This window comes from Micromonospora sp. NPDC049529 (assembly GCF_055586685.1).
The window spans coordinates 1-115343 of the sequence record NZ_JBVJHT010000018.1 but is presented as its reverse complement, the minus strand read 5'-3'; the positions used below and the strand labels follow the sequence as shown (position 1 = coordinate 115343).

Below are 115343 nucleotides of genomic sequence, written 5' to 3'. Positions count from 1 at the left end.
CGTCGGTGGCCAAGTGCTTGCATTCAGTAAATTCACTTGGCGCGAGTTCACCGAAGGTATCAAGCGCGGCGAGTTCCGCTGATTCTGAATCTTGATCTACGTCCTGGGCGGCCCGGTCCCTATCAGCGGTCCGCCGACGTCACCCGACCCGGCGACAACACCCCCGGATCATGCGTACGACAGGGGCAGTAAATCATGCCGGGCCGGGCGACCGAGTAGTTTCCGGCTGGGGACGTTCAAAAGGTAACGGGCAGCGGCGGACCGTCTCGGACCGGGCGCTTATCGCCAACGCACCGAGGATGCCGCGTCGTCCATCGGTCCCATCGTTGCCTGGATGGTGTGGTATCCGGTGGACGACCCGGCGAATTCCGGATGCTCGTAGAAGTTCCCCTCGCAGTTGGAGAAGCCCGAGTGAGAGGAGATCGTGTCGTTCAACCCCCAGTTCCCCAGGTTCGGCTGCTGCACGTCCACGTCCGGGAGGTCCCCACTCCGGCGACGGGTGAGCCGTCCGGCTTCACCATGGAATTCAGTTCTTGGGCCAATTCCTGGCTGGCCAGGGCTGCCCTGGCATCGGCCGGGGCGTTCGTGACGTGTCCGTCGGTGGCATCCAGAACTGCCTGGGTGAAGGTGTCGTGGCAGCTCACGACACCGCTGGTGAGGTCTCCGACGCAGTGTCGGCCACCGGGGGTTCCATTGGCGTGGGCGGGTACGGCGACCATGGCGAGAGCCAGGGCGGTCGTCGCCGCGACGGTGAGAAGCGTGGTTATCTTGCGCACCGAGCTTTTCCTGTCCGATTTTGCGGAGCCACCAAGGATCGTGGCAACGATTGGTTTCTCCTCGGCTTCGAGTCGTCCTGCTCTTGTCCTCCCTCCTCTGGCATCACCACCGTCAATCGTCTTGTGCGCCATCCGTTTCCAGGGTGCCCGGCTGCCGTCCGGATGTCGTTGACACCCGTCGACAGCTACTTGACGAAACGGAAACCTGATCCACAAGATATCGTTTAGCCCGCGCGACGGCCAACCTACGGCCGAGGGTGCGAGCGCGGCGGCAGGAGCGAGATGTGGTGGTCGTTGAGGGTCGGGCGCGTCTCGGAAACGTGATGGTCGGCGAGGGCCGGGCGCGTCTCGGAAACGTGGTTGTCGGCGACGACGGGGGCAGCGATTCCGGATAGAAGTGCTGCGGCGATGGCGCCGATTGTGACGATGCGTCGCGTGTGCATGTTCGTCCTCCTGGTAGACGTCGTGGTGACTGAGTTTCACTTTGTCATGCGTAGGATTCGGTGTCGTTGGCGAGGACTGCACAGTCTCTTGACAATCCGTCTACTCGTCGGGCGCCGGGAGTCAACGGCAGTCTTCCGGGCGGGTTGCTCGCTGCCTTCCCTGGGCCCTGCGGTGTCGGGGCAACTATGTGCAGGCTCAGGCGTGTCGAGGGCTGCCGTTGGCCACCACGACGGCTGCCTGATCTAGCCACGGCCAACGTTGTGTTCACGGCACTCGCCCGAGCATGACCCGGGAGAGCATCCGGTCGCCGTTCCGTGCAGGCAGTCCGTCGATCTATTCGAGGAGGTGGCGAAGACATGGACATGACCGCGCCAAGTGGCGGAAACTGATCCACTCGTCGTCTAGTGGCGGGTCATCGTCATCGTGTTCAAGACCCCGCCCAACGGGCAGCTCACCGATTTCCAACAGCAGTTCAACCACGCCCACAACCGGCTACGCGCGATCGGTGAACGCGGGAAAAGCCTGCTCAAGATGACCTTCAAAGCACTCCGCAACGTCAGCCTGTGTCCCTGGAAGATCGGAGACATCGTCGCCGCTGTCCTGGTCATCCTTCACAACGAGCATGGGCGAACCACCTGAAGGGGCTACTACACAAAGTTGCAGACCGTTACTCGGGAACCTTCAGTGCATTTGATCTTCACGCCGAGATCGAGTTCGCCGACCTGCTCGGCGGCCGTCGCGGCAAGGACCTCGACGCCTGGATGAGCGCCGTCGATGCTTCTACTCCAAGCCTTACAAGTCAGACACCATCACGACGTTGCCGGGGCCCTGTTGGCCACCCGGGGCGAGTCGGCAATGCGTCCAACGGTCAAATTTTGCGGGGACAGTCGTCAATGTTGTGATAGGCATGGAACAGTACAAGGATCGGCGACGGGGGCTGATGGTGGTCGATACAACCGTGTTCCGGACCGAAGATGTTCCCAGGGTCGACCGGTTCGGGCTCTGGTGTGAACGAATGAGTCACTTGATGGCCCCGATGAAGATGACCAGCGACCACGCGGCCGACTTCCGTGCGCAGGCGCGCATCCTGCCACTCGGCGCCACTCAGGTGTGGCCCACGACGGTTCAGCCGATGCAGTTCCGGCGCACCCCGAGACTGGTCCGGCAGTCTGCCCCCGAGCTGTACCACCTCTCGCTCGTCCTCGACGGGGCGATCGACGTCACCCAGGCCGGCGAGCATGCCCTACACCGCCGACACGACCTGTACGTCGTCGACATGTCCCGGGCCCTCGACTGTCACCTGGTCGGCGACCGACCCGTCAACGCGATCGGGATCGAGATCCCCAAGTCCCTGTTACCGCTGCCCGAGCGTGAGGTGGAAAAGCTCCTGGCCCGGCGGTTGCCGGGCGAGCGCGGGCTCGGGGCGCTGGTGCTGGGACTCGCCACCCGACTGAGCCAGGAGGCCGACACCTACCGCCCCGCCGACGGACCTCGCCTGGGTGCGGTCCTGGTCGACCTGGTGTCGGCGCTGCTCGCCCACACGCTCGACGCCGAACGGGCACTTCCCCCGGACACACACCGCCGAGCCCTGATCCTGCGGATTCGGGCGTTCATCCAGCAACACCTCCAAGACCCGGACCTGACCCCTGGCGGCATCGCGGCCGCGCACCACGTCTCCGTCAGCTACCTGCACCGGCTGTTCGAGACGGAGGAGGTCACTGTCGCCGCGTGGATTCGCCAGCAGCGCCTGGAGCGGACCCGCCGCGACCTCACCGACCCCGCTCTGCTGGGCACTCCGATCCACGAGATCGCCGGTCGGTGGGGCTTCACCGATGCCGCAGTTTTCAGTCGCATCTTCCGTTCCGCGTACGGCATCCCGCCGCGAGACTTCCGTAGCCGGCACGCACAACCAAGGATTCAGCAGTGAGCCGAGCCCCTGCTGGGTTCTTCGGCAGGCCTCGGTGCAAGTAGAGCGTGATCTTGCGGTGATGAGTCGCAAACTAGAAAGCCAAAGTCCGCGTCCGGCCATCGTTGAGACTCTTGGGGCGTCGGTGCGCGACTTTCTGGCCAAGGCTGCCGGTGCTGCTGCCGCTGCCGGTCTCCTGGAGATTCCTTGGCCGTAGTTGGTCTCGCGTCTCGAACTGCTGGATCCATCGGCGAACGGCTGAGGGCTCCTGCCGGCTCCCGGTACGGGAGTCGGCAGGAGCCCTGTGTGCGTACTGCTGGTGGTGCTGGGGTGGTTAGCCGAAGGCGCGGGCCTGCCAGCCGACCACCTGGTCAGCGGGGAGTGCCGTCGGGAAGATGGCTACCCGGTCGAGTTCACCGGTCAGTCGCTGGCCGCCGTCCTGGTCTGCGGCGAATCGCAGCTCACGGGTGGCGCAGCCGATGATGCCGCCGTCCGGGACCTTCGCCGTGCCGGCCACCTGGCCGTCGACGTAGACCGTGATCGCACCGTCGTCGGCCATAGTGATGACCAGGTCGAGGAACCGGCCGGTGGGCAGCGTCGCCGTGGTGGTCACGCCGTTGCCGGCGCCGATGAAGCGGACCTGGTTGCTCGGCGTCAGGTCGATCAGCACCCCGTCGGTGCCGGGGTTGCCGCCCGGCTGGAAGTCGAACAGTCGGCGGTAGCTGCCGGTCGTCGTCACCTTCACCTCGGCCGCGAACGTGGCCGTGTTCAGGTATCCCAGGGTGGTCGGGGTCGTACGCAGGTAACGGGTGCCGTTGAGCGCCAGCGCGCTGCCGGTGGGGCCGGCGGCGACGTACCCGGCTCCGGTCTGGACCGTCGCGGTACGCCCGTTGGGGGAGCGGTCCGCGATGGTGTCACCCGAGGTCGGGTCCCAGGCGACGAGCGGGCGGGTCTGGTTCGGCACGTCGCACGGCGGCGGAACCGGCAGGGCGATCGTGGTGCTGGCGGTGGCCCGCCAGTCATCGTTGATCAGTCGTGCTTCGATCCGGTTCGGGCCCGCCTCGGCCTCCCGAGTCGGGGCGACCGTGAAGGCGTAGGCCTGCTGGTCACCGGGGCGGAGCTTCGGCGTGGCGATCTGGCCGGGGCGTACGGTCCAGCCCTCCGGCACGGCGAGCTTGACCGTCGAGGCTGGCACGGTGGCCGTACCCGAAGCCTTGACCGCGACCGTGACCTGCGCGGTCTGGCCGACCTCCAGGGTTTCCGGGGCGGTGATCGCCAGGTCGACCTGGGCGGTCGCGATGTAGGTGTGACCCTTGACGGCGTCGAACGTGATCTTCTCGCCGCCACCGGTGGTGGTGATCTTCCGTCCGCTGGCCGCGTCCACCAGGGTGTACGGGCCGGTGAACATCGAGTTGCGCAGGCTGACCTTGCCGGCGCGGCCGGTGGTCACCTTGATCTCGTCGGCGGCACCGCCGGACCAGCGTACGTCCACGGTGTTGTCGCCCTGGGCCCGCAGGCCGGTGACGGAGCCGTTGGCCCACTTGCTCGGCAGCGCCGGCAGGACCTGGATCTCACCGGTTTGGCTCTGCAACAGCATCTCGGCCATGCCGGAGGTGGCACCGAAGTTGCCGTCGATCTGGAACGGCGGGTGGGTGTCCCACAGGTTGGCGAGGGTGCTGCCCTTGAGCTGCTCGCTCAGCATCTTGTGCGAGTGGTCGCCGTCGAGCAGCCGGGCCCAGAAGTTGATTTTCCAGGCCTTGCTCCAGCCGGTGCCACCGTCGCCACGGGCGGTCAGCGAGACCTTGGCGGCCTCGGCGATCTCCGGGTTCTTGGTCGGCGAGATCTGCGAGCCCGGGTGCAGGGCGAACAGGTGCGACACGTGCCGGTGGGTGTCGGTCGGGCTGTCCAGGTCGAGCTTCCACTCCTGGAGCTGACCCCACGAGCCGACCCGGATGCCCGGGTCGAGGTTCGCCAGGGTGGCCTTGACCTCGTTGCGGAAGGTGCCGTCGCCGCCGACGATGCCGGCCGCCTCGATCGTGTTGGTGAACAGGTCCCAGACGATCTGCTGCGACATCGACGCACCGGCGGTGAAGTCACCGTTCTCCGGCGAGTAGCTGGGGGAGACGACCAGCTTGCCGTCGCGCGGGTCGACGATCAGCTCGTCCATCCAGAACTGGGCCAGCTCCTTCATCATCGGGTACGCCCGCTCACGCAGGAATTTTTCGTCCTTGGTGAACTCGTAGTGATCCCAGTACGACTGCGCCAGCCAGGCGCCCGCCTCCGGGAACCAGAACGACTGCGGGTAGTTGTGCAGGCCGGTGAAGCCCCACGGGTTGGTCTCGTTGTTGACCACCCAGCCCCGGTTGCCGTAGATCTGCTGGGCGGTGACCTTGCCCGGTGCCACCATCGAGTCGACGTAGTCGAACAGCGGGGCGGTGGTCTCGGAGAGGTTGGTGACCTCCGCCGGCCAGTAGTTCATCTGGAGGTTGATGTTGACGTGGTAGTCGGCGTCCCACGGCGGGTTGGTGGAGTTGTTCCACACGCCCTGGAGGTTCGCCGGCAGCGAGCCGCCGCGCGACGAGGCGACGAGCAGGTAGCGGCCGTACTGGAAGAAGAGGCTCTCCAACGCCCGGTCCGCCGCCGCGTTGCCCTTGTCGTAGTTGCGCAGCAGGTCGTCGGTCGGGATGTTCGGCATCACCTGGCCGAGGTCGAGGTTGACCCGGTCGAAGAGGGCCTTGTAGTCGGCCTGGTGGGCGGCGAGCAGATCCGCGTACGACTTCGCCGACGCGGTGTCGACCCGGCCGGTGACCGCCGCGTGCGGGTCGGTGCCCCGGTAGGTCGGGTAGACCCCGGCGTAGTCGGTGCCGGCGGCGAGAACCAGGGTGGCCGAGTTGGCGCCGGCCACGGTGACCGTGCCGTCGGTGCCGTCGGTACGCGTGCCGCCGTCGTTGTTGACCTGGATCTGCGACTCGTACTTGAGCTTGTTGTCGTTCAGGGTGCCCGAGAAGGTGATCCGGCCGCCGGCGGCGGTGGTCGTCTTCGAGCGGTTGTTCGCCGCGGTCACGCCGGCGGTGAAGCCGACCTTGCCGGGCTGGTCGGCGCTGAGCTTGACCACCAGCACGTTGTCCGGGTTGCTGGCGAAATACTCGCGGGTGTAGCGGACACCCTCGTCGACGTAGGAGACCTTGGCGACGGCGGTGCCGATGTTCAGCTCGCGACGATATTCCTGGACCGTGCCCGGGTCCTCGGTCAGCCGCAGCGACAGGTCACCGAAGCTCTGGTAGGAGCCGAAGCTGCTCTTCGGCTGGCCGAGCTTGTTCGCCACCTCCTGCGGGGAGATGCGCCCGTTCTGGTTGATCAGGGCCTGGATGTCGGCGATCGCGTTCGGCCGGGGCGAGGTCCAGTTGCCGAAGTTGTAACCGGGCGCGCCCGGTCCGCCGGTCCACAGGGTCTTCTCGTTGAACTGCACGGTCTCGTTCGCGACCCGGCCGAAGACCATGCCGCCGAGCGCGCCGTTACCGATCGGCAGCGCCTGGGTTTCCCAGTCGGCGGCGGGTTCGTCGTACCAGAGGGTCAGCGGGTCGGCGCCGGCCGCGAGCGGCGCGGTGTCGGGGGCCGCGAGCGGCGTCGGCCCGGCAAAGGCGGGCACGGGTACGGCAACCGCCGCGGCAAGCACGCCAGCGAGCATCGTACGGGGGAGAAGTCTTCTTCTTCGGGGGTGGAGTGTCAACGGGGTCTCCGGAATCATCCGAGGTACATGGTGGTGGTGCGCATGTCTTGGTGGATAAAAGCGGACTAATGACAGTAAGGTGCCCGACAGGCATCGGATGTTTAATCGGCAGGTTACGGATTGAACATCGAGGAAACAAGACCCACCCCGACCCGATCGGTAAGGTCCACACTCGACGTCACTCCGGACACCCGCAACCGGTGGCAGGATTCGCGGCATGTTCCGCGAAATGACCATCCCGTCCGTCTTCCGGCGCAACGTCACCGAAGTGTGGGGTGACGACGGGCAGCGCTGGCTCGGCGAGCTGCCGTCACTGGTCACGGCCGTCGCCCACGACTGGGACCTCGACGTCGGCGACCCGTACACCCTGAGTTTCAACTGGGTCGCCCCGGTCCGGCGCGGTGACGGGTCGGCTGCCGTACTGAAACTCGGGGTGCCCGGATCCGACCACCTCTTCGACGAGGCGGCGGCGCTGACCTGCTTCGCCGGCCGGGGTGCCGTACGCCTGCTCGACCGCGACCCGGAACGGGGAGCGCTGCTGCTGGAACAGGCCACACCGGGGGAGCCGGCCCGGGTGTTCGTACCCGATCGGGACGAGGAGGCGACGGCCGTCTTCGTCGCGCTGACCCGGCGACTGCACCAACCCGCGCCGGCCGACTGCGCGCTGCCCGAACTGGTCAGTCGGGGTGAGGCGTTCGCCGCCCACCTGCGGCGGTATCCGGACGACCGGGTGCTGCCCCGGAGCCTGGTCGAGCGGGCCGGGCGGCTCTTCGACGAGCTGTGCGCCAGCGCCACCGAAAGGGTCGTACTCCACGGCGACCTGCACCACGACAACATCCTGCGGGCCGACCGGGAACCGTGGCTCGCCATCGACCCGCACGGCGTCGTCGGCGACCCCGGCTCCGAGATCGGCGCGTGGCTCTACAACCCGGACCCGGACCGCCGCGACGACAACCTGCTCAGGCTCGTCCCGGCCCGGATCGAACAGCTCGCCGACGGCCTGGCGATGCCGGTGGAACGGGTCGTGGCCTGGGGATTCGCGCTCTGCATGCTCTCCGAGGTGTGGGACGCCGAGGGCGGCACCGCAGGCGGCGGGCGGGCCCTCGACGTCGCCCGGCAACTCCTGCCCCGACTCTAGGAACGGGGCGATGCGCTTGTTCCGGGCGCCGTCGAGCGTCAGCCGAGGCCGCGTTTGCGGGGCGTCCAGAACGGTTTGACGACCACCGCCGTACGGGGCCAGCCGCGTTCGGCGACGAGGTGACGGCGTACCGCCTGGCAGGCGCGGGCCGCACCCGCGAGGTAGGCCGTACCGGGCTCGGCGGGAAGGTCGAGCGCGCGCACGGCGGCGACGAGCCCGTCCGCCCCACCCCCCCCGGACCCCCCGGAACTCCTCGGCACGGGGCAGCGTCAGCCACCCCGTTGATCTAGGGCAAATACGTGTGATTGGAGATTCACTAACACGTATTTGCCCTAGATCGCGAGCAGGTCTGGGCGTGCTGGAGGGGGCCGGGTGGGGCGGTTGCGGAGCAGGTCGTGGAGCACGCGATGTCCTGCTCGTTGCCGTTCGAGGAGTGCCCGCACGTGTGGGAGGGATCGCTGCCCTCATGCCGCCGCCGCCCTGATTCGGTCCGGCAATTTTTCGCCGCCTCCAGCAGCCGCTACCCACGAGCCGCTCACCTGCGATTCGGCAGTGGCTCAGGGCAATGAATCACCCCGGTCCGGCTCCGTTGCCGGAAACAGTTTCCGCAGGTCAGAGCGAACATGAACACGTTGTTCGCGTTTGTCGGGGCACCGGTTCGCGGGTGAGGATGGGGCACCTTCGAGGCAGAGGAGGAATCCGTGACGATCCTGGTGACCGGTGCCACCGGAAACGTGGGCCGCCTGGTGGTCGCGCGACTGGTCGAGGAGGGCGAGCGGGTACGCGTACTGACCCGAACCCCTCAGGCGGCCCACTTTCCCGACGGTGTCGAGGTGGTTCGCGGCGACCTCGACGAGCCACAGACGTTGACGACCGCCCTGGAGCACGTCGACCGCATGTACCTCTTTCCGGTCGCCAAGACCGCACGGGAGGTGGTCGGACTGGCGAAGCGGGCCGGCGTACGGCGGATCGTGGTCCTCTCCTCCGGTGCGGTCACCGGCGGCTACGACACCGACTTCCACCTCCCCGTGGAGCAGGCGGTGGAGGAATCCGGTCTGGAGTGGACCCACGTACGGCCGGGTGAGTTCATGCTCAACAAGCTCTGGCTGTGGGGACCGTCGATCCGGACCGAGAGCATCGTCCGCGAACCCTTCCCCGACGTGGCGTGGTGTCCGGTGCACGAGTGCGACATCGCCGACGTCGCCGCCGCCGCGCTCCTGGAGGACCGGCACCACGGCAGGGCGTACGACCTGAACGGGCCGGAACTGATCAACCGGCGCGACCAGGCGGGTGCCATCGCGGCGGCGCTCGGTCGTGACATCCGGCTGGAGGTGGTGACCCCCGAGCAGGCGCGGGAGATCTACCGGCGGCAGGGCGGCTTCGCCGCGGACAACGCCGACTTCCTGCTCGGCTTCGAGACCTACTCCGGCGACGAGTCCGACCCGGCATCGATCAACGATCTGGACCTCGGTCCCCTCGAATCACTACCCACGGCGGAGCAGGTGACCGGGCGCCCAGCGCGGACGTTCGCGCAGTGGGCGCACGACCACGCCGCGGACTTCCGGTGAGCGCGTCCGATCAACCCCGGCCCCGCAGCTCGTCAGCGCCGACGCGTCGGCGGCCTGACCCGTACCCGCTCCTGCTCGGGCCGGCTCTCGATGTCGCCGAGCTGCTCGTGGATGGTCTGCCGCAGGTCGTCGTAGTTGTCGAACCGGTGGTCCTGGAAGAGTGTGTAGCCGGTCCACATCAGGTTGGCGCAGACCCGGGGCGGCACCTCGCCGGTCGCCGCACCCATCCCGACCAGCGCCACCGAGGAGATGCTGCCCGGCGTCCGTTGGTTCTGGAGGTGGATGGCCTGGAACGCGGCGGCGCAGGCCAGCGCGACGTTCAGCGTCTCACTGACGTTCTCCGCCGACTGCACCATGGTCGGCGTCGAGATCAGGAACGTCGGGTTCTCCGCCCCGGACGGTACGCAGACGGCACTGCCGACCGGCAGCACACCGCCGAACTGGTCCCGGATCGCCCGCTGCACCCGGAGCTGGATGCCGGCGCCAAGGTGCCGGCGGATCGCCGCGTCGACCCCGCCGTCCATCCGCCCCAGCGAGTTGGTCGGGCTGACCCAGGCGTCGACCTGCTGGTTCAGGATCGATCCCCGGCTGATCCGTACCTCGGGGGTGTCGGCGAACGCGGCCCGCCACGCCTGCACCACCCTCGTGTTGACGTCCGTCAGCACCACGTTGAGCAGCGGCTTCGCCTGTTCGGCAGTCATGGCTTCACTCCTGTTGCGGCAAGGGAACTTCCAGCGGCCACGGAAGCTACCAAGCCACTGCGACAGTCCCGTTTGGTCGGTGGTGTGCTCTACCTTCTCGGTGTCCGTCGGACATCCCCTCGACCGCCGCCCGTGCCACAGCCGGCACGGCCCGCCGATCCCGGAGCACACCATGAGCGACCCGACCGCCCCCACCACGCCGGGCCCGGACGACCCGCTGGCGCTCGCCGAACTCTTCACCAACGGCGGCGAGCCCTGGTTGCCGCTGTTGAAGCCGGTCATCGAGGCGCAGCCGGCCGCGGCGACGTTCATCGGTCCGGGGCGCGGCCCGAGCGTCGTACCGGTCCGGGAGCTGACCTTCCAGGCACTCAAGCCACACCCGCCGGAGAAATGGAAGGTCGTCGTCTTCGGTCAGAACCCGTACCCGAGACCGGAGAGCGCCACCGGCATCGCGATGTTCGACAACACCTTCCACAACTGGTCGGACAGCCAGTTCGGCCGGGTGGTCAGCATCCGCTGCATCATCAAGGCGGCGGCGATGTGGAAGTACGACATCCCGAAGAAGACCCCGATCGCCGACATCCGCGCGCTGTTGAAGCAGCACGACACCGTGCAGCCGCCGGAGTGGTTCCAGGCGATGCTCACCCAGGGCGTACTGCTGCTCAACGCGGCACTGACCGCGAGCAGCGACGGTGCGATGGCCACCGACCAGCACACCGCGTTCTGGCGGCCGGTCGTCGAACGGCTCGTCGAGGAGATCCTCAAGGCCAAGCAGAACGCCGACGAAGCCGACCGGGGCGTGGTCTTCGCCTGGTGGGGCGCGCACGCCCGCACCCTGAAAAGCCTCGTGCTCCGGCTGGAGAAGAAGTACCCGGACGTGCGGGTCCGGCACATCGACCACCCCAACCCGGCGGCACAGGGCGACATCTTCTGCGACAACGACCACTTCGCCATGGTGAACGCGGCGCTCGCCGGGCTCGGCGCCGACGAGATCGACTGGCTGCCGAGCAAGGGATGGAGCACGAACACCGCCCGGACCGGCGGGGTGCCGGCGGACACGGCCGACCGGATGGGCGCGTTCATCACCTCGACGATGGAGCTGCACCAGCTCTACCTCGAACGACTCGCCAGCGTCAAGGACGAGGGCCTGGTCCTGCCGGCGATCACCGGCGTGTTCGACACGCCGCTGATGGACTTCCGCGAGGCGGTCGCCCCGGTGGCCAAGCTGCTCTCCGGGCTCGACTGGCACGTGGAGCAGTCACACCGGTTCGGCACCACGCAGACCGAGTCCGGCGACGCGGGCCTCTCCGCCGACGAGGCCGCCGCCGTGTACCTCTACACCTGCGAGTCGGCCTTCTACCGGCAGATCAACGCCACCCTGCGTCACCCCGACCGGAGTCAGGTGGTGCCGTACCTGCCGTACCTGCGGCTGCTCTTCTCCGCCCTGGACCGGCTGCCGGCCCGGATCGAGCCACTGTGGCGCGGGGTGTCACTGGACCTGCGGTCGCAGTATCCGGTCGGCCGGACCGTGACCTGGTGGGGCGTCTCCTCCTGTACGTCGAAGCTCAGCGTCGCCCAGGCGTTCCTCGGCTACCGGGGCCGGCGAACCCTCTTCGAGGTGCAGCCCGACCGGGCAGTCGGCATCCGCCGCTACTCCGCGTTCACCGGTGAGGAGGAGTTCCTGCTCGTCCCCGGCACGCAGCTCAAGGTGACCGAGGTGATCTCGGAGCGCGGGGGGCTGTGCACCGTGCGGCTGACCGAGTTGGCCAACGAGCGCCTGGTGGCCTGACCGGTCGCCGCCGGGAGGTGTCGGAGCGTGGGAGACTGTCCGGGCCACCGCCAGGCGACGCGGCGAGGAGACATTGCCGGTGCTGCTGGACAACCTGCTCACGGAAACATCCGACGACTCCGACGCGCTGGTCGTCGCCGGGCGCACGCTGGCCCGGCACGACCTGGTCGGCTGGGCCACCGCCGTCGCCGACGACCTCCACGGCGCGGGAGCGGTCGCGGTGCACGCCACCCCGACCGTCGAAACCGTCGTCGGCGTCCTCGCCGGGCTGATCGCCGGGGTGCCGGTGGTGCCGCTGCCGCCGGACTCCGGCCCCGACGAACTCGTCCACCTGCTCCGCGACTCGCGCGCCGACCTGGTCCTCGCCGAACAACCCGACCTGCTCGACAGCCTGACCACCGGCGGGCGGGGTGCCCTGCCCGCCGGGGCACCCCGTCCGGCGGTGCTGCCGATCGGACGGATCACCCGGTCGCACACCCGCCACCCGGAGCCGCCGCCGGAGTCGACCGCGCTGGTGCTCTACACCAGCGGCACCACCGGCCCGCCGAAGGGCGCCCTGATCAGCCGGGCCGCGATCGCCGCCGACCTTGACGCGCTCGCCGACGCCTGGCAGTGGACCCCGGACGACACGCTGGTGCACGGGCTGCCGCTGTTCCACGTACACGGGCTGGTGCTCGGGGTGCTCGGGCCGCTGCGGCTCGGCTCCCGGCTGGTCCACACCGGTCGACCCACCCCACAGGCGTACGCGGCAGCCGGGGGCAGCCTCTACTTCGGCGTACCGACGGTCTGGTCCCGGGTCAGCGCCGACGAGACCGCCGCTAAGGCCCTGCGCCGGGCCCGACTCCTGGTCTCCGGCAGTGCCGCCCTGCCGGTGCCGGTCTTCCACCGGCTCGCCGCCCTCGCCGGGCAACCGCCGCTGGAGCGGTACGGGATGACCGAAACCCTGATCACCGTCAGTGGTCGGGCGGCCGGTGAACGGCGACCCGGTCAGGTCGGCCTGCCGGTCACCGGCGTACGGACCCGGCTCGTCGACGACAACGGCACGATCCTGCCGCCCGACGGCGAGTCCATCGGCGAGCTCCAGGTCAGCGGGGCGACCCTGTTCGACGGCTACCTGCGCGACGGGAAACCGGAACCGCAGGTCACCGCAGACGGCTGGTTCGCCACCGGGGACGTGGCGGTGATCGGGCCGGACGGGTGGCACCGGATCGTCGGCCGGGCCTCCACTGACCTGATCAAGAGCGGCGGTTACCGGATCGGTGCCGGCGAGGTGGAGGATGCCCTGCTGGCGCACCCGGCGGTCGCCGAGGCGGCGGTGGTCGGCACCCCGCACGCCGACCTCGGCGAGCAGGTCACCGCGTACGTGGTCGCGGACGGGGTGAACGGGCAGCAGCTCATCGACTTCGTGGCCGGGCGGTTGTCCGTGCACAAGCGTCCGCGTCAGGTGCACCTGGTGGACCGGTTGCCCCGCAACGCCATGGGCAAGGTCGCCAAGAAGCTGCTCGGCACGAGCTGACCGGGATCGCGCGGACGGTGGCGAACCTGCCGCCGGTCGTACGGGAAAGCGTTTCTAGCATGGTTACCGGCTGTCCACCCGATCCGTGGTGGACGGCGTCCGGGCCGCGACTCTTGGGATCGACATTCATGGTAGACACCGGCATCGACGACGATCTGTGGCTGCGACCGATCTTCCCGCCGACCGAGTACGCGGCCCGGGTCGCGCGCGGGGAAGCGTTCGAGCGGGGCGACTGCGTGGTGCAGCCGGACTGGAAGCTCAGCCAGATCACCCGCCGTCGTCCGTCGGGCATCACCGCCCACCAGTGGAGTTCCGCGATCCGTACCCAGTTCGCGTTCGTGGTCGGTGACCAGCGCAGCGTCGCGCCCACCGTCGCCGTCGACCTGGGCGCGACCGTCGGCCGTGGTCCGGACGCCGGCCGGGAGGACAGGATGACCAACGCCGTCTGCGCGGCCGTCGGCCTGCCGCTGCTGCGGATCGAGTCGCCGACGCTGCGCGGGGCCGGCACCGGGCGCCGGATCCTCGACTACGTGCTCGACGCCCGCGCGTTCCGGGACGCCGGTGGCCCGGACGAGGCCGAGCCGGCGGGGGACGGGCCGCAGACCTACCGGGACATCATCGGCCGCCTCCCCGACGGTCGCAGCGGGTACGTCAACGACCTCGGTGCCGTCGCCCGCTCGGCGGCCGTCGACGCGTACGCGAGCCGGCAGGTGTTCGACCCGATCATCCGCAGCCTGCACGTGACCTGGGCGGACGGTCCGGCCGAGGGCTGGGCCTGGCTGGAGGTGCGCGCCGACGAGTTCTTCTTCGAACGGGTCCGGGTCTGGCAGCACGGCTTCTCCTGCGGTGTGGACCCGGGCAGGTTCGCCGAGGACCTGGCCGCGGCGGCGATCGGCGAGCAGCTCAAGCGGCTCGGCGGCGACGATCCCGTGCTGTACGCCCGCGACGGGCTCGGCCGGGAGCTGACCGAGCTGCGGTTGCGCCAGGACGAGATGGTGGGAGACTTCGCCTTCGCGCACATCTCGTTCGACCAGCCGGTCGACGTCCAGCGGTAGCGGCGGTGTCACCCGTCGTCGCCGTCGCGCCCCGACACCGTGCGGGCCGCCTGGAGCAGGGCGGTGAGGGCGGGGTGGTCACGCCGGTCGGGGAGCCAGACCAGGGCGGCGGTGGACATCGGCAGGTCGGTGACGTCGACGTAGGCGATACCGGGACGCGGGTAGAGATGGCGGGCCGCGGCGGGGAGGAACGTGATGCCCCGGCCCCGGGCGACGGCCAGCAGCATCGCCTCGATGTCGCCGACCGGCGGACCGAAACGCACCGGGCTGCCGTCCGGACGGGGGTTGACGACCCAGTGGTCCCACCACGAGCGGGGCACCCCGGGCGGGACGTCGACGACCAGGTGCTCGGCCAGTTGGGCCAGGGTGAGCGGTGCCCGGTCCACCAGCGGGTCGTCGGCGCTCAGGCAGGCGACCCTGGGCTCGGTGGCAAGGTGCAGGCTCCGGAAACCGGGTGGCAGCGGGGGCCGCAGGAACGCGGCGTCGATCTCCCCGTGGGTGAGGGCGTCGACCTGTTCGACAAAGTCGACGGCCTGTAGTTCGACGGTGATCGCCGGATGTCGGGCGGACAGTTCGGCGAGAATGGCGGTCGTGTACGGCATGGACGCCTCACCACCGATCGCTCCGATCTTCAGATGACCCCGGGCCTCCCGCGCGTAGGACGCGGCGAGGCGTTGCAGACGGGTCATCGACGCCACCAGGTCGCGTGCCTCCGGCACCAGGGCGTGACCGGCCGCCGTCAGGTCCACCCGGCGGGAGGACCGCCGCAACAGGTCGACTCCGAGCCGGTGCTCCAGCGCCCGGATCTGCTGGCTGAGCGCGGGCTGGGTCAGGAACAGGCGCCGGGCGGCGCGGCCGAAATGCAGCTCCTCGGCCAGCACCAGGAACAGTCGCAGTTGGTGGCCGCTGGGTTCGCGGGAGCCGGGCCGGATCCGAGCGGGCTCCCGTCCACCATTGTCGACGCCGGCGCGATTCATAGCGATTAATCTATCAATTAGCTCCCAAAGCCATTCGTCGATCATGGACTGGTGGGCGGATATCGAGGCATCATTCAAGGCGCCAGGTATTCCAGGCACGTCAACGGGGGCTACACGGACGACGGGGTACCCGTGCAGGGCGTGCAGCCGGACGGGGGGCGATCAACGCTGTTTCCGGCAATCGCCACGCGCCGGCCGATCCACCCGACGAAGGTCAGGGGATCGGCCGGCGTCGGACCTGCCGGGAACACCGACGGCGCGGCCCGATCGGAGCGCCGGTCAGCCGGGTGCGGGCAGGAATCCGGTACGGACGAAGAAGTCGACATACCGCCCGAGCAGTACGCCGTCGGCGGCCGGACAGTGGATCCCGGCCGACGCCACCGCCCGTTCGGTGCCGGTACAGTCGAACGTCGGATGGTCACGGGGACCCATCGTCGGCGGCAGTCCCGCCACGAACGGCCCGAGCGCGATCCCGGCTGACCGCTGGGTCGCCTCGACCACCTCGGTGTACCAGCGCTCGTACGGCACCGACCGGACCGGGTAACCCCGCCCGCGCAGGACCTCGACGATCGTGTCGTACCCGATGGTCCTCGGGTTGTGGAAGTGGAAGTCGCGGCCGGCGGTGTCACCGCTGCGGGACAGGTGCCCGATCGCCGAGGCGACGTAGTCGACCGGCGCCAGATCCTCCGCGAAGTCGAGCGCAGGCACGGCCCCCACCTGCACGAACGTCTTCAACAACCGGCTGAAGTAGTCGTCGCTGTTGCCGGCACCGGTGCCGCCGTGACCGGTGACCCGCGCCGGCCGGTGGATCGACACCGGCAGGCCCCGCTCCCGCGCGGCCCGGACCAACCGGTCCGCCACCCACTTGCTCTCGTTGTAACCGCCCCAGAGCCCGTCCGGCCGCTGCGGCGGATCCGCCTCGGTGACCGTCCGAGCCGCGTCGACCGGTCCCAGGTAGACCCCGAGCGTCGACACGTGCTGTACGGCACTCACCCGGCCCGACCCGGCCAACCGCAGCACCTCGATCGTGCCGTCCACGTTCGCCGGCTTCAACCACCGGTACGGCTGCACGAAATGCACCGCCCCGCCGTTGTGGTAGATCACGTCGAGCCGTTCGCCGAGCGCGCCGAAGTCCCGCTCCGACAGTCCCAGTCGCGGCGACGCCAGATCCCCGAGTACGGGCACGATCCGGGCCGCGTACTCCGGTTGCCACAGCCCGTACCGGCGCAGGTTGTGCTCCACCCGGACCACCGCCGCGCGCACCGAGCCGGCCCGGACCAGGCAGTCCACCTCGGCGCTGGTGTGCCGGAGCAGGTCGTCCAGGAGGAACGCGCCGAGGAAGCCGGTCGCCCCGGTGAGCAGCACCCGCTCCGGTCGGGCCGGATCCCGCCCGGCCGCCGCGAGCGACCCGAGGTCGGCGCAGACGTCGTCCGGCAGCACCGCCTCGGCCCACAGGTCGACCCGCTCGGCTAGCCCGCCGGTGGTGGCCGCGCCGGTAGCGGGCCCGCCGGTGGTGATGCCGTCGGGTCGGGTGGGGTCGGGGCGGGCGGCGTCGAGGACGGCGGCGAAGGTGTCCAGACGCGGGGCGTCGAAGATCGTCCGCAGCGGTAACCGCACGTCGAACTCCCGGTTGATCCGGGCCAGCAGTGGGGCGGCGAGCAGTGAATGCCCGCCCAGGTCGAAGAAGCCGTCGTGGGCGCCGACCCGGTCCCGGCCCAGTGCCTGCGCCCAGATCGGGGCCAACCGAGCCTGGGTTGGCGTAGCCGCCGGCACGAACGAGCGCCGCTCCCGGGCGTCCTCCGCCGGCAGCCGACGGTGGTCGACCTTGCCGTGCGCGGTCAGCGGCAACCGGTCCAGTGGCACGAACCCCGCCGGCACCAGGTAGTCCGGCAACCGGCCCCGCAGGAAGGCCCGCAACTCGTCCGGGTCCGGCACCGCCGCACCCGGGCACGGCACCAGGTACGCGACCAGCCGCTGGCCACGGGCCACCACCACAGCCTCACCGACCAGCGGATGCCGGCCGAGCACCGTCTCGATCTCGGCCGGCTCGATCCGGTAGCCCCGGATCTTCAGCTGCCGGTCGACCCGGCCGAGGAACTCCAGCTCGCCGTCGGGACGTACCTTCGCGAGGTCGCCGGTGCGGTAGAGCCGGGCCCCCGGTGCGGTCGAGAACGGGTCCGGGACGAACGCCCGCGCGGTCAGCTCCGGCCGGTTGAGGTAACCACGGGCCAGGCAGTCACCGCCGAGGTACAGCTCACCGGGGCTGCCGACCGGACGCGGCCGACCGGCCGGGTCCAGCACGTACGCCCGCACGTGCGGCAGCGGTCCGCCGATCGGCAGCGAACCGTGTTCGTCGACCGGCAGCGAACCGTGTTCGTCGACCGGTCCGGCGGCGACCCGCAGCCGATCCCGACCACGGGTGGGAACGGGATCGGCCCGGTGGACGGTCGCGCAGACGGTGGCCTCGGTCGGGCCGTAGTGGTTGTAGAACGCGATCCGGCCGCCGGTGCGGCGGTTCCACTCGGCGAGTTTGCCGGTCGGCACCCGCTCCCCGCCGACCATCATCACGGTCAGCGGCAGGTCGGCCGGCACCTCGTGACCGGCGAGGTCGTCGACCCAGCGCTGCCACAGCGCGGACGGCGCGTCGACCGCCGTGATCCGCTGCTCGACGCAGAGATCCAACAGGGCCGGCCCGGTCAGCGCTGCCGGCTCCGGGTGCACGACCAGGGCCGCGCCGCTGATCAGCGCCGGGAACACGTCACCGACCGAGGCGTCGAAGGTCAGCGGCGGGATCATCAGGATCCGCTGCCCGGGACCGAAGTCGTGGGTGTCCCGGAACGCCACCGCCAGCCGGGTGACGGTCTCGTGCGCGACCATCACCCCCTTCGGCCGCCCGGTCGAACCCGAGGTGTAGATGACGTACGCGAGCTGCTCCGGGTGCCTGCGCGGCGGGGCCGGCTCGTCGTCCGGAGCGGTGACCGGATCGTCGGCCCGGAGGTCGTCGACCCGGATCAGGGTGCCGGTGAAGGTGGCGAAGCCGCTCGCGTGCGCCCCGGTGGTGAGCAGGACGGTGGTGCCGGAGTCGGCGAGCAGGTCGGCCAGCCGCTCCGGTGGGTGGGTCGGATCCAGCGGCAGGTAGGCGCCACCGGCCCGGAGGATGCCGAGCAGCCCGGCGATTCCGGCCGGACCGGCCCGTACCGCCAGAGCGACCGGCACGTCCGGCCCGACCCCGGCCGCCCGCAGCCGCCGGGCCAGCCGGTCGGCCCACCGGTCCAAGTCGGCGTAGCCGACCATCCCGCCGTCGCCGTACACGGCCGGGGCGTCCGGCGTACGGGCCGCCTGCGCCGCCACCAGCTCGTCGACGAATCCCGGCTCGGCCGGCGGTGGCGGCGACGGGTGCAGGCCGCCGAGGAGCAGTCCCCGCTCGGCGTCGGTGAACAGGTCCACCTCGGACAGTCGCCGCTCCGGTGCCGAGGTCAGCGCCAGCAGGGCCCGCTCGACGCGGCCGGCCAGGCGTTCGACCGTGCCCCGGTCGAACAGCCCGGTGTGGTAGTCGAGCTGGCCGGTCAGCCGGTCCCCGCCCGCGTCCAGTACCAGGGTGAGATCGAACCGGGCGGTCGCGTTGCCGAAGCCGGCCGGCCGCACCTCCAGCCCGGACAGCACGGGACCGGCCGCGTCACCGCCGCTGCCGGCGTTGAGCACGAACATCACCTGGAACAGCGGATGGTGGCCGGCGCTGCGGTCCGGCGCCACGATCTCGGTGACCCGTTCCAGCGGCACCTCGTGGTGCCCCAGACCGCCGACACACGTACGCCGGACCCGGTCCAGCGCCTCGGCCAGGGTCGGATCGCCGGACAGGTCGGTCCGCAACGCCAGGGTGTTCACGAACATCCCGACCATCGTCTCCAGCTCCGGCAGCGACCGGTTCGCCGCCGGCACACCGACCACCACGTCGGACTGGCCGCTCTGCCGGGCCAACGCGATCGTGAACGCCGCCAGCAGCACCGTGAACAGGGTGCAGTCGGTCGCCCGGCGCAGCCGTTCGACCGCCCCGGTCAGCTCCGTCGACAGGGCGAACCGGTGACTGCCGGCGGACGCGTCGACCGGCGCCGGACGAGGCCGGTCGGTCGGCAGCTCCAGCAGCGCCGGAGCGCCGGACAGGTGGTCGCGCCAGTATTCCTCCTGCTCCCGCAGGACCGCCGGGTCCCGGTCGGCCAGCCAGCGTACGTAGTCGGCGAACTGGACCGGCAGCGGTGCCGGCGCCGGTTCGCCACCGGTGACCAGGGTGTTGTAGCCGGCGGCCAGCTCGTTCGTGAGCAGCCCGAGGGAGACGTCGTCGCAGACGATGTGGTGCAGGACCAGCAGCAGTACGTGGTCGTCCGGTGCCAGCCGGACCAGTGTGCCCCGGACCAGTGGCGGCCGACCGAGGTCGAACGGTCGGCCCAGTTCGTGCCGGGCCAACCGGCGCAGGCCCCGCTCCCGCGACCCGGCCGGCAGCCCGGCGAGGTCGACCACCGGCAGCGTCACCGCCAGGTCCGGATCGTCGGCCGGTCGGACCACCTGCACCCCGTGCCCGTCGCGGTCCACGAACGCGGTACGCAGCGGCTCGTGCCGCCCGACCAGCAGGCGCAACGACTCCGCCAGCGCCGCCACGTCCGGCACCCCGCGCAGCCGGTACCCGGCCGACATCAGGTACGCCGAGTCGCCGACCGCCAACCTGTCGAGGAACCAGATCCGTTGCTGTGCGGGGGAGAGCGGCAACTCCGCTCCCCTCGGGCCGGGGCGGATCGTCTGGCTGGCGGTGAGCGTGATGCCCCGCCGCGCCAGCAGGACCGCCAGCAGTTCGTCGGTCCGCCCGGTCACCCGGAGACACCCTCGTCGAGCAGCGACGCCACCGCCTCCGGCGACATCGCCTCGATCTCGGCCCGTACCTCGGCGATGGCGGTCAGCGCTCCGGGCACCGGTTCCAGCTCGATCAGTGCGGCGGCCAGCCCGGCGACGGTCGGCGCGTCGAACAGCACCCGCGTCGGCGCCGCCAACTGGAAGTACGCGCGCAGCCGGGAGAGCACCCGTTCGGCCAGCAGCGAGTGCCCGCCGAGGGCGAAGAAGTCGGTGTCCACCCCGACCGGTCGCACGTCGAGGACCTCCTCCCAGATCCGGACGATCGCCGCCTCGACCGGCCCACGGGCGGGCAGGTACGGGGTGGAGTCGGTCGCGCCCCAGGTCGGCGCCGGCAGGGCGGCCCGGTCCAGTTTGCCGTTCGGGGTCAGCGGCAGGGCGTCCAGCGGCACCAGGGTCGCCGGGATCAGGTACCCCGGCAGCCGCAGCGCCAGCCGGGGTGCGAGCCCCGCCCAGAGTTTCGCCGCGTCGGTGGCCCGCTCCGGCACCACGTACGCGACCAGCCGGGCGTCACCGTCGGCGCCCTGAGACCAGGCGGCGACCGCCGCGTCGCGTACCTCGTCCTGCTCGCGCAGCACCGACTCGATCTCGCCCAGCTCGACCCGGAAGCCCCGGATCTTCACCTGCTGGTCGCCGCGCCCGAGGAACTCGATCCGGCCGTCCGGCAGGTGCCGGGCCAGGTCACCGGTGGCGTAGAGCCGGCAGCCCGGCTCGGCACCGAACGGGTCCGGGACGAACCGTGACGCGGTCAGTGCCGGCCGACCCCGGTAGCCACGGGCCACGCCCGCCCCGCCGATGTGCACCTCGCCGGTCACCCCGACCGGCACCGGCTGTCCCCGCCCGTCGAGCAGGTAGATCCGGGTGTTCCCGATCGGCGGCCCGATCGTCACCGCCGCCCCGCCCGGACTGGACGACGGCGGCGGATCGACCACTCCGGCCGCAGACCAGACAGTGGTCTCGGTCGGGCCGTACACGTTCCAGAGGGTTCCGCCGGCCAGCCGGTCGGCCAGGTCGCGGGAGAACGCCTCGCCGCCGCAGAGGCGGTGCCGTACGGTCGCCGGCAGCTCACCGGCGGCCAGCAGCATCCGCCAGGTCGCCGGGGTGCCCTGGAGCACGGTCGCCCCGCTGGAACGCGCGCGGGCCAGCAGCGCGGCGCCGTCGACCACCTCCGCGTTCGTGGCGATCACCACCCGTGCCCCGCTGACCAGCGGCAGCAGGAGTTCCAGCACCGAGATGTCGAACGAGAGGGTGGTGACCGCGAGCAGCCGGTCGGCCGGGGTGAGCGCCAGCGACTCGCCGAACGCCACCAGCAGGTTGCCGACCGCGCCGTGGCTGACCTCGACCCCCTTCGGTCGGCCGGTCGAACCCGACGTGAAGATCACGTACGCGAGCCGGTCGGGGTGCGGGTCGCCGGTCGGCGGGTCGGTCGGCAGTTCGGCCAACCCGTCCCGATCCCGGTCCAGGCAGACCACCGCGGGAACGGCGTCGCACAGCTCGCCCAGCCGGTCGCGTACCCGCCCGTCGGTCACCAGGACGCGGACGGCCGCGTCGTCGACCGCCATCCGCAGCCGGGAGACGGGGAAGGCCGGGTCGAGCGGCACGTACGCGCCGCCGGCCCGCCAGACCCCGAGGACCGCGACCAGCAGGTCGGACGTACGGTCCAGGCAGATGCCGACCGGCGTCTCCGGCCCGACCCCGCCGGCCCGCAACCGGTGTGCGAGCTGGTTCGCCCGGCGGTCGAGTTCCCGGTACGACAGCGTCCCGTCGTCCCCCGCCACCGCGACCGCCTCCGGATCACGGGCACACGACCGGGCCCAGAGCGCCGGGAAGGTCTGCGCCCCGACCGGCAGCTCCCGTCGCGGCCCCTGCCAGTCGACCAGTGCCCGCTGCCGGTCGGCCGGGGCGAGCAGCGGCAGATCGCCGAGCCGCCGCTGCGGATCGGCCGCGATCCCGGTCAGCAGCTGGTGGAAGCCGGCGGCGAGCCGTTCCACGTCGGCGGCGTCGAAGACCTCGGTACGGTACGAGAACGTCGCCTCCAGCCCACCGTCCGGCTGCGGCACCGCGACCAGGGTCAGGTCGAACAGCATGTCGTCGAGTTCGCTGTCCCACCAGCGCACGTCCAGACCCGGCCAGTCCGGCCGGTCCCCGGCGGAGAAGTTGTGCAGGATCAGCGCGGCCTGGAAGAACGGGTGCCGTTGCGCGTCCCGGCGCGGCGCCAGCTCCTGCACCACCAGGTCGAACGGCACACTCTGGTACGCGAACCCGTCGATCACCGTACGACGTACCCGCGCCACCGCCTCGGCGAAGGTCAACTCCGGATCGAGCCGGGTACGCAACGCGAGCGGATTGGCGAAGTAGCCGACCAACGGCTCCAACTCGACGTGCGTACGGGCGGCGACGAGCGTACCGACGGTGACGTCGGGTTGACCGAGGTAGCGGGACAGCAGCGCCTTGAGCCCGGTCAACAGGGTGACGAACGGGGTGGTGCCACGGGTCGCGCCGGCCGCCGCCCGCAGCCCGTCGAGCAGGTCCGGACCGATCGGCAGGCTCACCTTGCCGCCGGCCCCGTCACCGGGCGAGTCGCGGCGACGGGCGATCGGCAACTCGGGGTCGGTCCGGGGCGCGGCGAGCTGCCGACGCCAGAACTCCAGCCCGTCGGCGAGTTCGCCGTCGGTGAGCGAATCGTGCTGCCAGTGCGCGTAGTCGGCGTACTGGATCGGCAGCGCGGGCAGCGGCGGCCCGGCGGCGTCCGGTCCGGTCCCCGGCGCGGACGTTCGCCAGGTGTAGAGGGCGGCCAGTTCGCGCAGCGCGTTGCCGATGGACCAGCCGTCGATGGCGATGTGGTGGGCGGTCATCATCAGCACGTGGTCGTCGTCGGCCAGCCGGTACAGGGTGGCCCGCAGCACCGGCCCGGTGGCCAGGTCGAACGGCTCGGCGAAGGCCCGCCGGGCCAGCGACCGGGCCTGCGGTTCCCGGTCGGCGACCGGCAGGTCGCGCAGGTCCACCTCGGGCAACGGCACCGGTTGCGGCGGCCGGACCAGTTGGCGCGCCGCACCGTCGGACCCGAGGTAGACCGTGCGCAGGACCTCGTGCCGGGCGACCAGGTCGGTGAGGGCCAGGCACAGGGCGGCGACGTCGAGCCGACCACCGAACCGCTGGGACATCGACACGTGGAAGGACGGATCCGACGGGTCGAACTGGCTGGCCAACCACATCCGCTGCTGCCCCGACGAGCAGGCGAACAGCTGCTCCGGCCCGGTTCGCGGCACCCGGCCGATGACGGGTTCGGTCACCGCCGCCAACCCGCGCTGGGCCAACCGGCGGGCCAGCAGCGCCTGCCGTTGCGGCGACAGCGCGCCCACACTCTCCAGGTTCGTACGCGACGCTGGGGCCGTCGGTGTGCCGGCGTCAGGGTCGGCGGTGGATGGCACGAGGCTGCCTCCTCAGTGGACAGTGGGGATCCATCATGGTTGATCACTGGTGGCGGCGACCAGCCCGGCGATGGTCGGCGTGTCGAAGAAGACGTGCAGGGGCAGGTCGATGCCGAGTTGCCGGCGCATCCGGGCGGCGATCTGGGTGACGGTCAGCGAGTGACCGCCGAGGTCGAACAGGTCGTCGTCCGGGCCGATGTCGTCGATCCGCAGCACCTGCCGCCAGATCTCGTAGATCTCCCGCGCCACCCCGCTGTACCCCGCCGGTTCGCCCGAGCCGCCGCCTTCGCCTTCACCGGCACCTGCGCCGGTGCCGGTCCCGGCCTCGACCTCTGCATCGGTCGGGGGATCGGGCAGCGCCCGGCGGTCGAGCTTGCCGTTGCCGGTCGTCGGCAGCCGGGGCAGCTCGACGAAGAAGTTCGGCAGCAGGTACGCCGGCAGCGTCCCGGACAGATGCCGGCGCAGCAGCGCGGGCGTGGGCTCGGCGCGCCCGTCCCGCCGGACCAGGTACGCGACCAGCACCGGCCCGGTGCCCTCCCGGTCCCGCAGCACCACCGCGCAGTCGAGCACGTCCGGGTGCTCGCCCAGGCGCGTCTCGATCTCGCCCAGCTCGACCCGGTACCCCCGGACCTTGACCTGGTTGTCGACCCGGCCAAGGAACTCGACCTCGCCGTCGTGCCGGTAACGGGCCAGGTCGCCGGTGCGGTAGAGCCGCGACCCGGCCGGCCCGTACGGGTCGGGCACGAAGTGTCCGGCGGTCAGCGCGGGACGGTTCAGGTAGCCCCGCGCGAGTCCCGCCCCGCCGAGGTGGATCTCACCGGCGATGCCGATCGGGACCGGGTTCAGCCGGCCGTCGAGCAGGTACCGCCGGGTGTTGGCGATCGGCTCGCCGATGCCGACCGTCTCCACCGGGGCGGGCAGCTCACGGACGGTCGACCAGACGGTCGCCTCGGTCGGACCGTACAGGTTCCACAGCCGGGCGACCCGGCCGCGCAGCTCCCGCGCCAGGGCCAGCGGCAGCGGCTCGGCACCGCTGAGCCCGACCACGTCCGAGCCGTCGAATCCGGCGTCCAGCAGCAGCCGCCAGGTCGACGGCGTCGCGTGCACGTGGGTCACCCGGTGCTGCCGTACGAGCTGGCACAGGGCCGCCCCGTCCCTGGTCTGCGGCTCGGTGGCGAGCACCATCCGACCGCCGGTGACCAGCGGTAGGAAGAGTTCCGGCTTGGACATGTCGAACGCGGCCGAGGCGAGCGCCAACCACCCGTGACCGGACCCGGAACCGAGCAGGTCCCGCATCCCGAGCAGCAGGTTCGCCAGCGCCCGATGCTCGATCTGCACCCCCTTCGGCCGCCCGGTCGAACCCGAGGTGTAGATCAGGTACGCCAGGTCGTCCGGGTGCGGCGCCGGAAACGCGACGCCGTCCGGGGCGGTGGTCGCGGCAGTGGTCGGATCCTCGTCGGTCAGCGGCGGCAGGATCGGGCCGGCGTGGGACAGACCGGCGGTCGGCTGGTCGGTGACCAGCACCCTCGGTGCCGCGTCGGCCAGGATCGTGTCCAGCCGGGCGGTCGGGTGGTCCGGGTCCAGCGGCACGTAGGCGGCACCGGCCCGGAGCACGCCGAGCAGGGCCACGGGCAACGCGGGGGAGCGCCGGACCAGCACCGCGACCCGGTCGCCGGGACCGACGCCGTAACCGCGCAGGTGTCCGGCGAGCCGGTCGACGGCCGCACCCAGCTGCCCGTACGTCCAGGTCCGGTCGCCGCAGAGGACCGCCGGGTCGGCCGGAGCGGCGGCCACCCGGGCGGCGAACAGCTCGGGCACGGTCAGCGGCGGCGCATCGGGTGTAGCCGGTTCGGCCCGTCCCGCCCGGTCGGTCGGCTCGGCCCGGTTGGTCGGCTCGGTTTGGCTCGTCGGCTCGGATTGCCTCGTCGGCTCGGTTTGGCTCGTCGGTTCGGCCCGGTTGGTCGGGTCCGGGGTCGCGGGGTGGGCCCAGGTGGTCAGCAGGAGGTCGCGTTCCCGGTCGTCGAGCAGGTCGAGGTCGGCCAGCGGGCGGTCCGGAGTCGCCGTCGCGGCGTCGAGCAGGGTGGTGAAGTGCCCGGCGATCCGTACCGCGTCGGACCGGTCCAGGGTGTCCCGGCCGTACTGGAGGCGCAGTGCGAGCTGCTCCGGGCTGTCCAGCAGTTGCAGGTGCAGGGCGTTGCGGGCGGTGTGGTTGAACGCCAACCACTCGACGTCGGCGGCGAGCCCGGCGAACGGCGGCTCACTCGCCCGGCGCCGGTAGCTGATCGACACCGGTGCCAGGGCGATCCGGGGCCTGACCCCGGTGGCGGCGCGGGCCAACGGCACCGCCCGGATCGGGTACCGGTCCCGCAGCGCCGTCCGGGTGGCGGCGACCAGTTCGCGGAACGTCGTGTCCGGCCGGGGCGCCGCGTCGACCGGCAACTCGTTGACGAACAGGCCGACACAGTCGCGGGTCGGCGGAGTCCGGGTGCCGAGGTCCACCGCGACCGTCGGTTCGGTGTTGCCGTACCGGTGCAGCAGCGCCTGGAGGGCGGCGAGCAGCACCTCGAACCGGGTGGCGCCGAGCAGGTCGGCGGTGTCGGCTACCGCCGTCCGGAGCCGCTGGTCGAAGAGGTGGTCCACGGTCGCGCCGGCCGCCGCCGTCGGCTGTTGGCGTCGCAGGCCGGGCAGCACCAGCGGCGTCGGCTCGCGCCAGCGCCGGCCCCAGAACTCGACGGCCGGGGCCAGTTCGGCGGTGAGCCGCGCCGATTCGGCGTCGGCATGGTCGGCGTACGTGACGGGCAGCGACGGCAGGTCCGGAACCCGTCCGTCGGCAAGGCACCGGTACAGCTCACCCAGGTCACGGACGAGGATGTCCTTGGACTCGCCGTCGAAGACCAGATGGTGGGCGACGACCAGCAGCAGGTGCCGGGTCGGGGCGACGGTGAACAGGGTGAACCGGGTCAACGGCCCGTGCCGCAGGTCGAACGGCCGCAGCGTCTCCGCCCGGACCAGCCCCGCGAGAATGTCCTCCACCGTCGCCGCCCCGGACTCCGCGCTCGCCCCCGGTTCGGTCTCCGGTTCCGGCGGGGTGACGGTGGTCAGGGTGACCCGTGGACTGATCAGCGCCGGTACGGCGAACAGTTCGCCGTCGTGCTCCTCGAACGCGCTGCCCAGCACCGGGTGCCGGGCCACCAGCGCCGCGCAGGCGTCGACCAGGGCCAGCGGGTCGAGTACGCCGTCGAGCCGGATCGGCACCGGCATGTGGTACGCCGAACCGGCGCCGCCCAGCCGCTCGGTGAACCACATTCCGTGCTGGGCGGTGGTGGCCGGGCGCCGGTCGCGCCGGGGGATCCGCACAGTGGTCACAACGCCTCGGTCAACCGTGGTCACATTGCCTCCGTCAGTTGGGACAGCCGTCGACCGGCCCGGTCCGGTGCGTACGCGCCCAGCCGGACCAGCATCGCGGCCAAACGCTCCATTGTGGACCGGTCGAAGGCGTAGGAGTTCCAGAGCAGCCAGCCGGAGATCGACCCGTCCGGCTGTTCGAGCATCGCCAGCTCCGGTACGCCGAGGTCCGGCTCCCCGTTCGGGGTCGGCCAGTCGGCGTCCAACGCGCGCGGCAGCTCGAACGGCTCGGAGTCCAGCCCCGGAAAGTGGGTCACCCCGCCCCAGCTCTCGAACCGCAACCAGGCGGAGTTCGGGAAGCGCGGGTAGAACTCGGCGTACGGGTAGTACTGCTGGTCGATCGCGGCCAGCGCGGTGGCGCGTACCCGGTCGAGCAGTTCGTCGAAGCTCGGGTCGGCGCTGGCGTCGATCCGCAGCAGCAGCGACTGCACCAGGCAGCCGAGCAGCGGCTCGAACTCCGGCCGGGTCCGGCCCGGCACCGGGGACATGATCACGATCTCCGGGGCGCCGGTGAACCGGGACAGCACCGCCACCCAGGCCGCCGCGACCACCATGAACGTGCTCACCCCCCGCTCGCGGGCGAACCCGCGCAGCCGGTCGGCGGCCTCCCGGTCGAGCCCGAACTCCAGCGAGTCGCTGCGCAGCCGGACCGCCCGCCGCCGGCCGGGGAACGGGTCGATGCCGGTCGGGGCGCCGTCGAGCTGGCGGGACCAGTATTCGCGGGTCCGGGGCCACTGCTCACGGGTCCACCGCACCGCCTCCGGGTAGGCCACCGGCAGCGGCGGCAGCACCACCGGGCGACCGGCGCGCAGCGCCGAGTAGGCCAGCCCGAGTTCGCGCAGCAGCACCCCCATCGACCAGCCGTCGAAGACCAGGTGGTGCACGGCCAGGCCGAGCACGTGGTCGTCGGCATCGAGGCGGACCAGCACCGCCCGGACCAGCGGACCGGTGGTGAGGTCGAAGCCGTGCTCCCGGTCGGTCCGGACGACCGTCGCGGCGTGCGCCCGCCGGGTCTCGGCGTCCGCGCCGACTGCCGCGACGACGGTCACCCTCGGCGGGCAGTCCGGCCGGACGTACGCCCGGTGCCCGTCCGCCCCGCTGGCGAAGACCGTACGCAGCGACTCGTGCCGACCGACGAGCAGGTGCAGGCTGCGGGTGAGCAGGTCCGGGTCGAACTCGTCCCGGATCCGGATCGCCACACTGATCGGGCCGACGTCACGGGGTTCCTCGGTGGCGTACATCCAGGTGAAGAAGTTCTCCTGCTGCGCGCTCAACGGCACCTCGTCGTACGCCAGCGTCCGCTGGTCGGTCGGCTCGGGTGTCGCGGGTGCGGCCGGGGCGGCGTCGGCCAGCCATCGGGCCTGGTCGCTCAGGACCGGCTGGTCGAAGGCGAGGGACGCCGGTACGGCGACCCCGAAGCTCTCGCCGGCCAGGTTCGCGAGCTGGGTGGCCCGCAGCGAGTCGCCGCCGAGGGCGAAGAAGTCGTCGTCGCGGCCGACCCCGGCCGTCGACAGCACCCGCGCCCAGAGCGCCCCGAGGGCGACCTCGGCCGGGGTGACCGGCGGCGGGCGGTGCTCCGGATCGGCGCGGGCGGTGAACAGCTCCCGCAGTTCGGCCTTGCGGAGCTTGCCGCCGTCGTTGCGGGGCAGCGCGTCGACCAGCAGCAGCCGGGTGGGGCGTTCGTGCGGGGCGAGCCGTTCGGCGAGGAAGGCACGCAGTTCGGCCGGTTCCACCGGGGTCCGGGCGACCACCGCCGCGGCGAGCATCGTCCCCATCGTCTCGTGCGGTACGCCGACCACGGCCGCGTCGGCGACCGCCGGGTGCTCGTGCAGGGTCGCCTCGACGTGCGGTGTGGAGACCTTGAACGCGCCGGACTTGACCACGTCGGCATCCCGGTCGACGAGGTGCAGGTAGCCGTCGGTGTCCAGGTAGCCGAGGTCGCCCATCCGGACCCAGCCGTCCCGGAACACCGCCGCGCTGGCGTCCGGATCCCGGTAGTAGCTGCGGGGCAGGGTGTCCGCGCGCAGGTGCACCTCGCCGATCGTGCCGGGCGGCAGCCGTACGCCGTCCGGGTCGCCGATCATGAGTTCGGCCCCGGCGGCCGGTCGACCGAGCGCCGCCGGACGGTCCGGGTCGAAGACCACGGTGGTGTGCGCCGGGGCGGCCTCGGTCGAGGTGTAGTTGTTGACGATCGTGGCGTCCGGCAGCGCGGCGCAGAGCGCGCGGGCGACCGCTGCGGGCAGCGGTGCGGCGGTCGAGGCGAGCAGCAGCACACTGGACAGGTCGTGGCGGTCGGTGGCCCCGCTGTTGAGCAGTTCGATCGCCATCGCCGGTACGACGAACAGCGTGCCGACCCGGTACGCGGCGACCAGCGCGGCGAACCGGTCCGGGTCGAATCCCGGCAGCACCAGTGCCGCCGGTTGCGCCGCCAGGGTGTGCATCAGCATGGTCTGGGCGGCGTTGGTGCCGAGCGGGAAGGCGTGCAGGAAGTGTCGTGAGTGGGCCAGTGGTCGGCGCCGGGGTCGGGGGAGCAGGCCGAAGGTCAGGTTGGCGTGGCTGGCCGCGACGCCCTTCGGCCGCCCGGTGGTGCCGGAGGTGAAGATGATCTGGGCGAGGTCGCTCGGCTCGACCGGCACACCGACCGGCCCGGCCGGACCGAGGTCGAGTTCGTCGACGGTGGCCGTCCAACCGTGCCGCCCGGCGATGGCGCCGCCACCGTGGATCGAGCCGCTGGCGTCGCACCATTGGAGCAGGTCGCGCAGCTGCGCCGGGGTGCCCCGTTCCGGCAGCGGTACGGCGACCGCGCCGACCGAGGTGACCGCCGCGTACGCGACCGCGAAGCCCACCCAGTCGGACCCGTCGAAGTGCAGCCCGATCCGGTCACCGGGTCGGACGTCCCGGGCGAGCAGCCCGTGCCCGACCGCGTCGGCGCGGGTACGCCACTGCCCGAAGCTCAGCCGATCCGGCCCGTCGCTCGGCTCTGCGTCGCTGCGCCGGTCGTCACGCGGCCGGTCGTCGGTTGGTGCGTCGGCGGTCGGTCGACCCGGTTCGCCGGTGGGTTCGACGGTCCGGGCGACGATCAGGGCGGTCCGGTCGGGTTCCGTCTCCGCTCGGGCATCGAGCAGCGCCGGCACGGTCGATGCGGTACGCACCGGTTGGGTCAGCATGGCGGCCTTTCGTCTGCATACCGTGGCGCCGGTCGTCTGCCGCCCCCGCGTGGCACCCACCGTAACGAGCACCTTGTCGATATGTAATTAGTCCTAACAGTAAAGATGGCTGTCCTAACAGTTGGGGTCGCGCTCGGGCGTTTTTCCGACCCGCCGACAGACACTTGACAGGTTCCGGGCAGCAATGAAAACGTGCACAGCCACAGCGACCCGTACCGATGGTCATGCCCCGTTCACCCCCGGAATCCGAGGCGGAGCAAGCTATGTACGACGAAGACGAAGACACCACCACCTACATCGTCGTGATCAACGACGAGGAGCAGTACTCCATCTGGCGCGACGGCACCCCGCCGCCGGCCGGCTGGCGCCAGGTCGGATCGGCCGGCAGCAAGCGCGAATGCCTCGAATACGTCGACCAGGTGTGGACGGACATGCGCCCGGCGTCGCTGCGCGCCCGGATCGCCGCCACCTCTGGATGAACCGCGCGTGCTGACGGTACGCGTCGTCGCCTCGTTCACCGCCGAACCGCTGGCCGAGGTGCTCCGGTTCTGGGCCGGGGAACTGGCGCTGCCGATGGCGGTCGACTTCGCCCCGTACGGTCAGGTGTTCCAACAACTGCTCGATCCGGACGGGGCACTGCGGACCAACCGCGACGGCGTCAACGTCGTCGCGGTCCGGCTCAGCGACCTCGCCGACCCGGACGGGCTCGTCACCGCGCTGCGGGCCGTCGACCGGGAGACGACCGTCCCGCTGCTGCTCGCCATCTGCCCGGACCCGCCCGGCGCCGACCCGCAGCACGGTGCGGCGGCCGAGCGGACCGTACGCGACGGCGTCGCCGGCAGCACGCACCTGCGCCTGCTCGGGTCGGTCGAACTGACCGACACCTACCCGGTGACCGACCCGCACGACGACTACGCCGACCGGCTCGGGCGGGTGCCGTACACACCGGAGTTCTTCGCCGCGCTGGGCACCGCGCTGGTCCGTACGATCCACGCCGTCGTCAGCCCGCGACCGAAGGTGGTCGTGGTGGACGCCGACAACACCCTGTGGACCGGAATCGTCGGTGAGGACGGGGTCGGCGGCATCGTCGTCGACGACGACCGGCGGGCGCTCCAGGCACGGCTGATCGCCCAGCGGGACGCCGGCCGGCTGCTCTGCCTGTGCAGCCGCAACAATGCCGCCGACGTCGACGCGGTCTTCGCCGACCACCCGGACCTGCTGCTGCGGCCCGAGCACTTCAGCGCCGCCCGGGTCAACTGGCGGCCCAAGTCGGAGAACCTGCGCTCGCTCGCCGAGGAGCTGAACCTCGGGCTGGACAGCTTCGTCTTCCTCGACGACAGCCCGATCGAGGTCGCCGAGGTCCGCGCCGCCTGCCCGGAGGTGCTCGCGCTGACGGTGCCGGCGGACGCTCACCGGGCGGCGGCGTTCCTGCGGCACTGCTGGCCGCTGGACGTCGACCGGGCGCTGACCGACGAGGACCGACAGCGGGTCGCCCGTTACGAGCAGGAGAGCCGGCGGCGGGCGGAGCGCGAGCGCGCCATGTCGCTGGCCGACTTCCACGCCGGGCTCCACCTGCGGGTCGACGTCACCCCGGCCGCACCCGACCAGCACGAGCGGGTCGCCCAGCTCACCGCGCGGACCAACCAGTTCAACCTCGCCCCGGTACGCCGCGACGCCCGCGACCTGCGCGACCTCGACCTCGACTGCCTGGTGGTGACCGTCGCCGACCGGTTCGGCGAGTACGGGCTGGTCGGCGCGATGCTGTACACACTCGACGGCGACCGGCTGCGGGTCGACACGTTCCTGCTCAGCTGCCGCGCGCTCGGCCGGGGAGTGGAGCACCGGATGCTCGCCCACCTCGGCGAGCTGGCGCTGGCCCGGGGCGCCGGCACGGTCGAGCTGCCGTTCGTCGCCACCGGCAGGAACGGACCCGCCCGCGCCTTCCTCGCCGAAGTGACCGCCGAGCCGCTCGGTGCCGGTGCGGCTCGGCCCGACAACCCCGACGCCCCGCCCCCGACCGGGTACGTGCTGCCGGCGATCACCGCTGCCGCCGTACGCCATCAGCCCGGCGGAGGCGACCAGCCGGCAACCGCCGCAGACCGGCCGGACCGGGCGCGGCCCGCGCGGGCCGCCGACCGGCCGGCTCCCGCCCCACCCGCCGACGCCTGGCGGGTGGTGGAGCGGGTCGCGACCGCGCTCGCCGACCCGGCCGCCGTCCGGGCGGCGGTCCTCGCCGGCCACCTACCGACCCCGACCGGTGTCGCGGGTGGACCGTCGATGGTCTCGTCGTGCGGCGCCGACCCGGTCGAGGCCACGGTGATGCGGATCTGGGCGGAACTGCTGGCGGTGCGGCCCGGCACACCCGAGGACAACTTCTTCGCCCTCGGCGGGCAGTCGCTGCAACTGGTCCAGTTCATGGCCCGGGTGCGCGAGGTGTTCGCGGTCGAACTCCCGGTCGAGCTGCTGTTCACCCCGGCGTTCACGGTCGCCGAGGTGTCCCGGGAGATCCGGCGACGCCAGCTGGCCGGCGCCGACGAGGCGGAGCTGACCGATCTGCTGGTCGAGTTGGAGCGGCTCTCCGACGACGAGATCGAACTCCTGCTCGCCGAGGAAGACGCCTGACCCGATCGACGCCGGGTGGGTCCGCCCCGCCCGGGGAGGAGACCGCACGGTGGCAACCGTTCTGCTGGTCAGCCACGGCACCCACGGCGACGTGTGGCCGATGATCCATCTCGGCGCCGGGCTGCGCCGCCGGGGTCACGACGTCACCCTGCTCACCCACGCCCCCTACGCCGAGCCGGTACGCCGGTCCGGCCTCGGATTCGTGCCGATCGACACCCCCGACGAGTACGCCGCCTACCTCGCCGACGCCCGCACGATCCTGCTCGACCGGGTCGGCTCGCCGAGCCCGCCGGACCTGCTCGCGCACTACCGGCGGACGAACCTGTTCGGCCAGCTCCGGCTGGAGGTCGAGACCCTGCGTGAGCTGGCCGTACCGGGGCGGACGGTGCTGGTCGGCCGGCACACCTCGGGGCTGTCGACGCTGATCGCGGCGGAACTCGACAACCTGCCGGTGGCCTGGGCGGCGATGACCCCGGCGCAGCACCTGCTGCTGCCGGTCACCGAGCACCTGCACCGGACCGCCCTGGCCGCCCCGATCAACCAGCTCCGGGCCGGGCTCGGGCTGGCACCGGTCGACGACTGGGCCGCCTGGCTCGACTCGGCCGACCTGCAACTCGGGCTCTGGCCGCGCTGGTTCGACGCCGCCGGGCAGGCCACCCCCGACCGGGTGGCAAAGGTCGGCTTCCTGCTCGACACCGGTGCGGCCGGCGATGCCGACGCCGGCTCCGATGGTGGTGTTGGCTTCGCCGGGCCCGGTGATGCCGGACCGGTGCCGCCGGAGGTGGCCGAGGTGCTGGCCGGTGAACCGCCACCGGTGCTGGTCGCCGGCAGCAGCGGGCAGATGCTGCTGCACGACTTCTACTCCGCCGCGGTGCCCGCCGCCCTCGACGCCGGCCGTACGGTGCTGCTGGTGACGCCGTACCGGGAACTGCTGCCGGCGACGTTGCCGACCGGCGTGCACTGGTTCCGCTGGTTGCCGTACCGGGCGGTGATGCCGAGGGTGGCGGCGGTCGTCCACCACGGCGGCACCGGCACGATCGCCCAGTGCCTCGCCGCCGGGGTGCCGCAACTGGTGCTCGCGCACAGCTTCGACCAGCCGGACACCGGCGCCCGGCTGCGCCGGCTCGGGGTCGGGGAGTGGCTGCCGTCGACCCGGTGGGAGCCACCGAGGGCGGCGGCGCTGATGCGCCGGCTGCTCGACGAGCACGGCTACCGGGACCGGGCGGCCCGGTTGCGGACCGCCCTCGGTACGACCGCCGCCGACCAGGCCGTCCGGCGGATCGAGGCGCTGCTGACCCCGATCGGCGTCCCGACCCCCTGACCTCCGTCAGCGGCTACAGCTCGTTGACCACGATGTCGAGCTGCCGGGGCTTGCCGGCGACGGCAGGCTGCTCCTCGACGGTGTACTTCAGGTCGCGCAGCGCCTCGACCAGCTTCGCCGGGCTGCGCGGCACCGCACCGGCCAGCAGCAGGTCGCGGACCAACCGCCCCTTGGTCGCCTTGTTGAAGTGGCTCACCACGGACCGGCTGCTCACCCCGTCGACGACCTGCTCGTGCAGGACCCGTACGGCCACCGTCCGCTCGGCGGTGCGTCCGCTCGGCCGCCACATCGCCGCGTACGCGCCGGAGCGCAGGTCGAGGATCGGCCCACCGTCGGCGGTGTCGGTCAGCACCGGATCGAGCAGCCCCCGCCAGTACGGTGTGAGCCCGCCCAGCCCCGGCAGGCTGACCCCGATCGCGCACCGGTACGCCGGGATCCGGTCGTCCACCCGGACCACGCCCCACAGACCGGAGAAGACCAGCGCGCTGCGTCGGATCCGGGTGCGGGCCGCCCCGGTGAGGCTGCCGATGTCTAGGGCGTCGTAGAGCACCCCGGTGTAGACCTTCGCCGCAGGCTGGGCCGGTGCGGTCCGCAGCCGGGCGTTGCCGGTGATCTCGTCGTCCTGCCCCGGACTCAGTCCGAGAACCGTGCGGGCCCGTTCCCGGTCGTCGGCGGCACAGAGGTCGACCAGCGCGTCCAGCACCCGTTCCCGACCCGGGTTGAGCTCACCCAGAGTCATCGTGTCCAGGTTCAGTGGGCGGCCGGACCGGGGCGGGGTCTTCCCCTCGGACGGTGGCAGCAGGATCAGCACGACCAGCAGCGTACGGCCCGGGCCGGCGTACCCGGACGGGTGGTGAGGTGTGGGCGCGGCGGTGATGTTGCCGGCGTGTGACGGCCCGGCCCGTTCCGCCATGATCCGGAGACGCTGTCCGTCACAAAGCTGGCGGAGTTGCGCCATGTCCGTGCTCCGCCACCGGTCGCACCCGTTCCCGTGTCACCCGCCGGCCCAGAATCGGCGACGGCGGCATCCCGTTTCCGATGCCCGCCCGAGGAGGAGAAGGTCGATGGGTAGGTTCAGAGGCCGTACGTCACGATGGGTGTACGGGACCGCGATCGGGCTCGGCGCGTTGCTCGCGCTGCCCGCCGGGGCGGTCGCCGCCCCGCCGGTCGCCGCGACCCCGGCCAGCGCGCCGGACGCGACCCGCAAGGTGGACATGCCGGTGCTCCGGTCACTGTCCGCAGGCAACAGCACGACCTTCCTGGTGCGGCTCGCCGACGAGGCGAAGCTGGACGAGGCCGAGCTGACCCGGATCCAGGGCAGGACCACCGGCCGGGCCGGCCGGGTCGCCCGGACGACGGAGGTCTACCGGGCCAAGGTCGCGCACGCGGAGAAGACCCAGCGCGGACTGCGTACGCTGCTGCGCGAGCGCGGGAGCGAGTTCACCCCGTACTGGATCGCCAACGTGGTCGAGGTGACCGGTGACCTGGCCCTGGTGACGGAGCTGGCGGCCCGGCCCGAGGTCGCCCGGATCAGCCCGGTCGGCGTGACCCGGCTGACCGACCCGGTGAAGACCGCCGGCAGCACCACCGCCGCCGCGCAGCTGCCGTGGAACCTCACCCAACTCGGCGCGGACAAGGTCTGGGACTCCTACGGCGTACGCGGCGAGGGCGTCGTCGTCGGCAGCATCGACACCGGTGTGCAGTACGACCACCCGGCCCTGGTCCGGCAGTACCGGGGCAGCGACGCCGACGGCGGCTTCACCCACGACTACAACTGGTACGACCCGACCGGCCTGTGCGGCGCGACGCCGTGCGACAACTACGGCCACGGTACGCACACCGTCGGCACCATCCTCGGCGACGACGGCGCCGGTACGGTCACCGGCGTCGCCCCCGCCGCGACCTGGATCGCGGCCAAGGGCTGCGAGTACAACACCTGCTCCGATCCGGCGCTGCTCGCCGCCGGTCAGTGGATGGTCGCCCCGACCGACCACAACGGGCAGAACCCGCGACCGGACCTGGCACCGGACGTGATCAACAACTCCTGGGGCGGCGCCGACGACGGCAACCACTTCTACGAGGAGATCCTCGAAACCTGGGTGGCCGCCGGCATCTTCCCGTCCTTCTCCGCCGGCAACGACGGCCGGGCCGGCTGCGGCACCGCCGGTTACCCCGGCACCAGCCCGCTGGCGTACGCGGTCGGCGCGACCGACAGCACCGGCGCCATCGCCGACTTCTCCAGCCGGGGACCGGCCCGCGACGGTGCGGTCCGCCCCGACATCACCGCACCGGGCGTGGACATCGTCTCCAGCCTGCCCGGCGGCCAGTACGGTGCCGCCGACGGCACCTCGATGGCCTCCCCGCACCTGACCGGCGCGATCGCGCTGCTCTGGTCGGCGGTGCCGAACCTGCGCCGGGACGTGGTGACCACCCGCGAGTTGCTGGACCGGACCGCGCACGACGTCGAGGACCTGACCTGCGGCGGGACCGCCGCCGACAACGGGGTCTACGGCGAGGGCCGGCTCGACGCGTACGCGCTGGTCAGTCAGGCGCCGGCCGGGCAGGTCGGCGGGGTGGTGGTGACCGCCACCCGGTCCGGTGCTCCGCTGCCGGGCGCGAAGGTCACCCTCGCCTCCGGTGTGCTCACCCGCAGCGGGCACACCGACGGGCAGGGGAAGGTCGAGCTGGGGCGGGTCCCGGCCGGCGAGTACACGCTCACCGCGAGCGTCTTCGCGCAACGTACCCAACGGCAGACGATCACGGTCACCGCGGACGGGACCGCCGCCGCCACCGCCGACCTGTCCGAGGGCGCGCCGTGGCATCCCGTACACGGAACTGTCCGGGATCCGGCCGGGCAGCCGGTCGCGGGCGCCGGGGTGGCGCTGGCCGGGGAGACCTTCCCCGCCTTCGTCACCGGCACCGACGGGCGGTACGCCGGAATGCTGCCCGAGGCCGACTACGACGTGCTGGTCGACTACGGCCGCTGGCTGGCGCCGAAGACCGTCCCGCTCACCGTCGACGGCGAGGAGACCCTCGACGTCAGCCTGGCCGCGAAAACCGACCGGTACGGGTACACCGCCGGCATCACCCCCGCCGCCTGGGTGACCGGTGGCAGCGTGCTCCCGCTCACCGGTGACGAGGCGAAGCGCGCGGTCGACCTGCCGTTCGCGCTGACCTTCTACGGCCGGCCGCACCGCAAGCTCACCGTGAGCAGCAACGGGTACGTCGCCTTCGGGGACACCGGCGGCGGCGACAACACCGCCCTGCCCGCCCCGACGGTGCCGGCGGCGGCGGTCTACGCCTACTGGGACGACCTGGTGCTGGACCACCAGTCGACGGTCCGGACCAGGGTCACCGGCAGCACGCCGAACCGCCAGTTCGTGGTCAGCTGGACCAGGGCGGCACTGAAGAAGGCGCCGCAGACCCGGATCGACGTGCAGCTGCTGCTCGGCGAGAACGGCACCGTCACCCTCCAGTACCGCAAGCTCGGCGCGGCGGGAGCCGGTGCCGGCGCCACCGTGGGCATCGCCGACGCCGACGGTGGCGCGGCGCTGACGTACTCGGTCGACTCGCCGGTGCTCGACGAGGCCACCGCCATCACCTTCCGGGTGCCTGACACCGGCCTGGTACGCGGCACCGTGACCGACGCCAACGACCGCCAGCCGCTGGCCGGCGCGACGGTACGGGTGACCCCGGTCGGGGCGGCTCCGGTCACCGCGACCACCGACCCGGACGGTTTCTACCAGGTACAGGTGCCGACCGGCGCGGTGTCGGTCACCGCCACCCGGTCCGGGTACGACCTACCGGCGGCCACCCTCGCCGTCGCCGACGCGGCCGTGCAGCGGCAGGATCTCGCGTTGCGTACGCCGTTGCTGCTCGCGGCGAAGAGCAGCGTGGCGGTGACCGCCCCGACCGGCGGCACCCGGACCGCCACGGTCAACCTGAACAACCACGGCGGCCTGCCGGCGAACTGGACCGCCAGGGAGATCGACTCCCCGACACCGCCGACCACCACCCCCGGTCGGGTGCTCGGTTCATTCCCGATCCCCGACCTCTACAACGCCTTCGGGGTCGGTTACCGCAACGGCGAACTGCTGGTCTCCGACAGCTACTTCTGGGGGCAGATGCAGCGCTTCGACACCACCGGAAGGTCACTCGGCAAGGGTGTGGTGACGATGAACGGCTGGCCGTCCGACCTGGCGTACGTGCCCGGCAAGGACCTGATGTGCGGGCCGAGCATGTCGATCGTGGACCCGCTGCCGATCGTCTGCTTCGACCCCGACACCTACGAGGTGAAGCAGACCATCACCGGACCCTGGACCGGCAAGCTCTACTACGGGCTGGCCTACCGGGCCGCCGACGACACCTTCTACCTCTCCGGCGACGGCAAGATCCAGCACCTGGCCGGGCTGTCGCACCCCGAGCCGGGCGCGGTGCTCGGCCAGTGCGTGCCGGCGGTGCCGTGGATCACCGGTCTCGCCCTCAACGAGCAGCGCAACGTGCTCTGGGGGATCAACCAGGACAGCACCGAGGCGATCTGGGCGATGAACCCGGACACCTGCGCCACCCTCGGTTCGATCCCCGACCCGGACCCGGACCCGCTCAGCGGCGCCGGGATCGAACTCGACACCAACGGTGACCTGTGGCTCGTCGGCCAGGCGAACCGGTCGCCGTACCGGGCCGCCGTGTACCACGTGGACGGTTCGATGGCGTACAGCGACGTGCCCTGGCTAGCGGTCACCCCGCAGTCCGGGCAGGTGGGACCGGGGGAGAAGGGCAGGCTCGACCTCACCGTCGACACCACCGGGCTGGCTCCCGGCACCCACACCGCCACCGTCCTGGTGAGCAGTGACAGTGCCAAGGCCCCGACCGCGCCGATCACGATCTCGGTCACGGTCACCCCACGCGGCTGAGCGCCGCACCCGGAACGTGGACCGCCCCGCCGTGTGGGGGCGGGGCGGTCCACCCACCCGGTCCGGGCTTCACAACCAGTCGTTGCGGGCGACGTACCAGCCGAGCTGCATCCGGGTGGCGCTGCCGGTGACGTCCATCAGCTGGCGCAACCGGCGCTGCACCGTACGTAGGGACATGCCGAGCTGCGAGGCGACCGCCTTGTCCGGCAGCCCGGTCATCAGCAGGGACAGGATCTGCCGATCGGTGGCGGTGGGCATGCTCCACCGGTCCACGTCGTCGAGCGCGTCGGCGGCCGGCGCCAGCCGCAGCGGGGTCGCCCGGTCCCACACCTCGGTGAAGAGCGCCACCAGCACCTCGACCCAGGCGGCGCCGCGTACCACCAGCGCCCACGGTTCGATCGTCCCGGTCCGGCCGGGGAACGAGAGCAGCGCCACCCGCCGGTCGGCGACGGCGAGCTTGCCCGGCACGTCGAGCGCGACCCGCGCCTGTTCACCGGCGGCGACCAGGCCGCCGATGTGCGAGCTGGCGTCGGGCCGTTCCAGCGCCCGCCGGTCGTAGACCACCCGGAACCGTACGCCCCGACCGAGCAGTTCGTGCTCGGTCGGGTTGTCGTGGAACTCGGCCGTGTACGGCGGCCGGTCGAAGCCCAGCACCTCCTCCTGCGCGCCGCGCAGGAACTGGTCGAACGTACGCCCGATCGCCGCCCCACCGACCACCATGTGCACACCCTGGTCGATCGGCTCGGCGGCGCGCTGCCGCTGCAACCAGTCCCGCAGCCCGATCCGCGCCTCCTGGAGCTCGCGCATCCGCTGCATGACCAGCGAGTCGATGGCCAGGTCCGGTGAGGTCGCCTCGGCCCGTCCGTCGACGGTGTGCACGAGGCCGGGTTGCTCCAGGGTCCGCAACGCCCCGGTCACCTCGCTGACGCCGACGGCCAGCCGCCCGGCCAGCTCCTCGGCGGTGCCGGGTCGGCCGGACACCAGGTCCAGGTAGATCCGCTCCGCCAGCTCGGTCAGCCCGAACGCCGCCAGCATCTGCCACCACCCCGATCGATGGTCCACCGGGCGGGTGGACCTTGATCGATCTTGGAGCGCTCCCAGGATTACGTCAAGCAGGTGGGTTCAGCTCACGTACCGGTCGAACAGCTCCCAGCCCTGGTCCCGGTCAGGCCGGTTGGGTGGCCGGTTCCGAGGCGGGCAGCGGCTCGCCGGTCTCCAGCAGGCTCTTCAGGCTGGAGAGCAGTTCCGGCCAGCCGTGCCGGACTCCCTCGCGGATGGTGCTGCCGGGCTCGAAGCCGTCGTGTGTGACGGTCAGCCTGACCATCGAGCCGAGCGGTTCGATCTCGAAGGTGACCTTCGACCGGGGTTCCGCGGCCATCTTGGCCAGCAGGTTGTCATCCATGTTGTGGGCGGCGGCGAACTCCGGCGTCACGGTGTGCCAGGTGTACGACAGCCGACGGTACGGGTCCGACTCCAGTACGACCTGGGCGTGGTCGGCCATCCGTACGCCGCTCTCCTCCCAGACCATGGTCGACCCGACCTGCCAGTCGGACTCGAAGACGACACCCCAGTAGCGCCGGGTGAAGGTCGGGTCGGTCAGCGCCTGCCAGAGCCGTTCCGGCGTCGTGTTGATGTAGTTGGTGTAGACGAATTCCAGGTCGCTCATGGGTTCCTCTTCCAGTGCTCTCTTCAGATCGGCGAGCACGTGCACCCGGTCGCGGTGGTACCGGCTGATCCAGCGTTCGCCGATCGCGTCGATCGGGGCGGCGTTCAGGTAGTGCAGCTTTTCCCGGCCGCGCCACACCGGGGTCACCAGGTTGGCCGCCTCCAACACCGCCAGGTGCTTGCTGACGGACTGCCGGGCCATGTCCAGGCCGGCGCAGAGTTCACGCAGGCTCTGGCCGTTGCGGGCGTTCAGGCTGTCGAGCAGCCGGCGACGACTGGCGTCGGCCAGCGCCTTGAACACCTCGTCCATCCACCACCTCGGCGTCGTTCGGACATGCAGCCGTTCGGCTGCACGAAGAAGGTGTCGGAAGCATAGGCAGCCAAAAGGCTGCATGTCAAAGACCGGGCCTGGTCAGCGTGCCGATCATGGACTCAGTCGAACTCGTAGCCGTACTGGGCGCGCCGGGTGCGGGGCAGCAGCGCCCTGAGCCGGGCGAGGGGATTCACCCCGAACGGCTCGGGCCCGAGAAGGTTGCGCAACACGAAACGGTCTGCCCCCGGAGAGGACTCCGCCAGCGGGTCGTGCTGCTCGACCTGGGCCATGATCTCGTCGAGGACCGGCGATGTCACCCGGCCAGCCGAGAGCCAGATCGCGATTTTCGCGTACGCGTTGACCAGCTCGCGCCGCCCGACCAGGAGCAGGGCGACCGGGGCGACCAGGCCGAGCAGGTAGAGCCAGGAGAAGCGCCAGCCCAGGATCCCGACCAGCGCACAGGTCGGTACGAACAACGAGATGCGGAACTGGGCTTCGGCGATCCACCGGTCGAACTCACCGTGCAGCTCCGGCTCGGCACCGATCAGTCGCTCCACCGTCGGCTCCAGGTCCTTCAACACCCGCGCGACCTTGCGCTCGACATCGAACATCGACTCCGCGATCACGTGGTCGAGCCCCGGATACGACGAGGCGAGGTCGGCGGTCGTGATGGTCGCCGGCACCAGCACCGGCCGGCCGGGGTGCCGTACGGGCAGGGTCTGCCGGGCCTTGTCGATCATCTGGTGGCAGTGGTCGCGATAGTCGAGGGCGGTGGAGTAGTGCTCGATCGCCCGTCTGCGGATCATGTCGAACAGCGGTCGACTGACGGATCGGGGACCGGGGCAGCGGGTGCTGGAGTCGAGCCGTCTCAGGGCGCTGCCCCGGGCCAGGGTGACAACCTTCCGGTGGTCCCAGCCGGTCGCCAGGAGCCGGGGTTCCAGCAGCCTGTTCGTGGTGTTCGAGATGATCCCGATGATGTACGCGAAGACGCTGACCGCACCGAGCAGGACCGTCTTGCCGAGCCAGTTCCCGAGCTGGATCAGGCTCTCCAACGCGGGTGGGTACGGCTGGAGTTCGAGGATGTCCTCGCCCACGGCGATCCAGACCGCCAGTACCCAGACGTAACCCGCTATCAGTGGTGCGCGCACCTCTCTGAAACCGGGTAGCAGATTAGCGAGCAACGTCAGCCCTCTCTCGGGATCAACTCCGCGCGGCCGGAAGCCTACAACGGACAGACGCGACAGATGGGACCGGCAGTCGTACGCCGTCCGATGCCACCGTTGCGCCGACCCCCGAGCAGAGGGCTGGGCCGACAGGCGCCCCGCTCACCCGGCCGAAGCGGTCTGGCGCCTGCGGACGGGGTGCCCGCCGGGTAGGTGTTCCCGGCCCCAGCGGACCGTCCGGTCGAGGAAGCCGCGCGCCATGATGACCACGCAGGTGCCCGCGTTGACCAACGAACCGACCAGGTCACTCGGATGGTGCATGCCCCGGTACATCCGGGTCAGCGCCACGCCGAGCGGGATCACCACCAGCAACGACCACCAGGCAATCTTGGTCGACCTACGCCGGGCCCGCAGGGCCAGCAACAGCGCCAGCCCACAGTAGAGCGCGATCGCCGCCGACGTGTGCCCGGACGGGAAGCTGGAGGTCGGCGGCGACACGTCCATATGCTCGACCGCCGGCCTCGGCCGGTCGATCGCCAGCGTGGTGAAGAGGAAGACCAGCGCCTGCGCGGTCACCGCGCAGACCAGGAACACCGGCTCCCGCCAGCGGCGCAGCGTCACCGCCAGGACGCACGCCACCACGGCGGTGACCGCGACGATCGCCGGTGTGCTGGCGATCGTGCTGAACACCAGCGACACGGCGTTCGCGGGACCGCTGCGCTCCGCCTCCAACTGGCGGTTGACGGTGTCCTCGACGGTGAGCGGCCAGTCGTCGTACAGCACCTTCGTGACCAGCAGTCCCAGGCCGACCATGACGGCGTAGAGGACGGCCACCGGCAGCAGGAGACGGATGGTGACCTGCCGGAGCACGTGTGTAACCGCTGCGATTGACATGGCCCCTCAGCTACCCGGTCCCGACCGCGCCTACGCCTGTCGGTCGGCGGGCACCGGCTCGGTCTGCTCGACCACACCATCATGCAGCGGGGCGGTGCGGCGGCGTCCGGCCCGGTCACCACCACGCCAGGTGGCGAACACGGCACTGGTCGCCGCCACCACGGCGACGCCGAGCACCCAGCCGCCGAGCACGTCGCTGAGCCAGTGCACGCCGAGCGCGATCCGGCTCAGGCCGGTCAGCACCGTGACCACTCCGGCGGCGGCCCACAGCCCCCACCGGGCCGTGCGCCGCCGCCGGGCATCACCGATCTCACCGACGAACGGCAGGAAAACCAGCACGAGTACGCCCGCGGTCAGCGCCGCCGTGAGCGCGTGCCCGGACGGGAAGGCGTAGCCGGGCGCGTGCGAAACCGGGTCGAGCAGTTCGGGGCGTCCCCGGCCGAAGAGCAGCTTGAGCGAGGCGCCAAGCACACCACCGGCCACCATCGTCGTGACCGCCCAGAGCGCCACCCGCCGCGCGCCCCGCCACCACAGCCAGAGCACCACGGCCAGCACCACCACCCGCAACGGCCCCGGCCCGAAGAGATCGGTCCACACCTGCGTTGCCGACGCCCAGCCCGGATGCGCCACCGCCTCGGCGTGCAGCGACTCGGCCAGTCCCTCGTCCACCTTCCGCAGCGGCCACCAAGCCGAGATCACCAACAGCGAGAGCACCGAGAACGGCACCAGTACGAGCATCGCCGCGACGGCGGCGAGGGTCAGTCGCAGACCCAGCGACCGGTCCGGATCGAGTCGCCGCGCCCACCAACTGGTGTTGGTCGAATGTTCATCTGTCCGTGGTTGTGGTGAACGCATGGACCAGCCCTACCCCGCCAACCCCCCAACCATGCGCACCCAGAGCCCGAACCCCCTCCCGGTACGCCTCTTGATCCACGCGCGCTCACGGCTGCCGCCCGTACGTCTGCGTCGTACCCATGGATTCCGCTTCCCTTCCGCTGTCTGCCCTGGTCGGATCGCTCGCTGATGAGCAGTCACAGGCTGCCGTAGGAGGCGGTAGCCGGGCGGCGCGGACGAGAATCTGGGTCTGGTCGCCGGAGCGACCATCGCGGACCATCGGCCGGACGGAACCGATGCACCGCCTCGATCCGCAGCATCGCGCCCATTCATGACACGGTCCGACGTCGCCTACACCATCACGCACAGCACGGGGACAGCCCCTACCTCGGATAGCGACGCTCGCCAGAGGTGCCCCGTCGCTAACCCTGGGTGGGCGGGTCGGCGCTCTCGTCCGCGTCCAGCTCCTGCGAGTCCGGTGGAAGCGAGATGATGAAGTAGGCCCCCATCAACTGGGCAAAGATGGTGGAGAACGGGAAATAACCGGGGATGTACTCCACGTCTACGAAACCCACCACGCCGACGATGGCCAGTACGAACCAGCCGAGTTTGGTGGTGAACAGGAGCTTCAGCCGTCTTCCTGCTCCGTACACCTGTCTTCTTCCGGGGACCGGTCGGATGCCTGCTCAGGCGGCGCGGCCGCGCAGCCGGGCGGTGGTGGCGGAGGCGAGTTCCCGCAGGGGTTCGGCTGCCTCTGGGTGGATGTCCAGGGCGTCCTGGAGCCGGGCCCGCCAGCGGCCGGCCTCGACCGCCTCGGCGTTCGCCTGCGTCGGCCACTGCAACCGGGTGCGGGTGTCGGTCAGCTCCCGTCGGTGCTCCGGGCCGAGGATCGTGGCGACCTCGCCGCTGAGCCAGCCGAACACCTCGTCGGTCTCGGCGGCGGCCACGAAGACCCGAGCCGTGTCCCATGCCACCCGTGGGTGGTGAATGACCTGTGCCATCGCGGCCTCCTCGACTCGTGGCGCTGCTACGACCATCGTCTATCCGGACCTCGACCCTTGACAAGGTGGCCGAACAGCCGAACAACGGCCCGATCAGGCGGCCAGCGCACCGCCCAGTACACGTTTGTCGGTGACGCTGGGTCCGTACGACTCGATCAGGACGGGGGCGTCGAGCAGTGCGCCGATCGCGGACGCCCGGTGTGCGGGCCGGTCGAGCCGCGCCGGGCGGGCGCGGCCGAGCAGGGCGGTCAGCCGTTCCTGGTACGCGAGGTCGCCGCGCCGGCCCGGCACCAGCCGATCCAGCCTCGCCCCGGAGTCGAGCACGTATTCGGGGCAGATCGCCAGCTCCGGTGCCCGGTCCGGGGCGTCCAGGTGGGTGATGGCGAGCGCGTCGACACCACCGGCGACCTCGACCGCGTAGCGGTGGGCGACCGCGTCGAAGTGCCCCACCCGGAACGGGCCCTGCCAGCGACCGGTGCCGTTGTGCCGGTCCGGCAGGGCGGCGGTCAACGTCGCGTCCTCGGTGACCAGCGGACCGGCACCGTGCCGGGTGGTGTAGGTCCGGACCACCCCCAACCGCAGCGCCTCGTGCCCCGCCTCGGCGAGCAGTGTCTCCGCGTTGGCGAACGTGGTGGTGGACCAGGTCGTGTACGGGTGCCAGCCGAACCACTCGTCCAGCAGCACCCCCTGCGCCCCCTCGAACACGCACCGTCCCGCGTCCAGCATCGCCCGGCGGACCGCCCCACCGTCCACTATCGACACGATCGAGCCGAACGCCAGGAACACCGACACCACCTCGTCCAGCGGTGGGCCGCCCAGGTCGCCCAGTTCGTCGGTGAGCCGGTCGCGTACGGCCGCCAGTCGGTGCCGCAGTCGGGTCGGGTCGAGCGCGTCCCCGGCCCGGGGCGCGTCGGCGTGGCGCAGCGCGTACGCCATGGTTTCGCCGACCCCCATTCCGCAGGAGCCGTGCCGGCCGGCGCCCCGACCCAGCTCGCGCAGCCGGTTCGCGGCGGCGTGCCACGGTGTGCTGAGCAGCGCCTCGGCATCGATCGTGAGCAGCCCGAACGGGTCCGGTACGCCGAGTGCGTTGAGCTGTTCCGCCTCGGCGGCCAGGGCGAGCGGGTCGACCACCACGAAACGGGACAGGTGGGTGGGCACCCCGTGCAGGGTGCCCGACCCGAACTGGGCGAAGGTGTGGTGGCGCCCGTCCGGCGCCACCACGTTGTGCGCCGCCTGCGCGCCCCCGTTGAACCGGATCACCGCGCCGACCGGCCCGTCGGCGCAGATCAGGTCGACCACGGTCCCCTTGCCAGCATCGCCGTAACCGAGGTCGACCACGACGGTGTGCCGACCGTCGCCGCTCAGAGGCGGCCGGGTCAGAGCCGGCCGGGTCAGAGCCGGCCGGGTCGGGGCGGGCCGGGTCACAGCCGGATCAGTCCGTCGTCCGGCCCGTCGGTGTCCAGGCCGGCGGTGGCGAGGTCGGTCCGGACCGCCGTGCCACGGCTCGACCCGATGGTGGCCAGCGCCTTGCCGACGGTGCCGGTGGCGGTCGAGCCGATGTCCTCCAGGTCGGTCAGTCCCTCGGCCAGGTCGATCGCCTCCTCGCCGAGCCCGACGGTGAGCGCGATCGTCTCGCAGACCGCGTCGAGGTCGTCGAGTTCGATGACGTGCTGGCCGAGCAGCCGGCGCCAGTGGCCGAGGATCTCCGGGTCACCGGCGTAGCTCGCCCCGCTGGGCAGGATGTAGTAGACCTCGAAGCGCTGGCGCAGCTCGGCCACGATCGCCGCGACCGAGATCGGCTCGGCCAGTTCGTCACCGATCCACCGCCGCACCTCGGCCGGCTTCACCTGCGGGTAGGGCAGCTCGTCGCCGATCAGGAACAGGTAACCGCGCCGACCGCGCCGCTCGACACTGTCCATGCTGGTGTGCCGGGCCATGAAGTACATCGCCAGCTCGTACGACTCGGTGCGCTGCCCGCCACCGCCGCCCTCCAGCACGATACTGCCGAGGTCGTCGTCCATCCGGTTGTCCGACTCGAACTGCCCGATCTGCAACGGCACCCGGTCGCAGGTGGCGTCACCGATCGCACCGAACATGATCTGCGGATCGGTGGCGTAGCCCTTGCGCAGCAGCAGGCCGAACAGTTCCGGCAGCTTGCTCTGGAGCGTCCGGGGCACGTTGCCCATCGAGCCGGTCACGTCGAAGAGCACCGCGATCGGGGTCGACCGGGGGTGCTCGTCGCTGTCGCGGCTCTCCCGTACGTCCACCCCGCGCGGGTCGAGCCGCTCGTGCACCTTGCGCGCCCCACTGTCGCTGTACGCGAACGCGCTGCGTCCGGTGGCCGCGCGGTAGCTGGCGGCGGCGCCGTACACGTCGGTTGACCAGCGTCCACTTCCCATGATCTTTCTCCTTCTCCGATGTGTCAGATGGTTGTCGTCGAGAGGGCCAGGCGCCGGAACCGGCGCGGGCCGTAGAGCTTGTCCAGCAGTTCGTCGAGTTCGGCCAGCAGTTGCCAGGCGTCCTGTGGGCGTCGGCGCGGGCTGGGGTGGGTGCAGCCGTGCACGAAGCGGGACAGGGCGGTGTTCGCCTTCGTCCCCATCAGCCAGTGCATGCAGCCGCTGGCCAGGTGGATGTCGGTGGCCGGGGTGGCCGGTCCCCGCCTGGCCACCTCCGGCGGGTACCAGTCGCGGTAGCGGGCGACCAGGGCCGGCACCGAGCCGCCCTCGGCGGTGACCGAGTAGCACCAGTCGACCAGGACCACCCCGTGCTGGTCCGGTTCGATCAGCACGTGCTCGGGCAGCACCGCGCCGTGCACCACCCCGGCCCGGTGCGCCCAGCCGAGGGCGACCAGCAGACGCCGCCAGATCCAGGCGACGTCACGCGGGTCGAGTCCGTCCGGGTGGGACCGCGCGACCTCGGTCAGCGGGACCAGTCCGGGGGAGTGGGTCAGCACGTTCGCGGTGCGGCGTACGCCGGTGGCCGGGTCCTCGTGCCGGAAGCTTTCGACCAGCTCCGGCGCGTAGGCGCGGTGTCGCGGGTCGCCGTCGCGGCGCAGCGTGACCAGTGCGGTCGCCTCCCGGTCGAGCAGGTCGTTGGCGGCCGGTTGCCGGGGCAGTTTGAGCAGGCCCTCCCGCCCGTCGTAGCGGACCCGGTAGAGGTTGGCCAGGTCACCGGTGGCGAACCGGCTGCCGAGGGTGTAACGGTGCCGCTTGGTGGTGAGGGTCGCGCTCCCTCGCCCCTGGTGGGTCGCCCAGAGGCTGGAGAGTCGGGCGAAGGCGGCCGTCGCGGTCGCCGTCCGCCGGTCCGGTGCGGCGTCCGGGTGCAGCAACCGGGCGAGTTTCCGGTACGTCGCCGCAGGGTCGTCCCCGCCGAACAGGTCACCGGGCGTACGGGCGGCGTCGACCAGTGCGACGGCTCCGGCGAAGGTCATCGGCGCGCCGCCTCCGGCGGGGGTCATCGCACACCGTCCTCGCGGGACGGGCGCAGCAGCGGCGGGTGCAGTTGTCTGGCGTCGCCGGCCCGGTAGAGGCGGGCTCGGGGACCGCCGCGTTCGCCGCCCCGGTTGGTGGTCTCACCGGTGCTCTCCACGAAGCCGGGCACCGACAGCACCTTGCGGTGGAAGTTTCCGGCGTGCAGTTCCTCGCCCCAGACCGAGGTGTAGACCGCGCGCAGCTCGCCGATGGTGAACCGGTCGCCGAGGAAGGCGGTGGCCAGCGGGGTGTACTCCAGTTTGGACCGTGCCCGTTCCAGTCCGGCGGCGAGGATCGCGCTGTGGTCGAACGCGAGTGCGCCGGCCGCCTCGACCGGCACCCAGGCCGCGCCGGCCGCGTCGGAGCCGGCCTGCGGGTCGGGCAGGCTGGGTGCGAACGCGAGGTAGGCGACGGAGACGACCCGCATTCTCGGGTCCCGGTCGGGGTCGCCGTAGCTGGCCAGCTGTTCCAGGTGCAGTCGGGCCAGTTCGCCCTCGCCGGGGCGCAGGCCGGTCTCCTCGGCGAGCTCCCGGACGGCCGCCGCTTCCAGCGGTTCGTCGCGGACGAATCCGCCGGGCAGGGCGTGGTGCCCGGCGTACGGCGGGACGCCCCGGGTGACCAGCAGGACGTGCAGTCCGCCGGCGCGGATGGTCAGGGCGACCACGTCGACGGTGACGGCCAGCGCCGGGAAGGCGCGCGGGTCGTAGTTGTCGAGGAATTCCTGCTCGGTGGTCATGATCGCCCACGTCCTATCATTCTCAAGCTGAGTCTTTCTCGCTCCGAGAACAACCTAACCCGGGAGGTGGCCCCGGTCAACCGGTGTGATGCCGGGTTTTGGTGCCCGACGGGCTGTCAGGGGTGTTTGGTCGAGGGCTTTTGTGGCTTGGTCAGGCGGGATCTCCGCATATTCCGTCTTCGGGGTGAATCCGCCGATAGATGGCGAACCGCGAGTCTTCTTCGGTTAGCGTCAACCGGAAGATTCGTACAAGTCGGACATTGGCTGTGGGTGGGCTGATGCCGTCCAAACGCGTCGAAGAAGTGGCGGAAGGTGGAAAGGCTCATGGTTGCACGAAGGCAACTGCTCGCGGCCGGTGCCGCGGGTGGTGCCGCACTGATGATCCCGGCGACGAGCCGCTCGACGAGCGCGAGCGGTCGCTCCGCGGACGCGCTCGACCCGTCGACCATCCCCAAGTACGTCACCGACCTGGTGATCCCGCCGGTGATGCCACCACTGGCCACCGACGGAAAGCAGGCCCTCGACGAATACTCGATCGCGGTCCGGCAGTTCCCGCAGCAGGTGCTGCCGCCGGGCTACCCGAAGACGACGGTCTGGAGCTACGGCTCACCGAGCCACGGCAACACGTTCAGCTACCCGGCGTACACGATCGAGGCCAAAGTGGGCCGCCCGGTCCGGATCACCTGGGCCAACGAACTGGTCGACGAGTCGGGCAACTTCCTGCCGCACCTGTTCACCGTCGACCCCACCCTGCACTGGGCCAACCCCGGCGGCGGCATCGACCACCGGGACCGCCAACCCACCTTCACCTCGGCGCCCGAGCCCTACACCGGGCCGGTCCCGATAGTCACCCACCTGCACGGCGCACACACCACCACGGAGAACGACGGCTACCCCGAGGCGTGGTACCTCCCGGCGGCCAGGAACATCCCCGACGGCTTCGCCCCCGTCGGCAGGTTCTACGACGAATTCCGCGAGACCTTCGCCCGCCAGCACGGGGTGGCCTGGAAGACCGGGACGGCCACCTTCCAGTACCCGAACGACCAGCGGGCCACGACGCTCTGGTACCACGACCACACCCTCGGCCTGATCCGGCTGAACGTCTACGCCGGGCCGATCGGGCTCTACCTGCTGCGCGGCGGCCCCGCCGACGTGGCCCCCGGGATGCTGCCCGGCCCGGCACCGGCCTTGAACGACCCGCCGGGCAGCCGCTACTACGAACTGCCCCTGATCATCCAGGACCGGTCGTTTGACGCCGACGGGTCACTGTCGTACCCGAGCGCGGCGGCGATCGACGGCTTCGACGGGCCGTACATCCCGGACAGTGACGTCTCGCCGTTCTTCAACCAGACGTTCTTCGCCGATACCATCGTGGTCAACGGCGGCACCTGGCCGGTGCTCAAGGTCGAACCGCGCCGCTACCGGTTCCGCCTGCTCAACGCCTGCAACTCGCGCTTCCTCGTCCTGCGGATCGCCGGCGACGCGACCGCCCGGCCGGCCGCCACCGCCGTACCGTTCTGGCAGATCGGCTCCGACGGCGGCTTCCTGCCGACGCCGGTCCGACAGGAGCACCTGGTCATCGGCAACGCCGAGCGGGTCGACGTGGTGGTCGACTTCACCGGCATCGCCGAGGGGACCGCGCTGTACCTGATCAACGAGGGACCGGACCACGAGTTCCGCGGCGGCACACCCGGCACCGACTTCGAGCCCGCCAACCCGGCCACCACCGGACAGGTGCTGAAATTCCTCGTCGGCTCGCTCGTCGCGCCCGACGACAGCCTGCCCCCGGAGCAGTTGGAACTGCCGGCCTTCACCCCGCTGGGCAGGGAGACCGGCACCCGGCGACTCTCGCTCAACGTGCAGAACTCCACCGTGACACCGGCCGCCGGCCCGATCGCCCACCTGGCCGGCGTGATCGACGCGAACGGCAAGCGGGTGCCGTTGCGCTGGCACGAGCCGATCCGGGACAACCCGAGCCTGGGTGCCACCGAGATCTGGGAGTTCCGCAACTTCACCCCGCACGCCCACCCGGTCCACATCCACCAGGTCCAGTTCCAGGTCCTCGGCCGGGGCCCGGACGGGCAGACCCCGCCGGAGGCGTCGGAGTCCGGCTTCAAGGACACCGTCGTGGCGCTGCCCGGCCAGCTCACCCGGGTCAAGGTGAAGTTCGACCTGCCCGGCCGGTACGTCTGGCACTGTCACATCCTGGAACACGAGGACAACGAGATGATGCTCCCGTTCCTCGTCGGACAGGCACCCGAGGGCGGCGCGCACACCGGCGACGGCGGCCGGGACGGCGCCGATCCCGTGCTGGCCGCGGCCGGGCTGACCATGCTGGCGGCAGCGGCCGCCGCCGGGGTCGTACTGACCCGCCGCACCGCCGACCCGCAAGCGTCGGCCTGAGCGGCCACCGCCGAGGTCAGTGCCGGGGGCCGCGCGGCGCCGGCGGCGGTGGAGGTTTCGAGGAGTACGGATCGCGGCCCGACGTCGTTCTCGGCGTCGGGCCGCCGAGCGGGGCGAGAATGTCGTCGAGCAGGGCCCGCATCGCCAGCGACGGTTCCAACTGGAGTTCACTGAGGATCAGCTGGCGGTACGCGTAGAACGCGTGCAGCGCCTCGTACGCGTTCCCCTCGGCGAGGTGCACCTGGACGATCAGCCGGTGCGGGGTCTCCCGCAGCGGTTCGGCCCGCATCGCCTCCAGGGCCGCCTGCAACGCCTCACCGTGCTGACCGGCCCGCAGGTGCGCCCGCGCGATCTGCTCCAGCGTGTGCAGGCGCAACTGCCGCAGCCGTTCCCGCTCGACCAGCACCCAGTCGTCGTACCAGCCGGGCAGCAGGTCGTGCCGGCCGGCGGCGAGCACCCGCTCGACCCGGCGCGGGTCGGTGCCCTCGCGTACCCGGGCGGCGGCGCGGACCAGGTCGTCCACGTCCACCTCGACCCGGGCGTCGAGGCGTACCGCGCCACCGGAGGTGAGCACCGGGCAACTGCCGTTGCGGCGCAGCCGCCACAGTGCCGTACGCAGCCGGGACAGGGCGCGTTCCTCCGGCGTGTCCGGCCAGAGCAGCCCGGCCAGCTGCGTACGGGTCGCGCCCGGCCGCAGCCCGATCAGTGCGACCACCCGTTGCAGTCCCCGTGGTACGACCGTGGGTGTACCGGCGTGCAGCAGGCGGAAGCCGTCGAGCAGGAAGAGTTGGACGGTCCCGGCCGCGGAGTGCTCGCCGGGGACCGGTTGGCGGAGCACGGTGGGCGCCATGCTGCTGTCAGAGGTCATGGTCGAACCCCCTGCACCGGAACCTTGTCCCGAACCGTGCTGACCGGGAGTGGTGCCCCGGCCTGGCTGGGCATGACCGTGGTGCCAACGGCTCTGTCGTTGAACTGTCCCATGCCCCCGAAAGTGTGACGAAGAGTAGCAATCCCCCATATGCCCGGTCAATCGTCGGGACGATCTTTTGACTTCCGCGCGCCCAGACAGGCCGGGGGCTCGTTGGGTGATGTCCCGACTCGTTGGGCCCGGTGCGACCCCCGTACGCGGGCCGGCCGCCGCCGGGCGGGCCATCCCCGGCGTCACCGCAACGTCACCGGACCCGATCACCGGTGGTGCTCCCGCGTGACATCCCGTTGACGGTCCCTGGCGCATCGTGACCAGCGTTTCTGTGGACGCGCCGTCGCCTCCGCAGCGGCGGCGACCGGAAACCCCCGCTGGTCCGATCGCACTTCGCGCCACATCACGTCCCGAACGGAGATCCGAGCCGGTCCGGGGCACAGACCGTTGGGAGGTCGCAGATGCATCGATCGCTGATCGTCGCCAAAATCGTGCCCGACGCCGAGTCGGAGGTGGCCCGGATCTTCGGCGAATCCGACGAGACGGAACTGCCGGGCATCGTCGGCGTACGACACCGGTCCCTGTACCGCCTCGACGACCTCTACGTGCACCTGCTCGAAACGGCGGAGCCGGTGGCCGCCGGACTGATGTCGGCCAGCCGGCACCCCGAGTTCGTCCGGATCAGCGAGCGGCTGCGGCCGCACATCTCGCCGTACCTGTCGACCTGGCGCTCGCCGCGCGACGCGGTCGCCGGCTGCTTCTACCGATGGGACGCCTCGGTCCCGGCGACCGGGAGCGAACGATGACCGCGACCACCACCGAGACGGCCCCGGACCAGTTCTGGACCCGCTGCCGATCCTGCTCCTCGCTGCTCTACCGCAAACGCCTGCGGCGCAACCTCGACGTCTGCCCCGAATGCGGCGACCACCAACGACTGGCCGCGCCGGACCGGATCCGGCAACTGGTCGACCCGGGCACCTTCGCCGCCCTGCCCGACGACGTCGCCCCGGTGGACCCGATCGGATTCGTCGACTCGATGCCGTACCCGCAGCGGCTGGCCGCCGCCCGCGCGGACACCGGCCTCGCCGAGGCCGTGCTCTGCGGCGAGGCCCGGATCGACGGGTACCCGCTGGTCCTCGCGGTGATGGACTTCCGCTTCCTCGGCGGCAGCCTCGGCACCGTGGTCGGCGAACTCATCACCCGGGCCGCCGAGCGGGCCCTCGACCGCGGCCTGCCCCTGCTCCTGGTCACTGCCTCCGGCGGCGCCCGGATGCAGGAGGGCGTGCTGTCGCTGATGCAGATGGCAACGGTCAGCCAGGCCATCGCCGCGCTGCGCGAGGCGGGACTGCTCACCATCAGCCTGATCACCGACCCGACCTTCGGCGGCGTCGCCGCCTCGTTCGCCACCAACACCGATCTGCTGGTGGTGGAGAGCGGCGCCCGGATGGGCTTCGCCGGGCCCCGGGTGATCCACCAGACCATCCGCAAGCCGCTGCCGGACAGCTTCCAGACGGCCGAGTTCCTGCTGCGGCAGGGGCAGGCCGACATGGTCGTCGAACGGTGGGGCCTGCGCGCCCGCCTCCGGCCGCTGCTCGCCACCGCCCACGCCGCCCGGTCCGGCGACGCGGCCCGCGCCAACCACTCCGGCTGCGCCGACGCCGCCGGGGCGGCGGAACTCGGGTCGGGGGCGTCGGTGCTGATCCGGGATCCGGACCGGCTCGCCGAGCCGGACGGCTGGCGGGCCGTGCAGGCCGCCCGCCACCTGGACCGGCCGACCACCCTGGACTACCTGGCCACCGCGTTCGACAGCTTCACCGAACTGCACGGCGACCGGCTCGGCGCCGACTGCCCGGCGATCGTGGCCGGTCTCGCCCGGCTCGGTGACCAGCACCTGGTCGTGGTCGGGCATCAGAAGGGACACCACACCAAGGACCTGCTGGCCCGCAACTTCGGCATGCCGGCACCGGCGGGCTACCGCAAGGCGCAGCGGGTGATGCGGCTCGCGGTCCGCCTCGGACTGCCGATCGTGACGCTGATCGACACCCCCGGCGCGTACCCGGGCATCGAGGCCGAGGAACAGGGGCAGGCGGCCGCGATAGCGGACAGCATCCTGGCCATGACCGGCCTGCCGGTCCCGGTCGTGGCGGTGGTCACCGGTGAGGGCGGCAGCGGTGGCGCGCTCGCGCTGGGGGTCGCCGACCGGGTGCTGATGTTGCAGAACGCGGTCTACTCGGTGATCAGCCCGGAGGGGTGCGCCGCGATCCTCTGGAACGACCCGACCGCCACCCCACGGGCCGCGCGGGCACTGCGGGTCACCGCGCCCGACCTGCTCCGGCTGGGGATCGTCGACGGGGTCGTACCGGAGCCGCCGCGCGGGGCGCACACCGATCCCGTGGCCGCCGCCGACCTGCTGCGCCGGGCCATCGTCGAGACGCTCCCGCCACTGCTGCGGTCGCCGGCCGACACCCTGGTACGCCAACGCCGGCTGCGGTTCCGCCGGTTCGGCGCGGGCAGCCGTCCGGTCCTGCCACCGGTGGTTCCCCGGTGACCGGCGAACCCTCCGACGACGAGCATCTGCTGACGCAACTGCGCGAGCAGGCGAGCCGGCTGGTGGCCGAGGTGGCCGGGCCCCTGCGCCGGGTCAGGATGCGCAGCGGCAGCGCGGTCCTCGAAATCGAGTGGCACGGCGCGCCGGCACCGGTCGAGGACGCCTCGGGTCGGGTCGGTCCGGCGACGTACGCGGCGAACACCTCGACCGGAGGGTCGGCGGTGACCGACCGGGAGTCGCCCGACTGGGTGGTGGCACCGATGGTCGGCACGTTCTACCGGGCGGCCGAGCCGGGGGCGGCACCCTTCGTCGAGGTCGGCGACCTGGTCGAGCCGGGCCAGGTGATCGGCATCGTCGAGGCGATGAAACTGATGAACCACATTACGGCCGAGCACGCCGGCAAGGTCGCCGAGGTGCTGGTCGGCAACGGCGAGCCGGTGGAGTTCAACCAGCCGCTGATCGCCCTGGTATCCGCCTGACGCGCGGGACGGTGTCCGATGTTCGAAAAGCTGCTGATCGCCAACCGGGGCGAGATCGCCCTGCGAGTTGCCCGAGCCTGCCGGGAACTCGGCATCCGTACGGTCGCGGTGCACTCGACCGCCGACCGTGACTCGGCCGTGGTCCGGTACGCCGACGAGAGTGTCTGCATCGGACCGGCGGCGAGCCGGCACAGTTACCTCAACGCCGCCGCGATCATCGAGGCGGCCCGGCAGACCGGCGCCGAGGCGATCCACCCCGGCTACGGCTTCCTCTCCGAGGACCCCGACTTCGCCGAGATCTGTGCCGACAACGGGCTGACCTTCGTCGGTCCGCGCCCCGAGGTGATGGCCGCGCTCGGTGACAAGTCCCGCGCCCGGGCGCTGATGCGCGAGGCGGGCCTGCCGCTGCTGCCCGGCAGCGTCGAGACGCTGGCCACGGTGGGGGAGGCCCGCGCGGTCGCGGACGAGATCGGCTACCCGGTGATCATCAAGGTGGCCGCCGGCGGTGGTGGCCGGGGCATGACCGTGGTCTGGTCCGGCGCCGACTTCGCCCGCGCGTACGCGCACACCCGGACCGTGGCGCGGGCCGTCTTCGCCGACGACCGTGTCTACGTCGAGCGGTACCTGCCCCAGGCCCGTCACGTCGAGGTGCAGGTGCTCTGCGACGGCATCGGCGGCGGGGTACACCTGGGTACGCGGGACTGCTCGGTGCAGCGCCGCCACCAGAAGCTGGTGGAGGAGGGCCCCGCCCCGGCGCTCTCGGCCGCCACCCTGGAGTCGATCGCGGCGGCCGGACTGCGGGGCGCGTCGAGCGTCGGTTACAGCGGTGCCGGCACGGTCGAGTTCCTGGTGGACGACGCGGAGCGGTTCCACTTCATGGAGATCAACTGTCGGATCCAGGTGGAGCACCCGGTCACCGAGATGATCAGCGGGGTCGACCTGGTGCACGAGCAGTTGTACCTGGCCAGCGGCGTACCGCTGCGAATCCGGCAGGACGAGGTCCAGTTGCGCGGCGTCGCGATCGAGTGCCGGGTCAACGTGGAGAACCCGGACCGGGACTTCCTGCCCACCCCCGGCCGGCTGGACCGGTTCCACCCGCCCGGTGGCCCGTTCACCCGCGTCGACACCCACGGAGCGCCCGGATACGTGGTCGGGCCGCACTACGACTCGCTGCTGGCCAAGGTCGTGGTCTGGGCACCGGAGCGGACCCAGGCGCTGGACCGGATGGAACGTGCCCTGGACGAGTTCGACATCGCCGGACCCGGCGTGCACACCACCATCCCGTTCATCCGGCGGGTCCTCGACGACGCGGCCTTCCGCAAGGGCCGGTACTCCACCGACCTGGTCGACCGCCTGCTGCGCGACCGAGCGGCACCCACCGCTCCGCCGCACCCCTGACCGACCCCGAACGACACCGGACCGGGTCCGGCCGTCGACATGTCGACTTCCCGAGCGATTCGAACGCGTCGAGTTCAAGGAGACCAGATGACCGTGCAGAGGGCGGACAAGCGGCTGGCGACAGCCGAGGACATCACCTCGATCCTCGTCCGCAACTGCGGACTCAACGCCGACTCGGCCGCCGCGGCACCCACCGCGTCGCTCGACGAACTCGGCATGGACTCCCTCGCCCTGCTCGAACTGCAGGCCGTCATCGCCGAGCGGTACCGGGTGCAGATCCCGGAGGAGGTGAAACACCTGACCATCGCGGACATCGCCGACCTGGTGGACCGCGAGGCCGAGCCGGCGACCGTGCCGGCGCAGTCGACCGTCGTCGAAGCCGCCGACGGCGACACCGCCGCGACCGGCACGACGGAACCGGTGGCCGCCACCGGGTCGGTGCGCACCGTCGAACCGGTCGGCACCGTCGGCGGGGGTCCGCCGGGGCATACGGAGAACAGCATCGTGATCGCCGCGCCCCGACAGCTGGTCTGGGAGCTGACCAACGACGTCACCCGCTGGCCGACGCTGTTCACCGAGTACCAGCTCGCGGAGGTGCTGGAACGGCGCGGCAACCGGGTGCTGTTCCGGCTGACCATGTTCCCGGACGAGAACGGTGTGGCCTGGAGCTGGGTCAGCGAACGTACGACCGACCCGCAGACGTACGAGGTGCACGCGCGTCGGGTGGAGACCGGGCCGTTTGCGTACATGCGGATCTACTGGCGCTACGACGAGGTGACCGGTGGCACCCGGATGACCTGGGTGCAGGACTTCGCCATGAAACCCACCGCCCCGGTCGACAACGCGCAGATGACCGAGCGGATCAACAGCAACAGCAGGATCCAGATGAACATCATCCGTGACCAGATCGAGGCGGCCGCGCGCGAGCGGGCCCTCGACGTACCCGCCGGGGGCGACGATGAGTGAGCGTGAACCGTCCGTGGTGGCCGCCCGAAACGTGCCGCCGGACCAGCGACGCGGGGGCGAACTGCGGGTGCTGCTCGGGCCGAAGACCGTCGGCTCCACCTCGGGCTTCATGGGGGTGGCGACCCTGGCACCCGGCGAGCGGATCGCCGAGCACTACCACCCGTACAGCGAGGAGTTCCTCTACGTCGCACGCGGCGCGATCACCGTCGACCTCGACGACACACCGGTGCCGGTCACGGCCGGCGAGGCGCTCTTCATCCCGGTCGACACCCGGCACCGGCTGCGCAACACCGGCGACGAGCCGGCCGAGGTGGTCTTCCAACTCGGGCCGCTCGCCCCGCGCCCGGAACTGGGACACGTCGACACCGAGCGCGCCGGCACTCCGCCGACCCGACCGGAGTTCGCGTCATGACAGCGCGCCGCACGGTGGTGACCGGCATCGGGGTGGTCGCCCCCGGCGGTCCGACCCGCAAACAGTTCTGGGCCACCATCACCGACGGCCAGACCGCGACCCGCCGGATCAGCTTCTTCGACCCGTCACCGTTCCGCTCCCAGATCGCCGCCGAGTGCGACTTCGACCCGGTCGCCGCCGGCCTCACCCCGAGGGAACGCCGCCGCGCCGACCGGTACGTCCAGTTCGCGCTCGCCGGCTCGATCGAGGCGCTGGCCGACAGTGGGCTCGACCTGTCCGAGGCGACCCGGGAGCGGACCGGCGTGGTGCTCGGCTCGGCGGTCGGCGGCACCATGGCCCTGGAGGACGAGTACGTGGTCGCCAGCGACTCCGGCACCCGCTGGCTGGTCGACCACGAGTGCGGCGGACCGTACCTCTACCAGGCGCTGGTGCCGAGCAGCCTGGCGGCGGACGTGGCGGTACGCCATGGGCTGCACGGACCGGCGCAGGTGATCTCCACCGGCTGCACCTCCGGCATCGACTCGATCGGGTACGCCTACCAGCTCATCTCCGACGGCGAGGCGGACATCGTGGTGACCGGCGCGTCGGACACGCCGATCTCCCCGGTGACCGTCGCCTGCTTCGACGCGATCAAGGCCACCACCCCGGACAACGACGACCCGGCGCACGCCTCCCGCCCGTTCGACCGGGACCGGCACGGCTTCGTCCTCGCCGAGGGGGCGGCGGTGCTGGTCCTGGAGGAGTGGGAACACGCCCGGCGCCGGGGCGCACGGGTCTACTGCGAGGTCGCCGGGTACGCCAACCGCAGCAACGGCTACCACATGACCGGACTGCGACCCGACGGTGCCGAGATGGCGCTGGCGATCAACTCGGCACTGGACCAGGCCCGGGTCAACCCGGACGAGATCTCGTACATCAGCGCGCACGGCTCGGCCACCCGGCAGAACGACCGGCACGAGACGGCCGCGTTCAAGCGCTCGCTCGGCCCGGCCGCGTACCGGGTGCCGATCAGTTCGATCAAGTCGATGGTCGGGCACTCGCTCGGCGCGATCGGCTCGATCGAGATGGCCGCCTGCGCCCTGGCGATCGAGTACGGCGTGGTCCCGCCGACCGCGAACTGGGCCAATCGGGACCCCGAGTGCGACCTCGACTACATCCCCAACACCGCCCGTGACCTGCTGGTCGAGGTGGCCCTGTCGGTCGGCAGCGGCTTCGGCGGGTTCCAGTCGGCGATGGTGTTCAAGCGGTTGCGGGAGCTGCACCGATGACGCCCCGGCCGGTGGTCACCGGCATCGGCGTGGTCGCGCCGAGCGGGATCGGCACCGACGCGCACTGGAAGACCGTGCTGGCCGGGGAGAACCGGATCGGCCGGATCACCCTGTTCGACCCGGACCGCTACCCGACCACCCTGGCCGGCGAGGTCGCCGACTTCGACGCGAGCGCCTTCGCCGACAACCGGCGGCTGGTGCAGACCGACCGCTGGACCCACCTCGGTTTCGCCGCCACCCGGCTCGCCCTCGCCGACGCCGGCCTGCCCGAGGTGGCCACCGACCCGTACGGGTACGCGGTCACGCTCGCCAGTTCCTCCGGTGGCAACCTGTTCGGCCAACGTGAACTGCAACGGCTCTGGGGACAGCCGTCGCGGACCGTCGGGGCGTACCAGTCGATCGCCTGGTTCTACGCGGCCAGCGTCGGCCAGGTCTCCATCCACCACCAGTTCAAGGGACCGTGCGGGGTGCTGGTCGCCGAGGCGGCCGGCGCGCTGGACAGCCTCGCGCACGCCGCCCGGATCATCCGCCGGGGAACCCCGGTGGTGATCGCCGGCGGGACCGAGTGCCCGCTGAGCCCGTACGCCCTGGCCTGCCAGATCCGCAATGGTCATCTCAGCGAGAGCGAAGACCCGCAGCGGGCGTACCGGCCGTTCGACGTCGCCGCCGCAGGTTACGTGCCGGCCGAGGGGGGTGCGGTGTTCGTGGTCGAGGACCTCGACCACGCCCTGGCCCGGGGGGTGACCACGGTGTACGGCGAGATCGCCGGTTGGGGCGCCACCCACGACGGCCGGCACACCGTACGGGTCGGCGCCGCCGACGAGACGCAGTACGCCCGGTCGATGCGGTTGGCGTTGGACCGGGCGCAGTGCCCGCCCGAGGAGGTGGACGTGGTGTTCCCCGACGCGCTGGGGGTGCCGCGTTACGACCGGGCGGAGGCGGCGGCGCTGCGTACCGTCTTCGGCCCGGACTCGCCGCCGGTGACCACCCAGAAACCCCTGGTCGGACGGGCCCACCAGGGCGGTTCGGCGCTGGACGCGGCGAACGCGCTGCTCGCCCTGCGGCACCGGGTGCTGCCGCCGACCGCCGGGCTCGACCGGCCGGCTCCGGGGTGCGAACTGGACTTCGTCCGGCAGGCGCGCAGCGGGCCGGTACGGACCGCGCTGGTCGGTGCGCGGGGCTTTGACGGATTCAACAGTTCCGTGTTGATCCGTGCCTACCAGCCGCCCGGCCAGCGGGCCGGTGGTGACCAGTGATCCGGGAGGAGACGGCGATGGGTGGATCGGGCAAGGGGCGGGTGGTGTTCCTCATCCGGATACCGGCGGAGCGGACCGAGGAGTTCCTCCGGGCGTACGACCGGATCCGCTACCAGGTCGCCGAGGGGGTGCCGGGACACCTGGTGGACCAGGTCTGCCGCTCGGCCACCGATCCGGAGCAGTGGTTGATCACCAGCGAGTGGGCGTCGCTGGCGCAGTTCGAGGCGTGGGAGCGCAGCAGTGAGCACCGCGAGCTGGTCGGGCCGATGCGCGAGTGCATGACCGAGGCCCGTTCGATGCGCTTCGTCGTCCAGGAGCAGACCTCGGCCCGTAGCCGTCCGTCCGATCGGCACGCGCCCGACGACCGGCTGGACGAGGAGTTGGAGACGGTGACGGCGGAGGTCTGACCGGGACGCCGCCACGCTGACCGAGGAAGGAAGAACGGATGGGTTCGAACTGGCACGCGCTCTACTACCCGCTGAGGCCGGGTAGCGAGGAGAAGGTCAAGGAGCTGTTCCGGATCAGTGGGCGGCCGCAGTTCGAGATCTTCGGCGACGACGGGCGGCTGGTCGGGCGGCTGCTGGGCACGATGGCCTTCGTCGGCCGGGAGATGGCCGTACGCGTGATCGAGGTCGAGGGCCCGCTCGGTCTGGTCGCCGCCCACATGAGCCGGCAGGAGGCGGTACGGGAGTTCGAGCGGGAGTTGCAGGACCATCTCGCCGTACCCCGCGACATGGCCACCCAGCAGGGCGCCCGGGACTTCTTCCGCACCGCCTCGATGGAGTGCGTGCTGTCCCGCCGGCACGACCAGTAGTGCCCGGCAGGTGCGCTGGTAGCTCGGGTGGCGGTACGGCCACCCGAGCCAGCCGGAGTCCGTGACCCGAGGAGGCGGACCGGCACCGACCACGTTCACGACGAACCGCCCCCGCCTCCGCCGTCGCCGCCGCCACCTCCGCCCCCGCCGTCGCCCCATCCACCACCGTGGTCACCGTGGTGTTCGTCGCCGTACCGGTTGATCGGGGTCCGGCCGAACAGCGAACCGGAGCCACGGGCAGGGTAACCCCGCCGCCGGCGCGAGTCCCGGGACATCTCCCGTAGCGCACGCGACGCCTGGTTGTCTACCGGACCGGTTCCGGTCCGCCGTGCGCGTACCACCACGACGCCGAGCAGCGTCACGGCGATGACGACCGCCACCATCGATATCCACAGCATGGCGTCAGGGTAGAAAGCGGGTCCAACATGGAGGAGGCGGCGCCGTACGGTCAGCGGGTGGTGCCCGGGGCCGGCTGACCGGTGACCGCGGCGGGCAGCTCGGGCGCGGCCGGCAGGACCAGCGGGTCGCGGGCCTTCGCCACCAGGTCCACCACTATCCGGCTCAACCGCTGGGCCGACGCCGACATCGACTCGTTCGCCTCGACGATCGCGGACGCGACCTCGGCGCGTTTCTCCTGGCCGTACCGGACCGCCTCCTCGATCCCGCGCGCCTGCGCGTCGATCGAGTCCGCCACCTCAAGGATGGTCTCCGGCCGGATCGTCGGTGTCTGGATCACCTTGGCGATCTGCGGCACCGCCGACCGGGACGCGGAGGCGTACGCGCTCAGCACCTCGTTGGCCCCGTCGGCGACCGCCTGCTGCATGCCGGCGGCCTGGTCGGCCTGGAGCAGCAGACCCCACTGGGCGATCGTCAGCTTCATCGTCGGGATGGTCAGGTTGATCAGCAGCGCGAGCCGCTGCCCGAGGCCGTAGTTGAGGGTCCGGATGTTGCGCACCTGCGGCGAGGTCGACCAGGCGACGAAGAGGCGCTGCTGGAACTCGTTGATCCGCACCTCGATGGCCGAGATGAACTCGGTCACCCGGGACAGCCGCTCCTCGGAGTCCCGCCGGTGGATGTCGTCGGGGTCGATGGTGATCGACCGGGCGTCGGCCACCGCCGTGTCCCGGACCAGTTCCATCACCGCGATCGCACCGATGAGCTGCCCGATGGCGGCCTCGTTGGCCTTGTACAGCTCGTCGCAGAGCACCACGTTGCGGCGCAACTGCACCTGCTTCTCGCTGAGCTGGCCGGCGACCAGGTCGAGTTGGCGCTCCACCGTACGGGCTTCCTCGAAGAGCATCTCCAACAGGTTGCGGCCCCTGCGGAACAGGCCGCGTACGGAGTCGACGAACTTGTCGAACGCCTCCCGCACCTTCGGGTCCGACGGGTCGTACCTGCGCCGGAAGCCTCGCATCCGGTCGTTGAGCTGCCGCATGATCGAGGTCAGTTCGGGGATGTCGACCCGCCCGACCTCCCGGAAGATCCGGGTCACCTGGGCGTTGACCTGCTCGATCGCGGCGTTGCCGAAGTTCGCCAGCTCGTTGGTGCTGGCCAGCATCGTCGGGTAGAGCTTCTCCGCGACCACCAGCGCCTGGGCCCGCTGCTCCGCGCTGAGCAGGTCCGAGCAGACCAGGGCCCGTGGTTCGGTGGAGGCGAGCACGGTGGCGACCGCACTGTCGGCCGCCCCGGCGGGCGGGTCGGCCGGACCGCCGACGATGGTGCCGAAGTCGATCTGGAGGGCGTTGCCTTGGGTCATCGGTTTCCTCTTCCGTACGGTGTCTCGTCCGGGCCGGTGTTCGCCTCAGCCACAGGTCCTGGCGTCCTTGACGCAGCCGAGCAGGGCCAACGTCACGTCAGCGGCCGGTGGTGGGGTGACCCGGATCTGCTCGGCCAGCGGGAGGGCCGGGAAGTCGGCCACGTTGCTCAGTCCGAGCCGGATCGCCGACCGGAAGCCGTAGCTGCGCCAGGCGATCGTCTGGATCGCCGGGTCCTTCATCGCCTCGACGAACCGGGCACTGTCGGTGTCGAGGGCGAGGATCGGGTGGTCGCTGTAGATGGTCGGGTCGGGGTACAGCACCCGGATGCTGTCCAGCAGCCGACCGCCGGCCGACGGGTCGCGGGCCACCTGCTGGATCACCTGGTTCTCGTAGCCGGCGTAGAGCGGGGCCTTGAACTCGCCGCCCTGGGTCAGCCACTCCCGGAACCCGGTCTCGGAGGTGCGCGACTGCAACCCCTGTGCGTCGTAGATCTGTCGCATCGTCGGCAGCGCGGTCCGCGCCTGGGCCAGGTTCGGCGCCGAGTACGGGTCCGCCGTCGCCACGATCGCCAACTGCAACTGGGCCAGGGTGAAGCCGCTGTTGGACTTCGCCGGATCGGTGCTCGACACCGAGATCGGCCCGCGCAGCCCCTCGGCGCCGATCGAGTCCCAGGTCCGGTGTTTGAGCACGTAGTCCAGCAGCAGCGCCTTCATGTCGATCAGATAGAAGCGGTTGTCCCGCTGCTCGACCAGGCCGAGTTTCACCAGCGCCTCGGTGCCCCGGGGGCCGGCGTACAGGACCTCGGGTGACTGGAGCACGTTCTCCGCCCGGTACGCCGGGAAGGCGCCCTGGTGACCGGCCTCGAAGACGCTCTGCGCACTCGAACTCGACGGCCACAGGCAACCGACGCCGCGTGCCCTCAGCTCCTCCGTGGACAGCTGCACCTGGTCGTACGAGCCGAGGTGCTGGAAGCCGACGGTGAGCCCGTACGTCTCCCGCAGGATCCGGGTGACCTCGGGATCGGCCATCAGCTCCGACTTCTCCGAACCGCCCAGGCAGGTGATCGCCACCGGGGCGGCCGGACCGGGTGCCGCCGGTTGACCGGCGCGCAGCCACAGCACGCCGGCCACCACCCCGACCACGATCACCATGCCCAGCCCGATGAGAAACCGCAGACTCGGCAGTCTCACGTCAACGTCCTTTCGATCGTGCGTGTTGGTACGTCGCCGACGGTGTCAACTAGGTCACCTCGGGCATGCGCGGCGGGGCGACCGTGTCGAGGTTCGCGACGTACTGGCCGAGGTCGCCCTGGTTGACCAGCCGGACGCTGTCCAGGGTGAAGTCGGCGAACCGTTGGAAGGCCCGGTCCCCGCTCGACAGCAGCGCGTCCGCGTCCCGGTAGAGCAGCGGGGACGCCTGGATGTCGAGGTAGCGGCGTACGGCGCCGTCGAGGGAGACCAGGTGCGCGCCGATCTGGCTCGCGGTCGAGTACAGCGTGTTCGGGGCGGTGGCGCGTACCCGGTCGAACAGGTCGGGGACGTGCCGGCAGGCGGTCTCCAGGGCGGCGCGGGCGGCCGGTGCCCGTACCTGCCGGCTGAGTCGCCGTACCTCCCGCAGCGTGCGCAGCGCCTCGGCGACCTTGGCGTTCGCCTCGTCCAGGTAGCTGTCGCCGGCCGCCTCGGCGGGGGTCCGGTCGTCGACCATCAGGTAGACCCCGACCGCCGCCACGACGGCGAGCAGTGCCGGCCAGAGCACCGACCGGGTGGCGAGCAGGACCCCGCCGAAGACCAGCACACCGGTGAGCAGCCCGGCCGGGGCCGCGAGTTTGTGCCGCACCGCCCGCCCCTACTTGTAGCCGGCGGCCTGGCGCAGGGCGGCGACCAGGTCGTTCTGCTCGAAGAAGGCGCCGGACGTGGCCTGGGCCACCTCGGTCAACTGGCTCGGGTCGGCGTCCTTGCCGAACGCGATCGCGATCACCGGCACACCGGCGGTACGCAGCGCCGCCAGCGCCGCCGGTCGCTCGTTCTGGCTGGACCTGCCGTCGGTCATCAGCACCACCAGGCGCTTGCGGTCACCGAGCGCCGGATCCTTCAGCTGGCTCGCGGCCCGGAGCAGGCAGCCGTACAGGTTGGTGTCGCCCTCGGGGCGGTAGCGGGTGATCGCCTCGGTGAGGCCGTGCAGTTGGCCGGGGTCGTTGCCGCTGACCGTCCACGGGCTGCCGCCGGTGATGCCACCGTTGAAGATCGTCACGCTGGTGACGTCCTGCGGGTGGGTCTGGAGGAAGTTGCGCGCGGCCGGTTCGGCGTCGAAGACCTGGGCGGCGGCCTGCTTGACCCCGGTCCACCCGTCGTTGCCCTGCATGGAGCCGCTGCCGTCCAGGCAGTAGTGCACCGCGACCGGTCGGCGGTAGCTGGTCTGGTAGCGGTTCAGCGCGGACTCGATCACCGACGCCACCGGGAACTGGATGCCCTGCTCGTTGATGGTCGCCTGGATGCCCCACTCCGGGTTGAACACCGACAGGTCCGGGTTGTCCAGGGTGAGGCCGATGCTCGACGCCGGTCGACGGCCCAGGCCGCGCAGTTGCGCCTGTGCCTCGGGCGAGGACAGCACGTGCGCCTGCAACTCGGTGAAGACCCGCCGCCGGGCGGTGTTGTCGCCGTCGGCGTGCGGCAGGAAACCGAGCGGCGCGTCGCTGATCGCCAGCGAACCGCGCGGGTACGCCACCACCAGCGGTTCCCGGCCCGCCCGGACCAGTTCCTGGTTCTTCTCGATCACCAGGTCCTCGTAGGTGAACATGGTTCGGCAGGCGTCCGGCCGGTCCAGGCAGTCGGCCATCAACGTGCCGGTCGAGGGCGGGGTCTGCTCCATCGCCTCGACCAGCCGGGTCACTCCCCGCACCACCTCGGGCGAGTCGAGTTGTTCCTGGGTCAGGGGTTTGCCGGGCCCGTTGCCGGCGAAGTGGTTCAGGAAGCCGAACAGCACCGTCGCGCCCGAGTTCGACTGGGTGGGGTTGGTCATCCAGACCCGGGTCCGGCCGGACTCGACCGCCGTCAGGATCTCCGCGATCGACACGTCGGTACGCCCCGTGAAGCCCAGCCGCTGCATCTCGCCGCGCCAGCCGGCGAACACCACCGGGGTGAGGAACATCGGCTTGACGTCCTGTAACACGGAGCGCTGGTCGCCGACCTGGAGGAAGACGCTGCTGGCGAACCAGTAGGCGTCGTACTCCCCGGTGCCGGCGGCGAGCTGCCGGGCCTGGTCCACCGAGCCGAGGAAGGTCACCGGGCACCGGTAGCCCCGGGCGTCGCACCAGGGCTTGACGATGGTGTCGATCACCGCCTGCTGCTCAGAGCCGGCCACGATCCGCAGCGTCGTACCGGCCGGTCCGGGGGCGCCGGACCGGTCGGGGTCCGGTGGGCCGTCGTCGGTACAGCCGGCGAGGAGCAGCACCGCCGCCAGTGCGGCCCCGGCCAGTCCCTTGAATCGCACCCGTGCCCCATTTCCGCATGGAATCCTGTTCCGAACGGGTTCTTGGTAGCAGTGCGCGGCTACCGGGCGGTGCGCCCGGTCCGCGGGCCCGCCCAGTGCCTATGCGGGGCTGACCAGGGCCGGAGCGCCACGCGGGCGGGTGGTCGGGAGTCGGTCCCGGCCCGCCGACACGCATCCGTCGACGAGATGTCATCCCGGTGTCGCCCACCGGCCACCTTCCCGACGAGGGTCGGGCGGTTCCGGGGGCGACGGGAGCACGCGGCGCCGGGCACCGGGACCGTGCGGCGCCGGATCAGTGGTCGTGTCGGCGCTTGCGCCGCCGTACGATCAGCCAGCGGACGATCACCGCCAGCACCACCGCCGCCGCCAGCAGGAAGCTCGCCTCGCCGAGGTAACTCTGCGCCTGCTTCCAGGAGGCGCCGAGGACGTAGCCGATCAGGATCACCGCGGTCGCCCAGGTCACGCCGCCGACGACGTTGAAGGCGAGAAACTTGCGGTACGGCATCCGGGTCATCCCGGCCAGTGCCGGCACCAGCGCCCGCAGCACCCCCACCCAGCGGCCGAGCATGACGGCTGCCGGCCCGTGGCGCTGGATGAACCTCTCCGCCCGCTGCCAGCGCTCCTCGCCGACCCAGCGGCCCAGCCGACTTCGGCGCAGCGGCATTCCGACCCGGCGACCGATCTCGTATCCGACGCTGTCGCCGACGACGGCGCAGACCGCCGCCACGATCACCAGCGCGGCGATGTTGGTCCGCCCGGTCGCGGCGAGCGCGCCGCCGATCAGCAGGGCCGTCTCGCCGGGGAGGATCAGCCCGATGAAGGCGGCGCACTCGCCGAAGGCGAGCAGTCCGACGATGAGCAGCAGCGGCCAGCCGGAGAGGTCGGACAGGACGTTGGTGAGCTGATCCACCCGGGCGCCCCGATCAGCCGCCGCCGGACGGCGCGCGGGTCCGTACGCCGCCGGTCCGGCGCGGCTCGGCTCCGACGGGTCGGCGCATCGTGTCCTCTCGTCCGGCTGGTGCTCCCGCTGGTGTGGCGGGTGCTGGCGGGTCTGCGGCCGCCAGCACCATCAGACCACTCGCCGGGGCCGGACCGGGCGGAATCGGCCAGCCGTGCCCCGCCCGCCCGGCGGGCCGTGTCGCCGGCCGGGCGGGTCAGCCGCTGAACCTGACGTCGCTCAGGCTCAGGGTGATCGGGCTCCACGACAGGTCCGGGGTCCGGTCCTCGTTGCGCAGGAAGATGTGCCGTTGCGTCGGTACCACGATCCCGTCGAAGGTCTGCTCGTCGCGGATGTAGTGGGCGACCGGCGAGTCGCCGTTGACGACGGGCTGGTAGTCCATCCGGCGGAGCCGGCCGGCGTCGTCGAAGTAGTAGAGCTGGGTCGGGTTGTGCACGTGGATCGAGTCGGGGAACGTGACGCTGAGTCCCCGCCAGGTCCGGCCGTCCTCCGTCCACGGCTCCACCTCGTGCGCCTCGACCCCCGGCCAGGCGAAGACGTACGGCTCGACCAGGTAGTGCCAGGTGGCGTAGCTGCGGAAGTAGGCGGTCTGGGCCAGACTCCACGGGGTGTTGACGGCGTAGCCGGCGAAGGTCGCGCGCGGGTTGTCCAGCTCCTCGACGATCCTGCCGTCCGGGTCGGTGATGGTCACCCGGTCGGCGCTGGCGTCGAAGACGACCGTCCGGCCGGTCGACCGCTGGGTCTGGTGGATCTGCTGTTCCTGGAGGTTCGCCGCAACGGTGTCCGTGCCGACGAAGTCGGCGTGACCCTTGAACTCCCAGAACGGGCCGTCGTAGTCGATCGTGCCGGTCAGGGTGGAGAGCTTCCTCCAGTGGTCGATTCCGCCCTGGCCTTCGAGCACGCGGGCGAGTAGCGCGTCCATCTTCACTCCTAATCTAGGACCGGCACGTGCGACGGTTCTTCACCCTCTTCGGGGTGCCGCCGACGTGAGCCGCCCGGACGGCAGCGCGGGGACGCCGTCGCCGTGCCACTGGTTCCGGACGAACTCCGTCTCCGGTCTCCGGTGCGGGTCACTCGAAGAGCGCACCCACCTGCGGTGTTTTCGTCACCAGGCCGTCCCGTTGGGCCATGTCGGCGAGTGCCTGCACCGACTGCCGGTTGATCTCCGCCGGGAAGGCAGGCAGCGTCAGGGTGGGGACGACGTCGGCCCCGATCGAGGTGTACGTGGACAGCACCTGCCGGGTCTCGTCCGGGTGGGAGGCGGCGTACGCCTGGGACTCCACCACCGCCTCGGTGAACGCCTCCACCAGGGACGGCTCGGACTCGATCAGATCCGCCGAGGTGAAGTACGTCGCCACCGACAGGTTGGCCGTCGCCTCCGCGTAGGCCGACGAGATGTCCCGGCCCTTCTGGTTGCGGGCGATGGTCAGGAAGGGCTCGACGATGAACGCGGCGTCGACCCGACCGTTCATCACGGCGGCCGGCATGTCCGGGAACGGCAGCTCCACGAACTTCACCGTTCCGGGGTCGCCGCCGGCCTTGCGGACCGCCTCGCGTACGACGGTGTCGCTGATGTTGTTGAGAGTGTTGATCGCCACCGACTTGCCGGACAGGTCGGCGCTGGACCGGATCGCGCTGCCGCTGGCGACGACCACCCCGGCGAAGTCCTTGCCGGGTACGCCGGTGGACGAGGAACCCGGTGCCACGATCTTGAGCGGGAGCCCGCGGGTCTGGGCGAGCAGGAGGGAGGTGTTGTTGCTGAACCCGAACTGGAACTGGCCGGAGAGCACGGCCGGCACGATCGCGGCACCGCCCTGGGCGAGTTCGAGCTTGACGTCGAGCTTGCGTTCGGCGAAGAATCCTTGTCGGACACCGAGGTAGATCGGCGCCACGTCGAGGATCGGGATCACTCCGACCGTTATCTGCGTGGGCTTGTCCCGGGTCCCTCCGGTGGTGCCGCCATCCACGTCGCCGCACGCGGTGAGCAACATGGTGGCGACCACGACGACGGCAAGTCTTCTACGCATGTGGTGCTCTCCCGATCCGGCCGACGGCGTACAGCTTCCGACCAACCCCGTGCGAATCGCGAAAACGACTCCTCTGTGGACCCTAGAGTCGGTCCGTCAAGGGGTCAACAAAGGGCCGATCGGCGTCGGCGGTTGGCGGATCGTCGTCTGGCGCCGGCTCGTCCGGTGCCGGGTCGATGTCGTACGGGCCGGGTCAGTCCCTGTCCTTCTCGCAGGCGACGCCGTCGCCGTCCTTGTCCAGCTTCGCCGAGTAGCCGGGGTCGCCCCGGTGCAGCGGGGTCACGCCGGCCCGGTGTGCCTGGTTGCAGTTGCGGTAGGCGACGGCGCCGCCCTGGCCGGCCTCGGGTGTCGGTCCGGCGGCGGGTTGGTCGGTGGACGGGACGCCGGGCGCGGTGGTGACCACGGGTGTGCTCCCGGTGGTTGAGGTCCGCGGCCGGGTCTGGTTGCGCGGCTGCGCGGGAGTGGCCGGTCGGGTGGTGGGCGCGGGACTGGGGGAGGACGGCTGGGCGGCCTTGGCCGATGCCAGGGCCACGCCGTGCGGGGCGAGTGTGGCGGGGGTCTGACCGGCGAAGACCGCGCTCAACGTGGCCGCTCCGATGCCCAGCGTCAGGACCAGGAGCAGCGCGAACAACCAGTAACGTCGGCGGTTGACGCCGATGCGGGCAGGTGCCGCGGCCGTGGGTGAGGGGTCCGATGGCCGGGGGACCGGCGAGCGGTAGCGGCCCGCCGCCTGGTTGCGTCGCCCGTACGCGAACGCGCGGGGCTCCTGCCGCTGGTTGTCGAGGGGCGGCTGGCTCACCAGAGCAGGCTACAGGTGTGCTCAGCGAAGCCGGCCGATCCCTGCCAGCGTCGGGCAACAATCGGATAGCGGTCGTCGGGCCGGCATTGTGGCCTGCGCCACAGGGCGGAACACGGGGCACGGTTTGTTACTTGAGTCGTACAGGCTCAACTCAAACGATGGCAGGTGTTCGATGGCAACTCTTCCGGTTCTGCCCCTGACCGACGCAGTCCTGCTGCCCGGGATGGTCATCCCGGTGACCCTCGACCCGAGCACCCAGGCTGCCGTCGACGCCGCTCGCGCGGCAGGTGACAAGAAGGTTCTTGCGGTGCCCCGGGTGGACGGGGAATATGGCTCCATGGGCGTTATCGCCCTGATTGAGAAGGTCGGTCGGCTGCCCAGCGGCGAACCGGCCGCCGTGGTCCGGGGCGTGTCCCGGGCCCGGATCGGTTCCGGCGTGCCCGGACCCGGAGCGGCGCTCTGGGTCGAGGCCACCGAGCTCGACGAACCCGCGCCGAACGGCAAGGCCAAGGAACTCGCACGCGAGTACAAGGCCCTCACCACGTCGCTGCTCCAGGAGCGCGGCGCCTGGCAGGTCATCGACGCGCTGGAGCGGATGACCGACCTCTCCGAACTGGCCGACTCGGCCGGTTACACCTCCTGGCTCACCCTGGCCCAGAAGACCGAACTGCTCGCCGCGACCGACGTGACGACGCGGCTGGAACTGCTCGTCGGCTGGGTCCGCGCCCACCTCGCCGAGCAGGAGGTCACCGAGCAGATCAACTCGGACGTACGCGAGGGTCTGGAGAAGTCCCAGCGCGAGTTCCTGCTCCGCCAGCAGCTCGCCGCTATCCGCAAGGAACTGGGCGAGGACGAGCCGGACGGCTCGGCCGACTACCGGTCCCGGGTCGAGTCCGCCGACCTGCCCGACAAGGTGCGCGAAGCGGCCATGCGCGAGGTCGGTCGGCTGGAGCGGGCCAGTGACGCCTCCCCGGAGGCCGGCTGGATCCGCACCTGGCTGGACACCGTACTGGAAATGCCGTGGACGACCCGGACCGACGACAACACCGACCTGGCCTCGGCCCGCGAGGTACTCGACGCCGACCACGCCGGCCTCGGCGACGTCAAGGACCGGATCCTGGAGTACCTGGCGGTGCGCAACCGGCGGGCCGCCCGCAACCTCCAGGTGGTCGGCGGCCGTGGCTCCGGTGCCGTGCTCGCCCTCGCCGGCCCGCCCGGAGTGGGCAAGACCAGCCTCGGTGAGTCGGTCGCCCGCGCACTCGGCCGTAAGTTCGTCCGGGTGTCCCTCGGTGGCATCCGCGACGAGGCGGAGATCCGGGGTCACCGGCGCACCTACGTCGGTGCGCTGCCCGGCCGAATCGTCCGGGCGCTGCGCGAGGCGGGTTCGATGAACCCGGTCGTGCTGCTGGACGAGGTCGACAAGATCTCCGCGGGCTACGCCGGTGACCCGGCCGCCGCCCTGCTCGAGGTCCTCGACCCGGCCCAGAACCACACCTTCCGGGACCACTACCTGGAGGTCGACCTCGACCTCTCGGACGTGCTCTTCCTGGCCACCGCCAACGTGGTCGACTCCATCCCCGGCCCGCTGCTGGACCGGATGGAACTCGTCACGCTCGACGGCTACACCGAGGAGGAGAAGGTCGCCATCGCCCGCGACCACCTGCTGCCCCGGCAGCTCGACCGGGCCGGCCTGACCGCCGACGAGGTCGGCGTCAGCGACGAGGCCCTGGGCCGGGTCGCGGCCGAGTACACCCGCGAGGCGGGCGTACGGCAGCTGGAGCGGGCGCTGGCCAAGATCCTGCGCAAGGTCGCGGTCGCGCTGGCGACGACCGACGGGCCGGTACGGGTCGACACCGACAACCTCAAGACCTACCTGGGACGGCCCCGGTTCACCCCGGAGTCGGCCGAGCGCACCGCCGTACCGGGCGTGGCGACCGGCCTGGCCGTCACCGGTGCCGGTGGCGACGTGCTCTTCATCGAGGCGACCAGCATGGAGGGCGAGCCGGGGCTGACCCTGACCGGCCAGCTCGGCGACGTGATGAAGGAGTCGGCGCAGATCGCCCTGTCGTACCTGCGCTCGAACGGCCGCAAGTTCGGGCTCGACCCGAACGCGCTGGCCGGACGCCGGATCCACCTGCACGTACCGGCGGGTGCGGTGCCCAAGGACGGCCCCAGTGCCGGCATCACCATGGTCACCGCGCTGGCTTCGCTGGCCTCCGGCCGGCCGGTCCGCCCGGAGTTCGGGATGACCGGCGAGGTCACCCTGGCCGGTCGGGTGCTGCCGATCGGCGGGGTGAAGCAGAAGCTGCTCGCCGCGCACCGGGCCGGTCTCACCGAGGTCATCATCCCGGCGCGCAACGAGCCGGACCTGGACGACCTGCCGACCGAGGTGCGCGAGGCGCTGACCGTGCACACCCTGGCCGACGTGGCGGACGTACTCGCGCTGGCCCTGCGGCCGGCCGAGGAGCTCGACGACGCGCAGACGCTGGACGGTCCGGCGCTCGCGGTGGCGTAACACCTGCGATCGCCCACGGTCCCGGGCGATCCGAGCGGGGGCGCTCCACTTCGGTGGGGCGCCCCCGCCGTCTGTCCACACCGCTGCCGTACGCGGCTGGCAGACTGCCGGACATGGCTGACGTACGGCTGGTCCGGGACGACGCGTTCGACGCGCAGGACGAGGCGCCGACGCTGCTGCTGGTGCACGGGCTCGGTGCGACCGGCGCGGTCTGGCAGCGGTGGCGTCCGTACCTGGACGAACACTGGGCGGATCGTTGGCTGGCGCCGGACCTGCCCGGTCACGGCGGCGCGAAACCGGTGCCGCGCTACACGTTCGGTGCCCTGGCCGCCGCCCTCGCCGACCTGCTCGATCCCGACCGGCCGGTGGTGGTGCTCGGCCACTCGCTCGGCGGTGTGCTGGGACTCGCCCTGGCCAGCGGCTGGTTCGGCGTACGGGTCCGGACCGCGATCGGGTTGGGCGTCAAGGTGCACTGGACCGCGGACGAACTGGGCCGCGCCGGTGCGCTCGCCCGACGACCCGTCACCTGGTTCGACTCGTACGAGGCGGCGGTCGACCGGCACCTGAGGGTGTCCGGACTGGCCGGTCTGCTGCCGGTCGACGATCCGGCCGGGTCGAGCGGCGTGGTGGCCGGGGACGGGGACGGGCGGTGGCGGCTGGCCCTGGATCCGGCCGCCTTCGGGGTCGGCGAGCCGGACCTGCCGGGTCTGCTCGCGGCGGCGCGGGGCCGGGTGGTGCTGGCCAGGGGAGAACACGACCCGATGGTCACCGCGGACCAGTTGGCCCGGCTGACGCCGTCGGCGGTGACCCTGCCCGGCGTCGGCCACAACGCCCACGTCGAGGACCCGGCCCTGGTGTCCGGGCTGCTCGCCGAGGAGCTGTCGACCGGGCGCCCGGGTCGCCGCGACCCCCGGTGAGTCGGCGGGACCGCTGGTAAAGTGGCCGACGAGTGACCGGGACCGGGAAGACCGGAAACCGGTGGGAGACGAAACAGGGAGACCAGACATGGCGGGTGACGACGACATCTCCGGGTGATACCCGGACGTGATCGGCCACCGGTGGGCGCGCAGAGCGCCGACGTGGCCATGTCGTCGTTCCACCCGTCCCTGTTCCTCCGCCGGGCGACCCCGGTACGCCCGCATCACCCTCCGAGGCAATCACATGTCCGAGGCGTTCATCGTCTGCTCGAACCTCTCCTTCTCCTGGCCCGACGACACCCCGGTCTTCCGGGAGTTGTCCTTCACCGTCGGCGGCGGCCGTACGGGCATCGTCGCGCCGAACGGCGCCGGCAAGAGCACCCTGCTCCGGCTCGTCGCCGGGGAACTGCGGCCCACCGGCGGCTCGGTGACCGTCGACGGGGTGCTCGGGTATCTTCCGCAGACCCTGCCGCTGGTCGGCGACCTGACCGTGGCCGAGGTCCTGGGCATCGCCCCGGTCCTCGGCGCACTGGACGCCATCGAGTCCGGCGACGCGAGCGAGGAGCACTTCACCACGATCGGCAACGACTGGGACATCGAGGAGCGGACCCGGGCCGAGCTGGACCGGCTCGGCCTCGGCGACGTCGCCCTCACCCGGCACCTGCGCACCGTCAGCGGTGGACAGGTCGTCTCCCTCGGCCTGGCCGCCCAGCTGCTCAGGCGGCCCGACGTGCTGCTGCTCGACGAACCGACGAACAATCTCGACCTCGACGCCCGCCGCAAGCTCTACGACGTGGTCGAGGACCGGGCCGGCTGCCTGCTACTGGTCAGCCACGACCGGGCGCTGCTCGACCGGATGGACCGCATTCTCGAACTCGACCGGGGCGAGGTCCGCTCGTACGGCGGGAACTTCACCGCGTACGAGCAGGCCGTGCGCGCCGAGCGGGAGGTCGCCGAGAAGAACGTCCGAAACGCCGAGCAGGAGGTCAAACGGGAGAAGCGGGAGATGCAGCAGGCCCGCGAGCGGGCCGAACGTCGGGCCGGCAACGCCTCCCGGAACCTCAGGAACGCCGGCCTGCCGAAGATCTTCGCCGGGACGATGAAACGGGGGGCGCAGGAGTCGGCGGGGAAGTCGAACACGACGCACGCCGCGCGGGTCGGCGACGCGAAGGCCCGACTCGACGAGGCCGGCCGCGCCCTGCGCGACGAGGCCGGCCGCGCCCTGCGCGACGAGCAGCGGATCACGCTGGAACTGCCCGACACCAGGGTCCCGGCCGGGCGTACGGTCTTCCTCGGCGAGCGGATGCAGGTCCGGTACGGCGAGCGCGCCCTCTTCGCCGACGAGGGCGTCGACCTGAGCATCCGGGGGCCCGAGCGGATCGCCCTGACCGGGCCGAACGGTGCCGGCAAGTCCACTCTGCTGCGAATGGTCAACGGCGACCCGGAGCCGGCGGGCGGCGAGATCAGGCGGGCCGACGGCCGGATCGCGTACCTGTCCCAACGGCTGGACCTGCTGGATCCCGACCGGACGGTGGCGGAGAACCTGGCCGCCTTCGCACCGGCGATGCCGGAGGCGGCGCGGATGAACCTGCTCGCCCGGTTCCTGTTCCGGGGCGCCCGCATCCACCTTCCGGTCGGGGTGCTCTCCGGTGGTGAACGGCTGCGGGCCACCCTGGCCTGTGTCCTGTTCGCCGAACCGGCGCCCCAGTTGCTGCTGCTGGACGAGCCGACGAACAACCTCGACCTGGTCAGTGTCGACCAGTTGGAGAGCGCGCTCGACGCGTACGAGGGTGCGTTCGTGGTGGTCAGCCACGACGAACGGTTTCTCACCGAGATCGGGGTGAACCGTTGGCTGCGGCTCGACAACGGTCGGCTGTTGGAGATCCGGGCGCCCGAGGGCGACTGACCGCGTACGAACGGGCCGGACGCGGGACGGTTACCCACCCCCACGGGGTGACCGCGCCCACGTCCGGCCCGCAGCCCGGACGAACCGGTGTTACTGCCGTGCTCCGGGGCGTACCAGGTACTGCACGCCGCCGACGTCGGTCTTCGGTGCGCCGGCCCTCGACGGCCCGAACTGCACCACGTCGACGACGAACTCCTTCGACGACACGATCTCGGTCGAGAAGATCAGACTGAACTCCGGTCGTTCACCGGGGTTGAGCACCAGGTCGATGATCTTGGCGTTGGCTGCCACCACCTCCAGTTGGTTGCGGCCGACCTCGCGGATGCCCGTGCCGGGCCGTCCGGCCTGCACCCACCGGGGGAACAGGACCGGTCCCAGGTCGACGATGATCCGGCCGCCGATGTTCTGGAACGGCTCACCGCGCTGGATGATGGCGAGGTCGTTCCTGGTCACCGTCTGGGTCTCGTTGCCGATGGCGAACGGGCGCACCTGGGGGGTTCCGGGGGCCGGGTTGACCGAATCGACGTTGCGCCAGGCGATGTTGTTGTTGTTCCGGGTGTTCTCGCTGTGGCTCGGGCCGATGGAGGTCATCGGGTCGGTGGTGGAGATCCACCGGGCCTGGAGGCAGAAGTGCCCGGGGCCGGGTACGCCGTTCCAGGTGATCGTCACCGTGGTGACACCGGGGTTGGCGGTCGTCACGATGCTGTTACCGATGTGGGTCCACGCACTCTGCCAGGTCGAGCCGCCACCCGGGGTCGTACGCCAGAGCTCCACGTAGCCGGTGCTCGGTCCGCTGCCGTACGGGCCGGCGACGTTCACCTTGACGAAGACCCAGTTGGTCACTCCGACGATCGGGTTCTGGCTGGTCGCGCACTCGATCGCGGTCGGGCAGACCTTGATGTCCGGGCTGGCCCAGATCGGGTCGAGGGCGTGCGGCTCCGTACCGATGTCGCCCGCGACGTCCCGGATGTACGCGTCGGTGCGCGCCGCCACCGTGCCCCCGTCCGCGGTCGGGCCGGCCAGTGCGGCCCCGGCGGTGGCCAGGGTCATCAGTGTCGCCAACACTGTTCCGACGATCAGTCGGGGCGCCGATCGACGCCCATTTTGCCTTGAGGTGCCCATGCGAAATTCCCTTCGGTTGGTGGTGGAGTGGGCTCGGCAATGTGCCGCCCAAACGGGTGGCGGGCCGACTGAATTAATGTAGGACACAGATCAGCGACTATGTGACGAGTCATGATTCCGGTTGCCGCGCGTGCCCGGTTTTGTCGGTATGGTTGCCATTTCGAATGCCGCTCGATCGGCGCCGGAACGAGCTGTCCGTGACCGGGGTCTACAGCGGGCGCACTCCGGCCGCACGGTCCGAACGCTCCGGGGTGCTCGGCCGGCGGTGGCCCGGTCCACCGCTCGTCGTAGCCGCTGTTCGTGCTGGTCCGCACGCCTGCGGTGAGGTCGGTGGCCGGCTTCGTCTCCGTCGGTGGGCGGGTTCCCCGGCGGCCTGTCCCGGTGTCGATTCCGTCCCCGTCGGCGTCGGTCGCCCGCTGTGGTCCCGGACTTCACCGGTTCGGAGTGGACCAGTCGAAATGAGGATGCCGGTAAGTGGTACGGGTGACGAGAGATGGATGTTCGACCGTGTGGTGATCGACCGTGGTTTGTCTGCGCCGGCGGGCCGGGACACAGAAAATCGGTCGCTCATCCTCCCCAGTGAGCGACCGATTCCCGGTTGATCCGTTTAGAGCGTGCTGGTCGGTCCGGTCTCGGTCGACTGCCGCGAGAGATTGCGATAGATGGACTGTCGCAGGTCGGACCGGCTGTCCCGGTGGCGGCCGGCGTTGCGTCTGATCCGGTTGCGCCGACGTCGTCCGTCCATCATGGAATCGAAGCGCTGGTCTGCGGGGTTAGGCATTCGAGCCTTTCCGTTTGCTGTCGTCGTCCTCGGGGGCCAGGTGCCACGGGGTCTCGGTGTCCACCTCGACCTGTAGGTCCTTGACGATCTGGATGTCGATCGCGTACCCCCGGATGGTCGGTGCGTCCGCCGGGTCCGATGTATCGGTCTGGTCATCGCCGACTCGGAGATACGCTCCGTCTTGCTGGCTCACGTGTTCATTCCTTCTCTCGTAGCGAAACGGGCTTTGTGGCCAGTGCGGGTGCATCAAGATCACCTAGGGTGACCGAGACGCTACTGACCATACATCGACTGGTTTCGTCCCCCTGCAACTGTGCCCCTAAGACGGGGTGTGTCCTGGCAATAGGTGCAAAGTGGTGTGGGACCGGATTATCTTCCTGAATAGCAGTCCGGGAGTGGGCTGGGCGGTGAATAGGGAATGGTCGGACGAGTACGCCTCGGCGGCGATTGTCAACCACCTGAGTGGATGTCGCACAACGGGTCCGTCGCCAAGGGTTCGCGCGGCCTGTCAGTCGTATTTCCGACAGCGGTCCGTGTGGCATCGGGAATAACCTCCGGCGACCGCCGCTGTAGGCGAAAAATGTGAGGACATGATCACCGTTGTGGCGGTGGTCGTGCCGGATCAATAGTCGACTGGTCATTCGAGGGGATTGCCGTGATCACACCGGGGGAGCGCATCGCGACGACCAGAGGCGGCACTGGGACAACAGCTCCCTACCCGGGCCCCGGGAAAGGGTGGCGCCCATGACGCGGGTAGCTGACGAAAAAACCACGACCGATGGGCGAAGCGTGGCTGACAATCGAGCGGTGACCGACCGGGCGGGCGGTACCGGGATGCCGCCGGTCGCGGCGTCGGGGGCGTCCGGTGCGGGTGGCGGACCCGGGACCGGGGGGCATGACGCGGGGCCTGGTCCCGGTGACGGCAGCCGGTCGCTGGTGAAGGTCACCGTCAACCTCACCCCGCGCGCGGTGGACGCGCTCGACATCGCCTGCGGGCGTACCAGGGACACCAAGACGGACACGATCAACCGGGCGTTGGTCGTCTACAACCTGGTGCTGGAGTTGATGATGGAACAGGGCGGCGGGAGTCTCGTCCTGCAGAACCGCGACGGCAGCACCCAACGGGTGCACCTGCTCTGAGCGGCCGTGACGACGGGTGCCGGGGCGCCGGGTACGGCGACACCGGCACCCGTCGTGGTCAGTTCTGCTCGGTCCGGCCCAGCCGCCAGTAGCCCATGAACGCCACCGCTCGGCGGTCCATCCCGTACTCGCCGACGAGGTGCCGGCGCAGCGTCCTGACCACGCCCGCCTCACCGGCCAACCAGGCATAGGTGACACGTTCGCCGGCCTGCGGGGCGTTGTCGGCGTCGACCGGCACCTCCCAGAGGATCTCGGTGTCGATGTCGACCTCCTCCGGGTCGACCGCCGGTGCCGGGGCGGTCGACCCGGCGCACAGCCGCTCGGCCGCCGCCCGTACGGCCGGTACGAGCCGGCTGCCGTGCTCGGCACCGTCGCGCGGCAACCAGGTCACCCGGACCCCGGACGGTCCGCGCAGGGCGAGCGTGTCGTCGGCGTACGGGACCTCCAGCACCGCCTCGCCGTGCGCGTCGGCCGGCAGCCGCTCCAGGATCGACCCGATCGCCGGTACGGCGGTCTCGTCGCCGGCCAGCAGCAGCTGGTCGGTTCCGGCCGGCGGGTGGAATTCGAGCCCGCCGTGCACGCCCGGGTAACCCGCGTCCGGGCCGAGGAGCGCCGCTGTCGAACCGGGCCGGGCGGTGATCGCCCACCGGGCGGCCGGCCCGCCGTCGCCGTGCAGCACCAGGTCGACGTCGACCTCGGCGAGTCGCGGCCGGACCGCCCGTACGGTGTAGGTGCGGATGGGATTGCGCCGCTCGGTCGGCAGCGCCCGCCAGCGCGGGTACCAGTCGGATCCGTACGGCACGTCCGCCAGGCCGGTCTCGGGCAGTGGCAGGATGAGCTTGATCCGCTGGTCGTAGCCGTTGTCGGCGAACGCGCCGAGGTCCGGCCCGGTGAAGGTCACGCGCAGGAAACTCGGACTCAGCCGGCGGGCGTGTAACACCTCGACGCCGAAGACGCGGAACGGCTGGGTCGACGTGGCTCGCTCGGCGGTCTGGGTCACGGGGGGCTCCTGTCGTTAGGTATGGCTAACCTAACCCAAGGCTCGTGGGGATCGTCAACCCGGGCGCCGGTGAGCCGGTCATGATCGTTGGCGGGCTGCCGCCGGAGGTCGGCTCGCCCGGGCCGATTTCCGTTGCCTGGGACGGTTTTCGTGGCTGGCGCCGGGCAGGCATGATGATGGCTTCCAACCGGACGGATCGATGGTTCTCCGTGACGGGGGTCAATTGGTCGAGCGGAGGAGGAGACGTGGGGCTTTCCGAGGACAAGCAGTGGATGCCGGGCGAGGCGGACACGACCGGACCCAACCTGGCCCGGGTCTACAACGCGCTCGGGGGTGGCACGCACACCTTCGGTGCCGACCGGGAGATGGCCAACCGGCTGCTGACCGTACAGCCGGAGGTGGCGTACTGGGTGCGGACGAACCGGGCGTTCCTGGCCCGGTCAGCCAGGTACGTGTTCGAGGCCGGCATCCGGCAGGTGCTCGACGTCGGCGCGGGCCTGCTCGCCCCGGGCAGCGTGCACGACATCGCCGCGCAGGTCGCGCCGGACGCCCGCGTGCTCTACCTGGACCTGGACCCGGTGGTGGTCGCCCAGGCCAACGAGATCCTGCGGGACCAGCCACTGGTGTCGGCGTTCCGGGGCGACCTGCGCGACCCGGCCGAGGTGGTACGGCTGGCCGCCGAGGCCGGCCTGGACTTCACCCGGCCGGTGGCGATCCTGCTGGTGGCGGTGCTCCACTTCGTACAGGACTCGGACGATCCGGAGGCGATCATCGCCCGGCTCCGCGACGCCGTACCGTCCGGGTCCTACCTGGTCATCTCGCACGCCTCGCGGGCCCCGCAGCTCACCGCCGCCGGGGCGCAGGCGGAGAAGGAGTACAGCGAGCGGACCGCGCCGGTGGCGTTGCGCACCCGCGAACAGGTCGAGCGGCTCTTCGCGGGCTGGGACCTGCTGGAGCCGGGACTGGTCCAGCCGCCGTTCTGGCGTCCCGAGCCGGAGGACCTGGCCGAGCCCGCCGACGTCGAACGGGCCAAGGGGACGCCCGCCTGGGTGGGTGTGGCGATCAAACGTTGATCGCGCCGTCGCGCGGCCGGCGCCGGTTCAGTCCTTGACGGCGCCGGCGAGGCCGTTGACGAAGTACCGCTGGGCGACGAGGAACAGCACGATGACCGGTACGACCAGGATCAGCGAGCCGGCCATGATCTCGTTGTACCGGGGCACGTTGCCCGACGCGAGCATCTCCAGCGCGAGCGGCAGGGTGTAGCGGGACTCGTCGTTGAGCGAGACCCGGGTCAGCACGTACTCGTTCCAGGTCGGCACGGCGGTCAGCACCGCGATCGTGACCAGCGCCGGGCGGCTCAGCGGCAGGTACACCCGCCAGAAGATGCGTACCTCGCCGGCCCCGTCCACCCGCGCCGCGTCGTGCAACTCGCGCGGTATCGACCGGAACGCGTTGGTCAGCAGCAGCACCGTCAGCGGGGCGGTGCCGTTGACGAACGGCAGCACCAGCCCCAGGTGGGTGCCGAGGATGCCGAGCTTGTTCTCCAGGATCACCAGCGGCAGCAGCACGGTGATGCCGGGCACGAACAGCAGTGCGACGAAGAACCAGAACAGGAACCGGCGGCCGGGAAAGTCGAGCACCGCGAAGGCGTACGACGCCAGGCTGTAGACGACCAGCACGCCGAGCACGGTCAGCCCGGTCACCCGCAGGCTGTTGAGCAGGTAGTCGAAGAAGTGCAGCCGGCTCCACGTCTCGGCCAGGGTGTCCCAGGTCGGACGGCGGGGCACCAGGTGACCGCCGCGCAGGATCTCGTCCCGGTCCTTCAGTGCCCCGGAGACCATCCAGGCGAACGGATAGAGGCTGACCACGGCGTACAGGGCGAGGGCGACGTACGCGACGAACTGGCCGACCGACGGACGGCGGCCGGCGGCGGGCCGGAAGGTGGTCATTGGCTGCTCCGCAGCAGTCGGGCGTTGACGACGGTGAGCAGGAGCGCGGCCAGGAAGATCAGCCAGCCGAGCGCGCTGGCCACCCCGAGGGTGGGGGACAGGCCCTGGAAGAAGGCGAGCTGGTACGCCTGCAACCCGAGCACGTCGGTGTGCCCGCCCGGTCCACCGTTGGTCATCAGCAGGAAGATCTGGAAGCCCTGCATGGTGTCCCGGATACCGAGCAGGGTGATCGCCGCCGTGATCGGCACCAGCAGTGGCCAGGTGATGTGCCGGACCACCCGGACGCCACCGGCCCCGTCGAGCTGCGCCGCCTCCAGCAGGTGCGGGTCGATGGCCTGCAACCCGGCGAGGTAGAGCAGCATCGCCACCGGCACACTGCCCCAGATGATGATCACGATGAGGGTGCCGAGGGCGGTGTCCGGGTCGGCGAGCCAGCCCTCGGGTCGGGCCACGCTGCCGAGCCCGACCGAGCGGAGCAGCAGGTTGATCGACCCGTCCGGTTCGAGCACGTACCGCCAGGCGTAGTAGACCGCGATCCCGGTGGTGACGTACGGCAGGAAGTAGACCGACCGGAGCAGGCCGCGCAGCCGCCGGATGGTGTTGAGCAGTACGGCCAGCGGCAGCGCCACCGCCACCGTCCCGACCGGTACGGCGAGCATCGCGATCGCGGTGTGCCAGGCGGCGGCGCGCAGCTCCGGTGCCAGGGTCGGGTCGCGGTAGAGCAGGTCGCGGTAGTTGTCCAGCCCGACCCACTCCCAGTCCGGGGTGAAGCCGTTCCACTTGGCGAAGCTGAGCGTGACGCTGTAACCGACGGTGTAGAGCCCCATGACCAGGAAGAGCGCGACGGCGGGGGCGACGAAGGCGTACCCGATGAGCCATTGCCGCCTGCCCCGCCGGCCGGCGCGGCGGGTACGGCCGGGTGACCGTCGGGACGGCCCGGTCGCGGGCCGTCCCGACGGGTCGATCGTGTTCGGCAGTGCCACCGTCTGTCCTAACCGGACTTCTGCCACATGGACGTGATCACCTTGTCGAGCTGCGCGGCGGTGGCCGCCGGGTCGGTCTCGCCCAGCGGGGAGAACCTGACCAGCGGGTCACCGACCTGCACCTCGTCGTAGTCCGGCGGCCGGAAGCTCTTGTTCGCCGCGTCGTAGGTGGCCTCCGGCGGCCCGGTGAAGTACTGCTGCAACGCGGCGAGCTTCGGCCCGAGCAGGGCGGCGGCCTGGCCGCCGAGGTCGGTCGCCGGCAGGTCCAGCGACGCCTTCGCGAACGCGCCCGACCCCTCCGGGGAGGTGAGGTGGTCGATCCACTTGATCGCCGAGGCCCGGTTCTTCGTCTGCGAGCTGACCGACAGCCCGGTCAGGGCCAGCGGGGCCAGCCGCAGGTCGGTGACCTTGCCGCCGGTCGCCGGTGGGATCGGGAAGGTGACCAGGTTCTCCGCCGGCATGCCGTTCTGGGCCAGGAAGGCCAGGGTGAAGGTGCCGCCGATGTTGAACGCCGACTTGCCCTGGGCGAACGCCACGTCGGCGTCGTCGATGCCGAGCGCGGTCACCCCGGCGATCCAGTGTGGGGTGAGTTGCTGGTAGAGCCGGAGCGTCGCCAGGCCGTCCGGGCTGGCGAAGCCCTGCGCGGGGTCCTTGTCGAACAGTGCCTCGAAGCCGGCCTGGCCGAGGTAGGCGAAGGCGAGCTGTTCGTAGATCCAGTTGAAGCCGGTCTGGCTCACCTTCAGCCCCAGCGACAGGCCGCCCTGCTTGGGATCGGCGGTGCCGGTCGCCTTGAGGTAGCCGATGAACTCCTCCCACGTGCGCGGCGGGGTGTCCGGGTCGAGCCCGGCGGCCTTCATCTTCTCCCGGTTGCCGTAGACGATGCCGAACGTGCCGGCGGTGAACGGCACGCTGAACAGGCTGCCGACCTTGGCGTTCCTGACCTCTTCCTGCTCGGCCCGGCGCTTCTCGGTGACCAGCCCGGCGGCGCGGGTGCCGGGCAGGAAGCGTTGCAGCGCCGACTCCGGGAAGTCGGGGGCGAGGTCGCCGAGGAGTCCGGCGCCGCCGACCCGCAGGTCCTCGCCACCGGCGTGCAGTTCGAGTACGTCCGGCAGGTCACCGGTCTGCGCCGCGCTCTGGATCTTGCTGGTGAAGACGTCGTCCGGGGTGTACGCCTCGATCTCGACGTTGATCCCGGTCTTCGTCCTGAACTCGGCGGCCACCTGTTCCAGCGCCGCGACGTGGGTGTTCTTGAAGGTCCACATGGTCACCGACCCGTCGGTCGGGTCGGCGCTGTCGTCGTTGCCGCAGGCGGTCATGCCGAGTGCCAGCGTCGCCGCGGCGACGCCGGCGAACACCCTGCGGCGGGCCGCCGATGATCTGCTCATGGTCACGGTCTGCTCCCCAGGAGGTCGGGTGGGTCGGGTGCGCCAGGACTGCGGGTGATCACCTTCTTCGCGGGCTAGTCATCCGAGCTATCCCACCCCCGGAGGCGGCCGGCATCGCGCCGATCCGGAGCATTACCCCTGGCCAGGACGGGTAGGCATCCGATGTTTATCGCAGGTTACGAGCATCACGACGAAGAAACAAGATGTCGGTAAATATTCATGGAGTTTGCCTGCCCGGCGCCCGTGGTGATCCGGTCAGCCCTCGTCCGATCGCCCCTGGTCGAGATTTTGCTCCCGGTCGTTCGATTGTTTCATACATCGATCCTTGTATTGCGGTCATGTGAACAAAGCTGGCAGGATGACCGTGATCGGCCCGAGGGCGTACGCCCCGCAGGCCGACGGTCCCGGCGCGCGCCGCAGTCACCCCTCGCCCCGGTACGACGCGGTACCGATCCCCGCTGCATCACGAAAGGGAGTGCACCCATGGCAGTCTCCCGCCGCAGGTTCATGTCCTCGGTCGTGGCCGGCTCGGCCCTGGCCGCGGTCTCCACCTCGGAACTGCTCGCCGCCGCCGCCCGTCCCGCCCACGCGGCCAGCCCGCCCGGCGACGTCGTCGGCAAGATCTCGGTGGGATACCAGGGCTGGTTCTCCGCCCCCGGCGACGGGGCACCGATCGGCGGCTGGTGGCACTGGAGCCGGGACCGGTTCCAGTCACCCTCGCCGAGCAACACCACGATCGTGTCCTGGCCGGACAACCGCGAGTACACCCGCACCTACAACACCGCGTACCCGAACCTCGGCAACGGCCAGCCGGCGGCCCTGTTCTCCTCCTACGACCAGCAGACCGTCGACACCCACTTCCGCTGGATGCAGGAGCACAACTGCGACACCGCCGCCCTCCAGCGCTTCAACCCGTTCGGCGACGAGGGACCCACCCGCGACGCCATGGCGGTCAAGGTCCGTGGCGCGGCGGAGCGCTTCGACCGCAAGTTCTACATCATGTACGACGTCACGAGCTGGACGAACTTCCAGTCCGAGTTGAAAACCGACTGGACAACGAAGATGTCCGCGCTCACCGCCTCACCCGCGTACGCCCGGCAGAACGGCAAGCCGGTGGTCTGCATCTGGGGCTTCGGCTTCAACGACAGCGGCCGCCCGTTCCCGCCGGCACCCTGCCTGGAAGTCGTCAACTGGTTCAAGGCGCAGGGCTGCTACGTGATCGGCGGCGTGCCGACCTACTGGCGTACCGGGGTCAACGACTCCCGGCCCGGCTTCCTCGACGTCTACCACGCCTTCAACATGATCTCGCCGTGGATGGTCGGCCGGACCGGGACCCTGGACGGGCTCGACTGGTTCTACACCAACGTCAACGTCCCCGACCAGGCCGACTGCAACGCGCACGGCATCGACTACCAGCCCTGCGTCATGCCCGGTGACCTCTCCTCCGGCCACCGCTACCACGGCGACTTCTACTGGCGGCACCTCTACAACATGATCCGGGTCGGCGCACAGGGCCTCTACGTGTCCATGTTCGACGAGTACAACGAGGGCAACCAGATCGCCAAGACCGCCGAGAGCGCCGCCTGGGTGCCGGTCGGCGCCGGCATCCGCGCTCTCGACGAGGACGGCACCGCCTGCTCCTCCGACTACTACCTGCGGATCACCGCCGACGGCGGGCGGATGCTCAAGGGGCAGCTTGCCCTCACCCCGGTCCGACCGACCCAGCCGATCGTCGGCGGCGGTGGCCCCGACCCCGGCCCGACCAACCTCGCCGCCGGCAAGCCGACCACCGCCAGCAGCCAGAACGGCCCGTACCCGGCGGGCAACGCGGTGGACGGCAACCCGGCCAGCTACTGGGAGAGCAGCGGCGCCCTGCCGCAGTGGTTCCAGGTGGACCTGGGCGCCAGCGCGGGCGTGAGCCGGGTGGTGCTGCGCCTGCCGTCCGGCTGGGGCAGCCGCAGCCAGACGATCGCCGTACAGGGCAGCACGAACGGGTCCAGCTTCACCACCGTCGTCGGCGCGACCGGTTACCAGTTCGATCCCGCCAGCGGCAACACGGTCACCATCAACTTCGCCACCGCGAACCTGCGCTACCTGCGACTCACCGTCTCCGCCAACACCGGCTGGGCGGCGGCGCAACTGTCCCAGGTCGAGGTCTACGGCGTCGTCGTCAGCGAACCGGGCGCCCCGCCGACCGCACCGGGCGCGTTGAACGTCACCGCCAAGACGGCGACCAGCGTGTCGCTCGCCTGGAGCGCGTCCACCGACGACGTCGGGGTGACCGGCTACCAGGTCCGCCAGGGTGGCACCGTGGTCGGCTCGCCCACCGGTACGTCGTACACGGTCGGTGGGTTGAGCCCGGCGACCGCGTACAGCTTCTCGGTGGTCGCGCTGGACGCGGCGGACAACGTCTCGCCGCCGTCGAACACGGTGGCCGTCACCACCGACGCCGCACCGCCGCCCACGACGAACCTGGCGCTGAACCGGCCCACCGCCGAAAGCGGCCATGTCCAGGCGTACGGCTCGTCCAACGTGGTCGACGGCAACCCGAACACCTACTGGGAGAGCCCCGGCAACGCCTTCCCGCAGTGGGTGCAGGTCGACCTCGGCGCGGCGACCCCGGTACGCCGGGCCGTGCTCAAGCTGCCGCCGTCATCGGCCTGGGCGACCCGCAACCAGACGGTGACCGTGCAGGGCAGCACCAACGGGTCGACCTTCACCACCATCACCGGCCCGAGCAGCGTCACCTTCAACCCCGCCAGCGGCAACACCGCGACCATCGCCCTGCCCGCGACCAGCCCCCGCTACCTGCGGGTGGTCGTCACCGCCAACACCGGCTGGCCCGCCGCCCAACTGTCGGAACTGGAGATCTACAGCACCCCCTGACCCGCCCACCGGCCCGGACCAACACGGTCCGGGCCGGGTGCCGGTCGTGGGTGGCCGTCACGCCCCTGGTCGAGTTCGGGTCCGGAACGGGGCGAGGGTGGCACGGATCCGGTCGGCCGCCTCCCAGTCGTCGTCGAACTGGGCCAGTACGGCGAGATGCTGTCGGAGCTGGACGATCGGCATCCGTGACCGCCATTCGCGGTCGAGCGCGGTCAGCTCCGCGTAGACCTCGAAGAACCGCTCCAACGCCGCCCGGTGCCCGGAATCGAGGGCCGCGTCCACGCGAGGCTGCCCGAGCCATCGGAGCAGCCGGTGCTCCGCGAAGAAGGCGAAGCCGTCGTCGTCCAGGTGTTGCTCCGTCGGCGGCGGCCCAGCCAGTTGTCCCGGTGCCATCCGAAGCGCGCACGGGTCGTGCTCAGGTGCAGGCGGGCGAGCATGTGCGCGAACCGCTCCCAGAATGTCCCGCCGCCCGGCCTCGGTCGCAGCACCGACAACACCAGCAGCTTCCGGTCCGCCACGATCACCTCGGGTGTCGCCACGCCACCGAGGTCACGCAGGGCGGCCAGCCCTTCGGCCTCCGCGACGAAGATGTCGTCGGCCGGCGCCTCGGCGAACGCCTTGACGAACACCGCCGGCGCGTCCCGACGGGTGGCTATGCCCGCGAGGGCCGCGAGCCCACCGGTCGCCGGCTCCACCGAGACGACATCGCGCAGTTCGGTTCGTCGGACTCAGCTCACTGGACGCCGAATCCGGGAGACGGAATAATGATTCGCCACGACAATTATCCGACTGGGGAAGCTGGATGAGCGAGCGACTCGGGATCACGGAAACCATTGCAGCGCTCCGTGCCGAGCTGGCCGAGGCGGCAAAGGCGGCGTCCGACGAAAACCTGAGCTTCGAGGTCGGTCAGGTGCAGTTGGAGTTCCACATTGGGGTGAAGCGCGAGGCCAAGGCCAAGACCGGGGTGCGGTTCTGGGTGGTGGAGTTCGGTGGCGAGGGTGGGTATGCCAAGGAGCAGATCCAAAAGCTGACCGTCACCCTTCAGGTCCTGGGTAAGGACGACGACTCGGTACGCATCACCAAGACTGACGGCGAGCGGTATTGACCGGGCCACGTGTCGACACCGTCGGCGTGGCCAGGGTCGACTGCCAGTGGGCCACGAAACGGGAGATCGGCTCCGGTTACCTCGTCGCGCCGGGCATCGTGCTCACCGGCGGCCACGCCGTCGGCTACGGCGCGCCGGACGCGACCGTCTCGGTCAGCTTCCTCGACGGCACGACGTACCCGGCCACCGTGCTCATCAGCGGCGTCAAGAACGGGCCCGACCTGGCGTTGCTCAAGCTGACCGGACCCGGGCCCACGCTGCCGCCGGTGCGGTTCGGCGACGTCGACCGCACGTGGACCGGCGAGATCTCCGACTGCGTGGCCGTCGGCTTTCCTACCTGGAAACCGAACGAGACCGCACAGATCAAGGGAGTCATTCGCACGGCGGCAAACCTCGGGATCAACAAGATCGGCCCGCTCGAGCTGCACATCGACAGCATGCCGAGAGATCGGAGCGTGCCCGGCAAGTCGGCGTGGGCGGGCATGTCCGGCGCCGTCGTGTTCGCTCCCGGACCGGACGGCACGCCGGTCGCCCTCGGCGTGGTGACCATCCACCACCTCCCGGAGGGCAACAGCACTCTGACCGTCGCACCGCTGACCGCGTTGCCCGGCCGGGAGATCTGGCACCGGCACCTCGAAATCGTCACGTCCATCCGCTTCCCGATCGCCCGGCCGACGGTGCCCCCGGTGGTCGACCCCCATCGGTCGTCGCCGGCCCGAGTGGCACAGATCGCCCGCGATCACCGGTGGGAGCGCGACAAGGTACAGAGCCACCGCAAATACCTGACGGAGAGTGCCCTGCCATTCGTCAGCCCGGGGCGAAACCACGCCGCGGATCCCGTGAATCTGTGGAACCGCCTCTCGGCCAGACGACACCGTAGCGACCGCACGCGGATCCGCGGGGTGCTACTGGTCGGAGCGGCGGGTGCCGGCAAGACCCGAACGTGTTACGAGGTGGCGGCGCGCGCCGAGAAGCACGGCTGGCGGGCGCTGCACATCGTGGACTCGGCGGCGTCCACCGAAGAACTCGTGTCGGCGGTGCGAAGTCAGGACGCTGCGGGCGTGCTGCTCGTGTTCGACTACTTCGACACATTCAGCTGGGATCCGACAGCGTTCGCCGAATTGCTCTTCGACACCGAGGCGAAAGTTCCCGAGGTCGCGTGCATCGCGGCCGTGCGCCCGGGGGGCCTGAAGACGGCCAGGCACATCTCCCTCGGCTGGTTCGACGAGATCCTCCTCCTTCAGGACGAGGCGCACCAGGATGCCATCGCGCGCGCCATCTTCAAGAAGGTGGCGCCGGGTGCGCTGAAACACTTCGATGACCGGGTGCCCATCGAGATCTGTGGCAGACGCCCGATCATCACGCTGCTGATCGCCCAACAGCTCGAATCCTGGATGCCGCTGAACCGGCTCGACCTGTCGGGGCTGCGCCGGAAGGCGGGACTGCTGGACTGGTTGCATCGCCGCACCCGCGAAGACTTCGCCTCCGGTGAGGCCGTCGGTCCGGGACCGGTGCAGGCCAACGACTGGTTGCTCGCCTCTGCGGTCGCCGCGTCGGCCTGTACCCAACGGAGAACAGCGGTGGAAGCCGCCGTCACGTCGTTCCTCGACAGCGGCAGGACGACCACGCACGCCGACGCGGACGATATCGTCAGTCGGCTGACCTCGCTGGGCTGGTTAGTGGAGACCGGTGACGACGAGCTGGATGTCGTACACGACATCGTCGTCGACCAGTTGCTCGACGAGTCACTGATCGCGGACGCGGTGTCCGTCGAGGGCCGGGTGGCCCGGCGGTTGCTTTCCGCGCTGCTCGTTGACGCCCGTACCTTCGGTCGCGCCGCACGGCACGTCAGTCGATGGACCGCCGATCTCGAACCCTCCCAACAGCTGCAAGTGACCCGGATCTGCGAAAAATGGCTCTCGGTGAACGCCGGTCGCGTCCTCCGGATGCTTGCCGACCCCGACCACCTGGATGACGGTTACCGGGCGCTGTTGACCATGATGTCCACTTCGCCGTGGCATCCCGGCGTGGTGGCCAACTGGGACAGTCTCGTCGAACCGTGGTTGCGGCAGGTCACCACCATCGCCCCGAGCCTGGTGCACGACCTGTTCGCCAGCGCGATGCGCGCGATGGTCGGCGACCTGCCCGAGCCGCTGGTCGAGACGGTTCGGGCGTGGTTGGACGACCACCACACCGACCGGATGGCGTACCCGGTTCTCGAGCGCCTCCTTCGGGCCGCGACCTTCACACCCTGGGCGGACGACGTTGCCAGCCAGGCGTTGGCCTGGCTGGACCACAACCCCGGGGAGTGGGGAACGTCGTACGTGCTCGCCGGCCTGTTCGCCGCGCGCGGCCTGTCACCGGAACTGGTGACGCGGGCCGTCGACGGGGCCAGGGCCTGGATGCCGACCCGGCTCGACTCGTCGAGTATCAGCTTCGTGCTCCGACACTGGCTGAGAAACGACACCCTGGAGGCCGGTCACGCGCGCAAGGGCGTGGAGTTGGGGCTTGCCTGGTTGGCGGGCCGCCAGGGCGCCATGCCGGCCGCGTCATTCGTACTGAGCCCACTGCTGAAGCACCCCGAGGTGGACGATTCCGAACTGCCGGACCTGGTGGAGAAGACGGTGGCCTGGATCGGTGTCCACGGCACCCGCCAGGAGGCTTCCTTCGTGCTGCGGGCATTGCTCACCTGTAGGTACGTACCCGATCGGGTGCAGGCACTGGATTTCGCCCTCGACTGGCTCAAGTTGCACTGCGCGAACGATTCGGCCGAGCTGTTGATCTGTGCGGTCATGGCCAACGGGTTGCTGCGCGGACCGGCTCACGATGCGGCCGTGGACTACAGCCTCGTCTGGCTGAACACCCCCCATGGGAAGAGCGAGCACGCCTCGTTCGTCCTACAGGGGGTGTTGAACGGCTTGAAGGCGGGCAGCGAGCGCCGCGGCGATGTGCTCGAGGTGGCATTCGAATGGCTCGGAGCGCACCGCAGCTCGGACGGCTTCTCGTTCGTCCTGGCGCCGTTTCTCCGTGTCGCCGCATCCTCGACCGGTCAGTACGACTGGCTGGTCGAGGACGCCCTCGACTGGCTTGACGAGGACGTCGCGAACGACCGTACGTCGTTCCTCCTTGAGGGTCTGTGCTCCCCGCAGTACCTGCGAGCGGACGGCAGGTACGCCGAACGCATAGTGGAACGCGCCACCGCCTGGTTCGGGACCGAACCCGACGACCAGAAAGTGGTCCACGTCGGGGTGCCGTTACTCCAGCATGCGGAGCTGAATTCGAGGCAGCTCGACATTGTCGCGCCCCGGGTGTTGAACTGGCTGGACGCTTACCCGGAACATCGCAAGGCTAGGACGTTTCTGAACTTCCTTGCCAAACAACAAGGCTTCCTTGCACCCGTGGTGGCCGGGCGGCTCGCCGATTACGTCCTGCTGCGAATCGATCAACTCGGCAGGGACGCGAAGGCCACCCTCTTGACGAAATTGCTCCGACGGGGCGATGTCCCGCAGCCACAACTGAGCAAAGTCATCCAAGAGGCATTGGAGTTCCTGGACGACTCCACCTCGAGGAAACACGTCAACAAATTGTTGCACGGCTTGGTCCTCCAACGGCAGGTGAGCTCGACGCAGAGCAGAAGGATCGCCGATTACGCCCTGACCTGGCTGGAGACCCAGGACGCCACGAACTTTTTCCAGGCGATCCTAGAGGGACTGTCTGAAATGCCCGAACTCGACGAAGTGCGTCGCGCGCGGATCGGCCGCGCAGGTGACACCCTTCGCGAGTCGACCCAGCCGTGACGAGACGGCCCGGGGCAGTCGGTCGCCGGACTTCTGTCCCACCACCATCCGCCCCGAGCCGGCAAGCGGATCAGGCGGAGCGGACGCCGGTGGCGAGGTCTCTGGCGATGGCTTCGACGGCGGCCAGGGCGGAGGGACGGTCGGGCGCGTCCAGCATGGCGCGGACGAAGGCCGAGCCGACGATGACGCCATCGGCGAAGGCGGCGACCTGCGCTGCCTGGATCCCGTTGCTCACCCCGAGACCGACACAGACCGGCACGTCGGTCACCCCCTTGACCCGTTCGACCAGGTCACGGGCACCAGCACCGACCGAGTTGCGTTCGCCGGTCACGCCCATCAGCGAGGCGGCGTAGACAAAACCACGCGACGCGTTCGCCGTCATCGCCAGCCGTTGCGGGGTGGAGGTGAGCGCCACCAGGTAGACCCGGTCCAGGTCGTGCGCGTCCGACGCGGCCTGCCACGGCTCGGCCTCGTCCGGAATCAGGTCGGGCGTGATCAGCCCCGAACCACCGGCGTCGGCGAGGTCGGTGGCGAACCGGTCGACGCCGTACCGATCGACCAGGTTCCAGTAGGTCATCACCAGCGCGGGCGCACCGGCGTCGACCACCCCGCGTACGGCGGTGAAGGCGTCCTGCGTACGCGTGCCGGCCGCCAGTGCCGCCTCGGTGGCCCGCTGGATCACCGGCCCGTCCATCAGCGGATCCGAGTACGGCAGGCCCACCTCGACGATGTCCACGCCCCCGGCGACCATCGCCCGCATCGCGGCGACGGAGGTCTCGACGTCGGGGAACCCGACCGGCAGGTAACCGATCAGCGCGGCGCGGCCCTCGGCCCGAGCCTTCTCGATGGTCGTACGGACGGTCACTTGGCCGCGTCCTCTCCGTGCGCCGCGTCGGCCGCGTCGGCCGGTGCGGAGGTGGTGGCGTCCGGCGCGGGCGCGCCGTCGAGCAGACCGAAGTACCGGGCGGCGGTGTCGACGTCCTTGTCACCGCGACCGGAGAGGTTGACCAGGATCACCCCGTCCGGGCCGAGCCGGCGACCCTCGCGGATCGCGCCGGCCAGGGCGTGCGCGCTCTCGATCGCCGGGATGATCCCCTCCGTACGGGAGAGCAGCAGGAACGCCTCCATCGCGTCGGCGTCGGTCACCGCCTCGTAGCGGCCCCGGCCGATCTCGTGCAGCCAGGAGTGCCCCGGTCCGACGCCGGGATAGTCGAGGCCGGCCGAGATCGAGTGGCTCTCCACGGTCTGCCCGAACTCGTCCTGGAGGATGAAGGAGCGGCTGCCGTGTAGCACACCGGGTGCGCCGCCGCTGATCGCCGCCGCGTGCCGGCCGGTGTCGACGCCGTCGCCGCCCGCTTCCAGCCCCAGCAGTTCGACCTCGGTGTCGTCGAGGAATGCCTGGAAGATCCCCATCGCGTTGGACCCGCCGCCGACGCAGGCGCAGATCACGTCCGGCAGCCGGCCGACCAGGTCGAGTATCTGCTGCCGGGCCTCGATGCCGATGATCTTCTGGAAGTCGCGGACCATGGACGGGAACGGGTGTGGCCCGGCCACCGAACCGATCAGATAGTGCGTGTTGTGCACGTTGGTGACCCAGTCGCGCATGGCCTCGTTCATCGCGTCCTTGAGGGTGCGCGAGCCTGCGGTGACCGGGATGACGGTGGCGCCCAGCAGCTCCATCCGGGCCACGTTCAGGGCCTGCCGCCGGGTGTCCTCCTCGCCCATGTAGACCACGGCTTCGAGGCCGAGCAGGGCGGCGGCGGTCGCCGTGGCCACCCCGTGCTGGCCGGCGCCGGTCTCGGCGATCACCCGGGTCTTGCCCATCCGTACGGTGAGCAGCGCCTGCCCCAGCACGTTATTGATCTTGTGGGAGCCGGTGTGGTTCAGATCCTCGCGCTTGAGGATGATTCGGGCACCACCGGCGTGCGCGGCGAACCGGGGCGCCTCGGTCAGGATGCTCGGCCGGCCCGAGTAGCTGCGGTGCAGTTCGTCGAGCTGGGCGACGAACTCCGGATCCACCAGTGCCGTCCGGTACGCGGTGTCCAGCTCCTCCAGCGCCGCGATCAGCGCCTCGGGCACGAACCGCCCGCCGAACCGGCCGAAGTACGGGCCGTCCTGCGCGGAGAGCGGGGCGGCCGAAGCCGCGGGATCCTGTGCGGTGTTGTCGACAGTCTGAGTCACCGGGTCCTCATCAGTTCGAATCGTTCGGGCGCGATCAGCTCGGATCGTCGGGTCGCGGCGGCGGGGCGGTGGTCCGGGTCGGACGGCTCACCGACCGGGGTGCCGCCGCCGGCCGCTCGGCGATGAAGATCGCCCTGGCCGGGCCACCTTCTGGCTGCGGTCAAGCCTACTGACCGCGTTGAGCTGCCCCGGCGCACCGGATCCGGCCCTTCCCGAGGATCAGGACGCCGACCCGGCCCCGGGACCGGGATACCGATCTTCGCGAAGATCAGGAGGTCGGGCGCGGGGCGCTGGCGAGTCCGGGTGGCGCGCTGGCCAGCGCCGCCTGGATCGCGGCGACCAGGGCCAGCGCCGACTCCTCGGTCAACTCCACCGCCACCCGCGCGGCCGGACCGGCGGCCGGATTGACCAGGTCGATGTTGACCGTGTGCTCGTACGGGGCGTGCTGCGGGTGGTCGACGTAGACCGTTGCCCCGGTCAGCCCGAACCAACCGGTCGGGCCCTTGCCGCTGCCGTCGATCTCGATCTTCTCGGTGACGTACGTGCACATCTGCGGCTCCTCAGGCGCTCAGGTGACGGTCGAACCAGGTGAAGATCTTCTGCCAGCCGTCGACCGCCGCCTGCGGGCGGTAGCTGGGCCGGTCGACGGCGAAGAAGGCGTGACCGGCGTTGTCGTACGTGTGGAACTCGAAGGTCTTGCCGAGTCGGGTCAGCTCCCGCTCCAGTTCCCCGGTCTGCTCCGGCGACGGATACCGGTCCTCGGCGCCGAAGAGCCCGAGCAGCGGGGCGGAGAGCCGGTCGGCCATGCCCAGCAGCGGCTGGAACGTCGACGGCATGCCCTCCGGCGGGGTGCCGACCACGAACGCGCCGTAGCAGTCCACCGCCGCGTCGAGCGGCAACTGGCAGGCGGCCAGGAACGCCTGCCGACCGCCGGAACAGTGCCCGATCACGCCGACCTTCCCGTTGCTCGACGACAGCCCCCTCAGGTACGCCGCCGCACCGGCCACGTCACCGACCAGCCGTACGTCCGGCACCCCGCCATTGGCGCGGGCGGCCGCCGCCGCGTCGTCGGGACTCGCGCCGGGCGCCTCCCGGCTGTGCAGGTTGGGGCAGAGGGCCAGGTAACCGTGGTGGGCCAGGCGACGGGTCATCTCCTTCGTCGCCTCGTCGTAACCGGGCATGTGGTGGATCACGACAACCGCGCCGTACGGGCCGGGGCCCAACGGGCGGGCCAGGTAACCCTCGATCACGTCGGCGTCCGCCCCGGTGAGAGTGACCGTCTCGGCCAGCATCGCGTCGTACATGATGGCTCCCGATTTCCGCGTCTTCGCGTACCTTGGCCGTTATTCCGGCCCGGACGCGGCCAGCTTAGATCAACTGGGCCGACCGGCCCCGCCCGGACTCACTCCCAGGAGGGAGGCCCGGTGGTACGCCCACGGCGGATACTGGGCCGATGGTGGAGCGCGCACGCCGGCTGGCCGACTGGTTCCGGTCCCGGCCACCGCTGGTCGTGGACGCACTCATCGCCATCGCCTGCTATCTCGTCGTCACGATCAACGCGTTCACCGGCGGGCACGCCGAACCGTGGGCGTTCGTGGTCGCCGGGCTGACCGCCGTACCGCTGCTCTGGCGCCGGCAGTACCCGTTCGCGGTCACGGCACTGGTCGGCGTCGGCACCACCGTCCTGGCCTTCGGGCAGTCCCTGGGCAACATCCCGGCCGGTCAACTGGTCGCCACCTACACGTTCGCCGCGCTGAGCCCCGCGCTGCACCGGCTGGTCCTGCTGCTCGGCACGACGGTCGGCATCCTGGTCACGGTGGTTCCCAAGGAGGACGTGTTCGCCTTCGGCACCGCCGGCATCGTGTTCGTCGTCGCGTACTCGCTCGGCACCAGCGCCCGCGCCCGTCGGGACCGGATCGCCATGCTGGAGGAGCGGGCCCACCGGCTCACCGAGGAACAGGCGGCGGCCGCCGCCCGGGAACGGGAACGGATCGCCCGCGAGGTGCACGACATCCTCGCCCACTCGATGAGCCTGGTGGTGGTCCAGGCCGAAGCCGGACCGGTGGTCGTGCGTACCGACCCGGACAAGGCCGAGGAGGTCTTCGACACCATCTCGGCCACCGCCCGCGAGGCGCTGCGTCAGTTGCGCCGCGCGCTCGGCGTACTCCGGTCCGACGGCGCGGCCCGGCAACCCCAGCCGGACCTCGACGCGGTCGGTCCGCTGGTCGACGGCGCCCGCCGGACCGGTCTGACCGCAACCCTCGAAGAGTACGGCCAGCGCCGCCCGATGCCGGCCGACCTCGGTGTCACCGCCTACCGGATCGTCCAGGAGTCCCTGACCAACACGGTCCGGCACGCCCGCGCCGGGCAGGTACGGGTCCGCCTCGACTGGCGCGACACCGCCCTGCGACTGGAGGTCAGCGACGACGGGCGGGGCGCGTCCGGCAGCGGCAACCCGGCCGGGCACGGCCTGATCGGGATGCGCGAACGGATCAGCACCATCGGCGGCGAGCTGACCACCGGCCCCGGACCCGACGGGGTCGGCTTCCGGGTCGTGGCGACCCTGCCCCTGCGATAGGTTGCGCCGATGTCCGGGAACCGGTCGATCCGCGTGCTGATCGTCGACGACCAGGCACTCGTCCGGGACGGCTTCGGCATGATCCTGGCCGCTCAGCCGGACCTGGCGGTGGTGGGGGAGGCGGCCGACGGGGCGGAGGCGATCCGGCTCGCCCGCGAACTCGACCCCGACGTGGTGCTGATGGACATCCGGATGCCGAACGTCGACGGCATCGAGGCCACCGCCCGGATCTGCGCGCAGACCGCCGCCCGGGTGCTGGTGCTGACCACGTTCGACCTCGACGAGTACGTCTACGACGCGCTGCACGCCGGAGCCAGCGGCTTCCTGCTCAAGGACATGCGGCGGGAGGAACTGGTCAACGCCGTCCGGGTGGTGGCCGCCGGGGAGGCACTGCTCGCACCCACCGTGACCCGCCGGCTCATCCTCGACGTGGTGTCGCGCGGCCACCGGGCCCGGACCGGACCGACACCCTCACCCCGGCTGGCGACGCTGACCGCCCGCGAGACCGACACGCTGCGCCAGGTCGCCCGTGGCCGGTCCAACGCCGAGATCGCCGCCGCGCTCTACGTCACCGAGCACACCGTGAAGACCCACGTCAGCAACCTGCTCACCAAGCTCGGCCTGCGCGACCGGGTGCAGGCGGTGGTGCTCGCGTACGAGTCGGGTCTGGTGGTCGCCGGAGACCTCGCCGACCCGGACGGTGCCCGACCCACAGGGTGAGGTCGGCCTCCGCCCCGCCCGGGTGGAGTCGTCTTCCACTCCGCGCGGGTGAGGTGGGCGCCCCGGTCCCGCTCCTGCGAGTGAGATCGGCTTCCCGCCCGGCGGCGATCCGCCCGGCCCGGTCCGGCGCCGAGTATTCGGGGCAGTCCTCGACACCCACCTGCGCCGGGAGGCCGCCGTGCTGTCCACCATCACCGGGTTCGCCGTCCGGCGACCCGTCGTTGTCCTCGTCGGCTGGCTCGTCGCCGTGGTGCTCGGCTTCGGGGTCGGCCTGGGCGTGTTCGACCGGCTGGTCAGCGACGCCGGTTCGGTCCCCGGCAGCGAGTCCGACCTGGCCCGGCAACAGCTGGCCGAGGCGCCACCCGAACCCACCGCGCTGACCGCGATCGTCTCCGGCCGCCCCGCCGACGATCCCGCCGTACGGGCCAGCGTCGCCGCCGCCGTCACCGACGTACGGGCCATGCCGGGCATCGCCGGGGTGTCCGAACCGGTCGCGTCGACCACCACCGGCAACGCGCTCCTGATCGGCATCACGCTGCGCCCCGGTGCCGACGAGACGGTGGTCGCCGAGGCCGCCGCCGAGCGGCTGCACCGGATCGACGCCCCGGCGGTGGTGGTGGCCGGCGGGCCGCTGACCGCGACCGAGTTCAGCGGACAGGCGCAACGGGACGTCGCCCGCGCCGAGATGTTCAGTACGCCGGTGGTCCTGATCCTGCTGCTGCTCATCTTCGGCGGGCTGATCGCCGCCGGGCTGCCGCTGCTGGTCGCGGTGGTCGGGGTCGGCGCGACCTTCGCCATCCTGTTCGGGTTCAGCCGGTTCACCGACGTCTCCGTCTACGCCATCCAGGTCACCACGATGCTCTCCGTCGGCCTGGCCGTCGACTACGCGCTGCTGCTGGTCAGCCGCTTCAGGGAGGAACGCACCCGGACACCGGACGTGCGTACGGCCATCGAACGCACCGCCGCGAGCGCCGGCCGTACGGTGCTGTTCGCCGGTCTGACCGTGGCGGTGGCCCTGGCCGGCCTGCTGGTCTTCCCCGATCCGTTCCTGCGGTCCATCGGACTGGCCGGGGCGGCCGTCGTCGCGGTCGACATGCTCGCCGCGCTCACCCTGCTGCCGGCCCTGCTGGCGCTGTTCGGGCACCGGATCTCCCCGGCGAAGCGGCCGGCCGGCGGTGGACTGTTCGCCCGGTTGGCCGGGACCGTACGGCGCCGGCCGGTGCTGACCCTGGTCGCCACCGTCGGCGTGCTGGTGACCCTGGCGCTGCCGGTGCTGGACCTGCGACTGTCCAACGGGGACCCACGGCTGCTGCCGTCGAGCACCCAGACCCGGCAGCTCTGGGACGCGTCCGTGCTGCACTTCCCGGCCCGAACCGGCCCGGCCGACATCATCGTGGTCGCCGCCGCCCCGGCCGAGGGCCCCGAACTGGCCCGGTTCCGGGACGGGGTCGCGGCCGTACCCGGCATCACCGGCGTCGAGGTGGTGCCCGCCGGGCCGACACTGACCGTGCTCCGGGCCACGCCGGACGCCTGGCCGGCCGAACCGGCCGCCGGCCGCTCGGTCGAGGCGATCCGGGCCCTGCCGGCGCCGTTCGAGGTGGCAGTCACCGGTGACGCCGCCCGCCTGGTGGACTACCGGGCGATGCTCGGTGAGCGCCTGCCCTGGGCGATCACCCTGGTCGTGCTCGCCACCCTGGCCCTGCTCTTCGCCTTCACCGGATCGGTGCTGCTGCCAATCAAGGCCGTGCTGACCAGCGCGCTCAGCATCGGTGCCGCGCTCGGTGTGGTGGTCTGGGTGTTCCAGCAGGGGCACCTGGTCGGTCTGTTCGGCGCCGTGGAACTGGGCAACACCAACCTCACCGTCCCGGTGCTCGTCGGTGCGATCGCGTTCGGGCTCTCGGTGGACTACGAGGTCTTCCTGCTGTCCCGGATCCGGGAGCGGTGGCAGGCCGGCGCCGACGTTTCGCGGGCGGTCGCCGAGGGGCTGCAACAGACCGGGGCGATCGTCACCTCGGCGGCGTTGCTGCTGGTCGTGGTCTTCGCCGGGTTCCTCCTCGGCGGCTTCGTGCCGATCAAGGCGATCGGGCTCGGCCTGGTACTGGCGATCGCGCTGGACGCCACCGTGGTCCGGATGCTGCTGGTCCCGGCGACGATGACCCTGCTCGGCCGGCTGAACTGGTGGGCGCCGTCCCCGCTGCGCCGGCTGCACGACCGGTTCGGCGTGACCGACGACCCGCCCGCTCCGGCGGGAGAGCATGCGGGGGAGATGGTCGGGGCCTCGGCGCAGCACTGACCCTCGCCGTACGGTGATCCCGATCCGCCGTCGGCCGGGTCGGGATCACCGCTCGTGGGCGACGGTCAGCGTTCACGCCGACCGGGCACCGTTCACCAGCGGTAGTCGGCGCCGTCCGTACCGAGGTTGATCAGCATTCCGGTGTGGGTGTAGAAGTTCATCGCGCTGAACATGGCGAACCCGAATCCGGCGATGGTCCAGCACCAGTAGAGGGTGAGCCAGGCGAGCCGGCCGTTGCCGCGTACGGCGGCGGGGAAGAGCAGACAGCCGATGGCGGCGGGGCCGTAGAGCAGCAGGGCGAAGAAGAGGTTCTCCACCACCGGCCAGTCGTTGAGCAGCCCGGTGATCGGTTCCTCGCGGGGAGCGGCGCCGACCACGTTGAACCGGATGATCGCCAGCGTGCACCAGACCAGGATGATGCCGAGCCAGAACACCACCCAGCTCACCGGGGTGAGCACCGCACGCAGCGCCGTGACGTCCAGTTCCTCGTCGTCGCGCCGCCGCCCCAGGTACCAGGCGGCGGCCAGCAGGATGACCCCCAGCAGCAGGGTCGGCTCACCGAAGATCGTGTCTATGTAGTCCTTGGCCGGGGCGGAGGGATGCCAGATCGTGGTGACGAAGCCGAGCGAGGTGAGGACCACACCGAGGATGCCGAACGTCGCCGCCCACCCGGCCGGACTGACCGGCTGGTTGCCCAACAGCAGCAGCGGGGGCCGTTCACCCCGGACCACCGCCCAGAAGCGCGGTACGAGCAGCAGTGCGATGCCGGCGCAAGCGCCCATCAGGGTGTTGAAGAGGATCAGCCGCATGGTGTCTCTCCTTAGTCGTGCGGCGAGAACTGCCATCGTGGTGCCGTCCGAACCGAACGTGTCGCGGTAGGGAAGGAGGGCTGACGCGGATGGGATCCAACTGCCGTGGGGGCGGGCGTCACCATGGCTGCCGATGGGTGCCGACGGAGAGGAGGGATTCGGGGGGTTTGTCTGGAGGTCGGTGATCAGCCTGCCCGCGGTCGTCGTCCGGCGACCGCCGGTATCGGTTGGGAGTGACCACCGACGGCCCCCGATATAGTGAAGTTTGTCAACAATGTGGCGTGCGGTGTCGGCGCGATCGATGAATGAAAATGAAGCATTCTCGGACTCACTCACCTCGGCGCCGTGAGCAGCGGATCCTTTCCCGGATACGCCGGGTACCCCGGGTCGCCGCCGCCGGGCCGGCGACCGCCGATTGGTCGTGGCCGGCGCCGTACCCCGCGCGTAGGGTCGCGATCATGGAGATCCTGCGGTACGCCGCCTTCAGCGCCGACCCGAGCGGCGGAAACCCGGCCGGAGTGGTGCTCGACGCGACCGGCGTCGACGACGACGAGATGCTCCGGGTGGCCGCCGAGGTCGGCTACTCCGAGACGGCGTTCCTGCTGCCTCGCGGCGACGAACGGTTCGACATCCGCTACTTCAGCCCACTGGCCGAGGTGCCGTTCTGCGGCCACGCCACCATCGCCACCGCCGCCGCGTACGCCCAGCGGCACGGCACCGGGCGGATGCACCTGTCCACCCGCGCCGGTCTGGTCGAGGTGGCGACCGCGCTCGCCCCGGACGGTACGGCCACCGCCACGCTGACCAGCGTCGCGCCGCGTACCGATCCGATCGAGACCGCCGACCTCGCCGAGCTGCTCGCGGCCCTGCGCTGGGACGTGGCCGACCTCGACCCGACGCTGCCGCCACGGGTCGCCTTCGCCGGTGCCCGGCACCCGGTGATCGCGGCCGCGACCCGGCGGCGACTCACCGACCTGGACTACGACCAGCCCGCGCTGGCCGGGTTGATGGCCCGGCGCGACTGGACCACCGTCGACCTGGTCTGGCGTGAGTCGCCGGAGGTGTTCCACGCCCGCAACCCGTTCCCGCCCGGCGGGGTCGTCGAGGACCCGGCCACCGGTGCCGCCGCTGCCGCGTTCGGCGGTTACCTACGCGAGCTGGGCCTGGTCACCCCGCCGGCGATCGTCACCGTCTACCAGGGCGCCGACCTCGGCCGCCCGAGCGTCATCACCGTCGGCATCCCCGCCACCCCCGCCTCCGGCATCGCCATCACCGGCACCGCCGTCCCCCTCCCCCTCCCACCCTCTCCTTCCGCGATCTAGGGCAGATGGTGGCTTGTCAATCTTTGATCGCCACCATTTGCCCTAGATCGGCGAGGACCTGGGATGGGGTGGTCAGGAGATGGTGCCGGTGGTGCGGAGGTGGGCGATGGTGGTGGGGGAGAGGCCCAGTTCGGTGAGGATCTCGTCGGTGTGTTCGCCGGGGTGCGGCGGCGGCCGGCGGATCGTGCCGGGGGTACGGCTGAACCGGGGTGCCGGCGCGGGTTGGACGGCGCCGGCATGGGTGACGAAGACCCCGCGCGCCGCCAGGTGTGGATGCTCCGGCGCCTCGTCCCAGTCCAGCACCGGGGCCACACAGGCGTCGCTGCGCTCCAGGAGAGCGGCCCACTCGTCCCGGGTCCGGCTGCGGAACAGCTCCGCCCAGGCGGCCCGGTCCACCGGCCAGGTCTCCGGATCGAACCGGGCCGGCCCGTCGTCCCCGGACGGCGGCCGGAAGCCCGTACGGGCGACCAGTTCGGCGTAGAAACGCGGCTCCAGGGCGGCGACGGCGACGTACCGGCCGTCGGCACACTCGTACGTGTCGTAGAAGGGTGCCCCGCCGTCGAGCAGGTTGGCGCCCCGCTCGGGTCGCCACATGCCGAGCCCGCGCAGGCCGTGCAGGGCGGTGGAGAGCAGGGTGGCGCCGTCGACGATGGCGGCGTCGACGACCTGCCCGGCACCTCCGGCGCGTACGTCCAGCAGCGCGCAGACCACCCCGAAGGCGAGCATCATCCCGCCGCCGCCGAAGTCGCCGACCAGGTTCAGCGGCGGCACCGGGCGCTCGCCGGCCCGGCCGATGGCGTGCAGGATCCCCGTCGGCGCGAGATAGGTGAGGTCGTGGCCGGCGTACCCGGCGTGCGGGCCGTCCTGCCCCCATCCGGTCATCCGACCGTAGACCAGCCGGGGGTTGACCCCGTGACAGTCGACCGGACCGAGGCCGAGTCGTTCGGTCACCCCGGGCCGGAACCCTTCCACCAGTACGTCGGCGTCGCGGACCAGGTCGAGGACGAGCCGCCGGGCGGCGTCGGCCTTCAGGTCGAGTCCGATCGAGCGGCGGCCCCGGTTGAGCAGGTCGGGATGCGGGGTGCCGAACCGGTCCGGGTGCACCTCGGCGGCCCGGTCCACCCGGATCACGTCCGCGCCCATGTCGGCCAGCATCATCGCGGCGAACGGGCCCGGCCCGATGCCGGCCAGCTCCACCACCCGCACACCATCGAGCGGACCACCGGCCGGGCCGCCCGACCCACCTCCGCTCCGAGCGTCCGACGCACCAGCGGGCGGGCCGTCGGCGGGAGGGCCCGCCGGGTGGTGCGGGCTACCGTCGCTCGGGTCGGCGGGCCGGTCTGGCGGGTCGGCGGGCCGGTCTGGTTCGGGCATCCCGCCACGATAGGCGTACCGGCCGACCGGTCGGGGGCGTCGACCGGTGACACCGGTCGGGTGATCAGTCGGCGGGCGGGTGGAAGGTCAGCCACGGGCGACCCGTGGTCGGGTGCGAACCGACGTCGGCGTGCACGGCGAACACCGCGCGGAGCAGGTCCGGGGTGAGGACCTCGGCCACCGGGCCGGCGGCGGCGACCCGACCCCTGTGCAGCACCACCAGCGTGTCGCAGAACATGGCGGCGAGGTTGAGGTCGTGCAGCGCGGCCAGCGTGGTCACGCCGGACCGTTGTACGAGGTGCAGCAGTTGCAACTGGTGGCCGATGTCGAGGTGGTTGGTCGGCTCGTCCAGCAGCAGCAACTCGGGTTCCTGGGTGAACGCGCGGGCGAGTTGCACCCGCTGCCGTTCGCCGCCGGAGAGGGTGTGCCAGCGTCGCCCCGCGAACCCGGTCAGGTCGACCCGGTCCAGTGCGGCGTACGCGGCGGCCAGGTCGGCGGCGCCCTCACCCCACCACGAGCGCCGGTGCGGGGTACGGCCGAGCAGGACCACGTCCAGCACGGTCAGGTCCAGGTCGGTGTCGGCGTGCTGCTCGACCAGCGCCAGCCGCCGGGCCAGGTCACGCCGGTCCAGCCCGGTGAGCTCGTCCCCGCCGAGCAGCACCCGGCCCCGGTCGGGGGTGGTGAGCCGGGCGATCAGGCGCAGCAGCGTGGTCTTCCCGGAGCCGTTCGGCCCGAGCAGCCCGACCAGTGTGCCGGTCGGCACCGCACACGACACCCCGTCGACGATCAGGGTGCCCTTGACCGACCAACTCAACCCGGCGGCGGTGAGCATCAGCCGCGTACCTCCCGGCGGCGCATCAGCACGATGAAGGCGGGCACCCCGAGCAGGGCGGTGAGCACCCCGACCGGCAGTTCCCGTGGTTCGAACAGCGTCCGGGCGGCGGTGTCGACCCAGATCAGGAAGACGGCGCCGACCAGCACCGTCACCGGCAGCAGGCGGCGGTGGTCCGGCCCGGTGAAGTAGCGCACGGCGTGCGGCAGGATCAGCCCGACGAAACCGATCGCCCCGCTGATGCCGACCAGGGTGCCGGTGAGCAGGGCCGCGCAGACCAGCAGCAACCAGCGGACCCCGGTGACGTTGACGCCGAGGGTGGCGGCGGCGTCCTCGCCGAACGCGAAGGCGTTGAGCGTACGGGCGTGCCACAGGACGAGCAGCAGGGTCACCGCGAGGGCGGCGCAGCCGTACGCCAGTGGGGTCCAGGCGGCTCGGGCGAGCGAGCCGGAGAGCCAGAACGTGATCTCCTGGGTGGCGTGCGGCTCCGCCTGCCAGATGATGACGAACGAGGTGACCGCGGCGCAGAACTGGCCGATCGCCACCCCGGCGAGGATCATCCGGGTCGGTGCCAGCCGGGCACGTTGGCTGGCCAGCCCGAGCACGATCGCGAACGCCCCGATCGCGCCGACGAACGCCCCGGTGGAGACGGCCCAGACTCCGGCGCCGAACCCGGCGACGACCACCAGCACCGCGCCCAGTGACGCGCCGGAGGAGATACCCAGCAGGTAGGGGTCGGCCAGCGAGTTTCGGGTCAGGGTCTGCATCACCGCGCCGACGGCGGCGAGCCCGGCCCCGACCACCGCCGCGGTGAGCACCCGGGGCAGGCGAAGCTGCCAGACGATGTGGTCCCGCAGCAGGGGCACGTCCGATCCGACCAGCCCCAGGTGGTCCCCGATCACCGACCAGACCGTACCCAGCGACAGGTCCGCCGGTCCGATGGTGACCGCCACCCCGGTCGACAGGACCAGGGCGGCGGTCAGACCGAACAGCAGCCCCGCGTAACCGGCGGCACCGGTCCGACCGGCGCCGCCGGCACCGGGGACGGTCACGTCGGGCCGCCGGTACGCGGTCACGCTCAGCCGCCGGTACGCGGTGCCACGGCGGCGAGCCCGTTCGCCAGCCCCTCGATCGCGGTGACGTTGCGGATCCCGGCGGAGGTGGCGGAGAAGGGGATGGTGACGAACCGCTTGTCCCGTACCGCCGGCAGGTCCCGCAGGGTCGGACTCTTCTCCAGGTGGGCCTGCTTCTGCGCGGCCGGGCTCCACTCGGCGTCGATCAGCACGATCACGTCCGGGTTCCGCTCGACGACGGCCTCCCAGCTGATGTCACCCCAGCTGCCGGTGACGTCGGCGAAGACGTTCCGGGCCCCCACCGCTGACATGATCATGCCGGGGGCGCCGCAGCAGGCACCCGCGCTCGGTGCGTCCGTACCGTCGTCCCACCAGAAGACCGAGGCACCGGCGCGCGGCTTCGCGGCGGCCGCCGAGATCCGGGCCCGCTGGGCATCGACCAGGGCGGTGGCCCGGTCCGGCACCCCGAAGATCGTGGCGACCTCGCGGATCTCGTCGAACACGTTGTCGACGGTCAGCGTCGCCGGCCTGGAGTCCGCCGGGCAGCCGGCCGGGGAGAGGTAACTGCCGATCCCGAGGGTCCGCAGGGCGCCCCGGTCACCGGCACCCTCCTCGCCGAAGGCGCTGGCGAACGAGCCGTAGACGAAGTCCGGCCCGACCTCCAGCAGCTTCTCCTTCGACGGGTACTCCTTCGCCAGCACCGGCACGGCGCGGTACGCGTCGGCGTACTCCGGCAGGATGGCGTCGTCCAGGTAGGCCGTACCGATCAGCCGGTCGCCCAGGCCGAGCGCGAGCATGATCTCGGTGGCCGCCTGGTTCATCGTCACGACCTTGGTCGGTACGGCGGTGACGGTGACGTCGAATCCGCAGTTCCTCAGGGTCACCGGCCCGGTCGACGCCGACCCGGCGACATCCGTACCCGGGGAGTCGCCGCCGCCTCCGCAGCCGGCGGCGAGCGCCGCCCCGGCGACCAGGGCGACGATGGCCGGCGCGAGCACGCGTCGGCGGGACTGCGGTCGGGATGCGCGCACACGCATGGGGACCACCTCTCCAGCACCTCGTGGATGGGTCTGTTCGGTGCCGTGGCCGGTCTCCTGGCTGACGGGTGACACGCCGTCGGTCAACCTTCCCGGGCGGCTGCCCAGTGGTTGCCCGGTCCGTCGCCGCGCGTGGTGCGCGTCGGCGTCCGGGCCCAGACCAACGACTTCCCGATCACAGTGGCGAGGGCCGCTCCGGTTTCGCACCGGTCTTCCCGAGCACCACGGCAGCGTCACGCTAGCGTCGGCGCCCGTTCGTCGCCATTCGCAGCGACGATTCTCACGGCGTAGACGAGCCTGGATCGGCTCCGGTGATCTGGTCGCTCCGGCTCCGGCGCCGCACCGTGATCGGTATGTTGATTCGGTGCGGCAGCCGCAGTCGGACAAGGGGGTGACCTGGGAAGAACTCTTCTTCGACCTGGCCTTCGTCTTCGCGGTCACCCAGATCACCGCCGAACTGTTCGCCAACCACGACCTGCTGGGCGTGGCCCGGGCGCTCATCCTGTTCATCTCGATGTACTGGGCCTGGGTCGGTGTCACGATCTACGCCAACCAGCGCGACATCGGCAACGTCCGCGACCGGGTGGTCATCTTCACCCTCGGCTTCGGCAATCTCGTCCTGGCCCTCGCCATCCCCGGCGCCTTCGACGACCGGGGCCTGCTCTACGGCGTCAGCTACCTGATCATCCGGGTGCTGCTCGCCGGGTTCGCCCTCAACAACTTCCGGGAGTGGCGGAGCTTCTTCATCGGCCCGTACGGGGTCGGCGCGATCATTTCCGGTCCGCTGCTGCTGATCGGCGGAATCGCGGACGGCGACACCCGGATCGTGCTGTGGGGGATCGCCTCCGCGATCGACATCTTCAGCCCGCTGGTGCTGCGCCGGCAACTGGCGAAGTTCCGGGTCCGGCCGGTGCACTACACCCACCGCTACGGGCTGCTGCTCATCCTCGTCCTCGGCGAGTCCGTGGTGCAGGTCGGCGCGGTCGCGTCCAGCCTGCCGCTGACCTGGCCCCGGATGATCGCCGTCGCCGGCTCGTACGCGCTGGCCTGCGGGCTCTGGTGGGCCTACTTCATCCACGGTCTCTGGGCGTTCCGTCGCGCCGTGGTCCAGTCCGAGGGGCACAGCGACGTACGCCGGTCGATCCTGCTCTACGCGCACCTGGGCTTCAGTTGCGGGATCATCGTCGTCTCGGTAGGTCTGGCCGAGGTGGTCCGGTCACCGCTGGCCGGAATGAGGATGGGCGACGCCGCCCTGCTCTACGGCGGATCCGCGCTCTTCCTGGGCACCTTCGCCTACACCCAGTGGCGGCTGCACCGGACCGTGGCCTGGCGCCGGCTGCTCGCCGCCGGTGCCTGTCTGGTCTTCTTTCCCGTCGCCACGTTCATCCCCGCCTTGGCCGCGCTGGTCACCCTGGCCGGGGTGATCATCGTGGTGAACGTGGTGGAGCAGGAGATCCTGCGTCGGCACGGCGCGGGCCGGTTCTCCGGCATCGGCCCGTACCGCCCGGACGGAGCCGACGTCGAGGAAGTCGAGGTGAAAGCCGAGGTCGACGCCGGCTCGGGTGCCGGGGTGCGGATCGGGCCGGGGCGGGAGGTCGACACCACCGACAACGGGCCGATCGTGAGCGACTGACCGCGCCGCCGCTGCTGCCCGGCGCCCCGCTACCGCGTACCGGTCAGGCCGAGCCCGCCGAGCAGGTGGTCGAGCCGGTCGTTCTCGGTGCGCAGGAAGTCGCCGAACGAGTCACCGTCGAGGTAGGCGTCGGTCCAGCCGTACCGCTCCAGGGCGGTGCGCCACTGGGCCGAGTCGTGCAACCGGGCGACCGCGTCCCGCATCGCCGCCACGTCCCGCGCCGCCAGTCCGGGCGGTGCGACGATGCCCCGCCAGTTGCTGAACAGCACGTCGACCCCCTCCTCACGCAGGGTCGGGGCGAGGATGCCGGGGATCCGGTGCTCACTGGTGACGGCGAGCACCCGCAACTGCCCGGAGTTGATCTGGTCGGCGTACTCGCTGAGGCCGGAGACACCGAACGCGACCTGGTGGTGCAGGATCGCCGCGAGCAGGTCACCGCCGCCGTCGTACTGCTGGTAGGAGACCTGTCGGGGCGGGATGCCGACGGCGTCCGCGACCAGCATCGGGGCCAGGTGGTCCGGGCCGCCGGCCGAGGACCCGCCGCCGACCGGTACGGCGGCCGGGTTCGCCCGCCAGGCCGCGACCAGCTCGGCCAGATCCCGGTACGGTGACTCGCGCGTCACCACCACGATCGCCGGCTCCTCGATCAGCCGGGCGATCGGCGTGGTGTCCTGGAGCGTCACCGGGGCGGTCCCGGCGTACTGGCTGCCGACCACCCCGAGTCCCATCAGCATCATCAGCCTGCCGTTGCCGCGCTCGTAACCGAGCCGGCGCAGGCCGACCACGCCCCCGCCACCGGGCAGGTTGAACACCTCCACGCCCCGGACGATCCCGGCGTCGTCGAGCGCCTTGGCGGCGATCCGCGCGGTCACGTCGTAGCCGCTGCCCGGCGCGTTCGGCACCAGCACCCGCAGCTCGGACAGGTTGTCGCCGGGCCGTCCGACGCCGCAGCCCGGTACGCCGACCAGCAGCAGGGCGAGGCCGATCGCGACCGAGCGGGTCAGTCGTCGCATTTCGTTCCTCCTCTGCCGGTTTCTCCCGCCTCGGGGCTGTCCGGTGCTGGTACCTGACGCCCGGTGGAGGTACCTGACGATCCTGCTCGTCCGGCGGCCGGTTGTCACCAGCCCGGCCTCGGGTAGTTTGCGGTTGACGTCGGCGTCGCTGCGGCGGACGCTTCCCAGCACACCCGTCCCCGTCCGGCGTACCCGACCCGGCATCGGGTGGATGCCGACCCCGGTGCAGGAGCGGCTGCCGACCCCCGGCGGAGGAGGAGCGATGCGTCAGCGGATGTCCCTGGCCGGTCAGTTCCTGCTGCTCCAGCTCGGCATCGTGCTGCTGGTGGTCGGCGCGGTCGCGGCCGTGTCGATCGCCGAGTCCGACGCGGCTTTCCGCCGGGAGGAGGGCGCCCGGCTGCGCTCGGTGGGGGAGAACGCGGCGATCAACCGGACCGTACGGCTGGGGCTCGGCGACCCGGTCGGGCAGGAGGCACTGGCCTCGGTGGCGGAGAGCGCGCGAGCGGTCTCCGGTGCCTCGTACGTGCTGATCGCCGACGCCACCGGCAAGCTCGTCACCGGCCCGGACGCGGGCACCCCCGCAGTGCTCGGCACCAGCGACGGGCTCGCCGGCCGGTCCTGGGTCGGTGTGGTCGACGACGGCTCCAAGGCGCTGGTCGCGCACGTGCCGGTCCTCGACGAACGGGACGGCACCTTCCTCGGCCTGATCGTCGTCGGCGACGTCTACCCCACCCTGCCCGAGCAGCTCGCCGCCGGGTTCACCAACCTGCTCACGTACCTGCTGCTCGGCGGGGCGCTCGGGGTGGCCGGGTCACTGCTGCTGGCCCGCCGGGTCAAGCGCCAGACACTGGGCCTGGAACCGGACGAGATCACCGGCCTGGTCGAGCACCGGGAGGCGATGCTGCACGGCATCAAGGAGGGTGTGCTCGGCACCGACGCCGCCGACCGGGTCACCCTGGTCAACGACGAGGCCGTACGCCTGCTCGGCCTGCCCGCCTCGCCGGTCGGGCAGTCGCTGCACGCCCAGCCGATGGAACCCCGGCTGCGCGACGTACTCACCGGGCGGGTCAGCGGGGTGGACCAGATAGTGCTCAGCGACGACCGGGTGCTGGTGCTCAACCGCCGGCCGGTGCTGGTCCGGGGGCGCCGGGTCGGCTCGGTGACCACGCTGCGGGACCGGACCGAGCTGACCGCGCTGCGCCGCGAGCTCGACGTCAGCCGGCACACCACCGACACGCTGCGGGCCCAGGCGCACGAGTTCAGCAACCGGCTGCACACCATCGCCGGGCTGGTCGAGCTGGGCGAGCACGAGGAGGTGGTCCGGTACATCACCCGGGCCAGCCAGGTGCACGAGGCGCTCAACCGGGACGTGACCAGCCTGATCCGGGATCCCGCGCTGGCCGCGCTGCTGATCGCGAAGGCGAGTCTCGCCGCCGAGCAGGGCGTGCAGTTGGTGATCACCGCCGACTCGGACCTGCCGGTGGTCGACGAGCGGCTCGCCGGTGACCTGGTCACGGTGATCGGCAACCTGATCGACAACGCGTTGGACGCGATCGGGCCCGGTGGCCGGGTGGAGGCGGGGGTACGGGTGCACGACGGCGAGGTCCACGTGACGGTCAGCGACTCCGGTCCGGGCGTACCGCCGGAGCTGGTCGACGAGGTGTTCCGGCAGGGTTACAGCACCAAGGACGAGTCCCTCGGCCACCACGGCCTCGGCCTCGCCCTGATCCGGCTGATCTGTCAGCACCGGGGCGGCAGCGTGCGGGTGAGCGGGTCGTCGTTCGTGGCCCGGCTGCCGCTGGTCGTCGGGGCGCCGGCATGATCCGGGCGCTGGGCGTGGACGGGGTGCCGGCATGATCCGGGTGCTGGTCGTCGACGACGACTTCATGGTGGCGAAGGTGCAGTGCGGCTTCGTCGACCGGGTGCCGGGCTTCACCGTGGCCGGGGTGGCGCACACCGGTGCCGAGGCGCTCGCCGAGGTCGACCGGCTCCGGCCGGACCTGGTGCTGCTCGACATCTACCTGCCGGACGTCTCCGGGCTGGAGGTGCTGCGCCGGTTGCGTGAGGGCGACGCGGTGGTCGACGTCCTGGCGGTGACGGCGGCGCGCGACGTCAACACCATCCGGATCGCGTTGCGCAGCGGCGTCGTGCACTACCTGATCAAGCCGTTCAGTTTCGACGCGCTGCGCGACCGGCTGGAGCGGTACGCGGTCGCCCACCACGGCCTCGCCGGCTCCCGCGAGGTGGCCCAGGACGACGTCGACCGGCTCTTCCTGGCGCTGCGCCCGGCACCCCCGATCGAGCTGCCCAAGGGGCTGACCCGGCCGACCGCCGACCTGGTCGCCGAGGCGCTGCGGACGGCCGGCGGCGACCTGTCGGCGACCGAGTGTGCCGACCGGGTCGGCCTGTCCCGGGTCAGCACCCGCCGCTACCTGGAGCATTTCGTCGGTGCCGGCAAGGCCGGAGTGAGCCTGCGGTACGGCTCCGCCGGCCGACCGGAACGTCGTTACCGGTGGACCGGCGGAGCCTGAGGCAGGTGCGGTCAGTCGTCCTCGCCGAAGGCGAGCCGCTGCACCGACGCCGCCGACCGCCCGCGCATCCGCGCGATGATCCTCGGCAGGTACGGCACCACCACCGCCAGCACCACCAGCGACAGCAGCACGGCGGTCAGCGGTCGGGTGACGAAGACGCTCAGGTCCCCGTTGCTGAGCACCAGCGTGCGCCGGAACTGCAACTCCATCATCGGGCCGAGGATGGCGCCGAGGATGACCGGTGCGATCGGGAAGTCGTAGTGCCGCATGAAGAACCCGATCACCCCGATCCCGTACGCGATCAGCACCTGGGTGATGTCGTTCGACGCGGCGTACACGCCGAGGGTGGCGAAGACCAGGATGCCGGCGTACAGGACCGGGCGGGGGATCTGGAGCACCTTCACCCAGAGCCGGATCAGGGGCAGGTTCAGCGCCAGCAGCAGCACGTTGCCGACGTAGAGCGAGGCGATCAGCGCCCAGACCAGCTCCGGTGACTTGTCGAACAGCTGCGGGCCGGGTTGCAGGTTGAAGATCTGGAACGCGGCCAGCATCACCGCCGCCGTGGCCGAGGTCGGAATACCCAGGGTCAACAGCGGCACGAGTACGCCGGAGAAGGCCGCGTTGTTCGCCGCCTCCGGACCGGCGACCCCCTCGATCGCCCCCTTGCCGAACTCCGCCTTGTTCTTCGAGCGGTACTTCTCGAAGGTGTAGGACAGGAAGGTGGGGATGTCGGCGCCCCCGGCCGGCAGCGCGCCGAACGGGAAGCCGACCGCCGTCCCGCGCAACCAGGGGCGCCAGGACCGGGACCAGTCCGACCGGCTGAGCCAGCCGAAGCCGCCCCGGCCCGGTTCGAGCGGGGTGACGTGCTCGGGTAGCTGCCGCAGCCGGCTGGCCACGTAGAGCGTCTCGCCGATGGCGAAGAGCCCGACGATGATCACCACGACGTCGATCCCGTCGAGCAGTTCCAGGGTGCCGAAGCTGAACCGGGCCTGGCCGGTCAGCCCGTCGAGGCCGACCAGCCCGAGGAACAGCCCCAGGCTGAGCGAGAGCAGTCCGCGTACCAGGGACCTGCCGACCAGTGCGGTGACCGCGACCATGGCCAGCAGCGCCAGCGCGAAGTAGTCCGCCGCCCGGAACTCGACCGCCAGCGCGGCCACCGGCCGGGCGAAGAGGGTGAGCAGCAGGGTGGAGATGGTCCCGGCGACGAACGAGCCGATCGCCGCCGTCGCCAGGGCGGCGCGGGCTCTGCCTCGCCGGGCCATCTGGTAACCCTCGATGGCGGTGGCCACCGAGGCGGACTCACCCGGGGTGTTCAGCAGGATGCTGGTGGTCGAGCCGCCGTACATGGCGCCGTAGTAGATCCCGGCGAACATGATGAACGTGCCGATCGGGTCGTCCAGGTTGAAGGTCACCGGCAGCAGCAGGGCGATGGTCAGCGCCGGCCCGATGCCGGGCAGTACGCCGACGAAGGTGCCGAGGGTGACCCCGATCGCGGCGTACAGCAGGTACTGCGGCTCCAGCACGGTGCCGAAGCCGCCGATCAGGTCTCCGAATACGTTCACAGCGGCAACACTCCGGCCGGCAACGAGATCTCTAGCAGTTGGGTGAAGCCGAGATAGACGGCGACGACCAGCGGCACCGCCACCAGCACGTCCCGGATCGAGTGGTGACTGCCGAGGATCCGGGCGGCGGCGACGAAGAAGACCGCCGAGGCGAGTACGAAGCCAACCGGGTCGAGCAGGAGCACGTACCCGAGCAGGGCCACGCTCAGCAGGACCGGGGTGAGCCACTGCACCGGCCCGGCCGCCTCCGTCTCGTCGACCAGTTCCGTCTCGTCGACCGGTTCCACCCCGTCCGGAGCCTCCTTGACCGGCGTCTCCTTGACCGGCGCGGCACCGGCCGAGGGCTCCTCGGCCGCGATGGCGGCGCTCGGATCGGCGGGGCGGCGGACGAACTGGCTGACCAGGTACCAGGCGGAGAGAACCACCCAGCCGGCGGTCACCACCAGCGGCGCCAGCCACGGTCCGTGCGCCGAGAAGTCACCCTCGGCCGAGTCGTACGCGGTCCAGCAGAGGAACAGCCCGACCGCGAGCAGTACGGCGCCGAGGATCCGGGGCCCCCACGGCGCCCGGGGGAGGGCGACCCGCGGGTCCACCCTCCCCTGTGCGTCAGTTGTCGGCAGAGCCATTAACGCGCCAGGCCGATCTCGCTGAGGACCGTGGTGATCCGGTCGTTCTCGCTCTCGAAGTAGGCCTTGGCCTCGTCCCCGCTGCGGTAGAAGTCTTCCCACTTCTGGTCGGTGAGGGTCTGCTTCCACTGCGCGGAGGAGTGCAGGTCGTCGATCAGCTTGATGATGGCGGCCCGCTCGCCGGCCTTGATCCCGGGCGGCGCGACCACTCCGCGCCAGTTCATCAGCTCGACGTCGTACCCGGATTCCTTGATCGTCGGGGTCGGCTTGCCGGCGCCGACGTCGATGCCGGTCGGACCGGAGACCGCCAGGGCGCGCAGCTTGCCGGACGCGACCAGGTCGGAGTACTCGCTCGCGCCGGAGACGGCCGCGGTCAGGTCACCGGAGAGCAGTGCCGCCTTGGACTCGCCGCCGCCGGAGTAGGCGATGTACTTCATCGCCTTCGGGTCCGCGCCGGCCGCCTTGGCGAGCAGGCCGACCAGGATCTGGTCGGTGCCGCCGGCCGAGCCGCCGCCCCAGTTGATCGAGGTGGGGTTCGACTTGGCATCGGCCATGAGTTCCTGGAGGGTGGTGTACTTCGAGGCGGCCGGGACGACGATCACCTCCTGCTCGGCGGTGAGCGTGGCGATCGGGGTGACCTGGCTCAGCTTGACCGGGGACTTGTTCGTCACCACGCCGCCGATCATCACCAGGCCGGTGACCATGAGCTGGTGGGCGTCGCCCTTGTTCTTGGTGACGAGCTGGGAGAGGCCGAGCGTGCCACCGGCGCCGGGCACGTTGTAGACCTCGACCGACTCGGTGACCAGCTTGCTGTCGGTCAGCGCCTTCTGCAACGACCGGGCGGTGCTGTCCCAACCACCGCCGGGGGCGGCCGGTGCCATCAGCTCCAGGGTGGTGGTGGGGTACTTGACCGCCGCCGCGTCGGAGCCGGCGTCGTCGCCGTCCTTGGCGCAGCCGCCGGCCGCGAGCGCCAGCAGCGGTACGCACACCAGCGCGGCGGCCCGGCGCCGGACCGCCGGTCCCCGGCCGGGTGAGTGCGGGCCGCCGCGGGATCGTCGGCCCGCCGTGCCTCGAACGTCTGTCATCGCTGTCTCCTCGGCCGGGATCGTCATCTGTTGCCGCAGCGTTTCCACTGGGTTGCGTAGATGCTTCCGGTCCGAGTGACTCCGGTCACGGTTGCGGTCGCGGAGTTCGTTGTGGTCTTTGTGGTCGTGAAACGCGGGTGGTGGGGGGGGGGGGGGGGGGGGGGGGGGGGGAGGGGGGGGGGGGGGGGGGGGGGGTTTTTTTGGGGGCGGCGGGTTGCCCGGCGAGATGGGGGCGGCCGCCCACACGGGTGGATTGCCCCT

At 71.2% G+C, this 115343-nt stretch carries 88 protein-coding genes, 3 pseudogenes and 1 riboswitch (1 of these 92 running past the window's edge); of the genes and pseudogenes, 38 read left to right on the top strand and 53 right to left on the bottom strand.

Features of this window, described 5'->3' with window-relative positions:
- Positions 1-82, top strand: the final stretch of a protein-coding gene (locus ACZ6QQ_RS28160; RefSeq protein ID WP_465880367.1) for a DUF397 domain-containing protein. The gene continues 101 nt to the left of window position 1, outside the view; the window shows 82 of its 183 coding nt (coding positions 102-183); its start codon lies beyond the left edge, outside the window; the stop codon is at positions 80-82.
- A 349-nt stretch (positions 83-431) separates the two neighbouring features.
- Here ACZ6QQ_RS28160 and ACZ6QQ_RS28155 read toward each other — a convergent pair whose 3' ends face one another.
- Together ACZ6QQ_RS28155 and ACZ6QQ_RS28150 are read right to left on the bottom strand one after the other, a co-directional pair.
- Complete coding sequence (locus tag ACZ6QQ_RS28155; protein ID WP_465880366.1) at positions 432-908, bottom strand: hypothetical protein; 477 nt, start codon at positions 906-908, stop codon at positions 432-434.
- Positions 909-1021: 113 nt separating this feature from the next.
- Complete coding sequence (locus ACZ6QQ_RS28150) at positions 1022-1219, bottom strand: hypothetical protein (RefSeq protein ID WP_465880364.1); 198 nt, start codon at positions 1217-1219, stop codon at positions 1022-1024.
- 415 nt (positions 1220-1634) lie between these two features.
- Here ACZ6QQ_RS28150 and ACZ6QQ_RS28145 point away from each other — a divergent pair.
- Positions 1635-1859: pseudogene (locus ACZ6QQ_RS28145) on the top strand (transposase family protein); the annotation flags it as partial.
- A 376-nt stretch (positions 1860-2235) separates the two neighbouring features.
- A complete protein-coding gene (locus ACZ6QQ_RS28140) occupies positions 2236-3147 on the top strand; it encodes an AraC-like ligand-binding domain-containing protein (protein WP_465880363.1) in 912 nt (303 codons plus the stop codon).
- Between the two features lie 313 nt (positions 3148-3460).
- Here the strand turns inward: ACZ6QQ_RS28140 and ACZ6QQ_RS28135 are convergent, their stop codons facing one another.
- Complete coding sequence (locus ACZ6QQ_RS28135; protein ID WP_465880362.1) at positions 3461-6802, bottom strand: glycosyl hydrolase family 95 catalytic domain-containing protein; 3342 nt, start codon at positions 6800-6802, stop codon at positions 3461-3463.
- A gap of 283 nt (positions 6803-7085) precedes the next feature.
- On the opposite strand from ACZ6QQ_RS28135, the gene ACZ6QQ_RS28130 reads away from it, so the two are divergent.
- Positions 7086-7994: an aminoglycoside phosphotransferase family protein gene (locus ACZ6QQ_RS28130; RefSeq protein ID WP_465880361.1), complete on the top strand. Its 909-nt coding sequence runs from the start codon at positions 7086-7088 to the stop codon at positions 7992-7994.
- Positions 7995-8032: 38 nt separating this feature from the next.
- Here ACZ6QQ_RS28130 and ACZ6QQ_RS28125 read toward each other — a convergent pair whose 3' ends face one another.
- Positions 8033-8254, bottom strand: a complete 222-nt coding sequence (locus ACZ6QQ_RS28125; protein ID WP_465880359.1) for an SIP domain-containing protein — start codon at positions 8252-8254, stop codon at positions 8033-8035.
- 441 nt (positions 8255-8695) lie between these two features.
- On the opposite strand from ACZ6QQ_RS28125, the gene ACZ6QQ_RS28120 reads away from it, so the two are divergent.
- Positions 8696-9562, top strand: coding sequence for an SDR family oxidoreductase (locus ACZ6QQ_RS28120; protein ID WP_465880358.1), 867 nt, complete (start codon positions 8696-8698; stop codon positions 9560-9562).
- A gap of 32 nt (positions 9563-9594) precedes the next feature.
- On the opposite strand, the gene ACZ6QQ_RS28115 is transcribed toward ACZ6QQ_RS28120, so the two are convergent.
- Entirely contained in the window at positions 9595-10263 is a 669-nt protein-coding gene (locus ACZ6QQ_RS28115) for a macro domain-containing protein (protein WP_465880357.1), read from the bottom strand.
- A 172-nt stretch (positions 10264-10435) separates the two neighbouring features.
- Between ACZ6QQ_RS28115 and ACZ6QQ_RS28110 the strand changes: the two genes are divergently transcribed.
- From ACZ6QQ_RS28110 to ACZ6QQ_RS28100, 3 genes are all read left to right on the top strand, one after another.
- Positions 10436-12052 (top strand): ADP-ribosyltransferase domain-containing protein, encoded by a 1617-nt coding sequence (locus ACZ6QQ_RS28110; RefSeq protein WP_465880356.1) that lies wholly within the window; start codon positions 10436-10438, stop codon positions 12050-12052.
- Between the two features lie 79 nt (positions 12053-12131).
- Positions 12132-13568, top strand: coding sequence for an acyl-CoA synthetase (locus ACZ6QQ_RS28105; RefSeq protein WP_465880355.1), 1437 nt, complete (start codon positions 12132-12134; stop codon positions 13566-13568).
- Between the two features lie 128 nt (positions 13569-13696).
- The gene (locus ACZ6QQ_RS28100; RefSeq protein WP_465880354.1) at positions 13697-14623 is read left to right on the top strand and encodes a DUF2726 domain-containing protein; all 927 of its coding nucleotides are present in this window, start codon (positions 13697-13699) and stop codon (positions 14621-14623) included.
- Between the two features lie 8 nt (positions 14624-14631).
- On the opposite strand, the gene ACZ6QQ_RS28095 is transcribed toward ACZ6QQ_RS28100, so the two are convergent.
- The 5 genes from ACZ6QQ_RS28095 to ACZ6QQ_RS28075 all read right to left on the bottom strand — a co-directional run bounded on the left by ACZ6QQ_RS28095 (position 14632) and on the right by ACZ6QQ_RS28075 (position 30487).
- A complete protein-coding gene (locus tag ACZ6QQ_RS28095; RefSeq protein WP_465880353.1) occupies positions 14632-15600 on the bottom strand; it encodes a LysR family transcriptional regulator in 969 nt (322 codons plus the stop codon).
- A gap of 279 nt (positions 15601-15879) precedes the next feature.
- On the bottom strand, positions 15880-20463 hold the full coding sequence (locus ACZ6QQ_RS28090; protein WP_465880352.1) for a non-ribosomal peptide synthetase: 4584 nt from the start codon (positions 20461-20463) through the stop codon (positions 15880-15882).
- Entirely contained in the window at positions 20460-23930 is a 3471-nt protein-coding gene (locus tag ACZ6QQ_RS28085) for an amino acid adenylation domain-containing protein (RefSeq protein ID WP_465880351.1), read from the bottom strand. The genes ACZ6QQ_RS28090 and ACZ6QQ_RS28085 overlap by 4 nt, the downstream gene beginning before the upstream one ends.
- A gap of 33 nt (positions 23931-23963) precedes the next feature.
- Complete coding sequence (locus ACZ6QQ_RS28080) at positions 23964-27296, bottom strand: non-ribosomal peptide synthetase (protein ID WP_465880350.1); 3333 nt, start codon at positions 27294-27296, stop codon at positions 23964-23966.
- Positions 27297-27316: 20 nt separating this feature from the next.
- Positions 27317-30487, bottom strand: coding sequence for a class I adenylate-forming enzyme family protein (locus tag ACZ6QQ_RS28075; RefSeq protein ID WP_465880348.1), 3171 nt, complete (start codon positions 30485-30487; stop codon positions 27317-27319).
- A 278-nt stretch (positions 30488-30765) separates the two neighbouring features.
- On the opposite strand from ACZ6QQ_RS28075, the gene ACZ6QQ_RS28070 reads away from it, so the two are divergent.
- The 3 genes from ACZ6QQ_RS28070 to ACZ6QQ_RS28060 are packed head-to-tail and all read left to right on the top strand — an operon-like array spanning position 30766 to position 34445.
- Positions 30766-30981, top strand: coding sequence for an MbtH family protein (locus ACZ6QQ_RS28070; RefSeq protein ID WP_465880347.1), 216 nt, complete (start codon positions 30766-30768; stop codon positions 30979-30981).
- 7 nt (positions 30982-30988) lie between these two features.
- Positions 30989-33124 (top strand): HAD-IIIC family phosphatase, encoded by a 2136-nt coding sequence (locus ACZ6QQ_RS28065; protein WP_465880346.1) that lies wholly within the window; start codon positions 30989-30991, stop codon positions 33122-33124.
- Positions 33125-33173: 49 nt separating this feature from the next.
- Complete coding sequence (locus ACZ6QQ_RS28060) at positions 33174-34445, top strand: glycosyltransferase (RefSeq protein WP_465880345.1); 1272 nt, start codon at positions 33174-33176, stop codon at positions 34443-34445.
- Between the two features lie 13 nt (positions 34446-34458).
- Here ACZ6QQ_RS28060 and yaaA read toward each other — a convergent pair whose 3' ends face one another.
- Positions 34459-35256 carry a peroxide stress protein YaaA gene (gene yaaA, locus ACZ6QQ_RS28055; RefSeq protein WP_465880445.1) on the bottom strand — a complete coding sequence of 266 codons (798 nt, stop codon included), beginning with the start codon at positions 35254-35256 and terminating at the stop codon, positions 34459-34461.
- A gap of 253 nt (positions 35257-35509) precedes the next feature.
- Between yaaA and ACZ6QQ_RS28050 the strand changes: the two genes are divergently transcribed.
- The gene (locus tag ACZ6QQ_RS28050) at positions 35510-39358 is read left to right on the top strand and encodes a S8 family serine peptidase (RefSeq protein WP_465880344.1); all 3849 of its coding nucleotides are present in this window, start codon (positions 35510-35512) and stop codon (positions 39356-39358) included.
- 69 nt (positions 39359-39427) lie between these two features.
- Here ACZ6QQ_RS28050 and ACZ6QQ_RS28045 read toward each other — a convergent pair whose 3' ends face one another.
- The 11 genes from ACZ6QQ_RS28045 to ACZ6QQ_RS27995 all read right to left on the bottom strand — a co-directional run bounded on the left by ACZ6QQ_RS28045 (position 39428) and on the right by ACZ6QQ_RS27995 (position 49434).
- The gene (locus ACZ6QQ_RS28045) at positions 39428-40393 is read right to left on the bottom strand and encodes a helix-turn-helix domain-containing protein (RefSeq protein WP_465880343.1); all 966 of its coding nucleotides are present in this window, start codon (positions 40391-40393) and stop codon (positions 39428-39430) included.
- Between the two features lie 130 nt (positions 40394-40523).
- On the bottom strand, positions 40524-41333 hold the full coding sequence (locus tag ACZ6QQ_RS28040; protein ID WP_465880342.1) for an ArsR/SmtB family transcription factor: 810 nt from the start codon (positions 41331-41333) through the stop codon (positions 40524-40526).
- Positions 41334-41455: 122 nt separating this feature from the next.
- The gene (locus tag ACZ6QQ_RS28035) at positions 41456-42484 is read right to left on the bottom strand and encodes a hypothetical protein (RefSeq protein WP_465880341.1); all 1029 of its coding nucleotides are present in this window, start codon (positions 42482-42484) and stop codon (positions 41456-41458) included.
- 177 nt (positions 42485-42661) lie between these two features.
- Complete coding sequence (locus tag ACZ6QQ_RS28030; protein WP_465880340.1) at positions 42662-43393, bottom strand: phosphatase PAP2 family protein; 732 nt, start codon at positions 43391-43393, stop codon at positions 42662-42664.
- 30 nt (positions 43394-43423) lie between these two features.
- On the bottom strand, positions 43424-44248 hold the full coding sequence (locus ACZ6QQ_RS28025; RefSeq protein WP_465880339.1) for a phosphatase PAP2 family protein: 825 nt from the start codon (positions 44246-44248) through the stop codon (positions 43424-43426).
- Positions 44249-44649: 401 nt separating this feature from the next.
- Complete coding sequence (locus ACZ6QQ_RS28020) at positions 44650-44880, bottom strand: hypothetical protein (protein ID WP_465880338.1); 231 nt, start codon at positions 44878-44880, stop codon at positions 44650-44652.
- Positions 44881-44913: 33 nt separating this feature from the next.
- Positions 44914-45228 (bottom strand): hypothetical protein, encoded by a 315-nt coding sequence (locus ACZ6QQ_RS28015; RefSeq protein ID WP_465880337.1) that lies wholly within the window; start codon positions 45226-45228, stop codon positions 44914-44916.
- A gap of 93 nt (positions 45229-45321) precedes the next feature.
- Complete coding sequence (locus ACZ6QQ_RS28010) at positions 45322-46593, bottom strand: adenylosuccinate synthetase (RefSeq protein ID WP_465880444.1); 1272 nt, start codon at positions 46591-46593, stop codon at positions 45322-45324.
- A 56-nt stretch (positions 46594-46649) separates the two neighbouring features.
- Positions 46650-47627, bottom strand: a complete 978-nt coding sequence (locus ACZ6QQ_RS28005) for a hypothetical protein (RefSeq protein WP_465880335.1) — start codon at positions 47625-47627, stop codon at positions 46650-46652.
- Positions 47628-47650: 23 nt separating this feature from the next.
- Complete coding sequence (locus tag ACZ6QQ_RS28000; RefSeq protein ID WP_465880334.1) at positions 47651-48685, bottom strand: serine/threonine-protein kinase; 1035 nt, start codon at positions 48683-48685, stop codon at positions 47651-47653.
- A complete protein-coding gene (locus tag ACZ6QQ_RS27995; RefSeq protein ID WP_465880333.1) occupies positions 48682-49434 on the bottom strand; it encodes an NUDIX hydrolase in 753 nt (250 codons plus the stop codon). Before ACZ6QQ_RS27995 ends, ACZ6QQ_RS28000 begins: the two co-directional genes overlap by 4 nt.
- Positions 49435-49758: 324 nt before the next feature.
- On the opposite strand from ACZ6QQ_RS27995, the gene ACZ6QQ_RS27990 reads away from it, so the two are divergent.
- Positions 49759-51837, top strand: a complete 2079-nt coding sequence (locus ACZ6QQ_RS27990; RefSeq protein WP_465880331.1) for a multicopper oxidase family protein — start codon at positions 49759-49761, stop codon at positions 51835-51837.
- Positions 51838-51853: 16 nt separating this feature from the next.
- On the opposite strand, the gene ACZ6QQ_RS27985 is transcribed toward ACZ6QQ_RS27990, so the two are convergent.
- Positions 51854-52687, bottom strand: coding sequence for an AfsR/SARP family transcriptional regulator (locus ACZ6QQ_RS27985; RefSeq protein ID WP_465880443.1), 834 nt, complete (start codon positions 52685-52687; stop codon positions 51854-51856).
- 530 nt (positions 52688-53217) lie between these two features.
- On the opposite strand from ACZ6QQ_RS27985, the gene ACZ6QQ_RS27980 reads away from it, so the two are divergent.
- From ACZ6QQ_RS27980 to ACZ6QQ_RS27935, 10 genes and pseudogenes are all read left to right on the top strand, one after another.
- The gene (locus tag ACZ6QQ_RS27980) at positions 53218-53562 is read left to right on the top strand and encodes a TcmI family type II polyketide cyclase (RefSeq protein ID WP_465880330.1); all 345 of its coding nucleotides are present in this window, start codon (positions 53218-53220) and stop codon (positions 53560-53562) included.
- Positions 53559-55304 (top strand): acetyl-CoA carboxylase carboxyltransferase subunit alpha, encoded by a 1746-nt coding sequence (locus ACZ6QQ_RS27975; RefSeq protein ID WP_465880329.1) that lies wholly within the window; start codon positions 53559-53561, stop codon positions 55302-55304. The genes ACZ6QQ_RS27980 and ACZ6QQ_RS27975 overlap by 4 nt, the downstream gene beginning before the upstream one ends.
- Positions 55301-55783, top strand: coding sequence for an acetyl-CoA carboxylase biotin carboxyl carrier protein (gene accB, locus ACZ6QQ_RS27970; protein ID WP_465880327.1), 483 nt, complete (start codon positions 55301-55303; stop codon positions 55781-55783). Before ACZ6QQ_RS27975 ends, accB begins: the two co-directional genes overlap by 4 nt.
- 18 nt (positions 55784-55801) lie before the next feature.
- Positions 55802-57181: an acetyl-CoA carboxylase biotin carboxylase subunit gene (locus ACZ6QQ_RS27965; protein ID WP_465880325.1), complete on the top strand. Its 1380-nt coding sequence runs from the start codon at positions 55802-55804 to the stop codon at positions 57179-57181.
- An 87-nt stretch (positions 57182-57268) separates the two neighbouring features.
- Positions 57269-58147, top strand: coding sequence for an SRPBCC family protein (locus ACZ6QQ_RS27960; RefSeq protein WP_465880324.1), 879 nt, complete (start codon positions 57269-57271; stop codon positions 58145-58147).
- Complete coding sequence (locus tag ACZ6QQ_RS27955; protein ID WP_465880323.1) at positions 58140-58559, top strand: cupin domain-containing protein; 420 nt, start codon at positions 58140-58142, stop codon at positions 58557-58559. The genes ACZ6QQ_RS27960 and ACZ6QQ_RS27955 overlap by 8 nt, the downstream gene beginning before the upstream one ends.
- A complete protein-coding gene (locus tag ACZ6QQ_RS27950) occupies positions 58556-59827 on the top strand; it encodes a beta-ketoacyl-[acyl-carrier-protein] synthase family protein (RefSeq protein ID WP_465880322.1) in 1272 nt (423 codons plus the stop codon). The genes ACZ6QQ_RS27955 and ACZ6QQ_RS27950 overlap by 4 nt, the downstream gene beginning before the upstream one ends.
- Positions 59824-61083 carry a beta-ketoacyl synthase N-terminal-like domain-containing protein gene (locus ACZ6QQ_RS27945; RefSeq protein ID WP_465880320.1) on the top strand — a complete coding sequence of 420 codons (1260 nt, stop codon included), beginning with the start codon at positions 59824-59826 and terminating at the stop codon, positions 61081-61083. Before ACZ6QQ_RS27950 ends, ACZ6QQ_RS27945 begins: the two co-directional genes overlap by 4 nt.
- Positions 61084-61100: 17 nt before the next feature.
- Positions 61101-61412, top strand: a pseudogene (locus ACZ6QQ_RS27940) (antibiotic biosynthesis monooxygenase family protein); the annotation flags it as partial.
- Positions 61413-61528: 116 nt separating this feature from the next.
- Entirely contained in the window at positions 61529-61897 is a 369-nt protein-coding gene (locus ACZ6QQ_RS27935; protein ID WP_465880319.1) for a SchA/CurD-like domain-containing protein, read from the top strand.
- Positions 61898-61992: 95 nt separating this feature from the next.
- Here ACZ6QQ_RS27935 and ACZ6QQ_RS27930 read toward each other — a convergent pair whose 3' ends face one another.
- From ACZ6QQ_RS27930 to ACZ6QQ_RS27890, 9 genes are all read right to left on the bottom strand, one after another.
- Positions 61993-62295, bottom strand: coding sequence for a hypothetical protein (locus ACZ6QQ_RS27930; protein ID WP_465880317.1), 303 nt, complete (start codon positions 62293-62295; stop codon positions 61993-61995).
- Between the two features lie 50 nt (positions 62296-62345).
- Positions 62346-63653, bottom strand: a complete 1308-nt coding sequence (locus ACZ6QQ_RS27925; protein ID WP_465880316.1) for a toxic anion resistance protein — start codon at positions 63651-63653, stop codon at positions 62346-62348.
- Between the two features lie 45 nt (positions 63654-63698).
- Positions 63699-64844, bottom strand: a complete 1146-nt coding sequence (locus ACZ6QQ_RS27920; RefSeq protein WP_465880314.1) for a hypothetical protein — start codon at positions 64842-64844, stop codon at positions 63699-63701.
- A 49-nt stretch (positions 64845-64893) separates the two neighbouring features.
- Positions 64894-65490 carry a hypothetical protein gene (locus tag ACZ6QQ_RS27915; RefSeq protein WP_465880313.1) on the bottom strand — a complete coding sequence of 199 codons (597 nt, stop codon included), beginning with the start codon at positions 65488-65490 and terminating at the stop codon, positions 64894-64896.
- A gap of 9 nt (positions 65491-65499) precedes the next feature.
- The gene (locus ACZ6QQ_RS27910; RefSeq protein ID WP_465880312.1) at positions 65500-67143 is read right to left on the bottom strand and encodes a vWA domain-containing protein; all 1644 of its coding nucleotides are present in this window, start codon (positions 67141-67143) and stop codon (positions 65500-65502) included.
- A gap of 292 nt (positions 67144-67435) precedes the next feature.
- Positions 67436-68053, bottom strand: coding sequence for a DedA family protein (locus tag ACZ6QQ_RS27905; protein ID WP_465880311.1), 618 nt, complete (start codon positions 68051-68053; stop codon positions 67436-67438).
- A gap of 244 nt (positions 68054-68297) precedes the next feature.
- Complete coding sequence (locus tag ACZ6QQ_RS27900) at positions 68298-69023, bottom strand: hypothetical protein (RefSeq protein ID WP_465880310.1); 726 nt, start codon at positions 69021-69023, stop codon at positions 68298-68300.
- Positions 69024-69171: 148 nt separating this feature from the next.
- Positions 69172-70128 (bottom strand): ABC transporter substrate-binding protein, encoded by a 957-nt coding sequence (locus tag ACZ6QQ_RS27895; RefSeq protein ID WP_465880309.1) that lies wholly within the window; start codon positions 70126-70128, stop codon positions 69172-69174.
- A gap of 193 nt (positions 70129-70321) precedes the next feature.
- The gene (locus ACZ6QQ_RS27890) at positions 70322-70927 is read right to left on the bottom strand and encodes an excalibur calcium-binding domain-containing protein (RefSeq protein ID WP_465880308.1); all 606 of its coding nucleotides are present in this window, start codon (positions 70925-70927) and stop codon (positions 70322-70324) included.
- Positions 70928-71099: 172 nt separating this feature from the next.
- Here ACZ6QQ_RS27890 and lon point away from each other — a divergent pair, with 172 nt between their 5' ends.
- The 3 genes from lon (at position 71100) to abc-f (ending at position 76265) form a co-directional block, all read left to right on the top strand.
- Positions 71100-73442 carry an endopeptidase La gene (lon, locus tag ACZ6QQ_RS27885; protein ID WP_465880307.1) on the top strand — a complete coding sequence of 781 codons (2343 nt, stop codon included), beginning with the start codon at positions 71100-71102 and terminating at the stop codon, positions 73440-73442.
- 113 nt (positions 73443-73555) lie between these two features.
- Entirely contained in the window at positions 73556-74359 is an 804-nt protein-coding gene (locus ACZ6QQ_RS27880) for an alpha/beta fold hydrolase (RefSeq protein WP_465880306.1), read from the top strand.
- A 244-nt stretch (positions 74360-74603) separates the two neighbouring features.
- Positions 74604-76265: a ribosomal protection-like ABC-F family protein gene (abc-f, locus tag ACZ6QQ_RS27875; RefSeq protein WP_465880305.1), complete on the top strand. Its 1662-nt coding sequence runs from the start codon at positions 74604-74606 to the stop codon at positions 76263-76265.
- Between the two features lie 90 nt (positions 76266-76355).
- Here the strand turns inward: abc-f and ACZ6QQ_RS27870 are convergent, their stop codons facing one another.
- Both ACZ6QQ_RS27870 and ACZ6QQ_RS27865 read right to left on the bottom strand, forming a co-directional pair.
- On the bottom strand, positions 76356-77330 hold the full coding sequence (locus tag ACZ6QQ_RS27870; RefSeq protein ID WP_465880304.1) for a hypothetical protein: 975 nt from the start codon (positions 77328-77330) through the stop codon (positions 76356-76358).
- Between the two features lie 830 nt (positions 77331-78160).
- Positions 78161-78361, bottom strand: a complete 201-nt coding sequence (locus tag ACZ6QQ_RS27865) for a hypothetical protein (RefSeq protein ID WP_465880303.1) — start codon at positions 78359-78361, stop codon at positions 78161-78163.
- Positions 78362-79104: 743 nt separating this feature from the next.
- Between ACZ6QQ_RS27865 and ACZ6QQ_RS27860 the strand changes: the two genes are divergently transcribed.
- Positions 79105-79308, top strand: coding sequence for a hypothetical protein (locus tag ACZ6QQ_RS27860; protein ID WP_465880302.1), 204 nt, complete (start codon positions 79105-79107; stop codon positions 79306-79308).
- 58 nt (positions 79309-79366) lie between these two features.
- Here ACZ6QQ_RS27860 and ACZ6QQ_RS27855 read toward each other — a convergent pair whose 3' ends face one another.
- Positions 79367-80308 carry a siderophore-interacting protein gene (locus tag ACZ6QQ_RS27855; protein WP_465880301.1) on the bottom strand — a complete coding sequence of 314 codons (942 nt, stop codon included), beginning with the start codon at positions 80306-80308 and terminating at the stop codon, positions 79367-79369.
- A gap of 245 nt (positions 80309-80553) precedes the next feature.
- Here ACZ6QQ_RS27855 and ACZ6QQ_RS27850 point away from each other — a divergent pair, with 245 nt between their 5' ends.
- The gene (locus tag ACZ6QQ_RS27850; protein ID WP_465880300.1) at positions 80554-81381 is read left to right on the top strand and encodes an SAM-dependent methyltransferase; all 828 of its coding nucleotides are present in this window, start codon (positions 80554-80556) and stop codon (positions 81379-81381) included.
- 27 nt (positions 81382-81408) lie between these two features.
- Here ACZ6QQ_RS27850 and ACZ6QQ_RS27845 read toward each other — a convergent pair whose 3' ends face one another.
- From ACZ6QQ_RS27845 to ACZ6QQ_RS27835, 3 genes are read right to left on the bottom strand one after another with little or no spacing between them, the layout of a single operon-like run.
- Entirely contained in the window at positions 81409-82257 is an 849-nt protein-coding gene (locus ACZ6QQ_RS27845; protein ID WP_465880299.1) for a carbohydrate ABC transporter permease, read from the bottom strand.
- Positions 82254-83240 carry a carbohydrate ABC transporter permease gene (locus tag ACZ6QQ_RS27840; protein ID WP_465880298.1) on the bottom strand — a complete coding sequence of 329 codons (987 nt, stop codon included), beginning with the start codon at positions 83238-83240 and terminating at the stop codon, positions 82254-82256. Before ACZ6QQ_RS27840 ends, ACZ6QQ_RS27845 begins: the two co-directional genes overlap by 4 nt.
- 8 nt (positions 83241-83248) lie before the next feature.
- Complete coding sequence (locus ACZ6QQ_RS27835; protein WP_465880296.1) at positions 83249-84625, bottom strand: ABC transporter substrate-binding protein; 1377 nt, start codon at positions 84623-84625, stop codon at positions 83249-83251.
- Positions 84626-85108: 483 nt separating this feature from the next.
- Between ACZ6QQ_RS27835 and ACZ6QQ_RS27830 the strand changes: the two genes are divergently transcribed.
- Positions 85109-87511: a galactose-binding domain-containing protein gene (locus tag ACZ6QQ_RS27830; RefSeq protein ID WP_465880295.1), complete on the top strand. Its 2403-nt coding sequence runs from the start codon at positions 85109-85111 to the stop codon at positions 87509-87511.
- Positions 87512-87568: 57 nt separating this feature from the next.
- On the opposite strand, the gene ACZ6QQ_RS27825 is transcribed toward ACZ6QQ_RS27830, so the two are convergent.
- The gene (locus ACZ6QQ_RS27825) at positions 87569-87904 is read right to left on the bottom strand and encodes a hypothetical protein (RefSeq protein WP_465880446.1); all 336 of its coding nucleotides are present in this window, start codon (positions 87902-87904) and stop codon (positions 87569-87571) included.
- Positions 87905-87909: 5 nt separating this feature from the next.
- Positions 87910-88140, bottom strand: a pseudogene (locus ACZ6QQ_RS27820) (fructosamine kinase family protein); the annotation flags it as partial.
- A gap of 173 nt (positions 88141-88313) precedes the next feature.
- Here ACZ6QQ_RS27820 and ACZ6QQ_RS27815 point away from each other — a divergent pair.
- A complete protein-coding gene (locus ACZ6QQ_RS27815) occupies positions 88314-88616 on the top strand; it encodes a trypco2 family protein (RefSeq protein ID WP_465880293.1) in 303 nt (100 codons plus the stop codon).
- A gap of 26 nt (positions 88617-88642) precedes the next feature.
- On the top strand, positions 88643-92413 hold the full coding sequence (locus tag ACZ6QQ_RS27810) for a S1 family peptidase (protein ID WP_465880292.1): 3771 nt from the start codon (positions 88643-88645) through the stop codon (positions 92411-92413).
- Between the two features lie 70 nt (positions 92414-92483).
- Here the strand turns inward: ACZ6QQ_RS27810 and trpA are convergent, their stop codons facing one another.
- The 4 genes from trpA to ACZ6QQ_RS27790 form a co-directional block, all read right to left on the bottom strand.
- The gene (gene trpA, locus ACZ6QQ_RS27805; protein ID WP_465880290.1) at positions 92484-93278 is read right to left on the bottom strand and encodes a tryptophan synthase subunit alpha; all 795 of its coding nucleotides are present in this window, start codon (positions 93276-93278) and stop codon (positions 92484-92486) included.
- Positions 93275-94594 (bottom strand): tryptophan synthase subunit beta, encoded by a 1320-nt coding sequence (gene trpB, locus ACZ6QQ_RS27800; protein ID WP_465880289.1) that lies wholly within the window; start codon positions 94592-94594, stop codon positions 93275-93277. Before trpB ends, trpA begins: the two co-directional genes overlap by 4 nt.
- A 268-nt stretch (positions 94595-94862) precedes the next feature.
- Positions 94863-95144 carry a DUF6295 family protein gene (locus ACZ6QQ_RS27795; protein ID WP_465880287.1) on the bottom strand — a complete coding sequence of 94 codons (282 nt, stop codon included), beginning with the start codon at positions 95142-95144 and terminating at the stop codon, positions 94863-94865.
- A gap of 10 nt (positions 95145-95154) precedes the next feature.
- Positions 95155-95898 (bottom strand): dienelactone hydrolase family protein, encoded by a 744-nt coding sequence (locus ACZ6QQ_RS27790; RefSeq protein ID WP_465880286.1) that lies wholly within the window; start codon positions 95896-95898, stop codon positions 95155-95157.
- Between the two features lie 149 nt (positions 95899-96047).
- On the opposite strand from ACZ6QQ_RS27790, the gene ACZ6QQ_RS27785 reads away from it, so the two are divergent.
- From ACZ6QQ_RS27785 to ACZ6QQ_RS27775, 3 genes are all read left to right on the top strand, one after another.
- Positions 96048-97172, top strand: coding sequence for a sensor histidine kinase (locus ACZ6QQ_RS27785; protein ID WP_465880284.1), 1125 nt, complete (start codon positions 96048-96050; stop codon positions 97170-97172).
- Between the two features lie 9 nt (positions 97173-97181).
- Positions 97182-97892 (top strand): response regulator, encoded by a 711-nt coding sequence (locus tag ACZ6QQ_RS27780; protein ID WP_465880283.1) that lies wholly within the window; start codon positions 97182-97184, stop codon positions 97890-97892.
- Between the two features lie 178 nt (positions 97893-98070).
- Entirely contained in the window at positions 98071-100185 is a 2115-nt protein-coding gene (locus ACZ6QQ_RS27775) for an MMPL family transporter (RefSeq protein WP_465880282.1), read from the top strand.
- A 92-nt stretch (positions 100186-100277) separates the two neighbouring features.
- On the opposite strand, the gene ACZ6QQ_RS27770 is transcribed toward ACZ6QQ_RS27775, so the two are convergent.
- The gene (locus tag ACZ6QQ_RS27770; RefSeq protein WP_465880281.1) at positions 100278-100994 is read right to left on the bottom strand and encodes a DUF981 family protein; all 717 of its coding nucleotides are present in this window, start codon (positions 100992-100994) and stop codon (positions 100278-100280) included.
- 458 nt (positions 100995-101452) lie between these two features.
- On the opposite strand from ACZ6QQ_RS27770, the gene ACZ6QQ_RS27765 reads away from it, so the two are divergent.
- Positions 101453-102316: a PhzF family phenazine biosynthesis isomerase gene (locus ACZ6QQ_RS27765; RefSeq protein ID WP_465880279.1), complete on the top strand. Its 864-nt coding sequence runs from the start codon at positions 101453-101455 to the stop codon at positions 102314-102316.
- A gap of 72 nt (positions 102317-102388) precedes the next feature.
- Here ACZ6QQ_RS27765 and ACZ6QQ_RS27760 read toward each other — a convergent pair whose 3' ends face one another.
- The 4 genes from ACZ6QQ_RS27760 to ACZ6QQ_RS27745 all read right to left on the bottom strand — a co-directional run bounded on the left by ACZ6QQ_RS27760 (position 102389) and on the right by ACZ6QQ_RS27745 (position 106632).
- A complete protein-coding gene (locus ACZ6QQ_RS27760) occupies positions 102389-103522 on the bottom strand; it encodes a CaiB/BaiF CoA transferase family protein (RefSeq protein ID WP_465880278.1) in 1134 nt (377 codons plus the stop codon).
- Positions 103523-103754: 232 nt separating this feature from the next.
- The gene (locus ACZ6QQ_RS27755; protein WP_465880277.1) at positions 103755-104522 is read right to left on the bottom strand and encodes an ABC transporter ATP-binding protein; all 768 of its coding nucleotides are present in this window, start codon (positions 104520-104522) and stop codon (positions 103755-103757) included.
- Positions 104522-105598 carry a FecCD family ABC transporter permease gene (locus ACZ6QQ_RS27750; RefSeq protein WP_465880276.1) on the bottom strand — a complete coding sequence of 359 codons (1077 nt, stop codon included), beginning with the start codon at positions 105596-105598 and terminating at the stop codon, positions 104522-104524. Before ACZ6QQ_RS27750 ends, ACZ6QQ_RS27755 begins: the two co-directional genes overlap by 1 nt.
- Positions 105599-105600: 2 nt before the next feature.
- The gene (locus tag ACZ6QQ_RS27745; protein ID WP_465880275.1) at positions 105601-106632 is read right to left on the bottom strand and encodes an ABC transporter substrate-binding protein; all 1032 of its coding nucleotides are present in this window, start codon (positions 106630-106632) and stop codon (positions 105601-105603) included.
- A gap of 30 nt (positions 106633-106662) precedes the next feature.
- A riboswitch (cobalamin riboswitch) is annotated at positions 106663-106874 on the bottom strand.
- Positions 106875-106996: 122 nt separating this feature from the next.
- Between ACZ6QQ_RS27745 and ACZ6QQ_RS27740 the strand changes: the two genes are divergently transcribed.
- Entirely contained in the window at positions 106997-108265 is a 1269-nt protein-coding gene (locus ACZ6QQ_RS27740; protein ID WP_465880273.1) for a low temperature requirement protein A, read from the top strand.
- Between the two features lie 29 nt (positions 108266-108294).
- Here ACZ6QQ_RS27740 and ACZ6QQ_RS27735 read toward each other — a convergent pair whose 3' ends face one another.
- Entirely contained in the window at positions 108295-109278 is a 984-nt protein-coding gene (locus ACZ6QQ_RS27735) for a tripartite tricarboxylate transporter substrate binding protein (protein ID WP_465880272.1), read from the bottom strand.
- Positions 109279-109540: 262 nt separating this feature from the next.
- Between ACZ6QQ_RS27735 and ACZ6QQ_RS27730 the strand changes: the two genes are divergently transcribed.
- Together ACZ6QQ_RS27730 and ACZ6QQ_RS27725 are read left to right on the top strand one after the other, a co-directional pair.
- Positions 109541-111100 (top strand): sensor histidine kinase, encoded by a 1560-nt coding sequence (locus ACZ6QQ_RS27730; protein ID WP_465880271.1) that lies wholly within the window; start codon positions 109541-109543, stop codon positions 111098-111100.
- 31 nt (positions 111101-111131) lie between these two features.
- A complete protein-coding gene (locus ACZ6QQ_RS27725) occupies positions 111132-111809 on the top strand; it encodes a response regulator (protein WP_465880270.1) in 678 nt (225 codons plus the stop codon).
- Positions 111810-111820: 11 nt separating this feature from the next.
- Here ACZ6QQ_RS27725 and ACZ6QQ_RS27720 read toward each other — a convergent pair whose 3' ends face one another.
- From ACZ6QQ_RS27720 to ACZ6QQ_RS27710, 3 genes are read right to left on the bottom strand one after another with little or no spacing between them, the layout of a single operon-like run.
- A complete protein-coding gene (locus ACZ6QQ_RS27720) occupies positions 111821-113371 on the bottom strand; it encodes a tripartite tricarboxylate transporter permease (RefSeq protein WP_465880269.1) in 1551 nt (516 codons plus the stop codon).
- The gene (locus ACZ6QQ_RS27715; RefSeq protein WP_465880268.1) at positions 113368-113964 is read right to left on the bottom strand and encodes a tripartite tricarboxylate transporter TctB family protein; all 597 of its coding nucleotides are present in this window, start codon (positions 113962-113964) and stop codon (positions 113368-113370) included. Before ACZ6QQ_RS27715 ends, ACZ6QQ_RS27720 begins: the two co-directional genes overlap by 4 nt.
- Before the next feature lie 32 nt (positions 113965-113996).
- On the bottom strand, positions 113997-115082 hold the full coding sequence (locus ACZ6QQ_RS27710; protein ID WP_465880266.1) for a Bug family tripartite tricarboxylate transporter substrate binding protein: 1086 nt from the start codon (positions 115080-115082) through the stop codon (positions 113997-113999).
- Positions 115083-115343 lie beyond the last annotated feature (261 nt).

Excerpts from the sequence above, each read along its gene's own strand:
- ACZ6QQ_RS28070 (WP_465880347.1), top strand. The coding sequence starts at position 30,766 with ATGTACGACGAAGACGAAGACACCACCACCTACATCGTCGTGATCAAC.
- ACZ6QQ_RS27980 (WP_465880330.1), top strand. The coding sequence starts at position 53,218 with ATGCATCGATCGCTGATCGTCGCCAAAATCGTGCCCGACGCCGAGTCG.
- ACZ6QQ_RS27990 (WP_465880331.1), top strand. The coding sequence starts at position 49,759 with ATGGTTGCACGAAGGCAACTGCTCGCGGCCGGTGCCGCGGGTGGTGCC.
- ACZ6QQ_RS28030 (WP_465880340.1), bottom strand. The coding sequence starts at position 43,393 with ATGTCAATCGCAGCGGTTACACACGTGCTCCGGCAGGTCACCATCCGT.
- ACZ6QQ_RS28015 (WP_465880337.1), bottom strand. The coding sequence starts at position 45,228 with ATGGCACAGGTCATTCACCACCCACGGGTGGCATGGGACACGGCTCGG.
- ACZ6QQ_RS27785 (WP_465880284.1), top strand. The coding sequence starts at position 96,048 with ATGGTGGAGCGCGCACGCCGGCTGGCCGACTGGTTCCGGTCCCGGCCA.
- ACZ6QQ_RS27975 (WP_465880329.1), top strand. The coding sequence starts at position 53,559 with ATGACCGCGACCACCACCGAGACGGCCCCGGACCAGTTCTGGACCCGC.
- ACZ6QQ_RS27725 (WP_465880270.1), top strand. The coding sequence starts at position 111,132 with ATGATCCGGGTGCTGGTCGTCGACGACGACTTCATGGTGGCGAAGGTG.
- ACZ6QQ_RS28040 (WP_465880342.1), bottom strand. The coding sequence starts at position 41,333 with ATGGACGAGGTGTTCAAGGCGCTGGCCGACGCCAGTCGTCGCCGGCTG.
- ACZ6QQ_RS28050 (WP_465880344.1), top strand. The coding sequence starts at position 35,510 with ATGGGTAGGTTCAGAGGCCGTACGTCACGATGGGTGTACGGGACCGCG.
- ACZ6QQ_RS28045 (WP_465880343.1), bottom strand. The coding sequence starts at position 40,393 with ATGCTGGCGGCGTTCGGGCTGACCGAGCTGGCGGAGCGGATCTACCTG.
- ACZ6QQ_RS27965 (WP_465880325.1), top strand. The coding sequence starts at position 55,802 with ATGTTCGAAAAGCTGCTGATCGCCAACCGGGGCGAGATCGCCCTGCGA.
- ACZ6QQ_RS27765 (WP_465880279.1), top strand. The coding sequence starts at position 101,453 with ATGGAGATCCTGCGGTACGCCGCCTTCAGCGCCGACCCGAGCGGCGGA.
- ACZ6QQ_RS28110 (WP_465880356.1), top strand. The coding sequence starts at position 10,436 with ATGAGCGACCCGACCGCCCCCACCACGCCGGGCCCGGACGACCCGCTG.
- ACZ6QQ_RS27945 (WP_465880320.1), top strand. The coding sequence starts at position 59,824 with ATGACGCCCCGGCCGGTGGTCACCGGCATCGGCGTGGTCGCGCCGAGC.
- abc-f (WP_465880305.1), top strand. The coding sequence starts at position 74,604 with ATGTCCGAGGCGTTCATCGTCTGCTCGAACCTCTCCTTCTCCTGGCCC.
- ACZ6QQ_RS28130 (WP_465880361.1), top strand. The coding sequence starts at position 7,086 with ATGACCATCCCGTCCGTCTTCCGGCGCAACGTCACCGAAGTGTGGGGT.
- ACZ6QQ_RS28100 (WP_465880354.1), top strand. The coding sequence starts at position 13,697 with ATGGTAGACACCGGCATCGACGACGATCTGTGGCTGCGACCGATCTTC.
- ACZ6QQ_RS27900 (WP_465880310.1), bottom strand. The coding sequence starts at position 69,023 with ATGGACGCGCTACTCGCCCGCGTGCTCGAAGGCCAGGGCGGAATCGAC.
- ACZ6QQ_RS27790 (WP_465880286.1), bottom strand. The coding sequence starts at position 95,898 with ATGTACGACGCGATGCTGGCCGAGACGGTCACTCTCACCGGGGCGGAC.
- ACZ6QQ_RS27770 (WP_465880281.1), bottom strand. The coding sequence starts at position 100,994 with ATGCGGCTGATCCTCTTCAACACCCTGATGGGCGCTTGCGCCGGCATC.
- ACZ6QQ_RS28115 (WP_465880357.1), bottom strand. The coding sequence starts at position 10,263 with ATGACTGCCGAACAGGCGAAGCCGCTGCTCAACGTGGTGCTGACGGAC.
- ACZ6QQ_RS27895 (WP_465880309.1), bottom strand. The coding sequence starts at position 70,128 with ATGCGTAGAAGACTTGCCGTCGTCGTGGTCGCCACCATGTTGCTCACC.
- ACZ6QQ_RS27950 (WP_465880322.1), top strand. The coding sequence starts at position 58,556 with ATGACAGCGCGCCGCACGGTGGTGACCGGCATCGGGGTGGTCGCCCCC.
- ACZ6QQ_RS27710 (WP_465880266.1), bottom strand. The coding sequence starts at position 115,082 with ATGACAGACGTTCGAGGCACGGCGGGCCGACGATCCCGCGGCGGCCCG.
- ACZ6QQ_RS27795 (WP_465880287.1), bottom strand. The coding sequence starts at position 95,144 with ATGTGCACGTACGTCACCGAGAAGATCGAGATCGACGGCAGCGGCAAG.
- ACZ6QQ_RS27985 (WP_465880443.1), bottom strand. The coding sequence starts at position 52,687 with ATGGCGCCCACCGTGCTCCGCCAACCGGTCCCCGGCGAGCACTCCGCG.
- ACZ6QQ_RS27835 (WP_465880296.1), bottom strand. The coding sequence starts at position 84,625 with ATGAGCAGATCATCGGCGGCCCGCCGCAGGGTGTTCGCCGGCGTCGCC.
- ACZ6QQ_RS28095 (WP_465880353.1), bottom strand. The coding sequence starts at position 15,600 with ATGAATCGCGCCGGCGTCGACAATGGTGGACGGGAGCCCGCTCGGATC.
- ACZ6QQ_RS27995 (WP_465880333.1), bottom strand. The coding sequence starts at position 49,434 with ATGACCACCGAGCAGGAATTCCTCGACAACTACGACCCGCGCGCCTTC.
- ACZ6QQ_RS28000 (WP_465880334.1), bottom strand. The coding sequence starts at position 48,685 with ATGACCCCCGCCGGAGGCGGCGCGCCGATGACCTTCGCCGGAGCCGTC.
- ACZ6QQ_RS28025 (WP_465880339.1), bottom strand. The coding sequence starts at position 44,248 with ATGCGTTCACCACAACCACGGACAGATGAACATTCGACCAACACCAGT.
- ACZ6QQ_RS28005 (WP_465880335.1), bottom strand. The coding sequence starts at position 47,627 with ATGGGAAGTGGACGCTGGTCAACCGACGTGTACGGCGCCGCCGCCAGC.
- ACZ6QQ_RS27955 (WP_465880323.1), top strand. The coding sequence starts at position 58,140 with ATGAGTGAGCGTGAACCGTCCGTGGTGGCCGCCCGAAACGTGCCGCCG.
- ACZ6QQ_RS27845 (WP_465880299.1), bottom strand. The coding sequence starts at position 82,257 with ATGACCACCTTCCGGCCCGCCGCCGGCCGCCGTCCGTCGGTCGGCCAG.
- ACZ6QQ_RS27730 (WP_465880271.1), top strand. The coding sequence starts at position 109,541 with ATGCGTCAGCGGATGTCCCTGGCCGGTCAGTTCCTGCTGCTCCAGCTC.
- ACZ6QQ_RS28155 (WP_465880366.1), bottom strand. The coding sequence starts at position 908 with ATGGCGCACAAGACGATTGACGGTGGTGATGCCAGAGGAGGGAGGACA.
- ACZ6QQ_RS27960 (WP_465880324.1), top strand. The coding sequence starts at position 57,269 with ATGACCGTGCAGAGGGCGGACAAGCGGCTGGCGACAGCCGAGGACATC.
- ACZ6QQ_RS27735 (WP_465880272.1), bottom strand. The coding sequence starts at position 109,278 with ATGCGACGACTGACCCGCTCGGTCGCGATCGGCCTCGCCCTGCTGCTG.
- lon (WP_465880307.1), top strand. The coding sequence starts at position 71,100 with ATGGCAACTCTTCCGGTTCTGCCCCTGACCGACGCAGTCCTGCTGCCC.
- ACZ6QQ_RS28150 (WP_465880364.1), bottom strand. The coding sequence starts at position 1,219 with ATGCACACGCGACGCATCGTCACAATCGGCGCCATCGCCGCAGCACTT.
- ACZ6QQ_RS27745 (WP_465880275.1), bottom strand. The coding sequence starts at position 106,632 with ATGCGTGTGCGCGCATCCCGACCGCAGTCCCGCCGACGCGTGCTCGCG.
- ACZ6QQ_RS27880 (WP_465880306.1), top strand. The coding sequence starts at position 73,556 with ATGGCTGACGTACGGCTGGTCCGGGACGACGCGTTCGACGCGCAGGAC.
- ACZ6QQ_RS27935 (WP_465880319.1), top strand. The coding sequence starts at position 61,529 with ATGGGTTCGAACTGGCACGCGCTCTACTACCCGCTGAGGCCGGGTAGC.
- ACZ6QQ_RS28140 (WP_465880363.1), top strand. The coding sequence starts at position 2,236 with ATGAGTCACTTGATGGCCCCGATGAAGATGACCAGCGACCACGCGGCC.
- ACZ6QQ_RS27930 (WP_465880317.1), bottom strand. The coding sequence starts at position 62,295 with ATGCTGTGGATATCGATGGTGGCGGTCGTCATCGCCGTGACGCTGCTC.
- ACZ6QQ_RS27825 (WP_465880446.1), bottom strand. The coding sequence starts at position 87,904 with ATGGCACCGGGACAACTGGCTGGGCCGCCGCCGACGGAGCAACACCTG.
- ACZ6QQ_RS27925 (WP_465880316.1), bottom strand. The coding sequence starts at position 63,653 with ATGACCCAAGGCAACGCCCTCCAGATCGACTTCGGCACCATCGTCGGC.
- ACZ6QQ_RS27815 (WP_465880293.1), top strand. The coding sequence starts at position 88,314 with ATGAGCGAGCGACTCGGGATCACGGAAACCATTGCAGCGCTCCGTGCC.
- ACZ6QQ_RS27755 (WP_465880277.1), bottom strand. The coding sequence starts at position 104,522 with ATGCTCACCGCCGCCGGGTTGAGTTGGTCGGTCAAGGGCACCCTGATC.
- ACZ6QQ_RS27780 (WP_465880283.1), top strand. The coding sequence starts at position 97,182 with ATGTCCGGGAACCGGTCGATCCGCGTGCTGATCGTCGACGACCAGGCA.
- ACZ6QQ_RS27830 (WP_465880295.1), top strand. The coding sequence starts at position 85,109 with ATGGCAGTCTCCCGCCGCAGGTTCATGTCCTCGGTCGTGGCCGGCTCG.